The 115,343-nt window shown below is 29.3% G+C and carries 107 protein-coding genes and 1 other RNA gene (2 of these 108 cut by a window edge); 98 read left to right on the forward strand and 10 right to left on the reverse strand.

What is annotated here, in order from left to right; translation table 11 throughout:
• The 21 genes from queA to Tmeso_RS02165 all read left to right on the forward strand — a co-directional run.
• Positions 1-755 carry the 3' portion of a tRNA preQ1(34) S-adenosylmethionine ribosyltransferase-isomerase QueA gene (gene queA, locus Tmeso_RS02070; protein WP_099187761.1) on the forward strand. 268 nt of this gene lie to the left of the window's left edge, so the window shows 755 of its 1,023 coding nt (coding positions 269-1,023); its start codon lies off the left edge, out of view; its stop codon occupies positions 753-755.
• Positions 756-772: 17 nt separating this feature from the next.
• On the forward strand, positions 773-1,198 hold the full coding sequence (locus Tmeso_RS02075; RefSeq protein WP_099187763.1) for a phosphate-starvation-inducible PsiE family protein: 426 nt from the start codon (positions 773-775) through the stop codon (positions 1,196-1,198).
• Positions 1,199-1,314: 116 nt separating this feature from the next.
• A complete protein-coding gene (gene tgt, locus Tmeso_RS02080) occupies positions 1,315-2,436 on the forward strand; it encodes a tRNA guanosine(34) transglycosylase Tgt (RefSeq protein WP_099187765.1) in 1,122 nt (373 codons plus the stop codon).
• Positions 2,437-2,532: 96 nt separating this feature from the next.
• Positions 2,533-2,799, forward strand: coding sequence for a preprotein translocase subunit YajC (yajC, locus tag Tmeso_RS02085; protein ID WP_099187767.1), 267 nt, complete (start codon positions 2,533-2,535; stop codon positions 2,797-2,799).
• Positions 2,800-2,851: 52 nt separating this feature from the next.
• The gene (locus tag Tmeso_RS02090) at positions 2,852-3,220 is read left to right on the forward strand and encodes a TIGR04086 family membrane protein (RefSeq protein WP_099187769.1); all 369 of its coding nucleotides are present in this window, start codon (positions 2,852-2,854) and stop codon (positions 3,218-3,220) included.
• A gap of 57 nt (positions 3,221-3,277) precedes the next feature.
• Positions 3,278-3,415, forward strand: coding sequence for a six-cysteine ranthipeptide SCIFF (scfA, locus tag Tmeso_RS02095; protein WP_072888016.1), 138 nt, complete (start codon positions 3,278-3,280; stop codon positions 3,413-3,415).
• A gap of 274 nt (positions 3,416-3,689) precedes the next feature.
• Entirely contained in the window at positions 3,690-5,072 is a 1,383-nt protein-coding gene (gene scfB / locus Tmeso_RS02100) for a thioether cross-link-forming SCIFF peptide maturase (protein WP_099187773.1), read from the forward strand.
• Complete coding sequence (locus Tmeso_RS02105; protein ID WP_099187775.1) at positions 5,065-5,565, forward strand: gamma carbonic anhydrase family protein; 501 nt, start codon at positions 5,065-5,067, stop codon at positions 5,563-5,565. Before scfB ends, Tmeso_RS02105 begins: the two co-directional genes overlap by 8 nt.
• Before the next feature lie 15 nt (positions 5,566-5,580).
• Positions 5,581-6,825 (forward strand): protein translocase subunit SecD, encoded by a 1,245-nt coding sequence (secD, locus tag Tmeso_RS16770; protein WP_187296191.1) that lies wholly within the window; start codon positions 5,581-5,583, stop codon positions 6,823-6,825.
• Positions 6,826-6,837: 12 nt separating this feature from the next.
• Positions 6,838-7,698 carry a protein translocase subunit SecF gene (secF, locus tag Tmeso_RS16775; RefSeq protein ID WP_187296192.1) on the forward strand — a complete coding sequence of 287 codons (861 nt, stop codon included), beginning with the start codon at positions 6,838-6,840 and terminating at the stop codon, positions 7,696-7,698.
• A 248-nt stretch (positions 7,699-7,946) separates the two neighbouring features.
• Positions 7,947-9,611 carry an ABC1 kinase family protein gene (locus Tmeso_RS02115; RefSeq protein WP_242967827.1) on the forward strand — a complete coding sequence of 555 codons (1,665 nt, stop codon included), beginning with the start codon at positions 7,947-7,949 and terminating at the stop codon, positions 9,609-9,611.
• Positions 9,612-9,909: 298 nt separating this feature from the next.
• Positions 9,910-10,422 (forward strand): adenine phosphoribosyltransferase, encoded by a 513-nt coding sequence (locus tag Tmeso_RS02120; protein WP_099187777.1) that lies wholly within the window; start codon positions 9,910-9,912, stop codon positions 10,420-10,422.
• Between the two features lie 73 nt (positions 10,423-10,495).
• The gene (locus Tmeso_RS02125; RefSeq protein WP_099187779.1) at positions 10,496-12,673 is read left to right on the forward strand and encodes a RelA/SpoT family protein; all 2,178 of its coding nucleotides are present in this window, start codon (positions 10,496-10,498) and stop codon (positions 12,671-12,673) included.
• 13 nt (positions 12,674-12,686) lie between these two features.
• Positions 12,687-13,136 (forward strand): D-aminoacyl-tRNA deacylase, encoded by a 450-nt coding sequence (dtd, locus tag Tmeso_RS02130; protein WP_099187781.1) that lies wholly within the window; start codon positions 12,687-12,689, stop codon positions 13,134-13,136.
• Positions 13,137-13,149: 13 nt separating this feature from the next.
• Entirely contained in the window at positions 13,150-13,767 is a 618-nt protein-coding gene (locus tag Tmeso_RS02135; protein WP_099187783.1) for an MBL fold metallo-hydrolase, read from the forward strand.
• A gap of 24 nt (positions 13,768-13,791) precedes the next feature.
• On the forward strand, positions 13,792-15,273 hold the full coding sequence (gene hemZ / locus Tmeso_RS02140; RefSeq protein WP_099187785.1) for a coproporphyrinogen dehydrogenase HemZ: 1,482 nt from the start codon (positions 13,792-13,794) through the stop codon (positions 15,271-15,273).
• The gene (hisS, locus tag Tmeso_RS02145) at positions 15,263-16,522 is read left to right on the forward strand and encodes a histidine--tRNA ligase (protein ID WP_099187787.1); all 1,260 of its coding nucleotides are present in this window, start codon (positions 15,263-15,265) and stop codon (positions 16,520-16,522) included. Before hemZ ends, hisS begins: the two co-directional genes overlap by 11 nt.
• 15 nt (positions 16,523-16,537) lie before the next feature.
• Positions 16,538-18,319, forward strand: coding sequence for an aspartate--tRNA ligase (gene aspS, locus Tmeso_RS02150; RefSeq protein ID WP_099187789.1), 1,782 nt, complete (start codon positions 16,538-16,540; stop codon positions 18,317-18,319).
• Positions 18,320-18,455: 136 nt separating this feature from the next.
• Complete coding sequence (locus Tmeso_RS02155) at positions 18,456-18,722, forward strand: hypothetical protein (protein WP_099187791.1); 267 nt, start codon at positions 18,456-18,458, stop codon at positions 18,720-18,722.
• A 14-nt stretch (positions 18,723-18,736) separates the two neighbouring features.
• Positions 18,737-19,033 (forward strand): metal-sensitive transcriptional regulator, encoded by a 297-nt coding sequence (locus Tmeso_RS02160; RefSeq protein WP_207653819.1) that lies wholly within the window; start codon positions 18,737-18,739, stop codon positions 19,031-19,033.
• A 9-nt stretch (positions 19,034-19,042) separates the two neighbouring features.
• Entirely contained in the window at positions 19,043-19,471 is a 429-nt protein-coding gene (locus Tmeso_RS02165; protein WP_099187793.1) for a SoxR reducing system RseC family protein, read from the forward strand.
• 147 nt (positions 19,472-19,618) lie between these two features.
• Here Tmeso_RS02165 and Tmeso_RS02170 read toward each other — a convergent pair whose 3' ends face one another.
• Both Tmeso_RS02170 and Tmeso_RS02175 read right to left on the reverse strand, forming a co-directional pair.
• Complete coding sequence (locus Tmeso_RS02170; RefSeq protein WP_099187795.1) at positions 19,619-20,074, reverse strand: threonine/serine exporter family protein; 456 nt, start codon at positions 20,072-20,074, stop codon at positions 19,619-19,621.
• Complete coding sequence (locus Tmeso_RS02175) at positions 20,074-20,847, reverse strand: threonine/serine exporter family protein (RefSeq protein ID WP_099187797.1); 774 nt, start codon at positions 20,845-20,847, stop codon at positions 20,074-20,076. Before Tmeso_RS02175 ends, Tmeso_RS02170 begins: the two co-directional genes overlap by 1 nt.
• 159 nt (positions 20,848-21,006) lie before the next feature.
• Between Tmeso_RS02175 and Tmeso_RS02180 the strand changes: the two genes are divergently transcribed.
• From Tmeso_RS02180 to Tmeso_RS02240, 13 genes are all read left to right on the forward strand, one after another.
• Positions 21,007-22,233 (forward strand): serine hydroxymethyltransferase, encoded by a 1,227-nt coding sequence (locus Tmeso_RS02180; protein WP_099187799.1) that lies wholly within the window; start codon positions 21,007-21,009, stop codon positions 22,231-22,233.
• 107 nt (positions 22,234-22,340) lie between these two features.
• The gene (locus Tmeso_RS02185; RefSeq protein ID WP_099187801.1) at positions 22,341-23,729 is read left to right on the forward strand and encodes a sigma-54 interaction domain-containing protein; all 1,389 of its coding nucleotides are present in this window, start codon (positions 22,341-22,343) and stop codon (positions 23,727-23,729) included.
• Positions 23,730-23,980: 251 nt separating this feature from the next.
• On the forward strand, positions 23,981-25,054 hold the full coding sequence (gene ord / locus Tmeso_RS02190; protein ID WP_099187803.1) for a 2,4-diaminopentanoate dehydrogenase: 1,074 nt from the start codon (positions 23,981-23,983) through the stop codon (positions 25,052-25,054).
• Between the two features lie 11 nt (positions 25,055-25,065).
• Positions 25,066-25,374 carry a 2-amino-4-oxopentanoate thiolase subunit OrtA gene (gene ortA, locus Tmeso_RS02195; RefSeq protein WP_099187805.1) on the forward strand — a complete coding sequence of 103 codons (309 nt, stop codon included), beginning with the start codon at positions 25,066-25,068 and terminating at the stop codon, positions 25,372-25,374.
• Between the two features lie 4 nt (positions 25,375-25,378).
• On the forward strand, positions 25,379-26,806 hold the full coding sequence (ortB, locus tag Tmeso_RS02200) for a 2-amino-4-oxopentanoate thiolase subunit OrtB (RefSeq protein WP_099188198.1): 1,428 nt from the start codon (positions 25,379-25,381) through the stop codon (positions 26,804-26,806).
• A gap of 3 nt (positions 26,807-26,809) precedes the next feature.
• Positions 26,810-27,196 carry an ornithine aminomutase subunit alpha gene (locus Tmeso_RS02205; protein ID WP_099187807.1) on the forward strand — a complete coding sequence of 129 codons (387 nt, stop codon included), beginning with the start codon at positions 26,810-26,812 and terminating at the stop codon, positions 27,194-27,196.
• A gap of 161 nt (positions 27,197-27,357) precedes the next feature.
• A complete protein-coding gene (oraE, locus tag Tmeso_RS02210) occupies positions 27,358-29,577 on the forward strand; it encodes a D-ornithine 4,5-aminomutase subunit OraE (protein WP_099187809.1) in 2,220 nt (739 codons plus the stop codon).
• A gap of 54 nt (positions 29,578-29,631) precedes the next feature.
• A complete protein-coding gene (locus Tmeso_RS02215; RefSeq protein WP_187296205.1) occupies positions 29,632-31,008 on the forward strand; it encodes a GlmL-related ornithine degradation protein in 1,377 nt (458 codons plus the stop codon).
• Positions 31,009-31,020: 12 nt separating this feature from the next.
• A complete protein-coding gene (orr, locus tag Tmeso_RS02220; protein WP_099187813.1) occupies positions 31,021-32,109 on the forward strand; it encodes an ornithine racemase Orr in 1,089 nt (362 codons plus the stop codon).
• Between the two features lie 261 nt (positions 32,110-32,370).
• Positions 32,371-32,874 carry a peptide deformylase gene (locus Tmeso_RS02225; protein ID WP_099187815.1) on the forward strand — a complete coding sequence of 168 codons (504 nt, stop codon included), beginning with the start codon at positions 32,371-32,373 and terminating at the stop codon, positions 32,872-32,874.
• A 260-nt stretch (positions 32,875-33,134) separates the two neighbouring features.
• Positions 33,135-33,362: a helix-turn-helix transcriptional regulator gene (locus tag Tmeso_RS02230; protein ID WP_099187817.1), complete on the forward strand. Its 228-nt coding sequence runs from the start codon at positions 33,135-33,137 to the stop codon at positions 33,360-33,362.
• The gene (locus tag Tmeso_RS02235; protein WP_099187819.1) at positions 33,359-33,988 is read left to right on the forward strand and encodes a hypothetical protein; all 630 of its coding nucleotides are present in this window, start codon (positions 33,359-33,361) and stop codon (positions 33,986-33,988) included. The genes Tmeso_RS02230 and Tmeso_RS02235 overlap by 4 nt, the downstream gene beginning before the upstream one ends.
• 16 nt (positions 33,989-34,004) lie before the next feature.
• Entirely contained in the window at positions 34,005-34,427 is a 423-nt protein-coding gene (locus Tmeso_RS02240) for a hypothetical protein (RefSeq protein ID WP_099187821.1), read from the forward strand.
• A 70-nt stretch (positions 34,428-34,497) separates the two neighbouring features.
• Here Tmeso_RS02240 and Tmeso_RS02245 read toward each other — a convergent pair whose 3' ends face one another.
• Positions 34,498-35,517 carry a threonine aldolase family protein gene (locus tag Tmeso_RS02245; protein ID WP_099187823.1) on the reverse strand — a complete coding sequence of 340 codons (1,020 nt, stop codon included), beginning with the start codon at positions 35,515-35,517 and terminating at the stop codon, positions 34,498-34,500.
• A 242-nt stretch (positions 35,518-35,759) separates the two neighbouring features.
• On the opposite strand from Tmeso_RS02245, the gene Tmeso_RS02250 reads away from it, so the two are divergent.
• The 10 genes from Tmeso_RS02250 to Tmeso_RS02295 all read left to right on the forward strand — a co-directional run bounded on the left by Tmeso_RS02250 (position 35,760) and on the right by Tmeso_RS02295 (position 48,960).
• Entirely contained in the window at positions 35,760-36,455 is a 696-nt protein-coding gene (locus tag Tmeso_RS02250; RefSeq protein ID WP_099187824.1) for a DUF1361 domain-containing protein, read from the forward strand.
• Between the two features lie 53 nt (positions 36,456-36,508).
• The gene (locus Tmeso_RS02255; protein ID WP_099187825.1) at positions 36,509-38,188 is read left to right on the forward strand and encodes a sensor histidine kinase; all 1,680 of its coding nucleotides are present in this window, start codon (positions 36,509-36,511) and stop codon (positions 38,186-38,188) included.
• Position 38,189: 1 nt separating this feature from the next.
• A complete protein-coding gene (locus tag Tmeso_RS02260; protein ID WP_099187826.1) occupies positions 38,190-38,900 on the forward strand; it encodes a LytR/AlgR family response regulator transcription factor in 711 nt (236 codons plus the stop codon).
• A 107-nt stretch (positions 38,901-39,007) separates the two neighbouring features.
• Positions 39,008-40,417 carry a carbon starvation CstA family protein gene (locus Tmeso_RS02265; RefSeq protein WP_099187827.1) on the forward strand — a complete coding sequence of 470 codons (1,410 nt, stop codon included), beginning with the start codon at positions 39,008-39,010 and terminating at the stop codon, positions 40,415-40,417.
• 416 nt (positions 40,418-40,833) lie between these two features.
• Positions 40,834-42,696: a monovalent cation:proton antiporter family protein gene (locus tag Tmeso_RS02270; protein ID WP_099187828.1), complete on the forward strand. Its 1,863-nt coding sequence runs from the start codon at positions 40,834-40,836 to the stop codon at positions 42,694-42,696.
• A 396-nt stretch (positions 42,697-43,092) separates the two neighbouring features.
• On the forward strand, positions 43,093-44,367 hold the full coding sequence (gene eam / locus Tmeso_RS02275; RefSeq protein ID WP_099187829.1) for a glutamate 2,3-aminomutase: 1,275 nt from the start codon (positions 43,093-43,095) through the stop codon (positions 44,365-44,367).
• A gap of 80 nt (positions 44,368-44,447) precedes the next feature.
• Positions 44,448-44,788, forward strand: an RNA gene (gene rnpB / locus Tmeso_RS02280) — RNase P RNA component class A.
• 100 nt (positions 44,789-44,888) lie between these two features.
• A complete protein-coding gene (locus tag Tmeso_RS02285; RefSeq protein ID WP_099187830.1) occupies positions 44,889-45,797 on the forward strand; it encodes a patatin-like phospholipase family protein in 909 nt (302 codons plus the stop codon).
• A 64-nt stretch (positions 45,798-45,861) separates the two neighbouring features.
• Entirely contained in the window at positions 45,862-48,558 is a 2,697-nt protein-coding gene (locus Tmeso_RS02290) for an Eco57I restriction-modification methylase domain-containing protein (RefSeq protein WP_099187832.1), read from the forward strand.
• A 60-nt stretch (positions 48,559-48,618) separates the two neighbouring features.
• Complete coding sequence (locus Tmeso_RS02295; protein WP_099187834.1) at positions 48,619-48,960, forward strand: hypothetical protein; 342 nt, start codon at positions 48,619-48,621, stop codon at positions 48,958-48,960.
• 23 nt (positions 48,961-48,983) lie between these two features.
• Here the strand turns inward: Tmeso_RS02295 and Tmeso_RS02300 are convergent, their stop codons facing one another.
• Positions 48,984-49,919 carry a DUF362 domain-containing protein gene (locus Tmeso_RS02300; RefSeq protein ID WP_099187836.1) on the reverse strand — a complete coding sequence of 312 codons (936 nt, stop codon included), beginning with the start codon at positions 49,917-49,919 and terminating at the stop codon, positions 48,984-48,986.
• Between the two features lie 203 nt (positions 49,920-50,122).
• On the opposite strand from Tmeso_RS02300, the gene Tmeso_RS02305 reads away from it, so the two are divergent.
• Together Tmeso_RS02305 and Tmeso_RS02310 are read left to right on the forward strand one after the other, a co-directional pair.
• Positions 50,123-51,910, forward strand: coding sequence for a thiamine pyrophosphate-dependent enzyme (locus Tmeso_RS02305; protein WP_099187838.1), 1,788 nt, complete (start codon positions 50,123-50,125; stop codon positions 51,908-51,910).
• 15 nt (positions 51,911-51,925) lie between these two features.
• Entirely contained in the window at positions 51,926-52,498 is a 573-nt protein-coding gene (locus tag Tmeso_RS02310) for an indolepyruvate oxidoreductase subunit beta (RefSeq protein WP_099187840.1), read from the forward strand.
• A 41-nt stretch (positions 52,499-52,539) separates the two neighbouring features.
• Here Tmeso_RS02310 and Tmeso_RS02315 read toward each other — a convergent pair whose 3' ends face one another.
• Positions 52,540-53,076, reverse strand: a complete 537-nt coding sequence (locus Tmeso_RS02315; protein ID WP_099187842.1) for a peroxiredoxin — start codon at positions 53,074-53,076, stop codon at positions 52,540-52,542.
• A gap of 167 nt (positions 53,077-53,243) precedes the next feature.
• Between Tmeso_RS02315 and Tmeso_RS02320 the strand changes: the two genes are divergently transcribed.
• From Tmeso_RS02320 to Tmeso_RS02365, 10 genes are all read left to right on the forward strand, one after another.
• Positions 53,244-54,122 carry a LysR substrate-binding domain-containing protein gene (locus tag Tmeso_RS02320; protein WP_099187844.1) on the forward strand — a complete coding sequence of 293 codons (879 nt, stop codon included), beginning with the start codon at positions 53,244-53,246 and terminating at the stop codon, positions 54,120-54,122.
• A gap of 78 nt (positions 54,123-54,200) precedes the next feature.
• Complete coding sequence (locus tag Tmeso_RS02325; RefSeq protein WP_099187846.1) at positions 54,201-55,178, forward strand: YeiH family protein; 978 nt, start codon at positions 54,201-54,203, stop codon at positions 55,176-55,178.
• 119 nt (positions 55,179-55,297) lie between these two features.
• A complete protein-coding gene (locus tag Tmeso_RS02330) occupies positions 55,298-56,368 on the forward strand; it encodes an HD-GYP domain-containing protein (protein WP_099187848.1) in 1,071 nt (356 codons plus the stop codon).
• A gap of 28 nt (positions 56,369-56,396) precedes the next feature.
• The gene (locus Tmeso_RS02335; RefSeq protein WP_187296193.1) at positions 56,397-57,593 is read left to right on the forward strand and encodes a patatin-like phospholipase family protein; all 1,197 of its coding nucleotides are present in this window, start codon (positions 56,397-56,399) and stop codon (positions 57,591-57,593) included.
• Between the two features lie 138 nt (positions 57,594-57,731).
• On the forward strand, positions 57,732-58,550 hold the full coding sequence (locus tag Tmeso_RS02340; RefSeq protein ID WP_099187852.1) for a PRD domain-containing protein: 819 nt from the start codon (positions 57,732-57,734) through the stop codon (positions 58,548-58,550).
• Between the two features lie 192 nt (positions 58,551-58,742).
• Complete coding sequence (locus Tmeso_RS02345; protein WP_099187854.1) at positions 58,743-59,006, forward strand: HPr family phosphocarrier protein; 264 nt, start codon at positions 58,743-58,745, stop codon at positions 59,004-59,006.
• Between the two features lie 30 nt (positions 59,007-59,036).
• Entirely contained in the window at positions 59,037-60,743 is a 1,707-nt protein-coding gene (ptsP, locus tag Tmeso_RS02350; RefSeq protein ID WP_099187856.1) for a phosphoenolpyruvate--protein phosphotransferase, read from the forward strand.
• A 260-nt stretch (positions 60,744-61,003) separates the two neighbouring features.
• Positions 61,004-62,869 carry a hypothetical protein gene (locus tag Tmeso_RS02355; RefSeq protein WP_099187858.1) on the forward strand — a complete coding sequence of 622 codons (1,866 nt, stop codon included), beginning with the start codon at positions 61,004-61,006 and terminating at the stop codon, positions 62,867-62,869.
• Between the two features lie 12 nt (positions 62,870-62,881).
• Positions 62,882-65,035, forward strand: a complete 2,154-nt coding sequence (locus Tmeso_RS02360; protein WP_099187860.1) for an ATP-dependent helicase — start codon at positions 62,882-62,884, stop codon at positions 65,033-65,035.
• On the forward strand, positions 65,028-65,696 hold the full coding sequence (locus Tmeso_RS02365) for a PD-(D/E)XK nuclease family protein (protein WP_099187862.1): 669 nt from the start codon (positions 65,028-65,030) through the stop codon (positions 65,694-65,696). Before Tmeso_RS02360 ends, Tmeso_RS02365 begins: the two co-directional genes overlap by 8 nt.
• Here Tmeso_RS02365 and Tmeso_RS02370 read toward each other — a convergent pair.
• Positions 65,674-66,300, reverse strand: a complete 627-nt coding sequence (locus Tmeso_RS02370) for an NUDIX hydrolase (protein WP_099187864.1) — start codon at positions 66,298-66,300, stop codon at positions 65,674-65,676. The two genes, Tmeso_RS02365 and Tmeso_RS02370, sit on opposite strands and share 23 nt — an antisense overlap.
• A gap of 125 nt (positions 66,301-66,425) precedes the next feature.
• Between Tmeso_RS02370 and Tmeso_RS02375 the strand changes: the two genes are divergently transcribed.
• From Tmeso_RS02375 to Tmeso_RS02410, 8 genes are all read left to right on the forward strand, one after another.
• Positions 66,426-66,764: a YkvA family protein gene (locus Tmeso_RS02375; RefSeq protein WP_099187866.1), complete on the forward strand. Its 339-nt coding sequence runs from the start codon at positions 66,426-66,428 to the stop codon at positions 66,762-66,764.
• A gap of 240 nt (positions 66,765-67,004) precedes the next feature.
• Entirely contained in the window at positions 67,005-67,532 is a 528-nt protein-coding gene (gene hpt, locus Tmeso_RS02380; protein WP_099187868.1) for a hypoxanthine phosphoribosyltransferase, read from the forward strand.
• Positions 67,533-67,688: 156 nt separating this feature from the next.
• Complete coding sequence (locus tag Tmeso_RS02385) at positions 67,689-68,981, forward strand: double-cubane-cluster-containing anaerobic reductase (RefSeq protein ID WP_099187870.1); 1,293 nt, start codon at positions 67,689-67,691, stop codon at positions 68,979-68,981.
• Positions 68,978-69,229 carry a DUF3343 domain-containing protein gene (locus Tmeso_RS02390; RefSeq protein WP_099187872.1) on the forward strand — a complete coding sequence of 84 codons (252 nt, stop codon included), beginning with the start codon at positions 68,978-68,980 and terminating at the stop codon, positions 69,227-69,229. The genes Tmeso_RS02385 and Tmeso_RS02390 overlap by 4 nt, the downstream gene beginning before the upstream one ends.
• A gap of 18 nt (positions 69,230-69,247) precedes the next feature.
• Positions 69,248-70,003, forward strand: a complete 756-nt coding sequence (locus Tmeso_RS02395) for an acyl-CoA dehydratase activase (RefSeq protein ID WP_099187874.1) — start codon at positions 69,248-69,250, stop codon at positions 70,001-70,003.
• Positions 70,004-70,108: 105 nt separating this feature from the next.
• Positions 70,109-71,338: a BaiN/RdsA family NAD(P)/FAD-dependent oxidoreductase gene (locus tag Tmeso_RS02400; protein WP_330400280.1), complete on the forward strand. Its 1,230-nt coding sequence runs from the start codon at positions 70,109-70,111 to the stop codon at positions 71,336-71,338.
• A gap of 70 nt (positions 71,339-71,408) precedes the next feature.
• The gene (locus Tmeso_RS02405; RefSeq protein WP_099187876.1) at positions 71,409-72,644 is read left to right on the forward strand and encodes a competence/damage-inducible protein A; all 1,236 of its coding nucleotides are present in this window, start codon (positions 71,409-71,411) and stop codon (positions 72,642-72,644) included.
• Positions 72,645-72,757: 113 nt separating this feature from the next.
• Complete coding sequence (locus Tmeso_RS02410) at positions 72,758-72,979, forward strand: alpha/beta-type small acid-soluble spore protein (protein ID WP_099187878.1); 222 nt, start codon at positions 72,758-72,760, stop codon at positions 72,977-72,979.
• A gap of 48 nt (positions 72,980-73,027) precedes the next feature.
• On the opposite strand, the gene Tmeso_RS02415 is transcribed toward Tmeso_RS02410, so the two are convergent.
• A complete protein-coding gene (locus Tmeso_RS02415) occupies positions 73,028-73,705 on the reverse strand; it encodes a Crp/Fnr family transcriptional regulator (RefSeq protein ID WP_099187880.1) in 678 nt (225 codons plus the stop codon).
• Between the two features lie 115 nt (positions 73,706-73,820).
• Here Tmeso_RS02415 and Tmeso_RS16295 point away from each other — a divergent pair, with 115 nt between their 5' ends.
• From Tmeso_RS16295 to nifJ, 10 genes are all read left to right on the forward strand, one after another.
• On the forward strand, positions 73,821-73,994 hold the full coding sequence (locus tag Tmeso_RS16295) for a hypothetical protein (RefSeq protein WP_099187882.1): 174 nt from the start codon (positions 73,821-73,823) through the stop codon (positions 73,992-73,994).
• 1 nt (position 73,995) lies between these two features.
• Positions 73,996-74,640, forward strand: coding sequence for a TIGR01906 family membrane protein (locus tag Tmeso_RS02425; RefSeq protein WP_099187884.1), 645 nt, complete (start codon positions 73,996-73,998; stop codon positions 74,638-74,640).
• 66 nt (positions 74,641-74,706) lie between these two features.
• The gene (locus tag Tmeso_RS02430) at positions 74,707-75,204 is read left to right on the forward strand and encodes a hypothetical protein (RefSeq protein ID WP_099187886.1); all 498 of its coding nucleotides are present in this window, start codon (positions 74,707-74,709) and stop codon (positions 75,202-75,204) included.
• Between the two features lie 36 nt (positions 75,205-75,240).
• Positions 75,241-77,013: a GAF domain-containing SpoIIE family protein phosphatase gene (locus Tmeso_RS02435; RefSeq protein WP_099187887.1), complete on the forward strand. Its 1,773-nt coding sequence runs from the start codon at positions 75,241-75,243 to the stop codon at positions 77,011-77,013.
• An 18-nt stretch (positions 77,014-77,031) separates the two neighbouring features.
• Positions 77,032-77,607 carry a flavodoxin family protein gene (locus Tmeso_RS02440; RefSeq protein WP_099187889.1) on the forward strand — a complete coding sequence of 192 codons (576 nt, stop codon included), beginning with the start codon at positions 77,032-77,034 and terminating at the stop codon, positions 77,605-77,607.
• A gap of 36 nt (positions 77,608-77,643) precedes the next feature.
• Positions 77,644-78,828 (forward strand): chorismate synthase, encoded by a 1,185-nt coding sequence (gene aroC, locus Tmeso_RS02445; RefSeq protein ID WP_099187891.1) that lies wholly within the window; start codon positions 77,644-77,646, stop codon positions 78,826-78,828.
• Complete coding sequence (gene aroB, locus Tmeso_RS02450) at positions 78,801-79,850, forward strand: 3-dehydroquinate synthase (protein WP_099187893.1); 1,050 nt, start codon at positions 78,801-78,803, stop codon at positions 79,848-79,850. Before aroC ends, aroB begins: the two co-directional genes overlap by 28 nt.
• A complete protein-coding gene (aroA, locus tag Tmeso_RS02455; RefSeq protein ID WP_099187895.1) occupies positions 79,840-81,117 on the forward strand; it encodes a 3-phosphoshikimate 1-carboxyvinyltransferase in 1,278 nt (425 codons plus the stop codon). The genes aroB and aroA overlap by 11 nt, the downstream gene beginning before the upstream one ends.
• A 66-nt stretch (positions 81,118-81,183) precedes the next feature.
• Positions 81,184-81,753, forward strand: coding sequence for a phosphate propanoyltransferase (pduL, locus tag Tmeso_RS02460; protein WP_099187897.1), 570 nt, complete (start codon positions 81,184-81,186; stop codon positions 81,751-81,753).
• Between the two features lie 417 nt (positions 81,754-82,170).
• The gene (gene nifJ, locus Tmeso_RS02465; protein ID WP_099187899.1) at positions 82,171-85,710 is read left to right on the forward strand and encodes a pyruvate:ferredoxin (flavodoxin) oxidoreductase; all 3,540 of its coding nucleotides are present in this window, start codon (positions 82,171-82,173) and stop codon (positions 85,708-85,710) included.
• A 66-nt stretch (positions 85,711-85,776) separates the two neighbouring features.
• Here nifJ and Tmeso_RS02470 read toward each other — a convergent pair whose 3' ends face one another.
• Complete coding sequence (locus tag Tmeso_RS02470) at positions 85,777-86,712, reverse strand: TDT family transporter (RefSeq protein ID WP_099187901.1); 936 nt, start codon at positions 86,710-86,712, stop codon at positions 85,777-85,779.
• Between the two features lie 16 nt (positions 86,713-86,728).
• Positions 86,729-87,196 (reverse strand): C-GCAxxG-C-C family protein, encoded by a 468-nt coding sequence (locus tag Tmeso_RS02475; RefSeq protein ID WP_099187903.1) that lies wholly within the window; start codon positions 87,194-87,196, stop codon positions 86,729-86,731.
• Between the two features lie 181 nt (positions 87,197-87,377).
• On the opposite strand from Tmeso_RS02475, the gene Tmeso_RS02480 reads away from it, so the two are divergent.
• From Tmeso_RS02480 to Tmeso_RS02490, 3 genes are all read left to right on the forward strand, one after another.
• Positions 87,378-88,709 carry an aminotransferase-like domain-containing protein gene (locus tag Tmeso_RS02480; RefSeq protein ID WP_099187905.1) on the forward strand — a complete coding sequence of 444 codons (1,332 nt, stop codon included), beginning with the start codon at positions 87,378-87,380 and terminating at the stop codon, positions 88,707-88,709.
• A 532-nt stretch (positions 88,710-89,241) separates the two neighbouring features.
• Positions 89,242-90,078 (forward strand): AraC family transcriptional regulator, encoded by an 837-nt coding sequence (locus Tmeso_RS02485; protein ID WP_099187907.1) that lies wholly within the window; start codon positions 89,242-89,244, stop codon positions 90,076-90,078.
• Between the two features lie 93 nt (positions 90,079-90,171).
• Complete coding sequence (locus Tmeso_RS02490; protein ID WP_099187909.1) at positions 90,172-90,720, forward strand: DUF6144 family protein; 549 nt, start codon at positions 90,172-90,174, stop codon at positions 90,718-90,720.
• Positions 90,721-91,029: 309 nt separating this feature from the next.
• Here Tmeso_RS02490 and ychF read toward each other — a convergent pair whose 3' ends face one another.
• Positions 91,030-92,124 carry a redox-regulated ATPase YchF gene (ychF, locus tag Tmeso_RS02495; protein WP_099187911.1) on the reverse strand — a complete coding sequence of 365 codons (1,095 nt, stop codon included), beginning with the start codon at positions 92,122-92,124 and terminating at the stop codon, positions 91,030-91,032.
• Positions 92,125-92,341: 217 nt separating this feature from the next.
• On the opposite strand from ychF, the gene Tmeso_RS02500 reads away from it, so the two are divergent.
• From Tmeso_RS02500 to ftsZ, 21 genes are all read left to right on the forward strand, one after another.
• Positions 92,342-92,755: a YhcN/YlaJ family sporulation lipoprotein gene (locus Tmeso_RS02500; RefSeq protein WP_099187913.1), complete on the forward strand. Its 414-nt coding sequence runs from the start codon at positions 92,342-92,344 to the stop codon at positions 92,753-92,755.
• A gap of 96 nt (positions 92,756-92,851) precedes the next feature.
• Positions 92,852-93,967, forward strand: a complete 1,116-nt coding sequence (locus Tmeso_RS02505) for a hypothetical protein (protein ID WP_099187915.1) — start codon at positions 92,852-92,854, stop codon at positions 93,965-93,967.
• Position 93,968: 1 nt separating this feature from the next.
• On the forward strand, positions 93,969-95,228 hold the full coding sequence (gene yfmF, locus Tmeso_RS02510; protein WP_242967830.1) for an EF-P 5-aminopentanol modification-associated protein YfmF: 1,260 nt from the start codon (positions 93,969-93,971) through the stop codon (positions 95,226-95,228).
• Positions 95,229-95,243: 15 nt separating this feature from the next.
• Positions 95,244-96,524 (forward strand): EF-P 5-aminopentanol modification-associated protein YfmH, encoded by a 1,281-nt coding sequence (yfmH, locus tag Tmeso_RS02515; protein WP_099187919.1) that lies wholly within the window; start codon positions 95,244-95,246, stop codon positions 96,522-96,524.
• A 104-nt stretch (positions 96,525-96,628) separates the two neighbouring features.
• Entirely contained in the window at positions 96,629-97,366 is a 738-nt protein-coding gene (gene lgt / locus Tmeso_RS02520) for a prolipoprotein diacylglyceryl transferase (RefSeq protein WP_099187921.1), read from the forward strand.
• Between the two features lie 26 nt (positions 97,367-97,392).
• The gene (gene rsmH, locus Tmeso_RS02525; protein ID WP_099187923.1) at positions 97,393-98,328 is read left to right on the forward strand and encodes a 16S rRNA (cytosine(1402)-N(4))-methyltransferase RsmH; all 936 of its coding nucleotides are present in this window, start codon (positions 97,393-97,395) and stop codon (positions 98,326-98,328) included.
• 42 nt (positions 98,329-98,370) lie between these two features.
• Positions 98,371-98,757, forward strand: a complete 387-nt coding sequence (locus Tmeso_RS02530; RefSeq protein WP_099187925.1) for a cell division protein FtsL — start codon at positions 98,371-98,373, stop codon at positions 98,755-98,757.
• Positions 98,758-98,775: 18 nt separating this feature from the next.
• Positions 98,776-100,947 carry a PASTA domain-containing penicillin-binding protein gene (locus tag Tmeso_RS02535; protein ID WP_242967833.1) on the forward strand — a complete coding sequence of 724 codons (2,172 nt, stop codon included), beginning with the start codon at positions 98,776-98,778 and terminating at the stop codon, positions 100,945-100,947.
• Between the two features lie 248 nt (positions 100,948-101,195).
• Positions 101,196-103,367, forward strand: a complete 2,172-nt coding sequence (locus Tmeso_RS02540) for a stage V sporulation protein D (protein WP_278281314.1) — start codon at positions 101,196-101,198, stop codon at positions 103,365-103,367.
• 108 nt (positions 103,368-103,475) lie between these two features.
• Complete coding sequence (locus Tmeso_RS02545) at positions 103,476-104,924, forward strand: UDP-N-acetylmuramoyl-L-alanyl-D-glutamate--2,6-diaminopimelate ligase (protein ID WP_099187929.1); 1,449 nt, start codon at positions 103,476-103,478, stop codon at positions 104,922-104,924.
• A 9-nt stretch (positions 104,925-104,933) separates the two neighbouring features.
• A complete protein-coding gene (locus Tmeso_RS02550) occupies positions 104,934-106,313 on the forward strand; it encodes a UDP-N-acetylmuramoyl-tripeptide--D-alanyl-D-alanine ligase (protein ID WP_242967835.1) in 1,380 nt (459 codons plus the stop codon).
• A 44-nt stretch (positions 106,314-106,357) separates the two neighbouring features.
• The gene (gene mraY, locus Tmeso_RS02555) at positions 106,358-107,320 is read left to right on the forward strand and encodes a phospho-N-acetylmuramoyl-pentapeptide-transferase (protein ID WP_099187933.1); all 963 of its coding nucleotides are present in this window, start codon (positions 106,358-106,360) and stop codon (positions 107,318-107,320) included.
• 22 nt (positions 107,321-107,342) lie between these two features.
• Positions 107,343-108,692: a UDP-N-acetylmuramoyl-L-alanine--D-glutamate ligase gene (murD, locus tag Tmeso_RS02560; RefSeq protein WP_099187936.1), complete on the forward strand. Its 1,350-nt coding sequence runs from the start codon at positions 107,343-107,345 to the stop codon at positions 108,690-108,692.
• A gap of 20 nt (positions 108,693-108,712) precedes the next feature.
• Positions 108,713-109,822, forward strand: coding sequence for a stage V sporulation protein E (gene spoVE, locus Tmeso_RS02565; RefSeq protein WP_099187938.1), 1,110 nt, complete (start codon positions 108,713-108,715; stop codon positions 109,820-109,822).
• Between the two features lie 4 nt (positions 109,823-109,826).
• Positions 109,827-110,921 (forward strand): undecaprenyldiphospho-muramoylpentapeptide beta-N-acetylglucosaminyltransferase, encoded by a 1,095-nt coding sequence (gene murG / locus Tmeso_RS02570; protein WP_099187940.1) that lies wholly within the window; start codon positions 109,827-109,829, stop codon positions 110,919-110,921.
• An 87-nt stretch (positions 110,922-111,008) separates the two neighbouring features.
• On the forward strand, positions 111,009-112,259 hold the full coding sequence (murA, locus tag Tmeso_RS02575) for a UDP-N-acetylglucosamine 1-carboxyvinyltransferase (RefSeq protein ID WP_099187942.1): 1,251 nt from the start codon (positions 111,009-111,011) through the stop codon (positions 112,257-112,259).
• 130 nt (positions 112,260-112,389) lie between these two features.
• Entirely contained in the window at positions 112,390-113,112 is a 723-nt protein-coding gene (locus Tmeso_RS02580; protein WP_099187944.1) for a cell division protein FtsQ/DivIB, read from the forward strand.
• A gap of 13 nt (positions 113,113-113,125) precedes the next feature.
• Positions 113,126-113,845: a DUF881 domain-containing protein gene (locus Tmeso_RS02585; RefSeq protein ID WP_187296194.1), complete on the forward strand. Its 720-nt coding sequence runs from the start codon at positions 113,126-113,128 to the stop codon at positions 113,843-113,845.
• A gap of 1 nt (position 113,846) precedes the next feature.
• Positions 113,847-114,566, forward strand: coding sequence for a DUF881 domain-containing protein (locus Tmeso_RS02590; RefSeq protein WP_099187948.1), 720 nt, complete (start codon positions 113,847-113,849; stop codon positions 114,564-114,566).
• A gap of 1 nt (position 114,567) precedes the next feature.
• A complete protein-coding gene (locus tag Tmeso_RS02595) occupies positions 114,568-114,921 on the forward strand; it encodes a small basic family protein (RefSeq protein ID WP_099187950.1) in 354 nt (117 codons plus the stop codon).
• A 107-nt stretch (positions 114,922-115,028) separates the two neighbouring features.
• Positions 115,029-115,343, forward strand: partial view of a cell division protein FtsZ gene (gene ftsZ, locus Tmeso_RS02600; RefSeq protein WP_099187952.1) — the start only. It continues 768 nt past the right edge of the window; the window shows 315 of its 1,083 coding nt (coding positions 1-315); its start codon is at positions 115,029-115,031; its stop codon lies off the right edge, out of view.

The following is a 115,343-nucleotide window of genomic DNA, read 5'->3' on the forward strand; positions in this document are numbered from 1 at the left end:
ATACTTGGCAGGTTCTTGTAAAACCTGGTAAAAGGGCGAAGGTAGGAACTAAATTCTCTTTTGGAGATAAGCTTATAGCTACGGTTATAGATATAGCAGAAGAGGGATCAAGGATAGTTAGGTTTGAATATGATGGATTATTTGAAGAAATTTTAGATGAACTTGGAAGTATGCCACTTCCTCCTTATATAACAGAAAAACTAGAAGACAAAGAAAGATACCAAACTGTTTACTCAAAACACGATGGATCAGCAGCAGCACCTACAGCAGGACTTCATTTTACTGAGGAACTACTACAAAAGATAAAGGATAGAGGTGTTGAAATAGCATTTGTAACTTTACATGTAGGTCTGGGAACGTTTAGACCTGTAAAGGTTGATAATGTACTAGATCATAAAATGCATAGTGAGTTTTATATGATAGATAAAGAACAAGCTGATAAAATAAATAAATGTAAGCAAAATGGGGGAAAAGTAATACCTGTTGGAACTACTAGTTGTAGAACTCTTGAATCTGTTGCAAATGAATATGGATTATTAAAAGAGAAAAGTGGTTGGACAGAAATATTCATATATCCTGGATATGAATTTAAGATAGTAGATGCACTTATAACTAATTTTCATCTACCAGAATCAACTCTTATAATGCTTGTTGGAGCTTTAACAGGAAAAGAAAACATACTGAACGCATATAAAGTAGCTGTAGATGAAAAATATAGATTCTTCAGTTTTGGTGATGCAATGTTTATAAAATAATACTTTGAGGTGACATGATGGATAAAAAGTCAGTAAAGAAAATTATATTAAGGGTTAGTCATGTTTTTGAAAGTGTATTAGCCTTAATAATATTAATTAAGGTATTGTTGGGAGCTGTAGATCTAACCAGAGTTATATGGAGTTCTTATGTAAGCAACGCACTAGATCCTGTTGCTTACTATGAGGTTGAGGCAATACTTGGATATGCTCTTTTATTAGTTATAGGAGTAGAACTTGTTATAATGCTTACTCTACACACACCAGAAAGTGTAATAGATGTTTTATTATATGCTATAGCTAGAAAACTTTTATTGATACCAAAAGATAAGGGGATGATAGAAGCTTTCATAGGAATATGTACTATAGCTGGATTATTTGCTATTAAAAAGTATTTATTTATGGATAAGGACATGAATAAACAAGATAAAAAGTTAAATTCTTAAATTGCTTATATATAGTTAAGCTATATAGGGTGTAAGGTGGGAAATTAAATTAAGGATATGCAATTTAGGTTTAATTCATATATGTGATAAAAAATAGAACGAAGGGAAGATATAAAATGTCAGCAATAAGATATGAACACATAAAAACTTGTAAGCAAAGCGGGGCAAGACTAGGAAGAATACACACTCCACACGGTATAATTGAAACTCCTATATTCATGCCAGTTGGAACTCAAGCAACGGTAAAATCTATGACTCCGGAAGAATTAAAAGAAATCAATTCTCAAATTATATTAAGTAACACATACCATCTTTATATGAGACCAGGACATGAACTTGTAAAAGAAGCTGGAGGACTTCATAAATTTATGAACTGGGATAGACCTATATTAACTGATAGTGGTGGATTTCAGGTATTCAGTTTAGGACCACTTAGAAAAATAACAGAAGAAGGTGTAGAATTTAGATCTCATATAGATGGATCTAAGCACTTTTTAAGCCCAGAGAAGGTTATGGAAATAGAAACTGATTTAGGAGCAGATATAATTATGGCATTTGATGAGTGCGCTCCGTATCCTGCAAGTAGAGATTATGTTAAGAACTCTCTAGAAAGAACAACGAGATGGGCTAAAAGATGTAAAGAAGCTCACCATAATACAGAAAAACAAGCTTTATTTGGTATAGTTCAAGGTGGTATGTATAAGGATTTAAGAGAGCAGTCAGCAAAAGAAATAATGGAGCTTGATTTTCCTGGATACGCAGTAGGAGGATTAAGTGTTGGAGAACCTAAAGAATTAATGTATGAAGTATTAGAATATACAACTCCTCTTTTACCAAAAGACAAGCCAAGATATTTAATGGGGGTTGGTAGTCCTGATGCATTAATAGAAGGAGCTATAAGAGGTATAGATATGTTTGATTGTGTACTTCCTACTAGAATAGCTAGAAATGGGACAGCTATGACTAGCCAAGGAAAAGTGGTAGTAAGAAATGCAAAATATGCTAAAGACTTTACATCTCTTGACCCTGAATGTGATTGCTATGCCTGTAAAAACTACACAAGAGCTTATATAAGACATCTTGTTAAAGCAAATGAAATACTAGCTTCTAGACTTATAACTACTCACAATCTACATTTTTTACTTAAATTAATGGAGAATGTAAGACAGGCTATAAGAGAAGATAGATTATTAGACTTTAGACAAGAATTCTTCATTAAATATGGATATGAATTATAAAGTTAAACTTAATTTATAATTTTTAGAGTTTGTATAAAAAAGGGTTTAAAAAATTCATATGGAATTTTAATATATAGTAAAAAAGGAGGAGTTAAGATGCCAGCAAATTTAGTAAACTTAATAATGCCGATTGGTTTTATAGTAATATTTTATTTCTTACTTATAAGACCTCAGCAGAAAAAAGATAAGCAACTAAAAGAAATGAGAGGAAATCTTAAGGTTGGAGACGAAGTAGTTACAATAGGAGGACTTGTTGGAAAGGTATTTAGTGTATCAGAAGAAATTGTTACAGTTGAAGTTGGAGGAGATAGAAATAAACTTCACATTGAGAAGTGGGCGATAGGAAAAGTTAAAAATAAGTAATTTAAAAACCTTCTTGCGAATATAATCTTATAAAAAGCAAGGAGGTGTTTTTTTGAAAAAAGCTACATATTTTTTAAAAGCTTTAGGTTATTCATATTTAATAACCATTATATTTGTTCTTATTTATAACTTGGTTCTAACCTATACTTCTGTATCATCTTCTACAATACCACTTATGACATCTATTATAATAACTTTAAGTGTTGCATGTGCGGGTTTTTATATGGGATACAAGAATGGATCGAATGGATTTTTATATGGCATATTAGCTGGAGTATTATATGTATTGTTCATGATAATTATGTATTTTTTAGCAAATGAAAATTTCAAATTTGAAATGAATATGCTATATAAAATGATTCTTAACGTATTATCTGCTGGGATAGGTGGAATTATAGGTGTAAATATGAAAAAAGATTGATTTATGGTAGAATTATGATATAATCAATAAGGAATCTTTTTATAGGAGGGAATACTTATGAAGCACGTGAAAACACTGTCAAAAGCAACTTTAAAGAAAAGTGCTGAAAAGGGTGGATGTGGAGAATGTCAAACTTCATGCCAATCAGCTTGTAAAACTTCTTGTACAGTAGCTAACCAAGAATGTGAAAGATAATTATACATATTTTAGCAGCATAACTTCTTTTGAAGGTATGCTGCTTTTTCCTTTTTAATATGTAAGAAAATAATATGATTTTTTGCATATAGTATTGATTAAAGAACTAAAGTAACAATTATTTTGAGCAATGGATTCTGTAAGATTCGTTGCAGATATGAGTTAATCACAGCATTAGATAAATTTCTATAATCGGTATTTTGACTAATATTGATTAATTACTAAAAGTTTGGTAATATGGAAGATAGGCATTTTACTTAGGAGGTTCATATAGATGGGTATGATACATAAATTTTCGTTAAATGGAGTTAATATAGCTTTAGATGTAAATAGTGGAGCAGTTCATGTTATAGACAATGAAGCATATGATATTTTGGATTATTATAAGGATAAGAATATAGATGAAATAGTTGATATTCTAAAGGATAAGTATTCAAAAGAAAAGATAGTTGAAGTATGTAATGAAATGAAAACTCTGGAAAAAGAAGGACTTTTATATTCAAATGATGAATATGAATATCATCCGAGTTTTGTGAATAGAAAGCCTGTTGTAAAAGCTTTGTGTTTGCACATGGCTCATGATTGTAATTTAAAGTGTAAATATTGTTTCGCATCTCAAGGAGATTTTGGTGGAGAAAGAAAACTTATGAGTTATGAAGTAGGAAAAAAATCATTAGATTACTTACTTGAAAATTCAGGCAATAGAAAAAATTTAGAAGTAGACTTCTTTGGTGGAGAACCTTTAATGAACTGGGAAGTAGTAAAAAAACTTGTTGAATATGGAAACGAAAAAGCTAAAGAAAAAAATAAGGTATTTAGATTTACTATTACTACTAATGGTGTTTTGTTAGATGATGAAAAGATAGAATATATTAACAAAAATATGCACAATGTAGTATTAAGTCTTGATGGAAGAAAAGAAATAAACGATGAAATGAGACCTACTTTAAATGACAAAGGTAGTTATGACATTATAGTTCCTAAGTTTAAAAAATTAATAGATAGTAGAGATAAGAGTAAATACTACTATGTAAGGGGAACATTTACTAGAGATAACTTAGATTTCTCAAAAGATGTACTTCATTTTGCAGATTTGGGGTTTGATTTAACTTCTGTTGAGCCTGTAGTAGATAGTGATGACAACCCATATGCATTAAAAGAAGAAGATATACCTAAGATATTTGAAGAATATGAAAAATTGGCAGAAGAATATGCTAACAGAAAAATAAAAGATGACAATTTTACATTTTTCCACTATATGATAGATTTGGACCAAGGTCCTTGTGTTATTAAAAGGCTTACTGGTTGTGGTGCAGGATGTGAATATATGGCTGTAACACCAGAAGGTGATTTATATCCTTGCCATCAGTTTGTTGGAAATGAAGATTTTAAGCTTGGAAGTATACTTGATGAAAACTTAAGTATACCTAGGGATATACAACTTAAATTCCAAAATGCGCATGTATATGCAAAAGAAGAATGTAGAAACTGTTGGGCTAAATTTTATTGTTCAGGAGGATGTCATGCTAATGCACATAACTTTAATAATGATATATTAAAGCCTTATGAATTAGGGTGCAAGATGCAAAAAAAGCGTACAGAATGTGCGATTATGGTTAAAGCTAAAATTATGTTGGAGGTAAGTAAAGATGATTAAGGAGTATGATGGAGAAAAACCTGAAATCCCCCATAGTTGTTTCATAGCAGAAAGTGCAGATGTTATAGGAAATGTAAAAATGGGGAAGAATACAAATGTATGGTATAACTGCGTATTAAGAGGCGATGAAAACGAAATAATAATAGGTGAAAACACTAATATACAAGATGGAACTGTAGTTCATATAAGTAAAGAAAATAAAACAGAAATAGGCAACTATGTCACTATTGGACATAAAGCAACTATACATGCTTGTAAAATAGGGAATTATAGTTTAATGGGTATGGGCGCTATAATATTAGATGGAGCTGAAATAGGAGATTATACATTAATTGGAGCAGGAAGCTTAGTTCCTCCTAATAAAAAAATTCCATCAGGTGTACTTGCTTATGGGAATCCTATTAAGGTTATAAGAGAATTGACTCAAGAAGAAAGAAATTCTTTAGAAAAATCTGCAATAGATTATGTAGAATATGCTAAAAAGCATAAATAGGTTGGGGGTACATTTATGAAACTTAAAAATTTATCAAAATTTATTAGTTTGTTTATTATTATTGTATTTTTTGCTTATGCTGCAATAAGCGGAGTTAACATAGGTAAAGTTAATATTAATCCTATGGAAAATTCAATAAAACAAGGATTAGATTTACAAGGTGGAGTATTCGTAGTTTACGAAGCTCAAACTGATGCAACAGGAGAAGAACTTAACAAAATTCTTGATCAAACTATAGAGGTATTTAGAAAGCGTATAGATGGTATGGGGGTTTCTGAACCTGTTATAGTTAAAGAAGGAGAAAAAAGAATAAGAATAGAACTTCCAGGCGTTAAGAATGCCAAAGATGCAATGGATGCTATAGGAAAAACAGCACAACTTAAATTTATGAAAGAAGATGGAACTATAGTTGTAACGGGTAAAGAAGTTAAAACTTCGGAGGTTAAGTTTGACCAAAAAACTAATCAACCTATAGTTTCTCTAGAATTTAATAGTGAAGGAGCTAAGAAGTTTGCAGATGCAACTAGAGAGCTTGCACCTACAAACTCTCCGATAGTTATAATTCTTGACAATGAGATTATATCATCTCCAAGAGTTAATCAAGAAATTCCAGATGGACAAGCTACAATAAGTGGTAATTTTACAGTTGAGAGTGCATCAGAACTTTCTAACTTGATAAGAGCAGGAGCACTTCCAGTAGAATTTAAAGAAGTTCAAACATCTACTGTTACTGCAAGTCTTGGGGTAAATGCCCTTAAAAAAAGTGTAAATGGAGCTGCAATAGGTATACTTTTAGTAATGCTTTATATGCTAATATACTACAGACTTCCAGGATTAATTGCTGATATAGCTCTTACCGCTTATATTCTTATAATAATGTATATATATTCACAAATGAAAGTAACTCTTACTCTTCCGGGAATAGCAGCACTTATATTGTCCGTAGGTATGGCAGTTGATGCGAATGTAATAATATTTGAGAGAATAAAAGAAGAACTGAAGAATGGAAAATCACTTAGAGCATCTATTGATTCAGGATTTGCAAAGGCACTTGGAACTATAATAGATTCAAATATAACAACATTTATAGCAGGTATTGTCTTATTCCAATTCGGGACAGGATCTATAAGAGGATTTGCACTTACTTTAATGATAGGTATAATAGCATCTTTCTTTACTGCTATAATTATTACGAAAACATTAATGAAATCATTAGTCCATGCTAATATAGTAAAAAATAAGAAATTTTTTGGAGCTTAGGGGGGGAATAATATGAAGATAATAGAAAGAACGAAGTTATGGTTTGGATTATCCCTTGCTATTATAGCTATAGGACTTGTAATAATACTTACAAATGGACTTAACTTTGGAATCGATTTTACAGGTGGAACATTAATGGAGATAAATCTTCATAAAACTGTTTCAACTAAGGATATAAGAACTACAACTGATGAATATGACAAAAATATGACTGTGAACTTTGTAGGAGAAAAGAAAGAAATTATTCAGATAAAGACAAAAAAAGATTTTGATTCAGATAAAAGACAAGAAGTATTTAACAAATTTAAAGAAAAATATAATTTAAAGGAAGAACAGCCTGAAAAGGCTGAACAATTTGGTGCTACAGTAGGTAAAGAAATAAGAGATAATGCTATTATATCAACTCTTATAGCTGCTGTTGGTATGCTTTTATATGTAAGTTTTAGATTTGAATTTTCATACGGTATAGCGGCTATAATAGCACTTATTCATGATGTTATTATACTAATATGCGCATATGCAATATTTAGAGTACCTGTCAACAGTCCATTTGTTGCAGCTGTACTTACTGTTGTAGGATACTCTATAAATGATACTATAGTTGTATTTGATAGAATAAGAGAAGATATGAAGCATGCTAAGAAAAATGATTATGCAAATATTGCAAATCAAAGTATATCTAAAACTATATCAAGATCTATTAATACATCTCTTACTACATTAATAGCTATAATATCGCTTTATGTAATAGGAGTTGAATCTATTAAAGATTTTACACTTCCTTTGATAGTTGGAATGGCGGCTGGAACATATTCATCTATATTCATAGCCAGTCCAGCATGGGTTTTGATTAAGCAAAAGACTAAATTTTAGCATAAGATATTGATGTTAAGCCTCATATTATTTTCAAAATAATATGGGGCTTTTCTAGTAAGACAAGTGGAGATATTATCTAGACAAATTTTTGATTTTATAGGGGATTATATTATTCTCAAATTGTAGATAATGTAGATTAAGCAACTGCACTTGCAATTATTTTGAGCAACGGAGCCCGTAGGGATTGTTGGCGATATGAGTCAGTGCGTAGCGACTAGACGAATTTTTTAATGAGAGGTGCTCTTATGATAAAAACAGGCTATAGAAACTTAAAAAGATCTAGAAATATAATGCAAATATTATTGAAGTATGGTTTTAGTTTTTTAGTGGAGAAATTGAAAATAGATGGAATTGCATACAAAATGCCACTAACGCCTAATAAAGAAATACAGAATATGAGTACCGGCGAAAGAGTACGACGAGCCATTGAAGAGCTTGGACCAACATTTGTAAAGCTAGGTCAAATAATGAGTACCAGAACTGATATACTAGATCCAGATATAATAGAAGAATTATCAAAGCTTCAAAATAATGTTAAATGTTTTGATATAAAGGCAGCTAGAAGCACTTTTATAAGTGAAATGGGCCTTGAAATTGAGGAAGTATTTAATGATTTCAATGAAATTCCTATAGGAGCAGCATCTATAGGGCAGGCCTATGTAGCTAAGCTAAAGAATGGCAAGGATGTAATAGTTAAAATACAAAGGCCTAATATAGAGAATATTATAAAATCTGATTTAGAAATGCTTCAACTTATAGGTAAGGTAATAGAAGAATACTATAAAGAAACCGTGGTTGATTTTGGTGAAGTTATAGAAGAATTTTCTGTCACTATAATGAGAGAACTAGATTATACATTTGAAGCTAGGAATTGTGAAAAGTTTAGAGAAATATTTAAAGATGACATCAATGTATATATTCCAAAAGTATACTGGAACGTATCATCTAAAAAGATTCTTGTAATGGAAAAAATCGATGGAATAAGTGTAAGTAATATAAATGATATAAAAAGCATAGGGTGGGATACTAAGGCAATTGCTGATGTAGGGGCTATGTCATTTATGAAGCAGGTGTTTTTTTATGGATTTTTTCATGCGGACCCACATCCAGGAAATATATTTGCAATAGGAAACAATAAAATAGCTTTTATAGACTTTGGTATAGTTGGATTGATAGATAATATTACATTGAATTTTATAACAGATATATTCTTTGCAAGTATAAACAAAGATGTAGATAAAATAATAGATTCATTAATAGAACTTGATGCTATAAGTGATAACACAAATGTACGAAAACTAAGAGAAGAAATAAGCTTTTTTATACATTATTATTACGATATGCCTATTAAAATGATAAATTTAACAGAAATATTAAACGAGTTCATGAGATTTAGTAGAAAGAATAAGGTAAAGTTACCTTCTCAATTTTCACTTTTAGCAAGAGCTATAATAACTCTTGAAGGTACAGCTAAAAAACTAAATCCTGATTTTGCTTTGTCTACGATAGTAAAAGAATTTATAAAAGAATTTTATTTAAATAAATTTAAGCCAGATAAGATTTTATTTAAATCAAAATTTTATATAGAACAAGCGCTTACTGATTTTAAAGTTATACCTAAACAAATAAAGCTCCTTTTGAGACATCTAGAAAAAAATGAAATTAAATTTACTATAGATGAAATTAAGTTTACAAATCTAGAAAAAGAAATAAATAATATGACTAATAAACTAGCTGTAAGTCTTATATTATCGTCTACAATAGTAGGATCATCTATGATTATAACCACAAAAACAGGACCTAGTATAAAAGGATACCCTATTTTAGGTATAGTTGGATTTTTAATAGCAACTGTGATGGGAATGTATTTAACAATATCTATATTAATATCAAGTAGAAATAAACGATAGAAATATTTCCACGGCAATAGATTATTAATATTATACTTGGGTAAAATATTTAAAATAAATAGTAGTTAATTGAGCTGTGCGTTAGTGTTAAGCGAATTGGATATTGATAAATTTTATTTTACAATATATAATATAATTGTTATTTGTGACTTTTTATATCAACATTTGAATTAAATTTCATTATTATACGTATATAAGTCGCAAAATCAAACTCGATTGTATGGAATATTATAGTTTTAATTATAGAGTAAATATCATTATATTGAGTATAAGAGATAGTTTTAGGGAGGAATAAATAATGAACTTACAGGAAACAATAAGAAATATAAAGAATTTTCCAAAAGAAGGAATAGATTTCAAGGATATAACTACATTATTAAAAGATGGAAAAGCTTTTAAATACGCTGTAGATCAGATAATAGAAGATTTAAAAGATAAAGATGTAGATGTAATAGTAGGACCTGAGGCAAGAGGATTTTTAATGGGAACACCTGTTGCTTATGGGCTTGGAATAGGATTTGTACCAGTTAGAAAACCAGGAAAATTGCCTGCTCAAACTGAAAAGTTTGAATATGATTTAGAATATGGAACTGATATCCTTGAGATACATAAAGATGCTATAAAACCAGGGCAAAGAGTAGCTATAGTAGATGATCTTCTTGCGACTGGAGGAACTATGAGTGCTGCTGCAAAGCTTATTGAAAAATTAGGTGGAGAAGTAGTTGCTATGGAATTTTTAATAGAATTAGATTTTTTAAATGGAAAAAGTAAATTAGGTAATTATCATATTAATTCTTTAATAACATATTAATAAATCAAATAGTTGGTAGTGTTACCAACTATTTTCATATATAAAATACATAAAGTGAAAATAGGGTGATCTTATGTTAGAAAATTTATTACTAAAAATACAGCAGTATAGCCCAAGCAGCGACTTAGATTTAATAATAAAGGCTTATAATTTTGCAGAGAATGCTCATGAAGGTCAGTATAGAAAATCTGGTGAAAAATACTTTATACATCCTGTAGAAGTTTCTTATATATTGGCTGATTTAGAGATGGATATATATACAATAGCGGCAGGTCTTATGCACGATGTAGTTGAGGATACTCATTATACTTATGAGGATATTGCAAAAAAATTTGGAAGAGAAATAGCAGACCTTGTAGAGGGAGTAACTAAGCTTGGGCAAATAGAATATAAATCAAAAGAAGAAACTCAAGCGGAAAATCTTAGAAAAATGTTTATGGCTATGGCAAAGGATATAAGAGTTATACTTATAAAGCTTGCTGATAGACTACATAACATGAGAACACTTAAATTTATGACTCCTGAAAAAGCTAAAGAAAAAGCAAAAGAAACTGTGGAAATATACTCACCTATTGCACATAGATTAGGTATATCAAAGATAAAATGGGAACTTGAAGATATAGGACTTAGATACTTGGACACACCTGGATATTACGAGCTTGTTGAAAAGGTTGCAAAAAAGAGAAAAGAAAGAGAAGCTTACATAACTAAAGTTATAGATATGTTGGAGGATAAATTTGAAAAATCAAGTATAAAATGTGATATATATGGTAGACCTAAACATTTTTACAGTATATACAGAAAAATGCATTATCAAAACAAGAGTTTTGAAGAAATATACGATTTAATGGCTGTAAGAGCACTTGTTGAAAATGTAAAGGATTGCTACGCAGTTCTTGGAATAGTTCATACTATATGGAAGCCAATGCCAGGTAGATTTAAGGACTATATAGCTATGCCAAAGCCTAATATGTACCAGTCTCTTCATACTACTGTTGTAGGACCGGATGGAGAACCTCTTGAAATCCAAATAAGAACTCGTGAGATGCATAAAATAGCAGAGTATGGTATAGCAGCTCATTGGAAATACAAGCAGGGTGATACAACTGATAATGAAGAAAATATGGACATAAAGCTTTCGTGGCTTAGACAGATGATGGAATGGCAAAAGGATTTAAATGATCCTAAAGAGTTTATGGAAGCACTTAAAATAGATTTATTTACTAATCAGGTATTCGTATTTACACCCAAGGGAGACGTTATAGAACTTCCTGCAGGATCTACCCCTATAGACTTTGCATATAGGGTTCATACTGGCGTTGGTAATAAGTGTATTGGAGCAAAGATAGATGGAAGGATAGTTCCTCTTGATTATAAACTTAAAAATGGAAATATAGTAGAAATTATAAGATCGGCTCACAGTAATGGACCTAGTAGAGATTGGATTAATGTAGTTAAGACTTCTCATGCTAAAAATAGGATAAGACAATGGTTTAAAAAAGAAAGAAGAGAAGAAAACATCCAAAGAGGAAGAGAACTACTTGAAAAAGAAGTTAAAAGACAAGGGTATGTTTTAAGTGAATTCTTGAAAAACAAGAATATAAGCGCAATATCTAAGAAATTTAATCAACCTACAGATGATGACTTATATGCAACTATTGGATATGGTGGACTTATAGTATCTCAAGTTATGTCAAAACTGAGAGAAGTTCATGAAAAAGATAATCAAAAACAAATTATAGAAAATAAAATTGAAGAAACTATAAACGAAAAAGAATATAGAAGTAAGAGAAAAACAAGCAGTCAAGGGGTTGTGGTAAAAGATGTCGATAATATATTAGTTAGGATAGCTAAATGCTGTAATCCTCTTCCAGGGGATGATATAATAGGTTATATAACTAAAGGTAGAGGCGTTTCTATTCATAGAAAAGATTGTCCTAATATTGATGTAAATAATGCTGAGACAGTTAATAGATCAATTGAGGTTGAATGGGACTTAAATAAAAAAGTAAGGTTTGAAGCTGAAATACAGGTTAAGTCACATGATAGACGAGGAATTATTACAGAAATAACTCATGTGTTTACAGTAGATAAAATAGCTTTAAATGGAATAAATGCTAGAACCAATAAGGATAAACTTGTTAATATGAGCTTATTACTGGAAATTGATAGTATAAAAGAACTTAATACTTTAATGAAAAAGGTTAAAAATATACCTGGTGTTATAGATGTATATAGAGTTATAAATTAAAGGGGATGTTAATGTGAGAGCTGTTGTTCAAAGAGTTTCAAACTCAAGTGTTACAGTTGATCAAAATGTAGTTGGAAAGATAGGTAAAGGGATTATGGTTTTATTAGGAATAAATGATGATGATAACTCAAAAGATGTAGAATATTTGGTTGACAAAATAGTTAATTTAAGAATATTTGAAGATGAAAATGAAAAAATGAATTTATCTTTATTAGATATAAAAGGGGATCTTTTGGTTGTGTCTCAATTCACTCTTTATGGGGACTGTAGAAAAGGTAGAAGACCTAATTTTACAGATGCTGCAAAGCCTGATAAGGCAGTACCTTTATATGAAGAACTTATAGATAAGGCTAAAAAATATGGAATAAAAGTGGAAACGGGTAAGTTTGGTGCTCATATGAATGTAGATATTATGAACGATGGCCCTGTAACTCTTTTAATAGATTCAAAGAAGCATTTTTAAGGGGGGGATTTTTATGTTTTTAGAGAAAATAGTAGCTGGGGTATACGGTGTAAACTGTTATATATTAGGTAATACTGAAACTAAAAAATGTGCAGTAATAGATCCGGGTGGAGCTTGCGATGAAATAATAGATATTATAAAAAAGAATGAATTTAATTTAGATTATATAATACTTACCCATGGTCATGCTGACCATATAGGTGCAGTTGAAGAATTAAAACAAAAAACTGGTGCAGATATATTAGCTCATAAAGAAGAAGAAATAGTATTGAGTAATAGTCAAAATAATTTAACGTATATGATGGGTGGAAGTATAGAAATTCAAGCAGATATATATTTAATTGATGGACAAACTGTAGAATTAGGCAATCTAGAACTTCAAATAATTCATACTCCAGGGCATACTCCGGGAGGAATGTGTATAAAGGTAGATGATTTATTATTTACAGGAGATACACTATTTAAATCATCTATAGGAAGAACGGACTTATTTGGTGGAGACTATGATGAAATAATAGAATCTGTAAATAGATTATCTAAATTAGATGACAACTTAAAAGTATTACCAGGTCATGGACCAGCTAGTACTATAGAAATAGAAAAATTTAATAATCCATATATTAAGAGCTAAGAGAAAGGTTAAGGCGAGAGTTTAATGCTTAATGTATTTTTAAAGAATCACGACTACAAGTATGAAGTTAGTGAATTATTAAAATTGTTTACATCTCAATTTGAATTTATAGAAGATGAAGATACAAAAGATAATATTCTAGTGAATGAGGTATATGTAAAAAACGATTTAATAATATCTAAAACTTACTTTTACCAAAATAATAAGCTTGCCCTACATTACGAAGAAGAAGCAGTAATAGATATATTAGACTACGATGATAAAATAATGCGAAAAGAGAGTAAAATTATAATAAAAAGAAGTATATTTAAAGTATTAAGCAAGATATATAAATCATTTGTTCCATGGGGAATTTTAACAGGTATTAGACCTACTAAAATAATACATGAGCTTATGGATGAGAAGAAATCTAAAAATGATATAGAAGATATACTAAAAAAGAAATATCAGATGGATGAGAGCAAGGTAGATCTAGCATATAATATAGCTTGTGTTGAGCGACAGTTTGTATATCCTATAGATGAAAACAAAGTAGCTTTGTATATAAGCGTACCATTTTGTCCAACGAGATGTGTTTATTGTTCTTTTCCTTCAAATACATTGAAGCAATGGGGTCATCTTAAAAAAGAATACTTACATTGTCTTATAAAAGAGATAAAAGGAGTATCTAAGTTAGTTAAAAAGACTAATAAAGAGATTGAAACTGTGTATATAGGAGGAGGAACGCCGACTACTCTTGAATCAGATGAACTTTCTTTACTTATAGATGCCTTATACGAAAATTTTGATCTTTCTAAAATGAAGGAATTTACGGTTGAGGCTGGAAGAGTAGATACTATAACAATAGAAAAATTAAAGGTACTCAAAGAAAAATATGTTTCAAGAATAAGCATTAATCCTCAGACTATGAATGATGAAACTTTAAAGGAAATAGGAAGAGCTCATAATGTAGAAGATATAAAAAAATGTTTTTATATGGCCAGAGAAATTGGATTTGATAATATAAATATGGATATAATTTTAGGACTTCCAAAAGAAACTCCTGAAATGGTTGAAAAAACTTTAAAGGAAATATCAAAGCTAGATCCAGAAAGCTTGACTGTACACACTATGGCAATAAAAAGAGCCTCGAAACTTAATGAAAATATAGATGATTACGAATTTAGTCATTATATGGACATGGTTAAGATGATAGATATGTCTATGGAATATGCGTATAAAATGAATCTTATACCGTATTATATGTACAGACAAAAACATATGCTTGGAAATCTTGAAAATATAGGATATGCTAAGAAGGGATTTGAATGTATATATAATATTCAAATAATGGAAGAAAAACAGACTATATATGCTTTAGGAGCAGGAGCTAATTCTAAGGTAGTGTATATAGATGAAAATAGAATTGAGCGAGTTGCCAATGTCAAAAACATAGAGCACTATATAAATAGAGTTGATGAAATGATTAAGAAAAAAGAAGAGGAGGTTTTAAAAGATGCCTATTAAAGCGCCTAGAGGAACTAAAGATATATTACCTAAGGACTCGTATAAATGGACTCATGTAGAAAATCTATTTAGACAGGTATGTGCTTTATTTGGATATGAAGAAATAAGGACTCCTGTATTCGAAAGTACAGACCTTTTTAAAAGAGGTGTCGGAGAGACTACTGACATAGTTCAAAAGGAAATGTATTCATTCCAAGATAATGGAGGAAGGGATATAACATTAAAACCAGAAGGAACAGCCGGTGCTGTTAGAGCTTTTATTGAAAATAAGATTTACGCAGATGCTCAGCCTTCAAAGTTATACTATATAACTCCATGCTTTAGATATGAAAGACCACAAGCGGGTAGAATGAGACAATTTCATCAGTTTGGAGTTGAGGCATTTGGAAGTGAATCTGCTTCTATAGATGCAGAGGTTATGGCTCTTGCAATGGAGTTTTTCAAAAGAGTAGGGCTTGAAAAATTAGAGCTTAGAATAAACTCTATAGGATGCCCTAAATGTAGAAATGAATACAATGATAAATTAAGAAGTTATCTAAAAGAAAAACTTGATAAATTGTGTAATACTTGTCAAACTAGATACGAAAAAAATCCTCTTAGAATACTTGATTGCAAGAATGAATCTTGTCAAAGTGAAATAAAAGATGCACCTTTAATGATAGACAATATATGTGGCGATTGTAAAGATCACTTTGAAAAAGTAAAGGTTTATCTAAATAAAATGGATATAAACTACATAGTAGATCCTAAGATAGTTAGAGGCCTTGATTATTATACTAAGACTGCTTTTGAAATAATTTCACAAGATATAGGAGCTCAAAGTACTGTATGTGGTGGAGGAAGATATGATGGGCTTGTTGAACAACTAGAGGGTCCAAAAACTCCAGGCATAGGATTTGCTATTGGAGTAGAGAGACTTCTTTTAACTCTTGAAAACAACAATATAGAAATACCTAAAGAAGATGGTATAGATATATTTGTAGTTACAATTGGAGAAAAAGCTGAGATAGAAAGCTTTAAGATTCTAAAGTCTTTAAGAGAAAATAATATATCTTGTGACAAGGATCATGTAGGTAAGAGTGTAAAAGCCCAATTTAAATATTCAGATAAAATCAATGCTAAATACACTATAGTACTTGGTGATGATGAAATAGAAAAAAACTTAGCAACACTTAAAAATATGCAAACATCAGAACAAACAGAGATAAAATTAAGTGAAATAGCAGATGTACTAAAAAAGATGATTTAATTAGGAGGATTACATATGGAAAGCTTAGGTGGATTAAAAAGAACGCATTATTGTGGTGACTTAAGAGAGTCTAATATAGGTGAAGAAGTAGTACTGATGGGATGGGTACAAAAGAAAAGAAACTTAGGTGGGTTGGTATTCGTAGACTTAAGAGATATAAGAGGAATATGTCAGATCGTATTTGATACTGATGTATCTAAAGAAGCTTTTGAAAAAGCTGAAAAATTAGGATCTGAATACGTTATAGCTATAAAAGGAAAGGTTCTTGAAAGACAATCTAAGAACCCTAATATGCCAACAGGAGATATAGAAATATTTGCAAATCAAATAAAGATTTTAAATAAATCAGAAACCCCTCCTATTTACATAAAGGATGACGATGAGGTTTCAGAAAATTTAAGACTTAAGTATAGATATTTAGATTTGAGAAAATCATCTATGCAAAAGAACTTAATCTTAAGACATAAGGTAGCTAACATAGTTAGAAATTATTTATCTGATAATAACTTCTTAGAGATAGAGACTCCGTTCTTAAACAAACCAACACCAGAAGGAGCTAGAGATTACTTAGTTCCAAGTAGAGTAAATGAGGGAAAGTTCTATGCTCTACCTCAATCACCTCAATTATTTAAGCAACTTCTAATGGTATCTGGTATGGATAGATACTTCCAAATAGTAAAATGCTTTAGAGATGAAGATTTGAGAGCTGATAGACAACCGGAATTTACTCAAATAGATTGTGAAATGTCATTCGTTGAGATTGATGATGTAATAGATGTAATGGAAAAAATGCTTCAAAAAATATTTAAGCAAATATCAAATGTTGACATTGAGCTTCCATTCCCTAGAATGACATACAAAGAATCTATGGAGAGATATGGATGTGATAAACCAGACGTAAGATTTGGATTTGAGCTTAAAAACATATCTGATATAGTTAAGGATTGTGGATTTAAGGTATTCTCATCAGCTGTAGAAAATGGTGGATCTGTTAGAGGGATAAATGTTAAAGGACATGCTGATAAGTTCACTAGAAAGAATATAACGTCTCTTGAAGATTATGCTAAGAACTATGGAGCTAAGGGGCTTGCTTGGATGAAAGTAACAGATGAAGGAGTCACATCTCCAATAGCTAAGTTCTTTGATGAAGAAAAAATGAATTCTATATTAAAAACAATGGAAGCTTCTGAAGGAGATTTAATATTATTTGTAGCAGATACAAACAAGGTTGTATTTGATTCTCTTGGAAATTTAAGAAATGAAGTAGCTAAGAGACTTGAAATACTTGATAAAAATGAATTCAAGCTTTTATGGGTCACTGAATTCCCATTATTTGAGCATGATGAAGAAGAAAATAGATATGTTGCTATGCATCATCCATTTACATCTCCTATGGATGAAGATTTAGCTAACTTAGATAATGACAAATTAAATGTAAGAGCTAAAGCTTATGATATAGTATTAAATGGATTTGAAATAGGTGGAGGAAGTATAAGAATATCTAATGCAGATATACAAAAGAAAATGTTTGATGCATTAGGATTTAGCGAAGAAGAAGCTTATGATAAGTTTGGATTCTTACTTGATGCATTCAAATTTGGAACACCACCACATGGAGGAATAGCATTTGGTCTGGATAGACTTGTAATGTTACTTGCAGGAGAAGATAATATAAGACAGGTTATAGCATTCCCTAAAACTCAAAATGCATCTTGTCCTATGACTAATGCACCAGCTGTTGCGGAAGATAAGCAATTAGAAGAACTTAATATAAAAGTTGAGTTAGAAGAAAAATAAATATATGAATAAAAGAGTCTGCCAACAAAAATTGTTGGCAGACTTTTAATATATATATATATTTGACATTTTACTACATAGACAAGTATAATGAAGATAAATATACTGGTATAAGGTATCTAAAGGAGAGATTAAATTGAAAAAGATTATAGAAGAATTTGGAATATTTGCTGTTGTTTTTTTAGCTATTTTAACAATAATGAAATTATTTAAAGGTAATATTGATATGATATCTTATAGCAACATAACTCTTATATTTGTATTAAGTCTTATAAATATAATATTAAGACATGTACTTATTGCGGCAAAAGACAAGTATACTATGAGTTCTAGGAATTTTGATTTTATAAGAAGGATGACTATGATTGGAATAATTGCTATTTATTTCTATTTAAAACAATAAGGAGTTGTAAAAGGATGAAAGAGATGGCTGAAAAAAGTAAAACAGATAAGGATGCTATAATAAAAAGACTTAGAAGAATAGAAGGTCAAGTAAAAGGTATTCAAAAGATGATCAATGAAGACAAATATTGTGTAGACATACTTATACAGATTGCTGCAATACGTTCTGCAATAGATAAGGTAGGAGGTATAATGCTTGAAAATCATGTAAAAGGATGTGTAAAAAACACAATTGATAATTCAAATGATATTGGGGAAAAAGATAGAGTTATAGATGAGCTTGTAAACACAATGCTCAAATTTATGAAGTAGGTGAGATTAATGAGACAAACAGGCGTTGTTGTAAGTACTGATGAAAATACAGCTATCTTACAGATGCAAAGACATTCGGCTTGTGCAAGCTGTGGTGGATGTGGAATGGGAAAAGAAGAGAGCAAAGATATGCAAATAGAGGCAATCAATAGACTTGGTGCTAAAAAGGGTGATTTTGTTGAAGTAGACATAAGTACTCCTAATGTATTAAAGGCTGCTGCTATAGCATATGTAATACCATTAATGGTTTTATTTATAGGAATAGTTATATCAAACAAGGTATTAACATCTATAAACTACAGCTCAAATATAGAAACTATGAGTGCTATAATAGGAGCTTTTTTAATGGGTGTAACATTTATGATAATAAAGAAAAATGAACCTAAATTTAAAAAGAGTGAGGAGTATACTCCTATTATAACGAATATAGTTAACTAGATAATAAAAATGCTGATTAATATTAATCAGCATTTTTTTATATACTAGAGTATTATAAAAAATGTCATTACGCATAATTTAGGTTAAGAAACCACAATTTCAACTGTTTTGAGCAACGGAGTCCGTAGGACTCGTTGGCGACATGAGTCAATGGGTAGCATTAGACGAATTTTTTTTATTTATTTTTTTAAATAATTTTGCAGTTGATGAAACTAATACAACACCTATTGCTATTGATCCAGCTATAAATATAGTATCACTACCAGTTTTAGCTGCACTATAAAAATCATTATTTATAATATCTAGCATCGTCAAGTACATGCCATAACCTGGAACCAGGGGAACTATACCTGGTATTATGAATACTGTAACAGGTTTTCTATTCATTCTTGCAAATATTTCGCCTAATATACCTATTACAGTGGCTGCTATAAAACTTGATAAAGAAGCTGAATTAGTTATATTATTTAAATAAGTGTATAATGTCCAACCAATACTTCCTGTAAGAGATGCATATAAAATATCCTTTTTAGGGACATTAAAAAATATACAAAACCCTATTGTTGATAAAAATGAGTAAATAAAGTGAAGATATAGGCTCATTAGAATGCACCTCCAAACCAGTTAACCCATAATTGGAACACTATTCCTATTCCGACAGCTATACATATAGCTATGAATATAGCTTCGAATATTTTTGCAAGGCCACCTAGTAAATCTCCTGATATAAAATCTCTTAAGCCGTTTGTAAATGAGACTCCAGGGACTAAAGGCATTATAGACCCTACTATTATCATATCAAGGCTTTTTCCAATTCCTATAAGAGTAAATAATATACCAAGTAATCCTATAATAGATGAAGCTGCAATTGTTGATAAAAATGAAGTATCGCTTATTTTAGTTATCTCATCTGCTATAAATATTGATATCATAGATATAATAAAGGCAGATATAAAATCTAAAAACTCTCCTCCGAACATAAGAGAAAAAAAGCCACCTATAACTCCTGTAAAAAAAAGCCTTACAAAAATAGAATATTTATCTGCTTTTTCTATTTGCTTTAATGCAGATAAGGCTTGAGATATTGTCATATGAGAGTTTACATAGTCTCTTGAAAAGTTATTTACCATAGATACTTTGTGTAGATTTAGACTTCTACTTTTTATTCTTTTGATAAAGCTTATACCATCCATTCTATCGTCTGAAACAAATATTCCTGTTGGTGTTACGAATGCATTTACATGGTTTATGTTCTTTGACATGCATATTCTAGTTATAGTATCTTCAACTCTGTATATTTCTGCTCCATTTTTAAGCATTATTTCTCCAGCGTAAAGAGCTATTCTTAGTATCCCTTTTTTTTCTGTTATAGTCATAATACTCACCCCTTATGAAAGAATACATACTAGAGAATTATATCAAAATTCTACTAAAAAATCTTTAAAAAATATAAAAAAATATAAAAATAAAAGGAGTATTGAAAACTATATTTAAATATAATTTAAAGAGAAAAATAATATTAAGGGGGATAAAATATGAATTTTGATAATTTAATGAAACAGGATGAACAGGTATATGAAGCTTTATCAAATGAAATTGATAGACAAAATAGAAATATTGAGCTTATAGCATCAGAAAATTCCGTATCTTTAGCTGTTATGGAAGCTATGGGAAGCCATCTTACAAATAAATATGCAGAGGGATATCCTGGTAAGAGGTATTATGGGGGATGTGAACATATAGATATTATAGAAAATCTTGCTATAAGTAGACTTAAAGAAATATTTGGTGCAGATCATGCTAATGTACAACCACACTCAGGTGCTAATGCAAATTTAGGGGTTTATTTTGCTGTTCTAAAACCAGGAGATAAGGTTATGGGTATGAATTTATCTCAAGGGGGACATTTAACTCACGGTTCTCCTGTTAATATATCTGGAAATTATTTTGATTTCACAGAATATGGTGTTTTGGCTGAGGATGGAAGAATAGATTATGATGATGTTATAAAAAAAGCTCATCAGGTAAAACCTAAGCTTATAGTAGCAGGTGCAAGTGCATATCCAAGGGAAATAGATTTTAAAAAGTTTAAGGAAATATCTGATGAGGTTGGAGCTATGTTGATGGTTGATATGGCTCATATAGCTGGACTTGTTGCTTCAGGACTCCATCAGAATCCATGTGATGTCGCTGATTTTGTAACTACCACTACTCATAAAACTCTAAGAGGGCCAAGAGGAGGGGTTATACTTTGTAAGAGTGAGTATGCAAATAAGATTGATAAAGCTATATTCCCTGGTATTCAAGGTGGACCTTTGGAACATGTTATAGCGGCTAAAGCTGTAAGTTTTAAAGAAGCTTTACAGGATGATTTTAGGGACTACCAAGAACAAATAGTTAAGAATTGTAAGACACTAGCTGATGAATTAATTGATAGAGGGTTTGACTTGGTTACAGGAGGAACTGATAATCATCTCATTCTTTTAGATCTTAGAAATAAAAATATAACTGGAAAAGAAGCAGAAAAAATACTTGATAAGGCACATATAACTGTGAATAAAAATGCTATACCTTTTGATCCACAGAGTCCTTTTGTAACTAGTGGAGTAAGAATAGGAACTCCTGCTATTACAACTAGAGGTATGAAAGAGGATGAAATGAAGATTATAGCTGATGCAATAGATCTTTGTATAACTCATAGAGAGGTTGAAAAAGCAGGAGAAATTATAAAAAATCTTACAGATGAATTTGTATTATATTAATAGAAGGGTAATTGTTTATGAATTAACTTAAAAAATTGAATTACATTAATTTTATGTAAATTATATGATATATATATATTTAAGTTCAGGTTTTGGAGGATTGTGATATGAATACTAAAGATTATATTAAATTAATGCAAAATATTTTGCACTATATAGAAGATGGAATTCATGTTATTGATAATGAGGGAAACACTGTTGTTTATAATAAGGCCATGGCAGAACTTGAACACATGAAAGAAACCGAAGTACTAAACAAAAATTTGCTAGATATATTCAATGGCTTAGATGAAGAAACGAGTACTCTTTTAAAAGTTTTAAAAAGTGGTGAAATTATAAAAGATAAAAAACAGACTTATCTGAATAAATACAAAAACGAAATCACCACTGTAAATACCACAATACCTATAATTGAGAATGGAAAAACACTAGGAGCTATTGAAATATCTAAGGATATAACTAAAATGAAAGAACTTTCAGAAGAAATATTGACCCTTCATAGAGAAAAATCAAATCCAAAGAAGATAATTCAAAGTAATATTAAAAAGTATACATTTGAAAATATAATAGGTGAGAGTGAAACTTTTAAGAATGCTATATTATTAGCTAAAAAAGCATCTCAAACTCCAGCTCCTGTTTTTATATATGGAGAAACGGGGACTGGGAAAGAGCTCTTTAGTCAAAGTATACATTATGAAGGTGTAAGAAAAAACAAGGCTTTTATAGCCCAAAACTGTGCAGCTCTTCCTGAAAGCTTACTTGAAGGTATTTTGTTTGGTACAGAAAAAGGAGGGTTTACAGGAGCTATAAGTAGACCTGGATTATTTGAGCAAGCTAATAAAGGAACCTTACTATTAGATGAAATAAACTCTATGCCGATAGAACTCCAAGCAAAACTTCTGAGAGTATTACAAGAAGGTTATATAAGGAGAATTGGAGGCATGAAAGATATTCCTATAGATGTGAGGATAATAGCTATAACTAATGAAGAACCCAATAAGCTATTAAAAGAAAATAAGCTTAGAAAAGATCTCTACTATAGACTTAATGTAATATCTATATATATACCTTCTTTGAATGAAAGAGAAGAAGATATAATACTTTTAGCAGATTACTTTATAAAAAAATACAATAAAAAATTAAATAAAAATGTGAAATGTATAGATAAAAAAGCTAAAAAAGCGTTATTAAATCATAAGTGGCATGGTAATATAAGAGAACTTGAAAATACTATATATTCAGCTATTAGCATGATTGATTATGAAGAGAGTATCCAAATTGAACACTTAAATATACAGATTAATAAGTCTGAAAATATTAAAAATAATATAAATACATCAAATGAAAAATGTTTAGATGAATTGTTAAAAGAGATTGAAGTTGATTTTATAACAAGAGCTTTAATAAACAATAAAAAGAATATTACAAAGTCAGCTGAACAACTGGGATTAAAAAGACAGACACTTCAGCATAAAATTAAAAAATATAATATTTAGGAAAGCAAATATATTTGCATTAACATGCAAATATATTTGCTTTTTTTATTAAAAAAATCTATTTGATATGAAAAAATAAAATCTTATATTTGTTAAAAAAAAAGAACGACTTTTCTGAAAGTTGGGAAAATACCTAAATATACTGGTGCTAAGCTTGAATTTTCTGAATATTAAAATAAAGTGGCATGCATATTGCTATATCTATTAGTGAAAGAAATTATAACTTATGAAAATTTAAGGGGGGAAATATAATGGAAAATATTAAAGTAGGTATTTGGGGATTTGGAGCAATGGGAAGTGGAATGGCTAATATGCTATTAAAGAAAGAAGGAGTAGAAATTGTAGCTGTTTGTGATAAACATGAAGGTAGAGTTGGAAAAGACATATATGAAGTTTTAGGCGTTGATAGAAAAAATAGAAGCGAAATAATAATTAAATCTAATGAAGAAGAAGCTTTTACAGAAAAGTGTGCAGATGTAGTTTTACTTGCTACTGACTCATTTACAAAAGGAGCTTTTGATAAAATAAAATTTATATTAGAAAGAAAAATGAATGTAATATCTACTGCAGAGGAAATGGCTTATCCAGATGCACAAGAACCAGAACTTGCTAGGGAGATAGATGAAATAGCTAAAGAAAATCATGTCTCTGTGCTTGGAACAGGAATCAATCCTGGATTTGTACTTGATTTATTAATACTTGCACTTACAGGAACTTGTGAAAGAGTAGATTATATAAAAGCATCAAGAGTAAATGATTTATCTCCATTTGGTCATGCTGTTATGGTAGAACAAGGTGTTGGAGTTACTCCTGAAGATTTTGAAAAAGGAGTTAAGGATGGATCAATAGCAGGACATGTAGGATTTCCTGAATCTATAAAGATGATTACAGATGGAATTGGATGGAATCTAGAGAAGGTAGACCAGACAAGAGAATCAATCGTATCTAATGTATACAGACAAAGTCAATATGCAGAGGTTCAAGCTGGAAATGTAGCAGGTTGCAAGCAATGTGGTTATGGATATGTAGATGGTGATGTAAAGGTTGAGATGGAGCATCCACAACAAATACTTCCTCATCTTGAAGGTGTTGATACAGGAGATTATGTACAAATTAAAGGAGTACCAGATATATCTCTTCAAATAAAACCAGAAATACCAGGAGGAGTAGGAACTATAGCTATGTGCGTTAACAGTATTCCTCATGTTATAAATGCTAATCCGGGTCTTAAAACTATGCTTGATATACCTGTACCAAGAGCTATTATGGGGGATATGAGAAAAATGGTTGAAGTAAAAAAAGAATGTGAATGTGGATGTTGTTAGGGGTGAATTAAATGAATGCTAAAAAGGGAGATTGGGTTTTAGTTCATAATGTGATATTAAACCCAGATCAAAGAGCGCCACAGGTTCCAGAGGATACTAAAAAAGTACCTCTTGAAATGTGGGTGAAAGGATTTTTAAATAATGATGCATCCATAAATGATGAAGTTGAAATAACTACTATAACTAAAAGAATAGTTAAGGGCAAACTTATAGAAATAAACCCATATTACAAGCATGATTATGGAAAGTGTGTTCCTGAACTTTTACAAATAGGTCTTCAGCTAAAAGATATTTTATTCGGAGGTGAAGACTGTGAATAAAGATATGAGTTATTTAGGTGTAATGTCTAGAAAAAATGAAATAATGAAAAATGCTGTTGGAATAGATTATGAATTATTTGAATCAGGAACTGTAGAGTTCAACTATGAAAAAATGATGAGAGAAACAGGCTATACTTTGGACGAAATGCAAAATATTCAAAAGGGTGTAGCAATATGCAATACTCCTTTGATAGAGCTTAAAAATATAACTAAGCTTGCTAGAAAGTGTTCAGCAAAAGGAAAAGGAGCAAGAATATTTGTAAAGGATGAAGCATCTAGCCCATCTGGAAGTTTTAAGGCAAGACGTGCTGCGAATGCTGTATACCATGCTAAAAAATTAGGTTATAAAGGTGTAATTGCTGCAACTAGTGGCAATTATGGAGCAGCGGTTGCATCACAAGCTGCTATGCAAGGACTTAAGTGTATTATAGTTCAAGAATGCTATGATAGTCAGGGAAAAGGACAGCCTGAAATTATAGAAAAAGCTAGAAAATGTGAGGCTTATGGTGCTGAGGTTATTCAGTTGAGTGTAGGACCTGAACTGTTTTATACATTTTTAAGATTGTTAGAAGAAACCGGATATTTCAATGCATCTTTATATACTCCATTTGGAATTGGAGGAGTTGAAACCCTTGGATATGAGATTAGTATGCAATTTAGAGAAAAAGAAGGAAGAGATCCTGATGTTGTGGTTTGTACTAATGCAGGTGGAGGGAATTTAACTGGTACAGCAAGAGGACTTATTAAAGCTGGAGCTTTTGATACTAAGGTTGTAGGAGCTAGCGTTAATTTAAAAGGTCTTCATATGGCATCTGATACTCAATTTAATAAAAAATCCTTTACAACAGGACATACTGGATTTGGAATACCGTTTTGTACAAATCCAGATAGATCAGATGTTCCAAGATCCGCTGGTAGACCACTCAGATACATGGATAGATATGTATCTGTAAGTCAAGGAGAGGTATTTTATATGACAGAAGCCTTAGCTCAACTTGAAGGTCTTGAAAGAGGTCCTGCTGGGAACACATCACTTGCTGCCGCATTTTGTATAGCGCAAGAAATGGATGAGCATAAGATAATTGTGGTTCAGGAAACTGAATATACAGGAGCAGGAAAGCATATCCAACCACAACTTGCATTTGCAAGAGAAAATGGTATAGATATAAGGTTTGGAAATCCAGAGGATGAGATTGCTGGAGAAAGTATAATACTACCTAGTCATCCATCTATGATTAAGATTAAGGATCTTGATTTAAATAAAATTAAGAGTTCATATATAAAAAACTGTATACAAAGAATGAATGCAACTGAAATAAATGAACTAGATTTAGAATTTTTAGCTAAAGATACTAAGTCTAGTAAAGAATTTGTAAAAGAAGTATTAAAAAGCCTTAATGTTAATTGTTTAAAAGAAAATTTGGGGGTGTAAATTTTGAAAAGAGCAGATGATTTTAATGAAAGAAGAGTACATTTGGCTAATTTGTCAGATCAAGAATTATACGATAGATTTTGGGAACTTGCTGGGAAAATAGTAGATCCATTGCTAGATCTTGGTAGAAAAAACACAACTCCATCGGTAGAAAGATCTGTTCTTCTTAGAATGGGATTTTCAAGTCTTGAAGCTAAGCCTTTAGTTGATGGTGCTATGGATAGAAATCTTATGAGAAAGGGAGTTGGGCATATAGTTTATAGAGTTGCTAAAGATAAAAACTTATCTATTAGAGACGCAGGTCTTAGTATGATAGAGGGCAAGTATTGGGATTATGCTCTTGAGGTATTTGGAGAAGACAAGGCTGTAGCTAGTGTATCCGAAAGCTAAAAGTTCTAAGACTCCATCCTCTTAAGGCTGGAGATAAGAACTTAACAGCTTCTGGATTAGTTTACCCACAGGGCACTTACGCAACTAGAAATTCATATGAAACAAACACTTCATCTGAATTAAGTTTCACTTTATAGCTATTAAAGGGGGAAAGAAAAAATATGAAAAAGCTAGATGTTAATGAAAAATTAGATATAAGAAATATATTAGATGATTTAGAAAACTATAGACCTAAAAGAAGAGGCTGGACTTGGAGAGAAAATAAAGAAATAGAAATGGGAGGACATAAGTACTCTGATTGTTCACCTGCTCTTAAAAATTCAATAGGAATACCAGCTGCTGTTAGGTATTTTGAAAATTTAGATCCTCAACCCAAAGAAGTTATAACTACAGAGATTGCTTCTGGTAGATTTGAGGATGATATAAGAAGAATGCGAATGGCTGCATGGCATGGTGCAGATCATTTAATGGTTATTAGAACGGCTGGTCAATCTCACTATGATGGATTAATAGAAGGATCACCTCAAGGTATAGGAGGTATTCCTGTTACAAGAAAGCAAGTTAGAGCTCAAAGAAAAGCTGTTGATTTAATAGAAGAAGAAGTAGGAAGACCTATAAATTACCATTCTTATGTATCAGGAGTAGCTGGTCCTGATATAGCTGTAATGTTTGCAGAAGAAGGGGTTAATGGAGCACATCAAGATCCACAGTACAATGTATTATATAGAAATATAAACATGATAAGATCTTATATTGATGCAGCTGAATCTAAGAAAATTATGGTTTGGGCAGATATAGCGCAAATAGACGGTGCTCATAATGCAAATGCGACTGCGAGAGATGCTTGGAAGGTTATGCCAGAACTTATGGTACAACATGCTCTAAACTCTATATTCTCACATAAAGTAGGTATGAAAAAAGAAGATATATGCTTATCAACTGTACCTCCATCAGCAGCTCCAGTTCCTTGCATTAAGTACGATTTGCCTTATGCTGTTGCATTAAGAGAGTTATTTGATGAGTACAGAATGAGAGCTCAACAAAATACTAAGTACGTTACATCTTCTTCAAGAGAGGCTACTGTAACTCATGTTATGAATATGATGATATCTAAACTTACTAGAGCGGATATTCAATCGACTATAACTCCTGATGAGGGAAGAAATGTGCCATGGCATATGTACAACATAGAAGCATGTGATACAGCTAAGCAAACTTTAGTAGGTCTTGATGGATTACTTGATATGGTTGAACTTAAAAAGGATGGATACTTAGGAGATAAAGTTAGAGAATTAAAAGAAAGAGCTATTCTTTATATGGAAGAAATGATTGAGGTTGGAGGATATTTTGAAGCAGTAGAAAAGGGATTTTTCGTAGATTCTGGAATGTATCCTGAGAGAAATGGTGACGGAATAGCTAGAAAAATAAATGGTGGAATAGGTGCAGGATATGTATTTGAAAGAGATGAAGATTACATGGCACCTGTAACTGCTCACTTTGGATATAATAACATTGCTCAATATGATGAGAGTGCGATAGATAATCCATCTTCATTAATTGGAGGATGTACGTTTGAAAATCCTGAGAAGATAGTTTACATAGACGAACTTGATGAAAATGACAACGTATTTAGTCGTTTAGATGAAAATGAAAAGTACAGAAATTCAAACTTTGTTAAACCTGAAGTAGAATGGCTTGCTGATGGAACAGTTCAAGTCGAGTTATTCATTCCAACTAGTAGTAGAGTAGCTGAATTTGCAGCTATTGAATTTGCTAAAAAAATGAATCTTAAAGATCCTGAAGTTATACATGTTGAAATGATGCATCCATCAGAGGGAACAAGAGTACAAGTAAAAGGTAAGTTAGATGCAGATCTTGATATAAGTAAGCTTGAAATACCACCAGAGCCTGAGATTATGAGTGATGAAGAACTTTGGAGTGAAATAGAAAAAAGACCTATGAAGGTAGTTGCAGCAACTGTTGGAGAAGATGAGCATTCAGTTGGTCTTCGTGAGGTTATAGATATTAAGCATGGTGGAATAGAAAAATGGGGAATTGAAGTTGAATATTTAGGAACTTCTTGTCCAATAGAGAAACTTGTAGATGCAGCAATAGAGCTAAATGCAGATGCAGTACTTGCGTCAACTATAATAAGTCATGATGATATTCATTACAAGAATATGAAAAGATTACATGAATATGCAGTAGAAAAAGGAGTTAGAGATAAAATTATGATAGCTTGTGGAGGAACTCAAGTTACTCCAGAAATAGCAGTTAAGCAGGGTATTGATGCAGGCTTTGGAAAGACTGCTAGAGGAATACATGTAGCTACATTCCTTGTAAATAAGAGAAAAGAAAAATTAGCTCAAATAGAAGCTTAAAATATTTAAATAATTGAGTTGTGCAGTATATATTGCACAACTCAATTAAATTATATGGAAGGGGGGAATAGTGTGAAAATAGATGTTTTAGTAGCAGAGATAGGTAGCACAACTACTGTTGTAAATGCATTTAATGATATAAACACAAATAACCCTAAATTCATAGGACAAGGTCAAGCTCCTACTTCAGTTCTTGAAGGTGATGTAAGAATAGGACTAAATGGAGCAAGAGATAGTCTAGCCAAAAGCTTAGGTGAGAATAAAATTGAATATGAAGAAATGCTTGCTACATCAAGTGCAGCTGGTGGACTTAAGATGACAGTTCACGGATTAGTATACGATATGACTGCAAAAGCTGCAAAAGAAGCAGCTCTTGGTGCGGGAGCTATTGTACATAATGTTACGTCTGGAAGGCTTAGAAGAACAGATTTGAAAAAAATAAAAGAGTCACGTCCAAATATAATATTAATCGCTGGTGGTGTAGACTTTGGAGAAAGAGATACAGCTATTTATAATGCAGAACTTATAAATAATATGAATCTTGATATCCCTATTATTTATGCAGGAAATATAGAAAATCAAGAAGAAATTAAACTAATATTTGAGGGTATGAAATCAAAACTTTATATAGTAGATAATGTATATCCTAAGATAGATTTATTAAATGTAGAGCCAACTAGAAAAGTAATACAGGATGCTTTTGAAGAGCATATAATACATGCACCCGGAATGGAACATGTTAGAGAAATAATAAATGGTCCTATTATACCTACTCCTGGCTCTGTAATGGAGAGTGCAAAACTACTTTATGAAGAAATAGGAGATTTGATAGTGTTTGACGTAGGAGGAGCCACGACAGATTTACATTCGGTAACAGACGGAAGTGAGAAAATAAATAGAATACTTTTAAGTCCAGAACCTTTAGCAAAAAGAACTGTAGAAGGTGATTTAGGAGTATATATAAATATGAAAAACATAGTTGATTTAATAGGGAAAGATAAACTATCTAAAGAACTGGGGTGTGATTTTCAAGACTTAATAGACAATCATGTTCCTATACCGAAAACTAAACAACAAATAGAATTCGTTGAAAGGTTAACACAAGAAGCGACACTACGAGCATGTGAAAGACATGCAGGTAGAGTTAGAGATTTATATGGTGCAGGAGGAAGAACATCTATAGCTGAAGGAAAAGACCTAACAGAAGTTAAGTATATAGTTGGTACTGGAGGAGCCTTGACTAGGCTACCTTTAAGGGTTAAAATAATGGAGTCAATAGCAAAATCAAATACAACAAAAATGAAGTTATTTCCATCTGAGGAAGCCAAAATACTAGTTGATAATGATTATATTATGGCGTCTTTAGGAGTTTTGTCTAAGAGACATCCTAAATCTGCATTACTTCTTATGAAGAAGAGTTTAGGAATATAGGGGGGAATAGTATTGTATCCGAGAATAGAGATAAATTTAGACAAATTAAAGCATAATGTGAGTTTACTGAGTAAACAATGTATGAAAAATAATATAGAAATGGCTGTAGTCACCAAAGTATATTGTGCTTTTCCTGAAATTGTAGATTACATAAAGGATAGTGGAGTTAAGTATATAGCTGATTCTAGAATAAAGAACCTAAAAAAGCTAAAAGATATAAATCTTGAAAAAATACTTATAAGAATACCTATGCTTACAGAAATTGAAGATGTAGTAAAGTATTCAGATATAAGTCTTAACTCTGAATTTGAAGTTATAAAAAAGATAGATGAAATTTGTGAAAAATTAAATAAAAAGCATAAAATAGCTTTAATGGTAGATCTTGGAGATTTAAGAGAGGGTTATTTTAAAGAAGAGGAACTATTTGAGGTTATAAGAAAAATTTTAAAGCTTGATAGCATAGAATTTGTTGGACTTGGAACAAATTTAACGTGCTATGGAGCTGTAATACCTTCAAAAGATAACTTAGGAAGACTATGTGAACTTGGAGAAAAAATAGAAGAAAAATTCGATATTAAGCTTTCTTTTATATCAGGGGGAAATTCAAGTTCACTTCACCTGCTAGATAAAGGTGAGATGCCTGATAGAGTTACTAACTTAAGACTTGGGGAGGCAATAGCTCTTGGAAAGGAAACGGCTTATTCTCAAGATATAAAAGGGGCTTATCAAGATGCATTTAAGTTAGTATGTGAGATTGTAGAACTTAAAGAAAAACCATCTATACCAATAGGAGAGATAGGAGTAGATGCATTTGGAAATAAGCCACACTATGAAGATAAGGGTATTAGAAAAAGAGCAATAGTGGGAATAGGAAAACAGGATACCAATGTAGATGGAATGAGTACGGTTGATCCAAAACAAGAAATATTAGGAGCAAGCTCAGATCATTTAATAGTTGATGTTACAGACAGTGATAAAGAGTATAAGGTAGGAGATACTATAGAATTTAATCTTGAATACGGTGCATTAATGGCAGCTAGTACTAGTGAATATGTAAATAAGGTATTTAAATGTGAAGAAAAGTTATCAGAGAATGTATAGAGGATAGTCGACCTTAATGGGTTGGCTATTTTTTATCGTGTCATAAAAATTAAACGAAAAATGATACTTATTAAAATATTGTTAATCTATTAAATATGATTTACTCCAATTTTAATAAGTATCATTTTAATGTGTTATCTATATTTGAGTGAAGTAACAATAGGTAAATTATGTTAAAATATATCTAAAAGTAAGTAACAAACATGTGTATATTATATTAATATAATTTAAACTATTATAATAAAATAGGAGGAGGAAAGAATGGCTATAAAAGACATACTGTTATTAGGGAATGAAAATTTATATGAGGTGTGTAGAGCAATTTCAAAAGATGAAATTAATAAAGCTGAAGAAATTGTTAAAGATTTGCATGATACGATGATGAATTTTAGAGAAAAGTATGGATTTGGAAGAGCAATAGCGGCACCTCAAATTAATGAGCTTTATAGGATAATATACATGAATTTTGATGATAACTCAATAGTTTTAATAAATCCGCGACTTGAGTTTGTTGATGGTGAAAAGTTTGAAATGTGGGATGATTGTATGAGTTACCCAGGGCTAGAGGTAAAACTACATAGATATAAAAAGTGTAAAGTTTATTATAAAGACTTGGATTGGAATGATTGTATATTAGAACCTAAAGGGGATTTGTCAGAATTAATACAACATGAATATGACCACCTTGATGGTATATTGGCTGTTCAAAGGGCAATTGATAACAAGTCATTTAGAATAAATAAAAATAAGGCCGGATGTTTTTAGAAATAAGAAGAAATGATGATTTTAAAAAATAAATATTACAGCTATTTAATACAGGAACTCAGAAATTATGAGTTCTTTTTTGATAAAAATATTGTATTTCATATTACTATATAAAGTTAAACTTAATTTATATAGAGTTTTTACTACAGTTGAACTTTTAGTTTTCGGATAAAATTAATATAATGAATGATTTATATATATAACAAAATGTTGACTATATACAACAAAAATAGTATCTTATATATAAGAGGTGGAGGTTTATGGCAAAACGTAAAAAGTTATTTAATACAAAAATAAAACTTCTCAGGACTGAAAAAAATTTAACTCAAGAGGATTTAGCTATAGAGTTGGGGATAAACAGAGGTACTGTTTTGGAAATTGAAAGAGGTACTTTTAATCCTTCACTTAAACTTGCTTTTGCTATATCTAAATATTTTGATAAGACTATTGATGAAATTTTTGAAATTCTGGAGGAGATAGAGGAATGATTAATATGGGAGAACAATTAATCGGGATGCAGTCGGTACTAGCAACTATTGTGAGTGCTGTATTTTTATTATTAGCTTTGATGGATAAGGATGAACTAGAGGAATTTGCATTCAATAATGCATTAAAAATATCATCTGTAATTAATATAATAGCATTATTGGGATATACCTTATATTCAATTTCTTTAGGACGCAAAGATATTAGTATCAATGTGATTTTTCATATAATTGAAGAAATGTGTATCCTAACATTACTAGTATATTATATATATCTAAAGGGTTTTAATTTTAAAGCCAAAATAAAAAGTGAGAGTATAATAAATATATTAATCTATAGTTCAATTACTATAAGTATTTTAGCAACAATAAGTATGTTATTTGAATTTGAACTTTTTGAAAATAATACAGGATTTATTAGATATGATGAATTAATTTTATTTTTAAATGCAATATTATTCACATTGATAATACCATCACTTCCAAAAAGAAAAAAACTTAATCTTGAGGAGTATAAGAAAGTAAAAAAAGAAATAGATAAGGATTTTAAGACTATGTATTTATTTTATATGGTTATTCTGGGACTGGGTATTGTGTATATTACTTGTAAAAAGATGAACATCATATAAAAAGAGGAGAGATTCGATGAACAAAAATATAAATCTTCCGAAAATGATTACTGGAATAGTATTAATGCAGCTTGGGGTATTATTTTTAAGTATGTTTACGGGAATAGAAAATTGGATTAATACTAAAACTTTGATTATATTAATAGGAAGTATGATTTTATACCCGATATATATAGGAATTATAATTATTATTAATATAAGAAAGTTAGAAAAAGGAAATTTGAAAAAAAGATCAATAGGATTTATTAAATCATTTTTAGGGCTTAGTCTACTTAATTATATTTGTAATTATTTTAAAATATCAAATAGTAGTTTATTAAGTTTGATTTCAACTGCTTTTGGGGTATCTTTTGGCATTTACTTCATGGATATAGCATGGTTAAAGAAAAAAGAAAAGTACAGTTTAGATTATATATACAAAAAAAACAACATTACATAAATTTATTATAAAGAGAATTTAATATATAGTTAAAATAGTCAACCAAACGGTTGACTATTTTAATTCTAATTTATTTTTTAAATTCATTTATAAATTCAAGTACAGCTTCTTTTTTAGTAGCCCATGAGGTAACTAATCTGATAGCAGAATGATTATTATCTATTTTTTTCCAAGTATAAAAATTAAATTTTTGCTCTAGTCTTTCTATTATTTTATTTTCTAAGATAGGGAAAATTTGATTCGTTGGAGAGTCTATTAAAAACTTGCAATTAGATTCTTTTAGACCAGCATTTAAAAGATAAGCCATTTCATTAGCATGATTTGCAAGTTCAAAATAAAGATTATCAGTAAATAATTGTTCAAATTGAATTCCTAAAAGTCTTCCTTTTGCAAGTAATGCTCCTTTTTGTTTTATATGATACCTAAAATCTTCTTTTAAATTTTCATTTTTTATTACTAAGGCTTCACCAAGGAGGGCTCCGTTTTTTGTTCCACCAATAAAAAATGCATCTGTAAAATTACACATATCAGATAACGTTAAATCAGCTCCTTTAGCACAAATAGCAGAACCTAATCGTGCTCCATCTGCATATAATATAAGGTTATTGGATTTACAAAATTCATTAAGGTTTTTAAGTTCTTCTTTTGTGTATATTGTACCTAGTTCTGTTGGATTAGAAATATATACAAGCTTTGGTTTTACAACATGTTCATTTGAATGAGAATCTAATATGTTTTCAATTTTATCTGGATATATTTTTCCGTCATCTGAATCTACTGTAATTACTTTGTGCCCTGTATATTCAATTGCTCCAGTTTCATTAACTGCAATATGACCTGTATTAGTAGATATACAAGCTTCATGAGGTTTTAAAAAAGCTCCAATTGCTGTAAGGTTTGTTTGAGTTCCTCCAGATATAAGGTGAACATCAACGTTTTTATTATGTATTAAATTTTTTATTTTGGAAACTGCATTTTGGGTATGTCTATCATATCCATATCCTTCTTCTTGAGTCATATTTGACTCTATTAAGGCATTTAAAATTTTTGGATAAGCACCCTCGCTATAGTCATTTTTAAAGCTATACATGATAATCCTCCTTTAGTATATGAAATTATTGAATTTTCAGTTGATTACAGTATAGATAAAAATAGAAGAATTTTCAACTAGTTTTAAATCAAATTAAATAAAATAGTAAGGGATAAAAGCAATTAATAGAATAATTGAAGTGCTATCGGATGTAGGTGATATGAATTGTTTATAGATAAATTTACAAATATATGATAATCTAGATTTGGAAATATAACCTAGATATTACAAGGAGGTAAAATGTGATAAATAAAAAATTAACTTGGATTTTTAGTGTGTTTTTCTTAGTTACAATGATGGCTGTAGTTATGGCTGGAAATGGATGTTATAGACTCAACACATATAAATATATTATATACATTTGGAATTTGTTTTTAGCCTGGATACCATTTATGTTTGCTTTGATAGTACATAATAGATATTATAAAGGTAGGGGACATATAAACAATATAGTAATGTTTATATGTATGTGCATATGGTTGTTATTTTATCCTAATTCTCCTTATATAATAACTGATTTTATACATATAAGTACATCAAAATATATATTCAAAATAGAAGACACTCTGGAATTTCAAAGGAACTTTTGGATATGGTATGACTTTATACTTATAGCGTTTTATGCTTTGATAGGATACCTACTAGGTGTAGCATCTTTATATTTAAATCAGATAATAGTTAAAGATAAGTTTAATAGTTTTGTATCTTGGATATTCGTAAGTATTGTATCTTTTCTTGCTGGATACGGGATATATTTGGGCAGATTCGTTAGATTTAATAGCTGGGATATAGTATCAAATCCTATGAAGTTATTTGGATACATTGTAAATAGTTTTAAACTCGAAGCTATATATTTTTCTTTGATGTTTGGAATGGTTTTATTGTTTACTTATGTACTTGTGTATAGTTTGATAAATTTTAAGAACAATCCTGAATAAAGGGTTGTTTTTTTGATATAATTATAGTCAATAATTATTTTGGAGATGATAATTTGATATACCTATTAAAAAATCTTATAAACAATCTAGGATATGTAGTCTTAATTGCTTTTATGATATCAAAGATAAAAAGCTTTAAGAAGATAATACAAAAAGATGAATTCACATATAGAGATCTCTTTGTACTATCTGTTATATTTGGTACGTTTGGGGTACTTGGAACTTATATAGGAACAGATGTTAGAGGTGCTATAGCAAACACTAGAATAATTGGGGTTATGGCAGGGGGAATACTTTGCGGCCCGTTTGTTGGAATATTATCAGGTATAATAGCAGGGCTTCATAGATACTTGATAGACATAGGAGGAATAACTGCTTTCCCATGTTTTGTAAGTACAGTAATTGGAGGTATAGTATCGGGAATTATATACAACAAAGCAACTAATAAGAGTAGGTGGATATACGGAATTTTAGGTGGAATACTAGTTGAAAGTATAAGCATGGGACTTATTCTATTGCTTTCAAGACCGTTTACAGTAGCTCTTTTAATAGTTAAGAAGATATATATACCAATGACCCTAGTTAATGGAATAGGTATAGGAATCGTAATATTAATTACCGAGAATATATTTGAAGAAAAAGAAGAGATTGCTGCAAGGCAAGCAAAATTAGCTCTTGAAATAGCTAACAAGACTCTTCCTTATTTCAGAAATATAACTAATGATTCTTTAAAACAAATATGTAAAGTTATAAAAGAAAGTGTAGGAGCTAGTGCTGTGTCTATAACGGATAAAAAGTATATATTAGCTCATATAGGGGATGGAGATGATCATCATATAGATGGTGAGAAGGTATTGACTCGTGCTACTGAGAAGGTAATAGAAACTGGCGATATAGTAATACTTAGAACTCATATACAAATAGATTGCCCGAATGCAAATTGTCCATTGAAATCTGCTATAATAATGCCTTTGAAGGATAGTGAATCTGTAGTTGGAGCACTAAAAATTTATTATAATAAGGAAGATTGTATAACTTTTAAAGATGAAACCTTAGCAATTGGTCTTTCTCAGATAATATCGACTCAGCTTGAAATAGCTAAAATAGAAAGGCTCAAAGAGATGACAAATAAAGCAGAGATAAAGGCTTTGCAAGCTCAGATAAATCCTCATTTTTTATTCAATGCACTAAATACTATAGTGTCATTTATAAGGGTAAATCCTGACAAAGCAAGAGAACTTATAATAAACTTATCTACTTATCTTAGATACAACCTAGAGATAGGTGAATCATGTGTTGATATAAAAAAGGAACTAGACCAAGTTAAAGCTTATGTTGAAATAGAAAAAGCTAGATTTGGAGATAAATTAAATGTAGTATATGATATAGATGAGAGTATAGAAATAAAAGTTCCAAGTCTTATAATACAACCTTTAGTAGAAAATTCTATAAAACACGGAATAATAAAGGGAACAGGTAGTGGATGTGTAAAGGTAAAAGTTCAAAAAACGTATGATGATAACGTTGAAATATCTATAGAAGATAATGGTATTGGCATAGATGAGAAAATAATAAAAAACATATATAAGAGAAACATGAAGGAAAACAAGATTGGACTTTTAAACGTGCACAATAGAGTAAGGCTTATATATGGAAAAGGCCTTGATATACAAAAACTCGATAAAGGGACAAAAATAAGCTTTATAATATATCGTGAAGGAAAGAGGAAATAATATGAGATGTATAATAGTAGATGATGAATCTCCTTCAAGAGATGAGCTTAAGTATTTTATAAATAACTTTAGTTCAATAGAGATATTAAAAGAATTTGATGATTCACTAGATGCTTTGAAATTTATAGAAAGCAATGATATAGATGTTATATTCCTTGATATAAATATGCCAAAGTTAGACGGTGTTTGTCTAGCTAGGGTTATAAATAAGTTTAATAAAGATTTTAAAATCGTTTTTATAACTGCATATAAAGAACATGCCATAGAAGCATTTGAACTGGAGGCATTTGATTATATATTAAAGCCTTATTCTGAAGCAAGAATACTTACTACTTTAAAAAAAATAGAGAGATTAGAGGTTTGTGAAGAAAAAAAATGTATATGTGATAGAGTAACTGTTTTAAAGGATGAAAAAATGATAGTCGTAAATATAAAGGATATATATTATTGTAAATCATCAGAAAGAGATACTTTAGTTTATACAAAATGTGAAGAATATACTGTTAATATGAGTATATCTGAGTTTTATAATAAGGTTTCGGGGTATGATTTTTTCAAAAGTCATAGATCTTATATTTTGAATATAGATAAAATAGAAGAGATAATACCTTGGTTTAACAACACTTATAATGTTAAATTAAGAGACTTAGATATTAAAATTCCTGTTAGTAGAAAAAATATCAAAGAATTTAAGCACATAATGGGCATATAAATGCACTTTATGTGTTTTTTTTTGCATTTCATGCCAAATTTAAATTTTTAAACAAAAACTTTATTATAATTTAGTTAAAACTAATTAAATTTTAAGGAGGGAACATAATGATAACGTTTTTCTCAGCAATTATACTTTTAATCTTAGGATATTTTATATATGGTAAATTTGTAGAAAATATTCTTGGAATCGATGATTCAGAAGTTACACCGGCTATTGAAATGGAAGATGGTGTAGATTATATACCTATGAGTTGGCCAAGGATTTTTCTTATTCAGTTTTTAAATATTGCAGGACTTGGACCTATATTTGGAGCGGTAGCAGGGGCTTTATGGGGACCAGCAGCATTTTTATGGATTGTATTTGGATGCATATTCGCAGGAGCCACACATGACTTTTTATCAGGATATTTATCTATGAAACATAAAGGTACTAGTGCATCGGAAATAGTTGGTATCTATTTAGGAGAAACTGTAAAGAAGATAATGAGAGTATTTACAGTAGTATTGTTAATATTAGTTGGAGTAGTATTCGTTACAGGACCAGCTGGACTTTTAGCTAATTTAACTTCATTTGACAAAGGATTTTGGGTTGTAGTAATAATAGCATACTATATATTAGCAACTGTACTTCCAGTTGATAAATTAATAGGAAAGATATATCCAGTATTTGGAGCCTCTCTTCTTATAATGGCTATAGGTATAGCTGGAGGATTAGTTGTAAAGGGATATCATATACCAGAAATAACTGTTTCAAATCTACATCCTAAGGGAACTCCTATATTCCCATTTTTATTCATAACTATAGCCTGTGGTGCTATTTCAGGATTTCATGCTACACAATCTCCTCTTATGGCTAGATGTGTTAGAAAGCAAAGTGAAGCTAGAAGAATATTCTATGGATCTATGATAGCAGAAGGAATAATAGCTTTAATATGGGCAGCAGCTGCTATGACTTTCTTTGGAGGAACTGAAGGACTTGCTGTTGTACTTGCCAAAGGTGGAGCGGCCGTTGCAGTTAATGAAATATCAACTTCTTTACTTGGAAAATTTGGAGGATTACTGGCTTTACTTGGAGTTGTTGCGTGTCCTATAACATCAGGAGATACTGCATTTAGAAGTGCAAGACTTACCATAGCCGATTCTATAAATTATAAGCAAGATAGTTTAGTTAAGAGATTTTCAATAGCATTACCATTATTTGCCATAGGCATAGCGCTCACATTTATGGACTTTAATATAATTTGGAGATATTTCTCTTGGGCTAATCAAACTTTAGCTATGATGATGTTATGGGCAGGAGCTGCTTATTTAACTAAAGAAAATAAAAATCATTGGATTGCAAGCATACCGGCTGTATTTATGACTATTGTAACAACGGCTTATATAATACAAGCACCAGAAGGATTTAAACAATCTTCGAGCATTGCAAATCCTATAGGGATAGTGTTTGGACTTATAATATTTGGATTGTTTTTATCTAGAAAAAACAAGAACAAAGATAAAATAGCTGCTTAATCGGTGTCTTAAAATGAAACATGTGTATTGTTTTAATACACTAAGAAAAGGATATCAAATTATAAGTGTATCAATATGAAACAAAAGGTATGGTTCGACTGAATCATACCTTTTTAATTTCTAAAAAACATATTATTTTATACATAAAGTATATAATTTATACATATTGATAATTATATTAAAACTTAGGTAATTTTATTAAAGAAGATTACCTAGAAGTTTATTTAAAATATTAGTATTTTCAATAGAAATGTAGAACCTCTTCATGGAATATATGCTTAAAATTATAAAATAAAGTGCAGCAAGGTATAGAAAAAATATAAAAATATTAAAAAAATAAAGATGAATATACAGACTTGGTATAGATATTGCTTGATAAAAGAATACTATAAAATAGAAGAGAAAGGGGGATTTATATGGAACATTCATCTATTTCATATATATCTTTATTAATAATAATTGTACTTGCAACATTTGTGCCTATATTAATAACTAGAATTAAGTTTATACCAGTACCTATAGTGGTTGGAGAAATACTATCGGGGATGATTATAGGAAAGAGTGGGTTCAATTTAATCCAAGATAGCCCACAGCTTGAGTTCTTATATACATTTGGATTTGCATTTTTGATGTTTTTATCAGGTCTTGAAATAGACTTTAATTTGATGAAGCCAACTAATAAAAATTTGGAATCTAAATGGTATAAAAAACCGTTATTAGTAGCTATAATTTTATTCTTTATAACATTGGTTCTATCGTTTGGAATATCATATGTTTTTAAAGTATTTGGACTTGTATCTAATGTAGCTCTTATGAGTTTGGTACTCAGTACTACATCTTTAGGAATAGTGGTTCCTATATTAAAGGAAAAAAATATAATAAACTCAGAATACGGTCAGACTATACTACTTACTGCTTTGATATCTGATTTTGTAACTATGGTACTTATAACGTTTTTCGTTACATTTTATACATCAAAGGCAGCGTATGAAGTTCTTTTGGTTTTGCTATTGTTTGTTGCTTTCTTTGTTTTTTATAGAATGGGACTTCGATTTGTAGTAAACAATAAGATAGTAAAAGAACTAGCAGATACTACGTCGCAGATAAAGGTTAGAGGGGCATTTTCTTTAATATTAATATTTATAGCTTTAGCTCAAAGTCTTGGTACTGAAATTATTTTAGGAACGTTTTTAGCTGGACTTATAGTTGCCCTTTTAGACGAAAAAGATAAATCGGATTTGTATGTTAAACTTGATGCGATAGGATATGGATTTTTTGTCCCTATATTCTTTATAATGGTCGGTGCTAATTTTGATATTAAGTCTGTTATTAGCAATCCAAAATCAATATACCTTGTACCAGCCTTATTAGTTGCTGTATATGCAGTGAAAATAATACCATCTTTACTTCTAAGGTTTAATTTTTCTATGAAAAAGAGTATAGCAGCTGGATTTTTGCTATCATCAAGACTTAGTCTTATTATAGCTGCAAGTGCAATTGGGTTAAAGCTTGGGCTAATAAAAGAAGAAACTAATGGTGCAGTTATTTTGGTAGCTATAATAACTTGTACTTTCTCACCTCTTGTGTTCAATCAGATGATGCCTAAAGTAAATTTAAAAAACAAAAAAAATGTATTTATAATAGGTATTAATGATAAGAGTATGTTACTTGCTAGAAGACTTAAGAAATTTGAAATGAATTTGAGTTTCATAACATATAATAAATCTCAATTTGATAAGATAACTGAGATTGGAGAAACTGTATATTTAGGAGATGCAACTGATGTTAAATGGCTTGAGAAAATAGGAATAAAACAAGCAGATACTGTTGTTGTTGCAAAAAGTATAGAAGATATGAATACAGAAATATGCAGAATATGTAAGACGAAATTTGGTATAGAGCATATAATACTTTTAACAAATAGCCAGTCAATACCTAAAGGAGAGGCCTTATACGGGGCTATGAGTGTATCTCCAGAGTTTGCAACTGCGTTTATGGCGGAACATTTTATAATACATCCAAAGGCGTTTTCTTTACTATTTGTTGAAGAAGATGATTTTATAATAGAAGAAGTATATCTTGAAAATGAAGAATACTTCCTTAAACCATTAAACAAGGTAGTTTTACCAGGAGATTGTTTAATTCTATCAATATTAAGAGGATGTGAAAAAATAATACCTCATGGATATAATATACTTCAACCAGGTGATCTTATAATGATTGTTGGGGAAAGTCATAATGTGAAAAAAGCAAAAAATATTCTTGGAAGAATAAAATAAAACAGCTATTTATATAAATAGCTGTTTTATTTTTTTGTATGTAAATTAATATATTTACTTTTAATATTAATGATGGTATAATTAATAGACGAACTTTAACTTTAAACGTTTCGGAATTAGAATTTACAAATCTTGATGAAATTCTTACCTAGATACAATGTCTAAATTCAATTAATCTAAGTGAATAAGCATAATTAGAACTGTATAAACAATAATTGACTGGTTAAATGTCGAAAAATGTCGCAAAACGTCGGGTTCATAACTTAATTAAGCTATAAAAATTTTATAGTGTAATTTTTTATATAAATAGAAACAACTTATAATCAACTATGAAAATGTTACAACAGTATGATTTTTCATATTTAAAATAAATAATGTAATACAAGGAGGTTTTATATGGAAAACAATAAGAGAAAGATTTCATTAAAAAGAGCTGAGGAGTTAAAGGGTAGAATCGAGGATTATCTACAAGTCAAAAAAACTATACCTAAGGGCTTAGAAAATCAAGAAAATCTAATTGAGAGAAAAAATAAAATTCTATCTGTTCTTGGAGGAACAGAGGAAGATTGGAATAACTATAAATGGCAACTATCTAATAGAATCGGAGATGTGGATACTCTATCTAAAATACTGGATTTAACAGATGAAGAAATCAACAAAATAGAAGAGGTAGGAAAACAATTCAGATGGGCTGTATCTCCATACTATTTAAGCTTAATAGATCCAAAAGAAAAATTTGATCCTATAAAACTTATGTCTATACCTGAATTTATAGAGATTCAAGATGATGTAGATGACTTAGATCCTATGGGAGAAGAGTTTACAAATCCGGCCGGAAGTATAACTAGAAGGTATCCTGATAGACTTATAATAAATGTTACTAACGAATGTGCTATGTATTGTAGGCATTGTCAAAGAAGAAGAAATATAGGTCAATGTGATGAAGCTAAGTCTAAAGAAGTTATACAAGAGTCTATAGATTATATAAGAGACAATGAAGAAATAAGAGATGTACTAATAACAGGGGGAGATCCTCTTACGTTAAATGATGATTATTTAGAGTGGATAATAAGTCAATTAAGAGATATTCCTCATGTTGATTATATAAGACTTGGAAGTAGAACACTAGTTACTATGCCTCAAAGAATTACTGATGAATTTTGTGATATGATTAAAAAATATCATCCTATATTTATAAATACACACTTTAATCATCCTATGGAAATTACACAGGAGACTAAGACTGCTTGTGAGAAACTTGCAAATGCTGGAGTACCTCTTGGAAATCAAGCGGTATTATTAAATGGTATAAATAATGATAAGTTTGTTATGAGATGTTTAAATCACGAACTATTAAAGTGTAGAGTAAGACCTTACTATATATTCCATGCGAAGCATGTTAAGGGGACTACTCATTTTAATACTTCTATAGATGATGGAATTGAGATAATGGAGTATCTAAGAGGCTATACATCTGGAATGGCTGTTCCAACTTATATAGTTAATGCTCCAAAAGGAAAAGGTAAAACTCCTATACTTCCTCAATACTTAATATCGAGAGGAAAAGATTTTGTAATGATAAGAACTTGGGAAGGTGAAATAGTAAAGTATGAGAATCATCCTTCTGTAGATATAAAAGAACACTTAACTTATATGGATTCTTTAGCTTAATTGAATTGTTAGTTTCATAAGTAGTCTTTGACAATAATAATATATTGTGATATAATATATTTTGTTGAAAAATTAAATGATGAGTAAGTCGGATAGTTGCGTGTGCAAACACGAGGAAAGTCCGAGCTCCGTAGAGCAGGGTGCTGGGTAATACCCAGTGAAGGTGACTTTAAGGACAGTGCAACAGAAATAAACCGCCATAATTTATTATGGTAAGGATGGAAAGGTGAGGTAAGAGCTCACCAGCAACTAGGTGACTAGTTGGCTATGTAAACCCCACCTGGAGCAAGACCAAGTAGGAACTAGAAAAGGGAGTTGCTCGTTCCCTTTCCGTAGGTAGGTCGCTTGAGCCTATTGGTAACAATAGGCCTAGATAGATAACTATTCAAGACAGAACTCGGCTTATAGATTTGCTCATTTTAAATAAAGACTCAGCTTTTGCTGGGTCTTTTTTTGCATCTCACCACATATCTCTCTTAAGCATATGATAATACTAAGATGCTTTAGAGGGGGGGATTTTTATGTCTAAGAAAAAATATAGAATAATGGCATTCGATGGGGGCGGAATAAGGGGGGTTCTTAGTGCTACTATACTTCAAAGATTAGAAAAAGAAAATCCTAAATTAATAAAAAGTACAGATTTATTTGCTGGTACATCAACTGGATGTTTTATAGCATTAGGTCTTGCCTATGGGTTGTCTGTCAAAGAAATATTAAATATTTACTCTATGGTTAATTGTAAATATATATTTTCGCCTAAATATAATGAACTTTTTAGACCGAAATATAATAATAAGCATTTAAAGGAAGTGCTTATGAGTGTATTCCCTAAAAATTTAAAATTAAAAGATTTAAAAAAGAAGGTACTGATACCGAGTTTTGAAGTTATAAGTAAGGATAATGGAAGCTGGAAGCCGATGTTTTATACTAATTTTGAAGGGATGGGAACGGATACTGAGTATGTAATAGATGCAGCTCTATACAGTAGTGCAGCACCTGTGTACTTTCCATCTTATAAAAGACATATAGATGGAGGAATTATAGCGAATAATCCTAGCTTAGCCTCTATTTGTGTATCTAAGAATGTAAATGGAGCTAATAAAAAACTTGAGGATATGAGGATTTTATCTATTGGAACTGGATTCAATCATAAAGATGTGAAAGGAGATACGAGAAAATGGGGAGCTATTGAGTGGGGTCTCAATCAAAATCCGCCATATCCACTCCTTAGTATATTGTTTGATGGAAATATGGATGCGGATAGTTACTATAGTCGTGAATTATTAAGGGATAATTTCTTAAGAGTAAATCCTCAAATTTCAAAGGTTGTTGATCTAGATGATTATAAAGAAATCCCTTACTTAATTAATGTTGCAAATAGTTGTGATATAAAATTTGTAAATGATTGGATTAATAATAAATGGTTCTGATATTTGTTTAAATAAATTAGCTGTAGTATAATTTATTTAAACAAATAATGCTAAGGAGTGCTATATGGGCAATGAATCGAGTTTTACTAAAGAAAAATTAGTATTTAGATTTAAAAAAATGCACAAACAGTTAACTGGTATATATATGAGAATCTTAAGTATTAAATATAAAAATTGTGATAAATCTTTGGCGTTTAGGCAGGCTTATATTTTTATTAATAAGGTTTTTTTGTTTAGAATATTTCAAAATAATAATTTTAAACTCGAAGGGATTTATGATGAGAATAGATTTATTATAGGCAATAAACTTCAAGATATATTAAAAATTTATCTTGAAAATACAGAAAACTATGAAGATTTGAATTTGTTTTGTGAAGAGATAAATTTAAGTGAAACCCAGTTGAGTGAGAATGAATTATGCATTATGTATGAGACAATAGATAAAATAAAATTAAATGTGGATTATTTACATAGTGTAGATAATACTATACTTGGAGATTTATATGAAGTTTTTATGGATGAAGAGATTAGACAGTCTCTTGGGCAGTTTTATACGCCTGGCTTTATAATAGATTATATTTTAAATAAGACTATTGTTAATGAAGATATAGTAAAAAAACCTTTTATAAAAATTTTAGATCCTGCATGCGGAAGTGGACATTTTATCATAAAAGCTTATGATATGTTAAGAAACAAGTTTATTCAGAATTTAAGTATTCTTAGAGAGGTATACAAGGATGAAATATATACTATAAAAAAAAGAGGCAAAGACATAAAGCTTACGGGTTTAGATTATTGGAAAAATGAAAATGTACACTATCATTTGTTAAAAAATTGTATATATGGATCTGATGTTGATAAATTTGCCATAGATATTACTATTGTTAATTTGATTATAAAAGATATAAAAAATTTTAGTTGCGACATTAATATTATAAGTTCAGACAGTTTGGTTAAATGGGAAATGGATAGGTATATTAAAGAAAGAGAATTTTGGAGCAATAAATATCATTATATTATAGGAAATCCTCCGTATGTTGGAAGTAAAAAAATGGACAATAATTACAAAAAATGGTTAATCGATGAATATAGAGAAGTATTCAAGGATAAATCTGATTTATATTATTGTTTTTATAAGAGAATACTAGATGTTTTGCATATGGATGGAAAAGCTTGTATAATAACTCCTAGATATTTTATAGAAAGCCCTAGTGGGAAATTACTTAGAAAATATATGAAAAATAATTGTAGTATATTAGAAATAGTAGATTTTTATGGGAATCAGGTATTTAAGGGTGTAGGTGTAGCTAGTGCCATATTTACATTTAAGAAAAAACTAGATATTGATACTATATCCGTTTATAAGCTTAAGAATGATAATTTGAATTTTTATATTGATACAAGTCTTCAAGCTATGATAAATGATAATTATTTTAAAAAATTCAATCTAAAGAAATCAAATCTTGAAGATGATAGATGGATTCTTGTATCTGATATTAAATACAATATTTATAATAAAATAAAACAAAACTCAGATTATAAATTAAAAAATATAGCTGAAAGTTTTCAAGGGATAATAAGTGGATGTGATAAAGCGTTTGTATTAAACAGTAAAGAGGTTGAGGATAATAACATAGAAAAAAGTATACTTAGAAAATGGATTAAAAACAAGAATATAAATACATACCTTATCGAAGATAATGATTTGTTCATAATATATTCAGATTTTATTGAAGATGAATCTAAATATAGCAATGCGTTAGAATATATAGGAAAGTATAAGCAAAGATTGATGAATAGAAGAGAGTGTAAAAAAAATATAAGAAAATGGTACGAGCTTCAATGGGGTAGAGATTATAGGTGTTTTGAAAAGGATAAGATAATGTATCCTTACAAAGCTTCGTATAATAAATTTGCAATTGATAAAAATAAATATTATTGTAGTGCAGATGTATATTCTTTTTATATAAAAGATATGTATGAGGAAATTTTTTCTTTAGAATATATAGTGACTTTGCTAAATTCAAAGGTATATGAGTTTTATTTTAAAATGTTTGCAAAAAAAATAAGTTCACGTGTATACGATTATTATCCTAATTCTATAATGGATCTAGGTATATTCAAGAATTTTCAATACAATAGAATAGAAGATATAGGAAAAAAAATAATTTCTTTAAAGATAAATATCGAGGCTATAAAAAACGAAAAAAGTTATGATAAAAAAGATCCTATAAAACATTTTTATAATAAGTGTGTTGATATATTAAAGTTGAGAGAAAAGATACATAGATTGGAATTAGAAGTAGATTACATTATTATAGATGCACTTGATTTAAATAAAGAGGATCTACGTATAATATATGATGATTTAAATATTGTAGATATAGATAAACTTAAAAGTATGATATCTGAGAGTGAATTTATCAATATGCATATAAATAGGAAAAAATCTATCAGTTATATATCCAATCTATACAATTGTGATGAATTTAAAATAATTATGTTAAGACATATTTATAGTATTTCTCTCTTTAAAAATGAGCCATGGCGACTCTACAATATGAATGAATTATATGATGAGATAACCACATATGTACAAAGTATTATATCAATGATAAAAAATATTGAAAGTATAGACTTAAATAAGATAGACGAGATTATGTATGAAAAGTGTAAAAACTATGAAATCAATATTAAGATATTAGGTAAAAAATACAATTCTAAAAATAGATTAAACGTACTAAAGAAAATTATAAAATAGTAGCAATATATAATACACTCCTTCATAAATATATATAGAGACTTAAAAGGGAGGTATTGTATGTTTAAAATAAATGTTAGTGAAACAGACGGAATGTTTTTAATAAATGTAGGTGGTAATATATCAAAGGAAGATGTAAATGAATTTTTTATGGAGTATAAAGAAAATATAAAAAAAATAAAAACATCAAGATACAATTTGGTTGTACAGCCACACGAATTTGAAACAGATGAAAAGAGCTCTATGAAAAATATATTTAAAAAATTCATGAAGAGTGGATTTAAAAGAATATACATATTAGATAAAATAGGAATAAAAGAAAATTTGCAATTAAGCAAATTAGAAAAAAAATTCTTTTATAGTAAGGTTACTATAGTTGAATCTATGGATGAAATAAAATAAGTTGAAAACATAATGTTTTCAACTTATTTTTGGTTTCCATGAATATTTTTAATCCCGTTTTTATCTATAACTATCTCTTGATTATAAGCGGCTTTTGAGAAAATTTTTTCTGCCTTTGCAATAGGAAGACCTTTTAATATCATATTCTCAGGCTTTGCTTCTCCCACCTTATCCATATACAGCCTGTACAAATAATTAACTGCTTGTGGCAAAAATCCCAACATTCTAGCTGCAACAGTATCACAAGCAACAGGATCTGTACCTGCTATTATAAGACCATCTGTATCTACTGCTTTTCCTTCGCTTGGTCCGTTTCCTATCATAGTCTTATCAAGACTTATTATGCTTAAATCTATTGGTATTTTCTTAGACATTGCAACTATAAAACCATGTAAATCTTCATGTATACCTAATTTCTTTTTTGGAAATCCATGAACGCCAGCTGGAGGCCAACTAAGCATTATATTTTTGATACTAGCACTCATAGTAGCTTCTTCGTGTTGCTTAAGCTGTGTGAATGATATTAACACATCAACTTCGTCTATCAACCTATTAATTTTAGTACTTGGGATTATATTATGATCTAAGTCTATTGTTGTATATGGTCCATAGTTTAAGTCTACAAACTCTACATGCTCATCCTCAATTACCTTATCGTAACCTACAAACTTCATTACATCTGGTGTTTCATCTCCTCCAGAACCTGTTGCTATGTATATTTTTGCAGGATTATAAGTCTTCACATATTGGATTAATGATTTTAAAGTATTTGGGCCTATTACTGTAGCTGTTGATGGTTGTTTAGATTTGACCCAGTTAGGGGTTATGACTACTGTATCATTATTTTTTATCATATCCTCTATAGGAAGCATATCTAGTGCATCTTTTAATGAGTCTTTTTCATTCTTCGATTGACTTATAGAAACTATACAATCTTTTATTCGTCTACTATTTCTCATAGAAAACCTCCTCCTTAAATTAGAATATCCAAAAAATTTATATAGATACCTGTAATAATATAATTAATGCAACAATATAAATTTTAACAAATTATATTGTTATGAATGTAAGCTTATGGGTATTAATTGATTAAATGTAATAAAATAAACATATAATAAGAACAGAAAAATGTCTAATTATATAACAAGGAGTTGTGAAATTTATGAATGAAAAAGTGGTGTTGACAGGAAATCAAGCTATAGCTAGAGGATTTTATGAAGCAGGTGGATTAGTAGCATCTAGTTACCCGGGATCTCCTACTGTTGGGATTATAGAAAATATGAATCAGTATGAGGAAGTGTATAGTGAATTCTCAACGAATGAAAAAGTTGCGTTAGAAGTAGCTATGGGAGCATCTTTTGGAGGGGTAAGATCACTTTGTAGTATGAAACATGTAGGTGTTAATATTTGTGCAGATCCTCTTATGACATTTACACAAAGCACAATAAATGGAGGGTTTGTGCTTATTACTGGAGATGACCCTGGAATGCATTCTTCTCAAAATGAGCAAGATAACAGAATATTTGGGAAGTTTGCAAATGTGGCAATATTAGATCCTAGTGATTCTCAAGAAGCTAAAGATTATACAAAAATAGGACTGGAATTAAGTGAAAACTACAGCATTCCTTTTATGCTTAGAATAACAAGCAGATTATGCCATAATAGGAGTGTAGTCAACTTAGAAGAAAGAAAAGATATTGAGACTAAGCCTTTTGAAAAAGATGCGTATAAATACTGTATGTTACCACCGTATACAGATAAAGCACAGTATTTTATGAAGGAAAGGCTTCAAAGATTAGAGGATTATGCTTATAATACTAATTTAAATAGATTAGAAGAAAAAGAAGGAACAGATACAGTTATAATAACTTCGGGTCTTGTGTATCAACATCTAAAAGAAATAGATCCAGATGCTTCTATATATAAGTTGGGTCTTGTTTACCCAATATCTATTAATAAAATGAAAGAACTAAGTCGAAAATATAAAAATATAATAATTTTAGAAGAAATGATGCCTTTTATAGAGAATGAGTTAAAAATAAATGGTATAAATTGTGAAGGAAAACAATACTTTTCATTTACTGGAGAAATACAAATTGAAGATGTAGAAAAAGGTCTTCAAAAGGCAGGGGTAATAAAAGAAACAAAATTTAATGAACAGCAAGCATTAAAAGTTCCATCAAGAACTCCACAATTTTGCTCGGGATGTCCTCATAGACCTATTTATGACATACTTAAAAAATCTAAAGTAAATGTTATTGGAGATATAGGATGTTATTCTATGGGTGTACTTCCTCCTTTTGAAGTACATAACATAAATATGAGTATGGGGTCTGGTGTTAGCATACTTAAGGGAATGAGAAAAGCTTGGGATTTATCTGGGAATAAAAAGCCTATAGTTGCAATGATTGGCGATGGAACATTTTTTCATTCGGGTGTACCTGGATTTATCAATTTGATGCATAAATTAGATGAGAATGCAAATATGACAATCATAGTTTTAGACAATAAAACTACTGCAATGACAGGTGGACAGCCAAATGCAAGTTCTGATAAACAAATGGATGTAAGTATAGAAGAACTACTTAAAACTATAGGATTTGAAAGAATTAAAGTATTAAATCAATATAGTTATAAAAAAGCAAAAGAAGTTATTGACGAGGAAATAAAACATGAAGGATTATCTATAGTAGTTGCTACAGGACCTTGTGCACTTCAATATAGAATGAGACATCCTCATTTTTATGTAGATCCAGATATTTGTATTAGTTGTAGAAGTTGTATTAAAACTAATTGTCCGCCGTTATTAATGAGAAAATATGAGGGACACGATAAATTAAAATCATCTATAGATCCAGATATGTGTGTTGGATGTTCTATTTGTGCACAAGTATGTCCGGTTAATGCAATTAAAAGATCTAAGCCAGATGATGATTTAAAGAATAAATAATAAAGGGTGATTGAAATGGATAAAAAAAATATATTGATAGCAGGTGTTGGAGGTCAGGGTCTAGTTATAGCTACTAAAATAATAAGTGAAGCAGCTCTAGAAGAAGGATATGATGTAAAAACTAATGATGTTATAGGATTATCTCAAAGAGGTGGTAAAGTCTATGGTAGTGTTAAAATAGATAGTAAAGTATATTCTCCAAATATTCCTCATGGAGAGTGTGATATATTACTTGCCATGGAGCCTATGGAGGGATACAGATATGCTCACATGATAAAAGGTAATGGATTGGCTATTGTTAATACTTATAGAATACCATCAACTAGTATTCAGCAAGAGATAGAAGAATATCCAGAAGGAATGTTAGATAATTTAAAACAAAAATGTAGTGTAGTTGATATAGATGTTATAAAAGTAGGAAAAGAACTGGGAAATACAAAAGTAGGGAATACTGTGTTAATAGGAATTATGGCAAAAGAATTAGACATAAAAAAAGAAACTTGGGAAAAAATAATCAAAAAAAACGTTCCAGAAAAATTTATAGACCACAATATAAAAGCTTTTAATATTGGATATGATTATAGATAAAAAAATGCCCTAGAATTATAATTCTAGGGCGATTTTTTTATCTATAAAAGTTCATCTCCAGGATTCCAATCCGCGGGGCAAAGCCCACCAGCTTGAAGCCCTTGTAGAACTCTTAGAGTTTCATCAGCACTTCTACCTATGTTTAAATCATGAACAACAGAATATCGTAATACACCATCAGGATCTATTATAAATAAACCTCTTAGTGCGATACCTTCTTCTTCTATATATACTCCGTAGTCTTTAGAAACACTATGAGTATTGTCAGAAGCTATAGGGAATCTAAGTTTTCCGAGCCCGCCCATATCTTTAGATGAGTTTATCCAAGCTTTATGAGAATGAATGCTATCTGTACTTACAGCTAGAATCTCCGCATTAAATTTTTTGAATATATCGTATTTATTATCTAAAGATGTTATTTCGGTTGGGCAAACAAAAGTAAAATCAAGCGGATAAAAAAACATAACAACCCACTTACCTTTATAAGAATCAAGTGAAACTTCTCCAAAATTTTCTCCATCACCTAATGCTGTTTGCATTTTAAAATCAGGGGCTTTCAAACCTACCATTCTTTCCATATAAATACCTCCTATATAAATGAAATTTATTATCAATCTCAATATATTTATTCCCACTTATAAAAAGAATAAACACAAAATTATTATTTACTAATACTTAAAATATATGATATAAAAAATTCTTTCGATTATAATAAAATTAATAGTACTTAAATGGAGGAATTTTTATGATAGATACGAGACTAGATACTTTTATAACTGTTGTGAAAACTAAAAATTATACAAAAGCAGCTAAAATACTCAATTTAACACAACCTGCAATATCTCAGCAAATAAAATATTTAGAGAATTATTATAGTGCACAGCTCATTAAAAAAGCTAACAAAACAATGTATCTGACTAAAGAGGGAGAAATACTATATAATTACGCTCAAAAAATGAAAGCTTTGAATACAGTGTTAAAATCAGAGATAAAAAATAATTCATCTTTAAAAAAAATATACAATATTGGTGCTACTATGACAACTGGAGAATATGTAATGCCTTATATACTTGGGGAATATAAAAAAGATTATCCAAATATAGATGTTATATTAGATGTGGATAATACAAGAAAAATAATTGAAAAGTTAAAAGATGGAGAAATAGAACTTGCTTTGATAGAAGGTTTTTTTGATAAAGATAGGTTTGAATATATAAAATTCAAAGATGATGAACTTGTACTAGCGGTATCTCCTAAACATGAGTTTGCACCTAAAATAGAACTAGAAGAAGTTATAAAAGGCAAACTAATACTAAGAGAAAAAGGATCTGGAACAAGAGATATATTTGAAAGAAAAATATCTGAGATTGGGTATAGTGTTGAGAATATGAATGTTTATATGGAAATACGAAGTATAAATGCTATAAAATCTCTTGTTGAATCAAATTTAGGATACACTATAATTTCAAAAGAGGCTATAAAAAGAGAAGTTTATTTAGGACTTATAAAAATAGTGCCTATAAAAGGAATAAACATAAAAAGAGAATTCAACTTCATATATAAAAGCAGTTTGTTCTTAAATTTTACAAACAGTTTCATAAAGTACTGTCATAACCATAAGTAAAATTTATATATATATAATAAAACATAATTTTTAATTATATATATTCTTTGGTATAATCGGGCTAAAGGAGTGATTAGCTTGAATAAAATTAAAAAATTATTACCAGGATTATTATTTGTGTTTTTAATATCGATAATATCTATGTTTATAAATGATAGTATAAAAAACATAATAAATTTAGAAGCATTGACAATAGGTATCATACTGGGAATTGTATACAATAATGTTTTAAATACTAGGAATATATTAAAACCTGGAATAACCTTCTCGCTTAAGACCTTGTTAAAGTGGGGAATAGTATTACTTGGATTTAAGCTTGATTTTAGGGCTCTTATGCAATTGGGGCCTAAGGTTGTAATAATGATTGTATTATATGTTCCTTTTGTTTTGATATTGTCTTATTTACTTGGAAAAATATTAAAGATAAATAATAAGGTAGCTGTATTGCTTGGAGTAGGATCTAGCATTTGTGGAGCCTCAGCTGTGGTTGCAATGAGTAGTTGCATAAATGCAGAAGAAGATGATTCAGTTGTTGCAGTTTCTATAATAAATTTTTTAGGGGCCATAGGTGTGCTTGCTTACTCTTATATAGCAATAGCTTCCAGTATGAGCGATTTAGAATACGGTATTTGGTCTGGAATATCTCTTCAAGGAGTAGCACATGCTATTGCAGCAGCTTTTGCAAGGGGAGATCAATCAGGAGAAATAGGAACATTAGTCAAAATGGGAAGGGTGGTAATGTTAGTACCTGTATCGTTGGTTCTTACTTATTTATTTAAGAAAGAAACTAAAGCAGGTAAAGTTAAATTTCCGATGTATATACTATACTTCATTCTTGCGGGAGTAATAAGTTCTTTAAATTTACTGTCTTTTGATATAATAAAAATATTAGCTAGATTAAGTTCAATATTTATATTAATGGCAATGGTTGGTATGGGTCTTAGTGTAAATATTAAGAGTATAAAAGACAAGGGAATGAAAGCCTTTATCATGGGAAGTATATTGTTTTTAGTAATATCTATATCTATGTACTTTGTATGTATATCTATTGCATAAAAAGATCAAAACTTATTAAAAAATAAAAACATATAAAAAAAACAAAATTTAGAATTTTGTTTTTTTTTATAGTATAATGAAAATATAGAAAAATAGTAAAAATATGGGGGGATAAAGACGTGAAAAGGAAACTTGTTGTAGGTATAGATGAATTAAAAATGGGTATGATTCTTGCACAAGATATTATAAATAGCAACGGCATATGTTTATTATCGGAAGGATTTGAATTTAATGATATATCAAAAATAAAAGATGTGCTTTTAAGTCATAATATACAAGAAGTTAAGGTTGTTATTGAAGAAGGAATGGATGAGATTTATACAAAAGAATATTTTGAAATTTATGACTTTAGAAAAGATATGAATACTCTACTTGATGGATTAAAAAAAGATTTTTATTGCATAGAATCAGGTCAAGAAATAAAAAAGGAGGGTTTTGAAAAAACTATACAAAACGCAATTGATTCATGTAATGGAAATTTTAATTTATTTAAACTTATAAACCAAGTAAAAGATATGAATGATTATATATATATGCATTCTATGACTGTGACTTTGATCAGTTATCAGATTGGGAAATGGATAAACTTAAGCGAAGAAGAATTAAAAGAACTTACTCTTGCCGCTATATTAAGTGATTTAGGGAAAATAAAAATATCAAAGCAAATTATTGAAAAACCAGATATTTTAATAAAGGAAGAATATGAAGAAATAAAAAAACATTGCATTTTAGGATATAATATGGTTAAAAATACTTGTGGTATAAATAATAAAATAAAAAGAGCAGTGCTTGAACATCATGAAAGAATAGATGGAAGTGGATATCCCAAGGGTAAAAGGGGTGAAGAAATATCATTGTATGCTAAAATAATAGCAATAGCTGATGTATATAGTGCGCTTACATCTAAAAGACCTTATAGAGATAGGAAAACTCCTTTTGAAGCTATAAAAATACTTGAAAAAGAGTTTTTGTCTAAATTAGATACTAAACTTTTGTATTTATTTTTAAAAAAAATTGCTGGAGAATACTTAGGAAGCAAAATTATATTAGATGATGGAAGAGAAGCTACAATAGTATTTATACCATCTCAAAATATATCTAGACCATTACTAAAAATACAAGAAGGTGACGAAATAATTGATTTGAGTAGTAGTGAAAATTCTAAATTATATATAAAAGCATTCTTATAAAATAATACAACTATAAATGGGTGATATTATGAAAGGCTTAATACTAGAAGGAGGGGGATCTAAAGGATCATATCAAATAGGCTCATACAAAGCATTAAAGGAAATTGGCATAGATTTTGATGGAATAGCAGGGACTTCTGTTGGAGCGCTTAATGGAGCTTTGATAGTTCAAGATGAATATGAAAGAGCGTATGAAATATGGTCAAATATAACTCCTGAAAATGTAATAAACATAGAATACGATATATTTGAAAAAATAAAGGATATAGACATAGATATAAAAAATTTTAACATGATAATAAAAATACTATCTAAAACTTTGAATAATAAAGGATTAGATATATCACCTTTAAAGAATCTGTTAACTGAACATATAAACGAAAATAAAATAAGAAACTCGAAAAAAGATTTTGGGATAGTAACGGTATCTATTAATTCATTAAAACCACAAAAATTATTTCTTGAAGATATACCTCAAAATATGTTAGTAGATTATTTAATAGCTAGCTCGAGTTTACCTATATTCAAATTGGAAAAAATAAATGGGAAACTATATTTAGACGGAGGATTTTATGATAACCTTCCTATAGGGCTTTTGAAGGATAAAGGATATGATGAACTAGTAGTCATAAGGCTTTATGGAATTGGAAGAACGAAAAGAGTAAATACAAAGGGAATGAAAATAATATATATAAATCCATCTGAAAACCTTGGTCCTACTCTTGATTTTAATAAATATAGGAGTGAAAGAAATATTAATCTAGGATATTTAGACACATTAAAAAGTTTGAATAAATTATATGGAAATAGATATTATTTTAAAATAGATGAAATTTGTGATGATTTTTGTTTCAATTTAATAAAAAATATGAATAATAAAACTATAAGTAAATTAGCAGATAAACTAAAAATTAAAGGAGATATATCGTTAAGATTATTATTAGAGAAAATAGTTCCTAAAGTAGGAGAGTTGTTAGATCTTAGGAAAACATTTTCTTATAAAGATTTAGTAATATCTATATATGAAATAAGGATGAACCAATTGGAATTTGAAAGGTTGAAGGTATATAATTTTAAGGAAGTATTTTTGTATATAAATGGGAATTATGATTTTGAAGAATATGAATATAAAGATATTTTAAATAGAATATTGGTAAAAAAAGAAAACTTGATAAATAATATTATGAAAGATATTATAATAGACATACAAAATAGAAATAAATGATATTTTTTAAAAAAAATAATACAAAATACGACAAAATTTAAAAAGTCAGAAAATAGATTCAGAATTATATTGACAAAGAAAATAATATTTTGTAAAATAGAATTGAAAAATTTATAATATTTTTCATGGAGGATGCATATGAGTAAATATTTGGTTAAAAAAGTATTGAGTAACAATGCTGTTTTTGTTAGTGAAGGTGAAAAAGACTATATACTTTTAGGAAAAGGAATAGGTTTTTCTAAAAAAAAGGGTATGCTTTTAGAACAATTAGACAATGTAGAAAACACATTTGTAGCTCTTACTGATGAAGATAAGAATCTTATCTATAATGTAGATAAAGATATACTGGAAACCGCTGAACAAATAATAGATATGGCATCAAATGAACTTAAAGAAGATTTAAATCCATATATTCATATTGGTCTTATAGACCATATAAATTTTGCTATAAAGAGATTAAAAGAAGGTATAGAGATAGTAAATCCGTTTTTACTAGAGACAAAATTAATGTATACTAAAGAGTACAATATAGCTAGTAAAGCTGTAGATATGCTTAAAGAAAAATTAAATATAGAAATACCTGATGCAGAAATAGGTTTTATAGCTTTTCATATACATGGAGGAAGAAGCAATACGAGTAAAACATCTGCATTGAAAAATACTAAATTAGTTAATATGATAGTTGAGTATGTTGAGAAAAAGTTGAAAATGGACATGAGGAAAGATTTAATGATATATAATAGATTTGTATATCATTTAGTGGCTTTAATAGATAGGGTAAACAATGGGAAAACTGTAGTGAATAACTCATTAGATACAATAAAAAAAGAGTTTTTCTTTGAATACAAAATAGCATATGATATTTCTAAAATAATACAAAATGAATTGAGAAAAGAAGTTTCTCAAGATGAAGTAGGTTATATTACTCTCCATATATATAAACTTAATAGCTTATAATTAAAAAGACTATAGGTGTGTTACTGATTATGCAGGCATTAACCAAATTGTTTTATGAATATGTACGTTTTTTGGATATTGACGTACGATTTTGTTAAAAATATTCATAAGCATTTGTTGATGTCTTTTTATATTATATAAAAATATCCAAAAACAAAAAAATAGAAAATAAATAGATGAGGTGAATTTAAAATGGAAAAAAAAGTAACTATAAAGAACGAAAGTGGAATACACGCTAGACCAGCAGCATTACTTGTTAAGAAGGCTTCTGAATTTGAATCTAAGGTTGAAATAGATTTTAATGGGAAAAAAGTAAATGCAAAATCAATAATGGGAATAATGAGTTTAGGGGCTTCAAAGGGAAGTGAAATAACAGTAATAACAGAGGGTTCAGATGAAGATAAAGCTGCAAATGAAGTTGCAGAGCTTATTGAAAGCGGATTCGGAGAAGCATAATCAATACCTGCATACAAAGGAGAGATTAGAATGATTAAAGGAACGAATGCATCACCGGGTATCGCTTTGGGGAAAGCGTTAGTACTAGAACATAATGAAATAGTTATAGAAAAGAGAACTATAGAGAATATAGAGCTGGAGCAAAAAAAATTAACAGATGCAATAGCTAAATCAAAAGAAGAATTAACTAAGGTTAAGGAAAAGGCTTTAGCAGAGTTAGGAGCAGAAAAAGCGGAAATATTTGAAGCTCATTTACTAGTTCTTGAAGATCCAGAACTTGTAGATTCTACTTTAAACAAAATAAAAGATGAAAAAATAAATGCTGATTATGCGTTTAATGAAGTAAAGAGTATGTTCGTTTCTATGTTTGAATCTATGGACAATGAGTATATGAAGGAAAGAGCAGCTGATATAAAGGATGTAGCTAATAGAGTTTTAAGACACATATTAGATATAAAATTCGTAGATTTATCAGCTCTTGAAGAAGAAGTTGTGTTAATTGCTCATGACTTAACACCATCTGACACTGCAACTATGAATAAGAAAAAGGTTTTAGGATTTTTAACTGATATAGGAGGGAGAACATCTCATACAGCTATAATGGCTAGAACCTTAGAAATACCAGCGGTTGTAGGACTTAAGAATATAACTGAAACTGTTAAAGATGGAGATTATTTGATATTTAACGGAGAAACAGGTGAAGTTATAATAAATCCAGATGAACAAATCATAAATGAATATAAGGATTTAAAAGAAAATTTTGAAAAAGAAAAGAAAGAATTAGAGTCTTTAAAAGGACAAGAAAGTAAAACGCTAGATTCAAGACATGTAGAGTTAGCTGGCAATATAGGAACTCCAAATGATGTACAAGGTCTTATAAATAACGATGCGGAAGGTGTTGGACTTTATAGAACTGAGTTTTTATACATGGATAGATCGGATTTTCCAACAGAAGATGAGCAATATGAATCTTATAAGGCTGTTCTTGAAAGTATGAGTCCAAAGCCTATAGTTATAAGAACTCTTGATATAGGTGGAGATAAAGAACTTTCTTACCTTCAAATGGATAAGGAAATGAATCCTTTCTTAGGATATAGAGCTATAAGATTATGTCTTGATAGACAAGATATATTTAAAACTCAATTAAGAGCTCTTTTAAGAGCTAGTATACATGGAAACTTAAGAATTATGTTTCCTATGATATCAAGTCTTGAAGAATTACTTTCAGCAAAAGAAATACTTGAAAGTGTTAAATCTGACTTAGATAAAGAAGGAGTAGATTATAGTAAGGATATAGAAGTTGGTATGATGATAGAAGTTCCATCTGCTGCATTAATATCAGATATTCTTGCAAAGCATGTTGATTTCTTCAGTATAGGAACTAATGATTTAATCCAATATACTACTGCAGTAGATAGAATGAATGAAAAAATACACAACCTATATAACCAATTTAACCCTGCCGTTTTAAGACTTATTAAAATGGTTATAGATAATGGTCATAAAGAAGGTAAATGGGTAGGAATGTGTGGAGAAGCTGCAGGAGATAAAAGAATGATTCCAATACTTCTTGGAATGGGGCTAGATGAATTCAGTATGAGTCCAATATCTATACTTCCAGCTAGAAAGCTTATAAATTCATTAAAGTATGAAGAAATGAAGTCAGTAGCTGAAAAGGTAGTATCTATGGGTACTGCTAAAGAAATAGAAGAATATATGCAAAATAATTTTGCTTAAATAATGAGAACCTTATGCCGATATCGGCATAAGGTTTTTTATTCTATCAGGAAACTGTATGATTTTAAATCTGTAGATAACGTTGGTTGAAAAACTACACTTGCAACTGTTTTTGAGCAACGAAACCCGTTAGGGATCGTTGGCGACATGAGTCACCGCGGAGCGAGTAGACGAATTTTTTTATTTTACGAAAATTTGTATATTTTGGTTATGATATAATGTAATATGAGAATTCAAATAAAAACTGTGGTGGTGTTTTGATGAATAAATATGTATACGCTGGGTCATCCAATTCTGGGAAAACGACTAAGCTGATAAGTATATATAAAGAATTTATAAAAAATAACGTAGATGAAAATAAAATAATTGTGTTTATAAACTCTAAATCTCAAAAAAGATTTTGGGAGGATATAGATACTAGTACGTTTTATAAAATAATTAGAAATCATATCGTACTATTTTGGCCTTTGGTAGAAAAAAATATAAAAATAAAAAGGACTACTCCTAAATTTCTAGATATGGAAATTAGTGAATACCTTCTAAATAAACTTGTGGACAAATATAGAGAAGGAGGAAGATTTCTGGACATAAATATACCTAATTCGGTTTTATCATCAGATATACTCAATAATATATCTAAGATATCTCTAAATTGCATCGAATTTAATGATGTGGATAAATATTTAGTTAACTTTTTAGATATAGAAGATGTATTTATAAAAGAAAATATTGTATCCATGAAAGATATAATAAATGTATTTGTAAGAAAAAATATAAGCGAAGGTGTTTTGAATTTTAGTTTGGCATCATATCTTTTTAATAAATATATAATAGATAACCCTTTATATGAGGAGTATATAAAAAATAATATAGATTGTTTTATAGTAGATGATATTCAAGAAAAGTCATTTCTTGAGCTTAAGTTCATAAATAAGGTTATGAATATAGCTAAGGAAACTCATATTGCCTATAATTCAGATGGAGCTATAACTAAAATACTGGGAGCCGATGAAGAGTCTTTTAAACAAATTATACTTCCCAAGTGTAAAAAAATAGACATAGGAACATCTGATTTTATAAATACGCAAAATATAGAATATAGAAATACTACTATGAGAAGTGATATGATACTAAAAATATCTGAAGAGATTAATAATTTATTGAAAAATGGATACAAAGAAGAGGAAATAGATATAATAGGACCATTTATAGATTCTATATTTGAAAATAGAATAAAAAAAGAGATGGAAAAAAATGATGTTAATATAAATATTATGACTAGAAGTGGATCTCTTACTGACAATCCATATATAAATAGTTTGGTTACTGTAACGCTTTTAGCGAATAGCTCTTGGAAGATGAGTCCTAATAAAGATTCTATATGTAAGATGATATCGTTTGTGTTAGGTGCAGATATGATAAGGTCTAGATACATAACTAATAGGATAACCCAAAAAGAGCCGTATGAACTTCCCGAGGTTGAAGAACTAACATCTATGGATATAGATGAAGAATACACAGATAAATATGAAATTTTAAGAAGTTGGATATATGAAAATACAAACAGTGAACTGGATATGGACAAATTTTTGAAAAAAATGTTTTTAGATATATTATTACCTCTTGATGTAAGTGCTGAAAATTTAAGTACATGTAATTATTTGATAAATTTATCCAAATCGTTTATAGATTATGCAAATGAGAATGAAAAGTTTAAAAATAATAAAAATAAATTGTTTATAGATATGATTTTAAGAGGCATACGAGTTTCTGATACTAGAGATAATACTGAATCAAAGGGAATAAAGGTTTGGTCATCTTATTCATATTTACTAAGTTCTAAAACTAGTAAAATACAGATATGGACAGATTCGAGTTCTGATGTATGGCATCAAATAGGTATAAAAAAATATTACAATCCATTTATATTTTTAAGAGAAAATAAAGGTGAAAAATGGAACTTTGACAATGATGAATTATATAGATATAAGCAGACCAAAAGTGTAGTGGATAGCTTGCTTAGAAAAGCTTCAGATAGAATATATATATACAGCAGTGAATTCAACTCTAATGGATATGAACAAAAAGGTGAGTTGAGTAAATATATAAGCAATATAGATATTTAAAGGAGATATGTTATGAAGTGGAGAGAAGGTCAAATACAGGTAATGCAGTATAGAGGAGGAACACTTGCTGTACCATCTGTTCCAGGTGCTGGGAAAACTACAGTTATAACATCAAAAACTGCGGAACTTATAGAGAACGGATTGAATAAAGATGGTAAAATCCTTATAGTCACTTTTACCAACAGTGCTGTATCAAACTTTAAAACAAAGTTAAAAAGCTTACTAGAAGATAGGGGGCTTGATAGCAATAAAGGATGGGAATGCAAAACACTTCATTCTCTAGCAAATTCTGTTATAAGGGAAAGTCCAAAGGACGCGGGTCTTGATGATGATTTTGAGGTCATAGATGATATTGAAGCGAATGACATAATTAGAAAACATTCATTTGAATTTTACAAAAATTATAAACATATATATTCTAAATATTTGAATATAAGAAATAATAGTTCTCAGGAGTATATACAAAAGATTGAAAAAAAATGGAACGATAAATTTATATCTGTAGCAAAGAATATAATAAGTTATTTAAAGTCAAAAGGGATAGTTTACAATGAAGCTCAGGATATATTAAGAAATAACCCTAAGATGGATGATCTTTTGAAGATAGTAATTAATATATACATTTTATATGAAAAGGATCTTATAAAAAAAGGAAAATTAGATTATGATGATATAATAATAAGGGCTTTGAAGTTACTTGAAAATAGAGAAGATATATTAAATAAATTTCAACAAAGATATACGTATATATTTGAAGATGAGGCACAGGATTCATCTCCTGCTCAAGAGAGGATACTGGCATTATTATCTAGAAATCACAATAATTTAGTTAGAGTCGGAGATCCTAATCAAGCTATAATGTCAACTTTTACAAATTCGGATTATAGGCTTTTTAGGAGATTTTGTGAAAGAGACGATGTAGATAAAATAGTTATCCCAGTATCTAGTAGAAACACAAAGAATATATTAAATCTTGCAAATTACTTAGTAAAATGGAGTAATGAAAATGGTATGGACCTTAATAAAGATGAGGTGCTGGTAAACCAGTATATAAAACCTGTTGATGAGGATGATCCATTTCAAAACCCTACTGTAGACGATATAGGTATATATACAAGAATTTGTCAAAATGAAGATATAGAGATGAAAGATGTAGTTTGTAATATAAAAAATATTATAAAGAAGTATCCAGATAAAACAATATCACTACTTCTTAGATATAACTATAAGATAGATCGATATATTAATTTATTTGAAAAAGAAGATATACCTTATCAAGTTATAGATAAGTATAGAGGGGAGGCAGCTCTTGTAATTGAGAAGATAGGGAAAATAGTAAATTTTATAGCTAATCCAGTTAAAGATAACTTGTTTAAGGTTATAGATATGGTTTATGATGAAGAACTTAGTGAAATCCAAAAAAGTGAATTCGATAAATATGATATAGAAGATATATTTTTTCCAATGGAAAATAAAGATTCTATACAAAAAATGGATTCATGTGAAAGTATAGATGAAATTCTTAAAAGTCTTAGAAGTTTATTTGTATATTCAACACAAAAGATAGATAAATTTCTAGTCCAAATAGGAGAGGAATTTAAATTTAACTTACAAGAACTTGCAATATTAGATTATATATCGAGTATATGCAATAAAATGTTTTTCGAAAATAGTAACTTTACATTAGAGAATTTGGCTTACGAACTTTTAAAGAATAAAAATTCATTCAACTATTTTGCATCTATGGTATTTGAAGAACAAGGATATGAGCCACAAAAAGGAAGTGTTACTATAACTACTTGTCATAAAGCTAAAGGTCTTGAATGGGATATAGTAATTATACCTCATATGACAATATCTGATTATCCTGGTAAGTTCAGTGATAAGTTTATAGGAGAATTGTATTATTTAAAGGAAGGATATAAAAACATAGAGACTTTATATAAATCTCAAATAGATTATTTAATAGAAAATAAAGAAATTCAAAACATAACAAGAAAGATGAAGGGCGAAATACTATCTGAAACTTTAAAACTTGTATATGTAGCATTTACTAGAGCGAAGGAAAGGTTATATGTATATACAAATGGAAAAGAATCGAATCATTCTATATACTTTAATGTAACACAAGAATTCATAGAAGGGGGAGTAAGTAAAAATGAGTGATTTACAGAACATACAATTTAGTCAATCTAGTATAGATACTTACGATACCTGCAGACTTAAATTCAAGAAAATATATATTGATAATATAAAGTGGAGTAATGATAATCAAAATTTTGGAAGTGAATTTCACCTACTGGCACAGAGATATTATATAGGAATAAATGAAGAGTTAGAGCAAGGAAGAGAGGATTATATACTTTTTAATAATTTAAAAAAGTTCTTAAAAAGAGAAGAAAATATGTACCCTGAGTATAATATAAGATACAAAGACACGCAAATGTCATTAATAGCAAAAGTAGACCTTATAAGAATAGAAAAAGAAAAAATAACTGTATACGATTGGAAAACTAGTAAAAGTAAGTTTGATAAATCAAAGATAGAAAAATCATATCAAACTAAAATATATCTGCATAATATAGCTGAAAAATTCGATGTAAGTCCTAATAATATAAGTCTCATATATTATAATCCAAGGTTTGATAATTATATAAAAATAGATTATAACGCTACGGATCATAAATACAATAAAATAGAGCTTAAAGACAAAATAGTTAGTATAATAAATGAAAAAAAATTTAATCAGAAAATAGGTAAACATTGCTCGTTTTGCCAATTTAATTCTATTTGTAATCAAGAGTTTATAAGTGTAGATTGTCTTTAAGTGTGTCTATAAAATCTTTTATTATTCTAGCAGTTATACCCCATATAACATAATTTTCATATTCGTATATTAATGTATCATATATACCCTCTTTAAACTTATAGTTTTTACCATTAGGTATTAAACTGTAAGGAAAATTATCACAAGGAAGTATTTGTATCTTATGCTTATAAGATTCAGGTTGTGTATTTATAAAAAAATTTAAAGGAACCAAAAATGTATGGTCTACTTCAGATTGATTTATACTAATATCACTATAATCATCTATTGTACCTAGGAATGGATGTATAATCATATTAAATGGAGTAACTAATATGTTTAAAGGGCTTATTATAGAGATATTTTTTTCGTTTAATCCAAGTTCTTCGCATGTTTCTCTTATAGCAGTTTTTTCTAGAGTTATATCAGACATGTCGAACTTTCCACCTGGAAATGAAATTTCTGATGGGCTGGTATTTAAATCTTTCGATCGTACTTCAAATAAAATAAAAAGGTCTGAATCTTTTTGAATTAAAGGTATTAGAACAGATGATTTTGAAAAATTTTTATAGTTATTTATTTGAGGTTTGAAGTTGGAAAAGCTATTGGTAAATTTTTGTATCATAAAATTCTCCTTTAAAGACTTTTTAATTTGTGAATATATATTATAATTATACTATATATTTAATATATAGTGTTAATGAGTTGTAAAAATTGAATACAAATAAATATGTAAAAGGATGATATATTATGAAAAAATTTAAATATGCTTTATCATTTTTTAAAAGAATAGGACTCTTATCTGATTTTTTAAAGGATAGGTGTGTATCTAAATTTAAAAAACTAAAGGTTTTTATATTCTTGGTATTTGGTTTTATATATTTCATATCTCCATTAGATTTAATTCCAGAGGTTGTACTAGGACTTGGTATTATTGATGATGGGGTTGTAATCCTTTACTTACTTACAGAAATAAATAAAGAATTAGACAAGTATGAAGCTAATTCAAAGAATATTAAGCATAGATATGATAGTGAATATGGTAATGTTATAGATAATATAGAGTACGATATAGAAGATAAAAGCTAAGGTATATTCCTGGGCTTTTATTTTTTTATAAATAAAATGACATGATGTAAATTTATATCATATGCAATTAAAAATAGATGGTAACAAAGAATGGTATCTTAAAGTTATGGATAAAATTAATAAGTAAATAAAATCACTTAAAAAAATATACGAATATTAAAAAGTATAAAACTAAAAATATTCACATAATATTGGAAGTATGATATAATTTGATAGAATAAACAAACGGGAGTGATTAAAGTGTATAAAATTACGGACGTTCTTATAAGTGAGGAAGAAATATCGAAAAAGGTTTATGAACTTGCTAAAACTATAGAAAATGAATATAAAGGCGAGGAAGTTACATTTGTTGGAATATTAAAAGGTGCTTGTGTATTTATATCTGATATTATAAGAAAAATAGATTTAGATATAGAATTGGACTTTATGGCTGTGTCCAGTTATGGAATGTCTACTGAAAGTTCAGGTGTTGTAAGAATATTAAAAGATTTAGACAGTGATATAGAAGGTAAAAATGTAATTATAGTTGAAGATATAATAGATACTGGACTTACTCTTAGCTACTTGCGTGAGAATTTAATGGCTAGAAATCCGAAATCATTAAAAATATGTACTTTACTTGATAAACCTGAAAGAAGAAAATGTGACATACCAGTTGATTATGCAGGATTTAAAATACCAGATAAGTTCATAGTTGGATATGGAATAGATTGTGGAGAGAAGTTTAGAAATGTACCTTATATAGGTATTGTTGAAAAAGAAGATTAAAAAATACATGAATTAATATTCATGTATTTTTTTATAGTTTTTTTCTATAACAAAAATTTGAATATTGATAAATTTTATATTTACTGGTTTTTATAACAAAATAAGGTACTATATACTAAGAAAAACGTTTATAAAACTTATTTTGGAGGAGATAATATGGCAGATTATACAAAAATGTGGGAAGAATTAGATATTGATATAGAAAAACACGATGGACTTTGCGAAGTTCTTCCGATGTTTTATGAAGATATATATCTTTCTCAAGACAAGAGACCGGAAAATATGAATTATTATAATTTTGTAATATCTGAAGTTCATGGGCTTAGAATAAAAGAACTTCAAGATTCAAAAAAGGAAGATAAAAAAGTTGTAGGATCTTTTTGTGTATTTGTGCCAGATGAAATAACATTAGCTTTAGATTGTGTACCTGTAGGAATATGTTCTGGATCTCAATTTTGGGTTCCTGATGGTGAAAAAGTAATGCCAAGAAATACATGTCCTCTTATTAAAGCTTCAATTGGCGCTAAGTTGAGTAGAACATGTCCGTATTTTCAATCGTGTGATATGGTAGTTGGAGAAACTACATGTGATGGAAAAAAGAAGGCATGGGAAATACTTGGTGATTATATGGATGTACATGTTATGGACTTGCCACAGATGAAAAGAGAAAAAGATAAACTTCATTGGATAGATGAGATGAATATATATAAGGATGTTTTAGAAGCAAAGACGGGAAATAAACTTAATTTTGAAAATTTAAAAGAAAAAATAGAACTTGTAAATAAAAAAAGAGAAGTTTTAAAAAGGCTATATAATTTTAGAAAATGTAATCCAGTTCCTATAAGTGGAAAAGATGCTCTTTTAGTATCTCAAATTGCTTTTTATGATGATATAGACAGATTTATAGAACAGACGAATAATTTATGTGATGAGTTAGAAGATAGAGTGAAAAAGAATGAAGGTGTATTCGAAAAGGATACTCCAAGAATTATGATTACAGGAACGCCTATGTCTATTCCTAATTGGAAGATACATCACATAGTAGAGACAAGTGATGCAGTGGTCGTTTGTGAAGAAACTTGTACTGGGACTAGATATTTTGAAAATCAAGTTATTGAAAATGCAGAAAATATGGATGAACAATTCGAAAATTTAGCTAGTAGATACCTTGGCATAAACTGTGCATGCTTTACACCTAATGAAGGAAGAATAGAGGATATATTAAAATATGTTGATGAATATAAAGTAGATGCGGTTATATATAATTCACTACAATTTTGTTCTACGTATGCAATTGAATATAAAAGTGTAGAAAAGGCATTAAAAGCAAAAGGAATACCTGTTATAATGATAGAAAGTGATTATAGTGAGGAAGATACAGGTCAGATAAAAACAAGAGTTGAAGCTTTGGTTGAAATGGTTAAAGAAAAGAAAGGTGTTATAGCTTGATAAAGTATTATATTTTATTTGATTCTTATAATGATGGATTTTGTTTTGAAAAAGTATTAAAGAAAGATAAAATAAAATATACAATAGTACCAACACCTAGAATTATAAGCAAATGCTGTGGAATGTCTATAATGTTAAAAGAAGAAGTATTATCGTGTGTACATAATTTGGTGCATAAAAATAAACTAAAGAATGAAGGTTTGTACAGGGTAGATAAAGAAATAAATATGTGTGAAAAATTATGGTGATTTAAGGAGTGCGTTAGATTGTATACTATAGGAATAGATATTGGCTCAGTTGCAACTAAAATAGTACTTATGAAAGATAAAGAGATTGTTGAATATAGAGTACATCCAAGTGGATGGAGTCCTAAGGAAACTTGTGAAAGTTTAGTTGATGATATGCTACATAATAATAATTTGAATAGAAAAGGTATAAAAAGTATTGTAGCAACGGGTTATGGAAGGGTTGCACTAGATTTTGTTGATAAGAAAATAACTGAAATTACATGTCACGCTAAGGGTGCTAAATTTTTGAATGAAAAAACTAGTGCAATAATAGATATAGGAGGACAAGACAGTAAGGCTATTGAATTAGATGATGAAGGAAGGGTTTTGAATTTCATAATGAACGATAAGTGTGCAGCAGGGACTGGGAGATTTTTAGAGGTTATATGTAATGCCATGGATATAGACATAAAGGAGTTATCTGATATGGCTTATAATGGGATTCCTGTAAAAATAAATAGTATGTGTACTGTATTTGCTGAATCTGAAATTATAAGCTTAAAATCTAAGGGATCTAAAAAAGAAGATATAGCAGCTGGACTTGTTAACTCTATAGTAGATAAAGTAAGTTCTCTTACATCTAAAATCAATTTAAATGAAGAAGTGTTTTTTTCGGGGGGATTATGTACGAATGAATACTTAAAAGATGCGCTTCAAAGTAGATTAAACAAAAAAATAAATACTGATAATCGTGCTCAATTTACAGGTGCAATTGGAGCTGCTCTTTTAGGATAATAGTGAATATATAAAATAAGGATAAGATTTAATCTTGTCCTTATTTTGTTTTTCGGGTATTATTTTAAAGTATAAAGTGATGAGTTAATTGAGGAGGAATTTTGATTGATAGATAAAAAAGTAGTAGTGATTGGTGGAGGAGCAGCCGGAATGCTTGCAGCAGCTATTGCTGGTAGTAGAGGTCTAGATGTTACTTTAATAGAAAAAAATAGTGTTATGGGAAAGAAGCTTTTAATAACGGGAAAAGGAAGATGTAATATAACTAATGACTGTGATGTTGAAGAGTTAATTGAGAATGTTCCTGTAAATGGAAAATTCTTATATAGTGCGTTTTATACATTTACTAATATGGATGTTATAGAATTATTTAATAAATTAGGTGTTAAAACAAAGGTTGAAAGAGGAAATAGGGTGTTTCCTGTTTCAGATAGATCTTATGATGTAGTTGAAGCTCTTAAAAAGTATATGAAGCAAAATAATGTAAAGATTTTAAAAGGAGAAGTTGATAAAGTAGAATCAGAGGATGGATGTATAAAAAATATAGTATTGAAAGATGGAAAATGTATAATGTGTGATAGTGTAATTGTTGCAACTGGAGGAGCATCTTATCCTCAAACAGGATCAACTGGAGATGGATATAAATTTGCAAGACAAAATGGGCATAATATAACTAAAATAAAGCCATCTTTAGTTCCTCTTGAAACTAAGGAAAAATGGGTGAAAAACTTACAAGGGCTAACTCTTAGAAATATATCTATAAAAGTTTTTAATAAAAATAATAAAAAGGTATATGATGACTTTGGAGAACTTAATTTTAATAGTTATGGAATATCAGGCCCTGTTGTATTGTCTGCGAGCTGTTATATAAAAGATATAGATAAGAATGATTACAGAGTAATAATAGATTTAAAACCAGCTTTATCTGATGAAAAGCTCGATAATAGAATACAAAGAGATTTTGATAAGTATTCTACCAAAAATTTTGAAGAAGCGTTAAAGGATTTACTTCCTCAAAAGATGATACCTACGATAATAGAATTGACACAGATAAATCCTGAAAAGATAGTAAATCAAATATCAAAAGAAGAGAGAAAAAAATTAATTTATATTTTAAAAAATATGACTTTGAATATAAAAAATTATAGACCTATAAAAGATGCTATAGTTACATCAGGAGGAGTAAAAATAAATGAGATTAATCCAAGTACTATGGAGTCTAAATTAGTTAAAGGATTGTACTTTGTAGGTGAAGTTATTGATACGGACGCGTATACGGGAGGATTTAATCTTCAAATAGCTTTTTCTACAGGATATCTTGCTGGTATTAATTGTTAAAACAACATATACTAAAGAAAAAAATGTAACCATATAATATTAATATATGGATAAGCAAAGGGGTGATTATATGAAAGCAGAGATATTATGTGTTGGAACGGAAATACTTCTAGGGGATATAGTTAATACTAATGCACAGTTTTTAGCTAAAGAACTGGCTGATTTAGGTATTTCTGTTTATTATCAAACTGTCGTAGGAGACAACCCAGATAGATTAAAAGAGGCTCTTAAAATAGCTTTTTCAAGAGCGAATTTGGTTATTACAACTGGTGGATTGGGACCTACTAAGGATGATTTAACAAAAGAAGTGTGTGCTGAATTTTTTAATAAAAAGCTTGAATTAAACAAAGAGTGCAGTGATTATATAAAAGAGTATTTTAAATCTCAAAATAAGGATATGGCTAAATCAAATGAGAAACAGGCTTGTTTTCCTAAAGATAGTATTATATTAAAAAATGATTGCGGAACAGCACCGGGATGTATAATTAAGGAGGATGAAAAAATAGTTATATTGCTTCCAGGTCCTCCAAGAGAGATGACACATATGTTTAAGGACTATGCAAAGCCGTATCTTCAAAAGTATCAAAAGAATATTTTAAAATCTAAAACTTTAAGAATATGTGGTATGGGAGAAAGCTCTGTAGAGGAAAAAATACAGGATTTAATTGAAGCTCAGACTAACCCAACAATAGCGCCTTATGCAAAAAACTCAGAGGTAACTCTTAGAATAACAGCTAGGGCTTCATCTGAAAAAGAAGCTAAAGACTTAATTGAGCCATTAAAAAATGAAATTTATTCAAGGTTATCTCCATTTGTTTATGGAGAAGATGATACTTGCCTTGAGTTTGAAGTTGCCAAGATGATTATAAATAAAAACCTAACAATAGCTACTGCTGAATCTTGTACAGGAGGACTTATAGCATCAAAGCTTATAAGCTATCCTGGAATATCGTCTGTATTTAATGAGGGAATGGTTACTTACACAAATGAGTCGAAGATGAAAAGACTTGGAGTTAAAGAGAAAACACTTGAAAAATATGGAGCCGTAAGCGAACAAACTGCGGCTGAAATGGCTGTTGGAGTAGCTAAAAACACAGGGTCTAATATAGGGATTTCTGTAACAGGAATAGCAGGACCAAGTGGTTCAACTGAGCAAAAACCTGTTGGACTTGTATATATAGGACTTTTCATAAATGGAGTTGTAAAAGTTAAACAATTGAATTTAAAAGGAGATAGAAATAGAATACGAAATATAACTTCCATTACCGCTTTAAATTTCTTAAGATTAGAGTGTTTAAATATATAAAATTGTATTCACCATAAAAAACATGTTTTTACAAAAAATACTATACATGAAATTTAAAATTCTTCACAAAATACTAACAAGCAACAAATAAAAAATAAAGTGAGGGATTTAATATGGCTAACAACAATAATAATAATAACAAAGCAGTTCCAGCAGCTAAGCAAGCATTAAATCAAATGAAACTTGAGACTGCTAATGAATTAGGATTATCTAATTATGAAAGTATGGATAAAGGAAACTTAACAGCTAGACAAAATGGTTATGTAGGTGGAACAATGACTAAAAAATTAGTTGAAATGGCTGAACAACAAATGAGTGGTGGACAAACTAAATAGTTAGTAAAAAAATAAAAGCGGAGAATTAATTCTTCGCTTTTATTTTTATTACAATATACAATCTTCTAGTCTATCTAAATCCTTTATAAGTATAGTGTTTTTATCAAATGCTATCAATTCTTCTTCTCTCATCTTTATAAGCTCTCTAGATAAAGATGGTCTAGTTACAGCAAATTGTTCTGACATTTCTTGTCTTGAATAGGGGATCTTGATTAATAATTTTTTTTGCTTAGTATACTCATCTAAAAGATAACTTGAAATTTTTTCTCTTATAGTCTGATAAGAAAGTGTTTTTACTTTTTTATTTAGCATAAGGATTTTGTTGGATAAAAGTGACATAAAGTTTTTTAGTATATCGGGGTTTATTGTACAGATTTTTAAGATATCTTCTTTTGATATAAACATAATATCTACAGAAGTTATTGGAAGTAAAGTTGCAGGGTATGTGTTTTTTTGAGAAAAAACTATTACTTCTCCAAAGATATTACCTGATGATAGAGTTGAAATTGTAAGGGTCTTACCAGATGGATAAATTTTTTGGATTTCTACATTACCAGATATTACGATACCTATACTGTTTAAAGGATCTCCTTCTATAGCTATTAATTCATTTTTATTAAATGATTTTATTTTATAATTAATATTAGATAATATATTATTTAAATCATTATCTGATACATTTTTGAACAACACACTTAGTTTTAAAGTACTTTGCAAATCTAGCATAATAGTCTCCTTTTTTTATTAAATAATAATATAACTAAACTTAAAAATCAATAGAGAATATTTTTATTCATTTTAGTAAATAATATAATTAAAATGATTTGAGGAGTGATTTATAATGGAACAAAATGTGAATTTTGAAGCTATTAAGGAGCAATTTAAGAATGGCTCATTAGATGAACAGATAAGAATATATACAACTACATCTGGTCTTACAGTTGAACAGTTTAAAGAGTTACTTAAATACTTTCCTATACAACATCTAGATAAACTGGAAAAAGCAATGGCTTAAAATGAAAAAAACTATATATTATTTATGTGGGGTCTTAATATTTTTTCTTATACTCTTAATTAGCATTGAATTTTATTCTTTAAATTCTTTCTCATACTTTATTCAATACGATAAAAATAATGTTTATCAAAACATTACATATTCAAAAGAAGATGTAAAAAATATAACTTATAATTTGATAAACTATCTAAAGGATAACGCAGATTTAGAGTACAAAGGTGTATTTTCAGATAAGGAAAAACGACATATGAAGGATGTAAAGTATATATTCCAAATAGGACTTTGGATAAAAAGAATAGCAATATTAATTATTTGTACAATAATATATGCAAATAAAAAAGATATTGAGAATATGCTAAAATACTTTAACAAAAGTATTCTGACTACATGTGTTATATTTACACTATTATGTTCTATAATAGCTTTAAATTATTATAAGTATTTTACTGCGTTTCATAAAATATTTTTCAATAATGATGATTGGCTATTAAGTCCAAAAGAGAGTATAATAATAAATTTATTGCCACTTGAATTTTTTAAAAGCATAAGTATATATATATTCGTAACTGCGTTGATTTTAACTTGTATAGTAATGTCTATTAACTTGTTTATAATTAAAAGAAAAAAGCTAGAGCTAAAGCTCTAGCTTTTTTAAGTATAAAATTTTTTATAAATGGAAAAAATAAAATAAAAAACAAGAGGTGATTTTATAGTGAATAACTTTGTTGGATTAATATATAAGGAATTAATAAAGGTGAAAATAAAAGATTTAAAAAAAGTAAATAAATATAGCATTAAGAAAAAAGATAATATAGATATTATAAAAAAGATAGACAAATTACTCGCTAAAATAGCTAAATATATCTTAAATATATTTGTATTTTTGATTATGGTAAAAATCAACATATATATGAGCACTGTAATTTTGATAGGATTTTTATTTTACAAAAAAATTATAACGGATGCAATAAAAGAAAATATGAAAAATAGAACATTGTCTTGGAAAAAGTTATTTGATGAGGTGGTAAAAGAAAATTCAAAATTAAAAATTAAAACAATTATGGTTATGTTTGTACTTATGCAATTTTCAAACTATACAAAACTTTATATGGGTATAATTTTAACCCTTTTGGTATTTACTATGAATGACATATATAGTAACATAAAAAATATAAATGAAAATACTTTTAAAGAGAGATTTTCTAAATAGCTTTCGGATAAAATTGTTTTAAGTGGGGGACGAATTATGAAAAATGATAGAGATAGGGTATATAACATATTAGAAATATCCAAATTAGTTACTGCATCTATGAATTTTTTTGATATAAAAGATGAAATAGTGTCTAAGATGTTAAAGGTAATACATCCTAGAAAAGCTTGTATAAACTTGTTTTATAAGAATAATTATAAATATTCTTATTTAGTGTGTTCGGCTACTTTAGATTATATACCTGATTTATTTTCCAGTGGAGATGAAGATAAAATTAAAATAAATTTTAATGAGTATCCTAAATATATACATGAAGCTGTATTTGAAAAGAAGATAGTTTGGGTAAAAAATATATTTGAAGATGATAGAGCTATAATGGAAAGAAATATGGCTATAAAAGAAGGGTATACGGGAAGAATAGTTTTTCCTCTTATAGCGAATAACAATGTAATAGGGTTTATAACTTGTTATATAACAGAAGAGGATGACCTGACACAAGAAGATATAAACTTTATATCTTCTGTTTCTTCGTTAATAAGTCTTTCAATAGAAATAACAAAGGAAAATTATAAAGTAGATACACTAATAAAAAAATTAAGAGGAGCTATAAACTATATAAGTAGAGCAACTCAAGAATTATATGCTAATAGATCGGTAGATAATTTTCTTTCTCTAGTTAGTAGGCAGTTGTGTAAGCTTACACTTAGTGAAAGTTCAATAGTTATACTAAATGATAATAACAATAAAACACAGGCATTTAGTCAATACGGTAATGAGAATATAAATATACATAATGCATTAGGATGTCTTATAAGAAATGATATAGATGAAAATGGTAAATACTACAATCCTAAGCATTTAAAAAAATATATAAACGATAATGATATAAAATCTTTAATATATTACAAATTAAAAGTTGAAAATGAAACTGTAGGATATATAGCAGCTGTTAATAGTAAAAAATACACTGATGATGATATTAAGATACTTAGCATATTTTCATCTCAAACGGTGCTTGCTATTCAAATGTACAATAATTCTAAGAAAATATTTGAGCATGAGTTATTAGAAAAAGAGCTTGAAATTGTGTCAAAGCAGCAAAAACTTATAATGAGTAATAGTCAAATGGAATTTTCTGATTCAAAAGAAATAGTATTTTTTCATGAACCATCAAAATATATAGGTGGAGATTTTTGTGAAATAGTAAAAATAGATGAAAATAGGATGTGTATATTTATAGCAGATGTTATGGGGCATGGTATAATGTCTAATTATTTTGTAGCCATGATAAAAGGGGTACTTCAAGCATTAGTATATGAAAAAGAATCAGCTGGGAGCATACTGACTAAGATGAATCGTATATTATATGATGATTTTGATAAGGTTAATGCATTTGCTACAGCTAGAATTGGAATATTTGATTCTAAAACTGGAAAAGCAGTAATATCAAATGCTGGTCATCACCATTCTATAGGAATTAAAAAAAACAAAGATATAATTGTAGAAGATCTTGATTTTGATAAAGGTATGCCAATTGGTGTATTAACAGACATGGTATACGATGAATATGAATACAATATAAACGAGTATGAACTTATATGTATATATACTGATGGTATAATAGAAGCATCTAATGGACTTGGAGAAGAATTTGGGTTAGATAGATTAAAGGAATTAATAAAAGATAATTATGATAACACTACTTCTAATATATACTATAAACTTAAAAAAGAACTGAAAAATTTTACAGGAAGAGATGGATTAGAAGACGATATACTTATATTATTTGTAAAGAATAAGGTAGATTAATAAATAGGGGGGATATAGATGAAGCTTTTAGTTATAAATGCAAGTCCTAGAAAAGGAAAAAATTGTTATATTATATCGAATTATGTATGTAATATACTTTATGACAATAATATAAATTATGAAATTATAAATATATGGGATATGGACATCGAGTTCTGTAATGCATGTGGTTACTGTGATAAGACGGGGGTTTGTCACAAAACTGATGATATGAGTCAAATGTATAAAAAGTTCGATAAATCAGATGGAACGATACTTATATCTCCTGTTTACTTTGACAGTGTTCCTGCGAAGCTTAAAAGCTTAATAGATAGAACTCAATCTTTTTTTGCAAGTAAATATATACTCAAAAGACCATCTATAGATAGAAATAAAAAAAGGCTTGGTATATTTATACATGTAGGAGGAAGTAAACCTTATGAAACTCAATTTATGGGAGGTCAAATAACAGTCGATTTCTTATTTAAGAGTATAAATACAAAATTGCTTCATAATTACTATATAACCAATACGGATGATGTGGATTTAAAAAGCAATGATTCATATAAAGAAGATATAAAAAAATTAATCATAGATTTAAAGAATAAGGGCTAGTTATAACTAGCCCTTATTTGAGGAAAGGGGAAAAATATGCTTAGATATTTAACTAGTGGAGAATCTCATGGACAATCTTTAATTACAATAATAGAAGGAATTCCGTCTAATCTAAACATAGATGTTGACAATATTAATAAAGAATTATCCAGAAGACAACAGGGATATGGTAGAGGAGATAGAATGAGAATAGAAGAGGATAAAGTAAATATTTTATCTGGAATGAGGGGAAGCATTACTATAGGAAGTCCTATAGCAATTGAAATAAAAAATAAAGATTATGAAAACTGGAAAGAATATATGAATCCAGTTGAAGAAATAGATAAAAATACAAAGATTGTTTCAAAAGTAAGACCTGGACATGCTGATATGGTTGGGAGTTTAAAATACGACTTTGAAGATGTGAGAAATGTTTTGGAAAGGGCAAGTGCTAGAGAAACAGCAGCAAGAGTTGCAGTTGGTGCACTTTGTAAAGAATTTTTATCGAAATTTAATATAGATTTCACATCTCATGTAGTACAACTAGGAAAGCACAAGGTAAACAAATCGTTTGAATTTAATTACATAAAAAAAGAGTCTGAAATATCAAAGGTAAGATGCGTAGATAAAGAATATGAAGAATTATTTATAAATGAAATAAAAAAAGCAAAAGAAGAAGGGGATAGCTTAGGTGGAATATTTGAGGTTAGGATAAAAAATGTTATTTCTGGACTTGGATCTTATGTTCATTATGATAAAAAGCTAGACTCTCAATTAAGTGCTCATATCATGTCTATACAAGCAATAAAAGGGGTAGAGTTTGGACTTGGGTTTGAAATGGGGACCTTAAAAGGATCTGAAGTACATGATGAAATATATTATTCAAAGGAAAGAGGTATTTATAGAAATACTAATAGACTAGGTGGTATAGAAGGTGGAATGAGTACAGGTGAAGAAATAGTAATAAGAGGCGTAATGAAGCCAATACCTACTTTATATAAGCCGCTTAATAGTATAGATATAAATAGTCTTGAAAATTATAAGGCATCAATAGAAAGGTCAGATAATTGTGCCTTACCTGCAGCTTGTGTTGTTGCTGAGAATGTATGTGCATTCGTTATTGCAAAAATTTTTATGGAAAAATTTGGGAAAGATAATATGCGAGATATAATTAAAAACTATCAAAACTATTTAGAAAGGTTGTCTGATAGAGGATGGAAAGTGGATACAAAGTTTATATAAAAAAAGATTTTAATGAAATAGATATAAAAAAAAACTATGACAAAGTTTTGGTTATAACAGATGAGAATGTAAAAAAATTGTACATTAATGATTTTATACGAACTTTAAATCTCAAAAAAAAGAATATCAATATTAAACAATATATTATAAATCCAGGAGAAAACTCTAAAAATTTGAAAGTATATGAAGATATATTTAAGTTTTGTATAGAAAATGAATTGAGTAGAAAATCGTTGATTATAGCACTCGGTGGTGGTGTTGTAGGAGATTTAAGTGGATTTATAGCATCTACTTATATGAGAGGAATAGATCTGATTCACTGTCCTACAACATTGTTATCTCAAGTGGATAGCTCTATTGGGGGTAAGACTGGAATAAACTTAGGAAACTATAAAAATGTTATAGGTAGTTTTTATAGGCCAGAATTTATATACATAAACATTAATACACTTAAAACATTAAGTTACAATGAATTTCTAAGTGGGATTTCAGAAGTGATTAAGTATGCTCTTATATGTGATTATGAATTTTTGGATTATCTTTTGAAAAATAAAGATAAGATATTAAATTTAGATTCAGGATGTTTGATATATATAGTAGAAAAATGTTCGAATATAAAAATTAACATTGTTAAAAAAGATGAAAAAGAGTCTGGTATTAGAAAAATATTAAATTTAGGCCATACATTTGGGCATGGTATAGAGAAGTTGGGTGGATTGAGTCATGGTTTTGCTGTTGCAATTGGAACTCATATGGCGTTTAAATTAGCTTATAAAAAAGGATATATAAATAAAGCTTATTATGAAAAAGTATTGAGTGTTTATAAATCCTACGACATACCTATAACTTTTGATGGTATAAATTCCATTGATATATTAAAAGTTATGAAAAAAGATAAAAAAAATAGTTTTTCAAAAATAAATCTAGTGCTGCCGACTGGTCATTCGAGTGTTGATGTAGTAGACAATATAGATGAAAATGAGACAATAAATGTAATAGAGGAGGTTAGAGATGAATTTTAATAGTCTAAAATTGAAAGGAGAAGTCGATATTCCAGGAGATAAGTCTATATCTCATAGAGCTATAATGTTATCGTCAATATCTACTGGAAAGAATAAAGTTAAAAATTTTTTAAATGGAGAAGACTGCCTAAGCACTATAGACTGTTTTTGTAAAATGGGGATACAAGTAGAAACATGTAGAAAAAATGAAATCATTATACATGGTATAGGACTTAGAGGTCTTAAAAAACCAATTGATAAATTATATGTGGGGAATTCTGGAACGACAATAAGACTTATCATGGGTATATTATCTGGTCAAAATTTTAAGTCAACTTTAATAGGTGATGATTCGATAGCTAAAAGACCTATGAAAAGAGTAACGGATCCACTAAGACTTATGGGCGCTAAGATATTTGGTAATGAAGATGCTAATTTCACACCTATAACTATAGATGGGGGAAATTTGAATGGAATAGATTATAAAATGCCTATAGCTTCTGCTCAAGTTAAGTCATCTATAATACTTGCATCTTTGTATGCAAATTCACCTACTAAGATAATAGAAAAGAACAAAAGCCGAAATCATACAGAGATTATGTTAAAGTCTTTTGGAGCAGATATAGATGTAAGTGGGAATGAAATCTATGTAAATCCTGCTCAAAATCTATACTCTGAAGACATATACGTTCCTGGAGATATTTCATCTGCTGCATTTTTCATGGCTGGCGCTAGTATGTTAAAAGGATCTGAGGTTTTAATAAAAAATGTAGGTCTTAACGAAACTAGAACTGGAATTTTAGATGTATTAAATGATATGGGTGGAAATTTTGAATTATTAAATAAAAAATATGTTTGTGGAGAATTGATGGGTGATATACTAGTTAAACATTCCAACTTGAATTCTACTACAATAGATTCAAAATTAATACCAAGACTTATAGATGAAATACCTATAATAGCTGTTATGGCAACGCAGGCAGAAGGGACAACTATTATAAAAGATGCAAAGGAACTTAAGGTTAAAGAGTCGAATAGAATAAGTAGTGTTGTTTCTAATCTTAAAAAAATGGGAGCTGATATTGAAGAATTGGATGATGGAATGATTATAAACGGGCCGACGAAGCTAAACGGTTGTAGTATAGAGAGTTTTTCAGACCATAGAATCGCCATGGCATTCTCAATAGCTTCACTAGTGGCATTTGGACATACAAATATAGACAATACAAAATGTGTAGAAATATCTTTTCCGCGTTTTTATGATATATTAAAAGAAATAACTTACTAAAAATTTGATTTTTCGAATCAAAAAAAGTATAATATTCCTTGAAAAACAATTTAGGAGGTTAGAGTAATGAAATTACCTATAGCATTATCAAATAGACATATACACTTAGGACAAAAAGACATCGATGTATTATTTGGACAAGGAGCTAAATTAACTCATTTTAAGGACCTTTCTCAACCAGGACAATTTGCATGTGAAGAAAAAGTAGATGTAATAGGACCAAAGGGAGAAATTAAAGGAGTTAGAGTATTAGGACCTGCAAGAGGAGAAACTCAAATTGAAATAGCTTTAAGTGATGGATTTAAATTAGGTGTTAAAGCACCTATAAAAGATTCAGGAGATCTTGAAGGAACTCCTGGAATAAAAATAGTAGGACCAAAAGGTGAAGTAGAGCTTGAAAGAGGAGTTATAGTAGCTTCAAGACATATACATATGCATACTGATGATGCTGAAAAGTTCAATGTAACAGACAATCAAAAGGTTAAGATAAGAACTTTCGGAGGAAGAGCAGTAGTATTTGAAAACGTATTAGTAAGAGTAAGTCCAAAGTTTGCACTTGAAATGCACGTTGATGTAGAAGAAGGAAATGCAGCTGGAGTTAGAAATGGAGATTTAGTAGAATTAATTAATGAATAAAAAAAATATATATAAGAATAATATAAAGGTAGCCTAATTAGGCTACCTTTATATTATTGGAAAAAAATATAAGTCTACAAATAGTTTAATAAATCTAATGAATGGGTAAAATTTGGAACATAATAAAAAATTTAAATTTCAAATATATTTAAAATTGAATTATACCTATAAAAAGATTGAAATTACTGAAAAATTAGAAAAAATAAATTTTAGTAACAAAATTATACTATATTTACTTGATTTTAATAAAAATATGGACTATTATGTAATTAAAAGAAATTAAATTTTATAAAAATACAGAAAGTTTAATCATGTGATTTTGATTTGTTTTTTGAAATCATAGAATGATTGACAGTATGTATATTGTATACTATACTCAAGATAAGAAAATTAAAATAATGAGGAGGATTTACTATCATGGCAAAGCAAATGAAAACTATGGATGGTAATACTGCTGCTGCATATGTATCATATGCATTTACTGATGTTGCAGCTATTTACCCAATTACACCATCATCTCCTATGGCAGAACATGTTGATGAGTGGTCAGCTAATGGAATGAAAAACATATTTGATCAAAGAGTACAAGTTGTAGAACTTCAATCTGAGGGAGGAGCATCAGGTGCAGTTCATGGATCATTAGCAGCGGGAGCTTTAACTACAACATTTACAGCTTCTCAAGGACTTCTTTTAATGATACCAAATATGTATAAAATAGCAGGAGAGCTTCTTCCAGGTGTATTTCATGTAAGTGCTCGTGCAGTAGCAAGTCATGCTCTTTCTATATTTGGAGATCACTCAGATGTAATGGCAGCAAGACAAACTGGATTTGCTTTCTTAGCATCAGGTTCAGTTCAAGAGGTTATAGATCTTGGAGGAATTGCTCACTTAGCATCTATCAAATCAAGAGTACCATTTGTACACTTCTTTGATGGATTCAGAACTTCTCATGAAATTCAAAAAGTTGAGCTTATAGATCATGCAGATTTCGCAAGACTTGTAGATCAAGATGCTGTTAAACAATTCAGAAATAGAGCTTTAAATCCAGAACATCCTGTAACTAGAGGTACAGCTCAAAATCCAGATATTTTCTTCCAAGCAAGAGAAGCATCTAATACATATTATGAAAGAGTACCTGGAATTGTTGCTGAATACATGAAAGAAATTAGTGAAATAACAGGTAGAGAATATAAGCCATTTAACTATTATGGAGCTGAAGATGCAGAAAACATAATAATAGCTATGGGTTCAGTAACAGATACAATAGAAGAAACTATAGATTATTTAGCATCTAAAGGTGAAAAAGTAGGGCTAATAAAAGTTCGTCTATACAGACCGTTCTCACCTGAGTATTTCTTCGATGTTCTTCCAAAATCAGTTAAGAAAATAGCTGTACTTGATAGAACAAAAGAGCCAGGAGCATTAGGAGAGCCTTTATATCAAGATGTTCGTACTTTATTCTACGGAAAAGAAAATGCACCTATAATAGTTGGTGGACGTTATGGTCTTGGATCAAAAGATACTTTACCTTCTCAAATTAAGGCTGTATATGATAATTTAAATAAATCAGAAATTAAAAATAACTTTACTTTAGGAATAGTAGATGATGTAACTAACACATCTTTAGAAGTAACAGAAGAAATAAACACAGCTCCAAAAGGAACTATAAGATGTAAGTTCTGGGGACTTGGTTCAGACGGTACTGTTGGAGCCAATAAGAGTGCTATAAAAATCATAGGAGATAAAACAGATCTTTATGCTCAAGGATATTTCTCTTATGACTCTAAAAAATCTGGTGGTATAACTATTTCTCACTTAAGATTTGGTAAACAACCTATAAAATCTACTTACTTAATAAACGAAGCAGACTTTATAGCATGTCATAACCAATCTTATGTAGATCAATATGATTTATTAAAAGGACTTAAAAAAGGCGGATCTTTTGTTCTTAACTGTAAGTGGGGAATGGAAGAACTTGATGAAAAATTACCAGCATCAATGAAGAAATATATAGCTGATAACGAAATTAAATTCTATACAATAAATGCTACTGATATAGCATCTGAAATAGGACTTGGAAATAGAATAAATATGATAATGCAATCTGCGTTCTTCAAATTAGCAGAAGTTATCGAGTTAGATAAAGCTGTTGAGTATTTAAAAGATTCTATAGTTAAGTCTTATGGTAAAAAAGGTGAAAAAGTAGTTAATATGAACTATGCAGCGGTAGATAAGGGATTAGATGCTCTTGTTAAAATAGAAGTTCCTGCTTCTTGGTCAAGTGCTGTACAAACAGAAGTTGCAATAGGTGAATCTAAAGATATTCCAGAATTTGTAGAAAAAATATTAAATCCAATAAATAGACAAGAGGGAGATTCTCTTCCGGTAAGTACTTTTGTTGGTATGGAAGATGGAACATTCGAAAATGGATCTGCTGCATATGAAAAACGTGGAATAGCTGTTAACGTACCTGAGTGGCAAATAGATAACTGTATTCAATGTAACCAATGTTCATTCGTATGTCCTCATGCTGCAATCAGACCAGTGTTATTAACTGAGGAAGAAGTTAATAATGCACCAGAAGGATTTAAAACTAAAAAAGCTGTAGGTAAAGGTCTTGAAGGACTTCAATATAAAATTCAAGTAACTACTATGGATTGTACAGGATGTGGAAACTGTGCTGATATTTGTCCATCTAAAGAAAAAGCATTAATAATGAAGCCTCTTGAAACACAAACAGAAGTAGAAGTTCCAAACTGGGAGTATGCTATAAGTGTATCACCAAAAGAAGATTTAGTAAGTCCAAACAACGTTAAGGGAAGTCAATTCAAGCAACCGCTTCTTGAGTTCTCAGGAGCTTGTGCTGGTTGTGGAGAAACACCTTATGCTAAAGTTGTAACTCAATTATTTGGAGATAGAATGATAATAGCTAATGCAACAGGTTGTTCATCAATTTGGGGAGGATCAGCTCCAACTACTCCATACTGTACAAATCATGAAGGTAAAGGACCAGCTTGGGCTAATTCACTATTTGAAGACAATGCTGAATATGGATTTGGTATGGCAGTAGCTGTTAAGCAAATGAGAAACAAATTAACTGACTTAATGAATGAAATAATAGAACTTGATATAGCAGATGAATACAAATCAGTATTTACTGAGTGGTTAAACTCTCAAGACGATGCAGATCTTTCTAAATCATCAAGTGCTAAAGTTCTTGAATTATTAAAATCAAATAATATAACAGATGAAAAAGCTAAGAAAGTATTAGCTGAAATAGAAGATAAGAAAGATTACTTAATCAAGAAGTCTATGTGGATTGTAGGTGGAGATGGTTGGGCTTATGACATCGGTTATGGTGGACTTGACCATGTGTTAGCTTCAGGAGAAAATGTAAATGTTCTTGTATTTGATACAGAGATTTACTCAAACACTGGAGGACAATCTTCAAAAGCTACTCCAACAGGAGCGGTTGCTAAATTTGCAGCTTCTGGTAAGAAAGTTAAGAAGAAAGATCTTGGTATGATAGCTGCAACTTACGGATATGTATACGTAGCTCAAGTTGCTATGGGAGCAGATAAAAATCAATTCATGAAAGCTTTAATAGAAGCTGAAAAGTATGATGGACCATCTCTAATAATAGCTTATGCTCCATGTATAAGCCACGGTATTAAAGAAGGAATGGGACGTACTCAATTCAATACTAAGCAAGCAGTTGAATCTGGATACTGGCATTTATATAGATACAACCCAACATTAAAAGAAGAAGGAAAGAATCCATTTACATTAGATTCTAAAGAGCCAACAGCGAGCTTTAGAGACTTTATACTTGGACAAGTAAGATACACATCTCTTCAAAAAGCTTTCCCTGAAATAGCTGACGAGTTATTTGCTAAAGCTGAAGAAGATTCTAAGCAAAGATATGAAACTTACAAAAAAATGGCTGAACAAGCTTAATAAATAATAAAAATAAGAGAAGCGAAAGCTTCTCTTATTTTTATTTTTTTAATTAAAAAATGATAGTTATTGATTTGAAGATAAATTTCTTGTGACTGATAAAAATTCAATATATTTTATTAAAACATATATAACTATTAAAACGGCAAAATATTCTTCGAATTTCACTATATATTTCAAGAAACTTAGATTATAGTTATTGCTTTTTAAAAATAAATTTGTTTTTTTTATAGCTATTGCACTTATTACAAAAGGAAATGTAAAAGCTGAGTAGCTTGGATAAAACTTGAGCTTTAACAGTCTGGGCATATATAAAAGTACAGAAAAAGTTGTTGATAATGAAAGAATGATTAAAAAAACTAGTATAACTAAATTTTTACTTTGAAAAGCACTAATATATCCAGCTAGGCATAAACTTGCAGGTGCTGCAAAAATTGCTATTGTAGGTAAAGCTGGTTCTGGAATATTCTTCACTAACAAAACTCTATAAATTACTATAGGTAATAGCAATAAATAAAATATTAGCCCTAACCAAAATAGAAGTTGTCCTAAATTATTAACATTGTGCATTGGTGCTGTTACACTTCCAACTACAAAACCAACATATACTACAAAATAGCTTGGAAAAACTTTTTGTATTTGAAACTTAAAAATAAAGTTTCTAGTAAAATAAAATAACAATGAAAAATGTATTAATAAACCAAAAATCCAGATGGCAAATGAAATAGAAGGTAAGTAGCTCTTAATGTAAGTTGATAAGAGCATAATACCCATAGAAAAAGTAGGAGCAACACTTGCAACCACAGGATTTTTTAAGTTTTCGGCAACAACATTAGGATGTAATATAAATTTTATTATTAGAAGTAATAGTATAACGAAGCTAGTTAATCCAAAAATATTTTTGTATGTCTCTCCATAAGATACTACTAAGTTTCCTAATGCTGCTAAAGCCAACATTAACCCTGATGCAGGGATAGGTAGTTTTTTTACTATATTTTTCATTCTACACTCTCCGTTATTATAAACTTATTTTATCTATATCTATTGAACCATCTTCTATTAACTTATTAGCTACCCAAGCAGCAACTAATCCCGTTATAGTAATGCAGTGTTTTCTTCTTTCAGGTGAATCAAACTCAAAATTTCTAGTAATTACACGACAGCAAGTACTTTTATAAGCTTCTTTTATGTAATCATGTAATTCTGCTGCTATTGGGAATATTTTTTGATTCATAGATTCCCCGTGATTTCTTCCATAGACCATACCTAGAGCTATTTGACCACCACTAACAGCTCCACATAGACATCCTGATTTTCCCATACCAACAGGAAAAGCTGAGGCTAATTTTACTGTTTCTTTAGGAAAAGGCCATCCTAGTAACTCATTGATAGTATGTACAACTGATTCAGAACAGAAAAACTCACCTCTCTCAAAATAGCCTTCTGCAATAGATTTTACTTTTTCTATAATTTGTTCTTTATTCATTTAAATCACTCCTTTTATATTGTGTATAAATTCTATCTATACATACATGATATTTCATAAAAACTTTCAATAATGATATCTTTTACCTTAATGCAGCTGCAGTTTTTAGTATAATAAAAATGTAGAAAAATATCAATAAAAGAAAAAATGATGTGTATAAGTACAGATTGGAGAGTTGTCGTTGAAAAAATATACACAAATCATAGACTATATAAATAACTTGGCAGAAGAAGAAAAAATAAAAATAGGAGAAAAATTACCTTCTATAAGAGCTATTGCTGACAGATTTCGATGTAGCAATATTACAGTTGTAAGAGCATATAAGCAATTAGAGCAGGAACATTTTATATATTCTATTCCCAAAAGTGGATATTATTTGGTTGCAAAAGATGAAAAAAAGCTTACAACAGATTATGAAATTAATTTCTCAACAGTTCTTCCGGATAAAGATCTAATACCTTACAATGAGTTTCATCATTGCTTGGATCAGGCTATGAGAAAAAATAAAATAGAGTTACTATCCTATGGGCAGCCTCAAGGACTACCTTCGTTAATTGAAACTATAAAAAAATACCTTCAGGATTATCAGATATTCTGCAAAGCTTCTCAAATTATAATTACTTCAGGATCCCAGCAAGCAGTAAATATACTGAATAAAATGGATTTTCCTAATGGAAAAAATGTTGTATTAATTGAAAATCCTACTTATGATCGTATGATTAAAAATTTACATTTAAATGGTATAAGAACTATTGGAATTAAGAGAAAATTTAATGGAATTGATTTTGAAGAACTAGAGAGAATATTCAAAGAAGAAGAGATTAAGTTTTTTTATACAGTACCTAGGTTTCATAATCCTACGGGTGGAAGTTATACAGTTAAAGAGAAGAAAGAGATATTAAGATTAGCACACAAATATAATGTGTATATTGTAGAAGATGATTACTTAGTAGACCTAGATACAAAAACTAAAAATGATCCCATATACTCTTTTGATACAAGTAATAAAGTTATTTATTTGAAAACATTTTCAAAAATATTGCTACCAGGTCTAAGGATTGCTGCAGTTGTCTTGCCAGAAGAATTAATAACTCCATTTTTAAAGTATAAACAGTGGTCTGATATTTACACTTCTATTCTTCCTCAAGGTGCTTTAGATTTATATATAAAAAATGGTATGTTTAAAAAGTCAAAAGTAATGTTACAAAATGAATACAAAGAACGAATGAAATATCTAAAAAATATCTGTAATAACTTTAATCCTGAGATTCTAAAAGTAAATGTTCCTGAGACAGGTTTTTTCTTATCTTTAGAAACAAATAAAAAAATAAACTTTGATACAATTATTGATGATCTAGCTGTGAGTAGAATTATCATTAAGGATACTAGAGAAAGTTTTGCATTTAAAATGGAGGATATAAATTTGATGAAGATAAGTGTTTCTAGAACGAATGTAGCTCAAATAAAAGAAGGAATAAATGGTATTTATAATTATTTTTCTAAGATAAAGTAAATTTGCATTTATGCATTATAATAAATCTGATAATAATTGTGGTACTAGATTAAAGAATCTTAAAATTACCGTCTCCCATCTTCAAAAACAATATAAAAATTGCATATGATAGGTCAATTCTGCTTAGAAATAAAGAAACTACTGCGCAAGTGTTTAAACCGTAGAAGCCAAAGGCGAAGTTTTGATTTAGAAAAGCTCGTGAGGGATTTCTATACTCGACACCATGAATTAATATTAAAAGTAGTCTTTGATTCTTGATAGTACTTGGTTAAGGCTATTTTTATAAGTGGAAATGACGTATCATAAGTAATATTACATTTACAAAATATGTTATAATTTAAAGAGGTAAAGATTATTTTAAGTATAAAATAAATATGAAAAGACTGTTCAAAGAAGCTTATATTTTTCATTATCAATGTTATTAATAAAGTTATCATTTTCCGTAATATTTTTTTATAAATGGCAGTAAAATTCTTAGAAAACTAAAATCATTAGTAGTTATGTAAAAAGCATTTAGGGGAGTGGGATTGAAATGATAATTAAAAATCCTTTGATAAATAAAAGTATTGAGTATATTTTACAGCATATATATGAAGACATTTCTATTGAAGATGTTGCTAATCACTGTAATTTTTCAAAATATCATTTTAGCAGAATGTTTAAAGAAGAAACAGGAGTAAGTATTTATGCTTTTATCAAACGTATAAAAATGGATCAAAGTGCAGTAAGTCTTAAGGTTGAAAAAAATAAAACTATTACTGATATTGGAGTTGATTATGGATACAGTTCTTCTAATTATAGTTCAGCCTTTAGTAAGCAGTATAGTATTTGTCCAGTGGAATTTAGAAAGGCTATGAATTCAACGTACGTTGCTAATCCATTTTATCCTAGTGAATACAATGATTTTAAGTCTTTTGAATATTATGATGAGAAGATTATTATACAAAATCTAGCTGATTTTAAAGTAATCTATGAAAGATATATAGGAAATTATAGTGATATAGGTATTAATTGGTATAGATTTATGAAACGGTACAAAAACTATATTAAATCAGATACACTTTTGATTGAAAAATCTTACGATGATCCATCTATTACCCAATTAGATAAATGTATATATGATTTATGCATCACTGTTGATGAAGATGTAGAGTTAGAGAATGTTACAATGATAAAAGGTGGTAAATTTGCAGTTTATCGATTTAATGGATATATATGTGATATTTTTGTGACATTCCAGGGATTTTTTAATATTTGGCTTCCACTTAGTGGATATAAAAGGGATAAAAGATATGGATTAGGTATTTATCACAATATTGATAGAAAAAATAATAATGTTACTATGGATTTATGTATTGCTATTAAATAGAGCAAGAATTCAGAAGTAAAAAAGTAAGTTTTCCTTTATTATAAAAATAGTGATAAAGCTATCACTAGATAAAGTTAGGAAAAGGGGGATTTTATGTTTGATATAAGGAAAATCCAAGAGCAGGTTATTTATGAAGCTGTAAAAAATGAGAGTAATGAAGATATTGCAAGGGAAGTTGTATATGGAAAAGAGGAAAGTGGTAAATCAGAGGATAATGCTACATGGGTAAATTCTACAATGAAGAGATTAGAAAGCAAACTTGATAAAGTAACTACTAAGAAGATTAGAATGAAATGTCAGTGTGGCTATGGAATGGATGAGAAATTAGAATTAGTGAAAGAACTAATGGGATTAGCATCAAGTTTAGAGGAGTTTGGAAATTTACAAAAAGCAAAAGATGCAGGATTATTTTATGAAAATGGAGATCTTTATTTACAATTTAATTTTTGTCCGTGTCCGATGCTTGCAGATGTAGATAGGTTAGATTCTGATTCATGGTGCCAATGTACTGCTGGGTATAGTAAAGTACTATTTGAAAAAGCCTTTCAATGTAAAGTTGATGTTGAGTTATTAAAAAGTATAAAAATGGGTAATGAAAGATGCCTTATGAAAATAATTCCACAAGGAGTTATATGGAAATAAAATAAATCTTATTTAATACCAGCTATAAAAAGTGACATATCTTTCCTAATATGATAAAGTATCATCAATAGTCCAAAGGATAATAATATTCAGTTGATTATATGGAATGAAATATAATGTACTGAAAAGTCGATATATAAAACATGATTCATCCACATTACGCCAACGAATTCTGTTACTTAAATATTTAACATAGTAGAGGTATTTAACTAATAGCATTCCCACATACTAGAAAAATGTAAAAATTGCATATAATAGTCCGTTAGCACACATAAAAAAAGCCTGATGAAATTTCATCAGGCTTTAATATTACACGTTAAATCTAAATAATATAACGTCTCCATCTTTAACTATATATTCTTTTCCCTCAAGTCTAACGAGCCCCTTTTCTTTAGCAGCACTCATAGTACCAACATTAACTAAATCATTATATGCTATAGTCTCTGCTCTTATGAATCCTCTTTCGATATCTGAGTGAATCTTTCCGCCAGCTTCAGGAGCCTTAGAACCCATTTTTACTGTCCAAGCTCTAACTTCCTTTGGTCCAGCAGTTAAATAACTAATAAGTCCAAGTAAAGAATAAGAAGCTCTTATAAGCTTATCAAGACCAGATTCGTGAAGACCTAAATCTGCTAAGAATTCTTTCTTTTCATCTTCCTCAAGTTCAGAAATTTCAGCTTCTATTTGAGCACAAGCTACTACTACCTGAGCATTTTCTAAAGAAGCGAATTCCCTAACTTTTGCAACCAATGGATTATTAGCAGCTTCATCAGCAAGCTCATCTTCACATACGTTAGTAACGTATATTACAGGTTTTGAAGTTAAAAGATTTAGTTGCTTAACAAAAACTTGCTCATCTTCTGTAAAGTCCATAGTTCTTATGCACTTGTTGTCTTCTAAAGTATCCTTCAATTTATTTACGAAGTTAAGCTCAGACATAAGAGATTTATCAGCTTTTGCAGCCTTTTGAGTTTTTTGTATTCTTCTTTCAAGTATTTCAATATCAGAGAATATTAACTCAAGGTTTATTGTCTCTATATCTCTTAGAGGATCTACAGAACCATCAACGTGAACTACGTTAGGGTCTTCAAAACAACGGACAACGTGTATTATTGCTTCAACTTCTCTTATATGAGATAAGAATTTATTACCAAGACCTTCTCCTTTACTAGCTCCACGAACAAGACCTGCTATATCGCAAAACTCTATAGCTGTAGGAACTATTTTTTGAGAATTATATATTTCTTTTAATTTATGTAATCTTTCATCTGGAACTGAAACAACACCAACGTTAGGTTCTATAGTACAGAATGGATAATTTGCTGATTCTGCACCAGCTTGAGTTATAGCATTAAATAAAGTACTTTTTCCAACGTTAGGTAAACCAACTATACCTAATTTCATATGAATCTTCCTTTCGTTCATTAGTTATCAACTAGTTTTTGTAAAAAACTTTAAAACATACAGAGTTATTATAACTTATATGAGCTATACGTGCAACAAAACAAAAATATATGTTGAAAAAATTAAATTATATTGTTTAGAATTTCCTGAAAAATATAAAATTACTTACATTAATATATAACAAAAAGAAAAAACTATAATATGAGGAGGTGATATTTTGAATAGAAGATATATTTCCTATATGGTTATAGCATTAGTTTTTATAATTTGTGGATGTAATTCGACTTCAAATAATACTTCTATGAAAAATGCAGTAGATATACAACAAGATATATCTAAAATACAGTATATAGGTAATTGTAATGTATTATGTACTAACACTACGGCTCTTATCAATGTAAACTTTAAAAATCAAAATGATATAAATTATATTAACCAAGAATCACTAAAAAAAAGTATAAAGAATATAGTAAAAAATGAAAATTCGAATATAAAGAACATATTTGTAACATCTAATGAAAATGTATCAAAAAAAATTCAAAATATATCTAAAAGTGCATATGAAGGTAATAAAGTCGATTTAAAATGGGAGATACAGAATATAGTTAAAAATTTTATTCCGAATGTTTAAGTGAACAGAAAAACTTCTGTTCTTTATTTTTGTAAGTACTCATAATTTTATAAGTATATGAAGAACTTTTATAATTATAAAATGTGGGTGATTAATTTGTTAAAAAAAATAATATTAGGATTGTGTTTTTTTTGTATATTCGTATTAGATGGATTTTTAGAAAGAGCATGTATAATAATATTTACTATTGGAATTTATAATATAGTATCAGACAAGAACACAGAGTTTTTGATTACAAGCTTTTTTATATCGTATTTTATACTAAACTTTTTAATAATAATATTTTTTCAAGAAAATATTAAGACGAAAATTTTAGAATTATCTGACAAGGAACAATCTAAAAAAGCTATAGTACTAGTATATGATGGAGAAGATAGAAGGTATAACTTAAATCAAAGAGCAAAAGAAATTTATTATAGAAATGGTATTTATTCTTTTTTTAATATGACATATAATCTTTATAAATATAAAGGGACTTATGAACATTTAGGATCTAGCCAATTCAAGGATAAATCTAATCTTTTAAGAAAAAAGTTATCTGAAAAATTAAAAAACGAATATACAGTAGTGAATAGCAATTTGTATACAGATAACTATATAGAAGATACATTGATAGATTTGCTAAATAGAGGCTATAAAAATATAATAGTATGTCCTATGTTTTTGACAGAGGGAAAAGATTATGATTTATTAAAAAATAGGATAGATAATTTAGGGATATTAAAGTATGAGGTAAATATGAGTATGACGGATTTACTTTGGAATTCAAGGGCACTTGCCAATGCTTATAAGGAAGAAATTATAAACACTATAAGTGATAATAAGTCCATAGGTGTTCTTCTGGTTGGACTTGAAAAGAAGAACAACTTAAATGAGGATATACTTTTTAGACAAAAGATAAAAAAATATCTTGAATATGACAAAAATTATGATATAAAAGTTAAATTACCTCTTTTAGAAAATCATAAAAAGGATATAATAAAAGCAGGAGATGAATTACTAGAATATGGTGTAGACCGTTTGTATTTGGTTATGCCTACTGCATTATTTGAAAACATATATATAAGGTCTTTAGGAGAATATATACTTGAAAAGTTAGATATACCTGATGGAACTGGATTTTATTACATAGGACCATTTAATGAAAATGATGTATTAGTAGACGAACTTTATAAGAAAATAAAGTTAATAGAAAATGAAGGAGGTAAATAATTTGCATAAAGTAGAGAAAATAAATTTAGGCGATAAAATAAATTTGACTTTTATAGGTGTAGATAAATTTAAAACTAATCTTATAAGTGTGTATATGCAAAGACCACTTGATAGAAAAGAAGTGACTAAAAATGCTTTAATACCTAATATACTTAAAAGTGGAAGCAATAAATTTAAAAGCCAAAGAGAGATATCTAAGAAACTAGATGATTTATATGGGGCAGGAGTTTATGCTGATGTAGCTAAAAAAGGAGATATACAGATACTTAGCTTTAAGATGTCTATAACAGATGAAACTTATTTAGATGAAGAAATACTTAAAGAAAGCTTAGTGTTTTTTAACGATATGATAAATAATCCTTTAGTAGAGAATAACGGATTTAATAAGGAATATTTAGATATAGAAAAGAACAATCTAAGAGATAAAATAAAGTCTAGAATAAATGATAAGAGCAGATTTGCACTTGAAAGATGTATTGAAGAAATGTGTAAAGATGAAAAGTTTAGTATATACGAGTATGGATATGAAGAGGATATAGAATCTATAGATGAGAAGAACCTGTATAATCATTATAAGAATATAATAAAAACATCTCCAATAGATATAGTTATTGCTGGGAGTTTAGATAAAAATATGGTTTTAGATTATATAAAAAATATATTTAAATTTGAAAGAGGCAATGTTATAGATGTAGTTGGGGATAAAAATGTAAACAGTGTGGATTCTATTAAAAATATAGTAGACAAGATGGATATTACTCAAGGTAAGATAACACTAGGATATAGAACTAATATAGATTATAAGGATAATAGATATTATTCTTTAATGGTTTATTCTAGTATATTAGGAGGAGGACCTCATTCTAAGTTGTTTTTAAATGTAAGAGAAAAAGAGAGTCTATGTTATTACGTTTACTCTATGATAGAGAAGTATAAATCTATTATGTTTATCTCATCTGGAATAGAAATAGATAAGTATGATAAGGCTATAGAACTCATAGGTGAACAGCTTGAAAAAATCAAAAAATCTGATATATCTGAGGAAGAAATACGAAATAGTAAAAACTCTATAATAAACTCTATAAAGTCTGTTAGAGACAGCTTAAATTCTTTATCTGATTTTTATTATAGTCAAGGTATAAGCGGAGTTAATGAAGATTTAGATAGCATAATGAATAAGATAGAGAATGTTGAAATTAAAGATGTTGTAGAGGTATCTTCTGGGATAACACTAGATACTGTGTATTTTTTGAGAAACTAAAGGAGGCATAAAAACATGAAAAAAATAGTTAATGATATATTAAAAGAAGAAATATACTATGATAAATTAGATTGTGGCTTAGAAGTATTTTTTATGCCTAAAGAAGGTTTTAGTAAAAAATATGCAGTATTTGCTACTAATTACGGTTCTAATGAATTAGAGTTTATACCTATAAATGAAACTGAAAAAATTAAAGTTAACGAAGGTATAGCTCATTTCTTAGAGCATAAGATGTTTGAACAGCCAAGTGGTGGTAATGCATTTGATAAATTTTCTTTGCTGGGGGCCAGTGCGAATGCTTTTACTAATTTTACTATGACAGCTTATTTATTTTCTGCAACTGATAATTTTTATGAATCCTTAGATCACTTAATAGACTATGTTCAAACACCTTATTTTACTGATGAAAATGTAGAAAAAGAAAAAGGAATTATTGCTCAGGAAATAAATATGTACGATGATAATGCTGATTGGAAGGTATATTTCAATACTTTAAAGGCTATGTATATTAAGCACAATACGAGAATAGATATTGCAGGAAGTGTGGAGAGTATATATAAGATAGATAAGGAAGAATTATATAAGTGCTATAATACCTTCTATAATCCTTCTAATATGGCTTTGTTTGTAGTTGGAGATTTAGATATTGATAAGGTAATGGAGTCTATTAATAAATCTATAAAGCCTAAGGACATTCTTGATGATATAAAGATATTTAAAGAGGAAGAACCAAATCAAATAAAACAAAAAGAAATAGTAGAGAATTTATCTGTATCCATTCCTTTATTTAATATAGGGATAAAGGATCTAGACGTAAATATGAGGGGTAATAATCTTCTTAAAAAAGAGATATGCACTGAAATAATACTAGATATGATACTTAAAAAAGGAAGTAGTGTATATGAAAAGCTTTATTTAAGTGGACTTATTAACCAGAATTTCGGTTGTGATCATGTATCTCAAATAGACCATGGCTACACTATTATAGGAGGAGAATCTAAAGATCCTCATAAAGTTAAAGATATTGTATTTGACTATATAAATAAATATAAACAAGAAGGTCTTGATAAAGAAGATTTTGATAGAATAAAGAAAAAGAAAATAGGGATGTTCTTAAAGTATTTCGATTCAGTAGAATTTATTGCTAATAATTTTATATCGTATCATTTTAGAGATATAAACTTTATAGATTATTTAGAAGTATTAAAATCTATAACATTTGAAGATGTGAAAGATAGATTCAATAAACATTTTAATGAAGAGTATTCTGTTATATCAATAATAAATCCTAAATAATAACTTAAAAATTGATATTGTGGTATAATAAAAGCTAGGTTTAACCTAGTTTTTTTCTTTGTGATAGCGACTAGACGAATTTTTTATTTTTGGAGGTGTTTTCTATGAATCCTATTGCATTTACTATATTTGGGATAGGCGTTAGATGGTATGGAATTTTAATATCTACGGGTATAATGATAGGTATGATATTGGCGCTTAGAGAAGCTAAAAGAGTAGGTATAAATGAAGATAAATTATTAGATTTATTAATAATAGCTATTCCGTGTTCTATAATTGGAGCTAGAACGTATTATGTAATATTTAATTGGGATATATATAAAGGCAGCATATATGAAATGATAAATATAAGAGGTGGAGGACTTGCTATTCACGGTGCTATAATAGCTGCTGTTCTAGTGGGGTATATATATTGTAGATTTAAGAATTTAGATTTTCTCAAAATACTAGATTTAATTGCGCCTGGTTTAGCGATTGGTCAGGCTATAGGAAGATGGGGGAATTTTATAAATCAAGAAGCTTACGGTAGACCAACTAATCTTCCTTGGGCGATTAATGTAGATGGAGTTAATGTACACCCAACTTTCTTATATGAGTCCATTTGGAATTTTTGTCTGTTCTTATTTTTAATGTGGCTTAGAAAAAACAAGAAATACGATGGGAATGTATTTGCATATTATGCTATTATATATTCTGTTGGACGTTTTTTTATTGAAGGTCTTAGAATCGATAGTTTAATGATTGGACCTCTTAGAATCGCTCAAGTTATAAGTTTATCAACAATAGTTGTAGGAAGCTTTATTCATTTGGTATTTATGAATAAGAAAAATAACAAAATTTAGTTTATTTAACAATATAGGAGGAAAAAATGGAATTTAATCACGTATCAGTATTATTAGATGAATGTATAGAAAATTTAAATATAAAACCTGATGGAGTATATGTAGATGGTACTTTGGGGGGAGCAGGTCATTCTAGTGAAATAGCAAAGAGACTTGGAGAAAACGGAATGTTAATAGCGTTTGATCAGGATATAAATGCTATTACCGTTGCCAAAGAAAGACTTAAAGCTTATGAGGGTAGAGTTGAGTTTGTACATTCTAATTTTGTTAACTTAAAAGATGAACTTCAAAAGATAGGTGTAAATCGTATTGATGGTATCTTAATGGACCTTGGAGTATCATCTCACCAATTAGATGAAAGAGAAAGAGGCTTTTCTTATATGCAAGATGCACATCTTGATATGAGAATGGATGTTAGAAATCCTATTACAGCTGAGTATATAGTTAACAATTATAGTGAAGATGACCTTAATAGAATTATAAAGTTATACGGTGAGGAAAATTGGGCTAGAAGAATTGCAAAATTCATAGTTGAATCAAGAGAAGAAAATTATATAAAAACCACAGGAGAATTAGTTGACATTATAAAAAGGGCTATCCCTAAAAAAGCTAGAATAGATGGACCCCATCCTGCTAAAAGAACATTTCAGGCTTTAAGAATAGAAGTTAATAATGAACTTGACATAATAGATAAGACGATAGAGGATGCAGCAAGTATTATGAACCCTAAAGGAAGAATATGTGTTATAACATTCCATTCTCTTGAGGATAGAATAGTAAAAAATATATATAAAAATTTATATACAGATTGTATATGTCCAAAAGAACTTCCTATATGTCAATGTGATGAGGAAAGAATAGTTAAGATAATAACTAGAAAACCTATAATACCAACTGATGAAGAAATAGAATTTAATCCAAGATCGAGAAGTGCTAAACTAAGAGTTGCTGAAAAAATATAATTGATTATTTAGAGTATACTCAAATGCAAAGGGGGATTGAGTATGGATAAAAAAGACACAATAAGTTTAAATGAATATAAGAAAATAAAGAAAAAGAAATTAAAGAAAAAATCTCAACTCAATAATATAAACAAGTTTAAAAATAAAAAGTCTAAGAATAAAAGAAAGAATTTGATAAGTGTTGTATTTGTCGCAATTATATTATCCATAGTAATAACCTTTATGTATAGATATTCTATTATATCTAATCTTAGATACGATATACATTCTTTGGATACAGAACTTAAAAATAAAAAAAATGAAAAAAAACAATTAGATCTAAAATTAGATGAACTAAGCAGAAGTGGATTTATAGAAAAAGAAGCTAAAGAAAAACTTAATATGAATTATCCAAATGAAGAACAAACTGTTTATATAAATATTGATTGATGATAAGGGGGGGAGCTTTTGTCTAAATCTAATATGCGCTATAAAAGCAGATTGATTAAGATGTTATTTGTAGTGTGTTTTGTGTTTTTATGTTTAGTTGTAAGGATTGGGTACTTACAATTAGTAAAAGGCGTTTGGCTAAAAGAAAAGGCTTTATTTCAACAGACAAAGGATGTCTCGGTAGAAGCTAAAAGAGGAACTATATATGATAGAAAAGGAAAAGAACTTGCTTTAAGTCTTACTAAATATACTGTTTGGGCAGAACCATCTAAGATGATATCTTCAAGCAAAAAAGATTTAAGAGAAGATTATGCGGATGTTATTGCTAAGGTGTTAGAAGAAGACAAGAACGCTATATTAGAAGAACTAAATTCTGGTAAGAGCATTGTAAGAGTAAAAAGATGGATAGATTATGATAAGATGCAAGAATTAAAAAAACATAGCCTAAGAGGGATGTGGGTAGTCAAAGACAATAAGCGATTTTATCCTTATGGAAACTTTGCATCTCATGTGATTGGACATGTTTCAACCGAAAATTCGGGAATGGCAGGTATAGAAAATAAATACGATAAAGACCTAAGAGGTCTTCCGGGTAGAAATATAATAAGCACAGATGTATCAGGAAAAGAAATTCCATATGGAAATGGGAAGTATAATGAGCCTAAGGATGGAATGAATATAGTTTTAACTATTGATGAGGTTGTTCAACATTATGCAGAAGAGGCAGTGGATAAAGCTTTAATTAATTCTAATGCTAAAAAGGTCCATGCAATAGTTATGGATCCTAAAACTGGTGAAATTTTGTCTATGGTATCAAAACCAGATTATGATCCTAACAATCCAAGAATACCGGTATACCCTGTGTATCAACAACGCATGGATTCGGGAGAAGATCAGCTTAATGTATTGATGGATATGTGGAGAAACCCTATGGTAAATGATATATATGAACCAGGGTCTACTTTTAAACTTATAGTAGCAGCAGCAGGACTTGAAGAAGATGTTGTAAAAGCACATGAGAAATTTTATGATAAGGGATATATTATGGTTGCAGACAGAATGATAAAGGATGCCGGATATCCTAAAAGTCACGGAGAAGAAACTTTTGCTCAGGCTATCCAAAATTCATGTAATCCAGTATTTGTTCAAGTTGGTCAAAGATTAGGACTAGATAAATTATACGAGTACATACAAGCTTTCGGAGTAACAGAAAAAACTGGTATAGACTTACCTGGAGAGGGAAAAGGAATCACATATAAGAAAAATGATGTAGGGCCTGTGGAACTTGCTACTATGTCATTTGGACAAGGAATATCTATGACTCCAATACAATTGATAACAGCTGTTTCATCTATAGCTAATGATGGAAAACTTATGAAACCAAGAGTTGTTAAAGAGTTTATAGATAGCAATGGAGATGTTGTGGAAAGATTTGAACCTGAGCAAGTAAGAAATGTAGTATCAGAAGATACATCTAAGTTACTTAGAAGCATAATGGAAGCTGAGGTTACACATGGTGGAGGTAAAAATGCATACATATCGGGATATCATGTTGGAGGAAAAACTGGAACTGCTCAAAAAGTTATAAACGGGAAATATGCACAAGGGAAATATATATCTTCTTTTGTAGGTATAGCTCCTGCTGATAATCCAAAGGTTGTAGTTTTGGTTGTTGTAGATGAACCTAATGTACAAAGCTATTATGGAGGAAGTGTAGCAGCTCCTGCTGTTAAAGATATAATATATAATACTTTAAGATATTTAAATGTAAAACCTATTTATACAGAAAAAGAAAAACAAGATCTCATAAAAGAAGAGACTATAGTCCCTGAAGTTAGAAACTTGACGCTTCAAGAAGCTGGAAAATTATTATTAAATAATAAACTTAACTTCACTATAGAACCTAATATGAATGTAGATGGAAATGAGAAAATTATAGATATGTTCCCAAAACCAGGGGCTAAAATACCTGTAGAATCAAATGTAATACTATATGTAAAAGGAAAAAATGACAATGATAAGGTTAATGTTCCGAGTGTAGAAGGAAAAACTATAAAAGAAGTGTCAAATATATTTGAGGGTTTAGGTCTAAAACTTAAAGCTACAGGAAATGGAAAGGCAGTCACTCAAAATCCGATTGCAAATACTCAAGTAGAATCAAACTCTATAGTTACAGTACAATTCAAGTAAAATTCGATTCATGTTACTGCATAGCTCATGTTGCCAACGAGTCCTATGGGCTCCGTCGCTCAAGATAGTTTATGTTGTAGTATTTTTAGCAATGTTACTTGCAACTCAAAAATTATATGATTTTCCATAATAAAAAAAAGATATGCGTATTAAGCATATCTTTTTTTTATTATGAATAGTAATTATAATGAAAAGCATAAATTTAATGTAGATGATTATTACGGTGAAACATGAAGGGGGATAGGTCTTTGTCTAGATTTGGAGTTAGGACTAAAAAGAGGTTGGTATTCATACTGATGATTGTAGCGTTGATATTTGTGTTATTAATAGGGAGAATAGGATATTTATTATTAGTAAAAGGAGATTGGCTAAAGGAAAAAGCAATAGCTCAACAAACAAGAGATATTCCTATAGAATCAAAGAGGGGAACTATATACGATAGAAAAGGAAAAGAGCTTGCATATAGTATAACTAAGAGTACCGTATGGGCTAAGCCATCTGAGATAAAGGATAAAAAGTCTACAGCTAAAGAATTATCTATGATACTTGAAGAGGAAGAAGATGAGATATACAAAAAAATTAGTAAGAACGTAGCACTTGTGAAGGTTAAAAGATGGATAGAGGATGACAAGGCATCCCAAATAAGAAAGCTTAAAATGAAGGGTATATGGATAGCTGAGGATAATAAAAGATATTATCCATATGGGAATTTTGCAGCTCATATATTAGGGCATGTATCTCCTAATAATGAGGGAGTATCTGGACTTGAGCTTAAATATAATAAGGAATTAAAAGGATTTTCCGGAAGGCTAGTTATAAGTACAGATGCATCTGGTAGAGAAATTCCAAGGGGAAGTGAAAAATATCATGAACCTAAAGATGGATCTGGAATGGTTCTTACGGTAGATGAAACTATACAACATTATGCTGAAAAAGCAGTAGAAAAAGCTCTTATTATAAATAAAGCTAAAAGAGTGCATGTAATAGTTATGCAGCCAAAGACAGGTGATATATTAGCTATGGTATCAAAACCTGATTATGATCCTAATAACTATAGAACGCCTATATACAAAAGTTTTGAAGAAGAATTAAATAAATATAGTGAAAAGGATAAGATAAAAGGCTGGTTTAAAATGTGGAGAAATCCAGTGGTTAATGATACGTATGAGCCAGGATCTACATTCAAGTTAATAACATCCGCAGCTGGACTTGAAGAGGGGGTTGTAACTCCTGATGATGAGTTTTATGATAAGGGATTTATTATGGTAGGAGGAAGAAGAATAAAATGTTGGAGACATTATAGACCTCATGGACAGGAAACCTTTACTCAAGCTGTTCAAAATTCATGTAACCCCGTATTTGTAGAAGTTGGTCAAAGATTAGGAGTAAAAAACTTATATAAATATATAAAAGCATTTGGACTTACTAGTAAAACCGGAATAGACCTTCCAGGAGAGGAGAGTGGACTTATATACAATGAAAAGAATGTAGGGCCTGTAGAGCTTGCCACAATATCTTTTGGTCAAAGTATATCTGTTACTCCTATACAACTTATAACGGCTATAAGTTGTATAGCTAATGATGGAGAACTTATGAGACCAAGAATAGTTAAAGAATTTATAGATAATAAAGGGAATGTTATAAAAAGTATAGATCCTAAAAAGGTTAGAAGAGTTATTTCTAAGGAAACATCAAGAACTTTAAGAAATATTATGGAATCGGTTGTATCAGAAGGCTCGGGTAAAATAGCTTATATAGAAGGATATCATGTTGGTGGAAAAACTGGAACAGCGCAAAAAGTTATAGATGGAAGATATGCAAATGGGAGATATATAACATCGTTTGTTGGAATTGCACCAGCGTCAAATCCTGAAATAGCCGTACTTGCTATATTAGATGAACCTAATGGAGAGACTCAGTTCGGTAGTACGACAGCAGGACCTATAGTTAAAGAGGTAATTTATAATACTTTAAAATATCTAGATATAAAACCTGATTATACAGAGGAAGAAAAAATTGATTTCGTGAAAAGAGAAGTGAGTGTTCCTGAGGTTAGAAATATAAAACTTAAGGAAGCAGCGAAAATTTTGGAAGAGAAGAATTTTAAATTCACAGTCGCGCCTAATATATATGCAACTGGAGAAGAAAAAATTATAGATGTATTTCCAAAGCCTGGAGTTAAGGTACTTGAAGAATCTAACATAATACTTTATACTAAGCCAAATAATAAAGGGAATGAGAATATAATAAATGTAGTAGTTCCAGATTTAACGGGAAAAACTGTAAAAGAATGTGACGATATTTTGAAAAAATTAGGGTTGAAGCTTAAACCAATAGGCTCAGGAATTGCTGTATCTCAAGATAAGGATCCGAATGCAGAATTGAATGTAAATTCTATAATTACTGTTGAGTTTAAATAAGCTATTAAAAAAAGATAAAGTGTTATATAATTAAAAAGGCAATGTATTTTTATATGCATTGTCTTTTATAGTGAAGCGAATTTTTTATATTTTGAAAGGAGCACTAATATGTTATTGAGAGATTTGATAGAGGGTTTAGATACTGTCAATATTAAAGGGAGTGTTGACATAAATATAGATGATATAAACTATGATTCAAGAAAATTAAAAAAAAATAGTTTGTTTATTTGTATTAAGGGATTTAGCTTAAATGGACATGAGTTCATACATAATGCTATTCAAAAAGGAAGTACAGCCTTTTTGGTAGAAGAGGATATTTACATACAAGGATATACGTTTATAAGGGTTGAAGATACTAGAAAAGCAATGGCAAAAATATCTTCTAATTTTTATGATAATCCAACTAAAAAATTAAATTTAATAGGTGTTACAGGAACTAATGGAAAGACGACCATAACTCATCTTATAAAAGAAGTTCTTGAATATAATAATAAAAAAACAGGTCTTATAGGAACGATAAAGAATGTAATAGGAGATGAGGAAATAGTTTCATCAAGAACAACTCCAGAGAGTGTTGAACTACAAGGATACTTCAGAGAAATGCTTGATAAAAATATAAATGATTGCGCTATAGAGGTTTCGTCTCACTCATTAGAGCTTAAAAGAGTTGATGATTGCGAATTTAAGTTCGGTATATTTACAAATTTAACTGAAGATCACCTTGATTTTCATACAGACTTAGATGAATATAGAAGGGCAAAAGAAAAGTTATTTCATAAAACAACTCTTGGTAACATTATAAACCTAGATGATGATGGTGGGAAAAAAATATATGAGTCTATAAAAAACTTAAAAACACCTATAATGACATATGCTATAGAAGAAGAAGCAGATATAATGGCAAAAGATATAAAAATATATTCCAGTGGAATTGAATATAAATTAATAACACCGAAATATCAAATGAATATAAAAACTCCTATACCGGGAAGGTTTTCTGTATATAATTCATTAGCTGTTATAGCTCTGTGCTATTTAATGGATATACCAAAAGAAACTATAGCTGAAAGTCTAGAAAATACAAATGGTGTATCAGGAAGATTTGAAAGTGTAGAAACGGACAGAGGATTCAGTGTGATAATAGATTATGCTCATACGCCTGATGCACTTGAAAATGTATTGAAAACTGCTAAAGAATTTGTAAAAGGGAATATAATAACAGTATTTGGATGCGGAGGAGATAGAGACAAGACAAAGAGACCTTTAATGGGAAAAATAAGCCAAGACAACTCTAATTATACAGTTATAACAAGTGATAACCCTAGAACCGAAATTCCAGAAGATATAGTGAAGGATATTTTAAAGGGAATAGATAAATTAGATTATAAGGTTATACTGGATAGAAAAGAAGCAATACAGCATGCTATAGATAAGGCTGAAGATGGAGATGTAGTAATTATAGCAGGGAAAGGGCATGAAGATTATCAAATTTTAGGTAAAGAAAAAATACATTTTGATGATAAAGAAGTAGTTAAAGAAATATTAGGAAAGGAATAGAATATAAAAATGATAACTATAAATGAAATTCTTAATAATTTAAATGCAACGCTTGTAAAAGGAAATAAAGACACTTTAATAAAAAATATAAGTATAAACAGTAAAAATGTAGGTAATGAATTTATATTTATTCCTCTGATTGGAGAAAAATATGATGCACATGATTTTGTGTATGATGCATACAAAAATGGATGTAGAATATTTCTAAAGGATAAAAATCATGATTTGGATTTTGATAGTAAGGATGTAAGTATTATAGAAGTTGAGGATACAACTAAGGCTTTAGGAGATATAGCTAGATTGTATAAAGAAAAGTTTTTGATAAATTATATAGCTGTTACAGGAAGTACAGGAAAAACTACTACTAAGGATATGATATATAGTGTGTTATCTAGTAAATATAATACACTAAAAACAGAGGGTAATTTCAATAATCATATAGGACTTCCGTTAACTATATTTAAGATTAAAGATGAACATGAATGTGCTATACTTGAAATGGGAATGTCTTCCTTTGGTGAAATAGAATATCTATCAGATATAGTGAATCATAAAATAGCTATAATATCCAATATAGGGCTTTCGCATATAGAAAATTTGGGATCTAGAGAAGGCATATTAAAGGCAAAACTTGAAATAACTAAAAACTTTACTAATGATAATACCCTTATAATAAATGCGGATGATGAGTATTTAAAAACTTTAAAAAATAAAGAATTAGACTATAAATTAAAAACATTTGGATTTGGAAAAGACAATGATTTATATTGTGTTGAATATAAAATGTATGAAACGGGGATAGATTTTGAATGTATAGTTCATAATCAAAAAGAAGAGTTTTTTATTCCTGCAAGAGGGAAACACAATATATATAATGCAATGGCAGCTATATTAACTGGAATTGAGCTAGGACTTAGCATAGATGAAATAAAAAAAGGGCTTTTAAATTTTAAAAATGGTAAAATGAGACTGGATATATTAAGGACAGATTCATTTGAAATAATAAATGATGTTTATAATGCAAGTCCAGATTCTATGAGAGCAGCTCTTAACATACTTGGTGAATATAAACAAAATAGAAAAATAGCTGTACTTGGAGATATGCTTGAAATGGGAGAGTATGCAAAGGTTGGTCATGAATTAGTAGGAGAATATGCAATTGGTAACTCTGATATAGTAATAACTGTTGGAAAAGATTCGAAGTATATAGGAAATGGGGCAATCAAAAAAGGATTTAATGAACAAAATATATTAAACTTCAATAGTAATTTACAAGTTATTGATTATCTCAAAACTATACTAAAAAAAGAAGATGTTATTTTAATAAAAGGTTCAAGAGGGATGAAAATGGAAGAAATAGTTGATTTTTTAAATAATTATAAAATCTAATTCTTTCAATAAAGAAAGCTTAAAACGCGAGAGGAGTTTATAAAATGGGTGATATACAACATGTGATAATGACTATTGTAGTTTCGTTTGCAATAACTTTAATATTAGGGCCTATATTTATACCTATGTTAGAAAGATTAAAATTTGGGCAAACAGTAAGGGATGAGGGACCTAAAAGCCATTTGATAAAAAATGGAACTCCTACAATGGGTGGAATAATAATGATTCTAGCTGTGTTTATGACTTGTATAACAACAGCTAGAATCAATAATGATATGATATTTGCTTTAATATCAATAATAGGATTTGGACTTATAGGATTTCTAGATGATTACATAAAGGTGGTTCTTAAAAGATCTTTAGGTCTTAGAGCTTATCAAAAATTAATAGGTCAATTTGCACTGGCTACTTTACTTGCAATATATCAATCGAAGACTTCGATACTGGGAACTCAAGTAATAGTTCCATTTTTAAAGCAAAATATAGATTTAGGATTTTTATATATCCCGTTTATAGTATTTGTAACTGTTGCTACCGTAAATAGTGTAAACTTAACAGATGGGCTTGATGGATTAGCATCAGGAGTTACTTTAATAGTTGGGGTGTTTTTTGCTATGATATCAATTAAATATGCAAATGATGGGATAGCTATAGTTTCATCTTCTTTGGTTGGAGCCTGTCTAGGCTTTTTGAAATTTAATGCGCATCCTGCAAAGGTATTCATGGGAGATACGGGTTCTATGGCTCTAGGTGGGGCTGTTGCAGCTGCAGCTATACTTTTGAATCTATCCCTTATAATTCCTATTGTAGGTGGTATATACTTTGCAGAATCACTATCCGTAATAATTCAGGTAACATCGTATAAACTTACAGGAAAGAGAGTATTTAAGATGAGTCCTTTGCATCATCATTTTGAGTTGGAAGGATGGCATGAAACAAAGGTAGTTATCGTATTTTGGACTGTAAGTATAATACTTAGTATAATAGGTTTCATATCTTTAGCTTAGACATGATTAGGGGGAGTTTAATATGAACTTAAATGGTAATAATATATTATTAGTTGGGCTTGCCAGAACAGGAATATCCACAATAAAAAAGCTTTATGAAAAAGGTGCAAAGGTTACTGTAAATGATATAAAGGATGAAGAAAAACTAAAGGATATATTAAATGATTTAAATGAATATGATGTTAAATATGTATTAGGACAACATATAGAAGATATAAGTGGTGTAGATTTAACTATAGTGTCTCCTGGTGTTCCACTAAATCTTGATTTTATAAAAAAAATAAAAGAATCAAATATAGAAGTCATAGGAGAGGTAGAGTTAGCATATAGATTATCTAAAAGCTTTTTTATAGGGATTACAGGAACTAATGGTAAGACTACGACTACTACACTTGTTGGAGAAATATTTAAAAAGGCAAATAAGGATACTTACATAGTTGGAAATATTGGCAACCCTGTAATTGATACAGTAGATAAGTCAAATGAAGATTCTGTACTTGTTACAGAACTTAGCAGCTTTCAACTTGAAAGTATAAAAGAATTTAGACCGAGAATAAGTGTAATACTTAACATAACTCCTGATCATTTAAATAGACACAAGACTATGCAAAATTATATAAATGCAAAGTGTAGAATTTTTGAAAATCAAAATAACAGTGATTTTACAGTGTTGAACTATGACTGTGAAACTACTAGGGGATTAGGTGAAAATTGTAAAAGTAAAGTGGTATACTTTAGTAGAAAACATATTTTAAATGAAGGTGTATATGTTAAAGACGGTATAATAGTAATAAATTTAAATGACAAAGAGATTAAACTTATGAATATAAGTGAAATAAGTATACCTGGAAGTCATAACTTAGAAAATGCGTTAGCAGCTGTGAGTATAGCAGCTGTATATGGACTTGATATGGAGGTTGTTAAGCAAGTTTTAAAGATATTCGGTGGGGTTGAGCATAGACTTGAATTTGTAAGACAAATAAACGATATTAAATTCGTAAATGATTCAAAAGGAACTAATCCAGATGCCTCTATAAAAGCTTTAAATGCATATGATAACCCTATTATATTAATAGCTGGTGGCCAGGACAAGAAAAGTGATTTTGCAGAATTTACAAAACTTTTTAATGAAAAAGTTAAACATGTGGTTCTTTTGGGGGAAACATCGAACATAATAAGAGAAAGTGCTATAGCACAAGGATTTGATAACTGCCATAAGGTTGAGAGTATGGAAGAGGCAGTTGAAAAAGCATATGAATTAGCTTCTCCAAATGATGTTATTTTATTATCTCCTGCTTGTGCTAGCTGGGATATGTATGAAAGTTATGAAGTTAGAGGAAATCATTTTAAGAATGAAGTATTTAGCCTTTAATCTATTAAGGAGGTTTTTAAATGGCTAAAAAAAGAGAAAAACATTTCGACCCTTATATATTCTACACTACGATATTATTAGTAGTAATAGGTATTATAATGGTATTTAGCTCAAGTTACGTTCAGGCTAAATTTAAGCAAAATGATGCTTACTATTTTTTGAAGAGGAATATGATATATTCAATACTAGGATTTTGTGTAATGATTTTTGTATCTAAGATAAATTACAAAAGACTGGAAAAATTTATGCCTATGATAGGTATTATCACTGTGATATTATTGGTGGCAGTACTTACTCCACTGGGTAAATCATTTAATGGAGCAAAGCGTTGGCTTGGAGTTGGAGGACTTACTATAATGCCATCTGAAATAGCTAAATTTGCTTCAATAATAATAGTGTCTAAGATAATAGATAACAAAAAAGATAAAATGAATAATCTTATACAAGGGATCGTACCTCCTCTTATGATATCTGGTGTATTCTTTGCACTTATAGTGCTACAGCCTGACTTATCCACTGGAGGAACTATAATAATGACTACATCTATCATGCTATTTGTAGCTGGTATGGATTTAAAGTATGTATATACTATGATAGGTTCCGGATTTGCCCTATTAGGTGTACTTATTGCAATAGCACCATATAGACTTAAAAGATTTACATCGTTTTTGGATCCATTTAAAGATCCGTTAGGGGATGGATATCAAGTTATCCAATCATTGTATGCACTAGGTTCTGGAGGATTATTTGGGCTGGGTCTTGGAAGAAGTAGACAAAAGTTTTTTTATATACCAGAGCCTCAAAATGATTTTATATTTGCCATAATAGGAGAAGAGTTGGGATATGTAGGGTGTATATTTATATTATTGTTATTTTTATTTTTAATATACAGGTGTATAAGAATAGCTATTAATTGTCCTGATACATTTTCTTGTATGTTGGTCACAGGAATTACATCTCAAATAGGAATACAAGTTATGATAAATATAGCTGTTGCAACATCTTCAATGCCTGTTACAGGTATGCCGCTTCCGTTCATAAGTTATGGAGGAAGTTCTCTTATAATATTTATGGCAGCTATGGGAGTTGTATTAAATATATCAAGACATGTTAAGATAGACAGGAGTTGATTTGATGAAAGTTTTAATTTCAGGTGGAGGGACAGGAGGTCATGTTTATCCAGCTATAGCTATAGCAAATAAATTAAAAGAAGAAATTGAAGATATAGAAATTTTATTTGTTGGAACAAAAAATGGAATAGAAAGTGAAATAGTTCCAAAAGCAGGTTATGAACTTAAAACAATAACTGTTCAGGGATTTAGAAGAAAGATAAGTGTAGATAATTTTAAAAGGGTTATTAAGTTGTTTAAGGGGTTAGAACAATCAAGAAGAATAATAAAGAAGTTCAAGCCGGATATAGTAATAGGGACAGGTGGATATGTTTGCGGTCCTGTAGTTTTAAATGCAAGTATAAATAAAATACCTACTATAATACATGAACAAAATGCATTCCCGGGTATAACAAATAAAATTTTATCTAAATTTGCAAGTAAGATTTTGATAAGCTTTGAGGATGCTAGAAAATATTTTAAAGATAAAGATAATGTGGTTTTTACTGGAAATCCAGTTAGAAAAGAAATTTTAATAAGTGATAAATATTCTTCAAGAAAAAAACTTGGAATAAATGAAGATAAGAGGATGATTTTATGTGTAGGTGGGAGTGGTGGAGCAACAAAATTGAACGATTCTATGAAAAAAATAATTCCAAGACTTGTAAAAGAGGATATACAATTTATACATGTAACAGGGAAAAATCACTATGATAAATTTATAAATTCATTACAAGAACAGAACTTTAGAGGATGCCAAAAAGTAGTTCCGTATATTGATGATATGGCAAGTGCTTTAGCTGCCTGTGATCTGGTAATATGTAGTGCTGGAGCTATAACGCTTGCAGAGGTTACTGTATTATCAAAACCTTCTATAGTTATCCCTAAGGCTTATACAGCAGAAAATCATCAAGAATTTAACGCTAAAAGTATAGAAAAAAAAGGTGCTGGAATAGCTATATTAGAAAAGCAATTGACGTATAAAAAATTGGAAGACACTATATTTAAGATACTTGGAGATAGAGAAAAACTAGCTCAAATGGGTAGAAATAGTGGGGAAATAGGAAATTCTAAAGCTATTGATAATATATATATCGAAATTATAGACGTCTTAAAGTAACATAAAACCCTGCTAATACATAAAATTATATATTATAAAGACAAATTTAAAATATATCAATTTAACTTTTAGTAGGGGGTGGCCCTTTTGGCAAAATATATAGTCCAAGGTGGAAATAAATTAGAAGGTGAAATTAGATTAAAAGGTGCAAAAAATTCAGTATTACCCATAATAGCGGCAACTATATTGAATGAAGGTGAAAGTGTAATACACAATGTCCCTAATATATCAGACGTTAAAGTAATGATTGATATATTAAAGTATATAGGTTGCTATGTAAAAACTGAGGGTGATACATTAATTATTGATACTAAAAATATTAACTCATCTGAAATTCCTGAAAGTTTTGTTAGAAAGATGAGATCTTCTATAATATTTTTAGGGTCTATGGTGAGCAGGTTTGGTCATACTAAGATTAGTTATCCAGGTGGATGTGAAATAGGCCCAAGGCCAATCGATCTACACTTAAAGTCATTATCTCAAATGGGAGTAGACATTGAGGAAACACATGGATATATAAAATGTAAAAGACAACATAATAAGGCTTGTGAAATAACTCTTGATTTTCCAAGTGTTGGAGCAACTGAAAATGTCATGCTAGCCGCTATAAAAAGTAATGGAATAACAAAAATATATAATCCAGCAAAAGAGCCTGAAATAATAGACCTTGCAAACTTTTTAAATGCTATGGGGGCTAATATAAAAGGAGCAGGAAATAGCTGTATAGAAATACAGGGTGTTGATAAATTAAATGATGTTGAGTATAGAATAATACCTGATAGGATCGCTATAGGAACTTATTTAGTAGCGGGAGCAATAACGAAGGGTAGAATAATTATAGATGATATAATACCAAGTCATATTAACAGCATTGTTTCAAAACTTAGAGAAACCGGATGTGAGATTGAATATATAAACAACAAGGTTCAACTGATTGCGCCTAAAACTATACACTCTATAGATGTTATAAAAACTTTACCTCATCCAGGGTTCCCAACTGATATGCAGGCTCAAATGATGGCTTTGATGACCTTATCAAATGGTGCGTGTATAATAAATGAAAATATATTTGAGAACAGATTTAAACACTGTGAAGAACTTATTAGAATGGGAGCTAATATCAATATTAATGGAAAATTAGCTGTAATAAGAGGTGTTGATAAATTAATGGGAGCAAAGGTCAAATCTTCTGATTTAAGAGGAGGTGCAGCTCTTGTTCTAGCAGGTCTTGCTGCGGATGAATATACAGAAATAGACAGTATACATCATATAGAAAGAGGATATGAATCTATGGAAAAGGTGTTGACTAGTCTAGGAGCTAACATTATTAGGGCTTAGACTTAAGCCCTTTTTATATACTAAAATATCATGTCGTTTCTAATTTGTTTTGAAACCTAAGAGGATTTGTTGATTATATTAGACATGATTCATCATAAATAGAATTTTTGAAAAGGGGGGGACAAGTTCTATGAAAAAAAAATATAAAATAATTACTTTTATAATGATCTTAATAATATGCGTATTTGGATACATAGTAATAAAAACAGATTATTTTACTTTAAAAAAATTAAGTATTGTTGGACAGGTTAAACTTAGCAGACAAGATGTATTAATTAGTGGTAAAATAGAACTTGGAAATAATATATATAAATACAGTCCAAAACAAATAAGGAAAAATTTACTTGAAAATTCATACATAGAAGATGCTAATGTAAAAATAAAATTTCCCGATAATATAATCATAGACTTAAAAGAACGTGTAGCTATGTGCGCTATACCTTATATGGGTTCTTATGCTCTTATAAATGAAAAAGGAATAGTTTTAAAGGTTGAAGATGACTTGAAAAATGTAGATGTACCTTTAATTGGAGGCATAAATCTTCAAAAATTGAAAATCGGGCAAAGTGTAGAAATAAAAGACGATAGTTTATTAAATAAGATATTGGATTTGCTAAATGCTTGTAATAATGCTAAAATTTTAAGTAATATATCTCAAATAAATATAGATGACAAAAAGAATATAGATTTATATACAATAAATGGAATAAGAGTTCTTCTTGCAAAAGGAGAAAATTTAGATTATAAAATGACAGAATTAAATAAAATATTGATAGATTTATATACTAAGAATATAAAAGTTGGTATAGTAGATATGAGGTATGATTCATATCCCGTATATAGACCTGAATAGGTGGTGGGTTATTTTGAAGAAAAATAGTTTGTCATTGTTGATACTGAGTGTTTTGTTAGGAATGCTAATTATAATTGAATTTAAAACGGTAGATAAAACTACAGGTGGATTAGTGTCTTCACAAAAAGCCAATCAGTTGTCAATTGAACTAAAGAGTTTGACGGATAGGAAAAAGGCATTAGAAAAAGATGTACAAGAATTAGAAGGTAGAATACAGGAATACAAGGATTCTGAGGCTGAAAAAAATGTTCTTGTAAAAAATTTAAAAGAAGATACTAAAAAGTATGAGACATTAGCTGGATATTATGACGTAAGTGGCCCGGGGGTTATAATAACTATAAAAAAACAACAAGGAACAAATGATGAAACAGTACTGCTTTATAATTATGATCAGATACTTACTATAATAAATAAGCTAAATGCAGCAGGTGCAGAAGCTATATCTATAAATGGAGAAAGATATGTATTGAGTACAGAAATACATTTGTCTGGTGATAAGGTTATAGTAAATGGAAATCCTATAATGACTCCATTTGAAATTAAGTGTATAGGAGACCCTGATATATTAGAATCTGCTTTGAATATGAGATTTGGAATAATTTATCAACTTAGAAATGAATGGAATTTAGATGCCAATGTAAAAAAGCAAGATAATATAAAAATATCTAGATATAATAAGACTATAGAGTTTAAATATGCCAAGCCAGTAGAATATAATGTGAAGGTGAAATAATATGCGTAATATAAAGATAAAACAAAAATCTATGATAATCGCAAATTTCATAATAGGCATAGTAATAGCTATAAACATTAAAAGTCTTAAGGGTGATCAAACTTTTGTTACATTGAAAACAATAAAAGAAATTGAAAATCAAATAGAAATAGAAAGAGTTGAAGTTGAGAACCTAAATAAATTAATACTTGAGAAAAAATCGAATATAGCCAAATATGAACTTGAAATTGAAGATACAGGTTCTATAAGAACCATACTAGAAGAAGAATTAAATAGCGATAAAATTATAACTGGATTCCAAGATGTAATTGGAGAAGGTATAATAGTCATAATGAGTGATAGTGAAAGAGAAATGGAAGATTGGGAGCGTGCTGAAGATTTTGTTATTCACGACAGAAATGTATTATCAGTTATAAATGATCTTAAGATTGCTGGAGCAGAAGCTATATCTATAAATGGAGAAAGGCTGACTACATTTTCTGAGATAAAGTGTGCAGGTCCTACCATAACAGTGAATGGAAATACATATGGACAACCATTTGTTATAAAGGCAATAGGTGATAGGAAATTTTTGAAATCTGCTATGGAAAATCCAGGTTCACAGATGAGCTTGAATAAATATCTTTATGATATAGGTTTTGAAGTAGAGGAAAAAGATGAAATAATAATACCTAAATATAGTGGTGAATTTGATTTTGAATATATAAAAGAAGGTGATTAATTTGATTTTATCTTTGATAGGACTTGCACTAGGAATAATTATTGGATATTATATACCTGTAACTTATCCTGATAGTTATTCTTTGTACATATCTGTAGGGCTATTAGCTGCAATGGACTCTGTATTTGGAGCTATAAGAGGAACACTTGAAGGTAAGTATGATGGAATTATATTTATAACTGGTTTTTTTGGAAATGCAATTTTAGCTGGTATACTTGCCTATATAGGAGATAGATTAGGATTTCCTTTGTATTATGCTAGTATATTCGTTTTTGGAGGAAGATTATTTCAAAATTTTGCTATTATTAGAAGACATGCTTTTGATAAATTGATTAATAAAAAAAGAGGAAATTAATACTTTCTGTTGAATAACTTAAATATTAATAAAAATTTTAAAAAAATATGATTTAATAAATATAGTATAAAAAATAAAAAGAATTATATAAGTAAGGAGGTTCTTACATGCTACAATTTGATGTTGGTATGGATCAGTTTGCACAAATTAAAGTAATAGGAGTAGGCGGCGGAGGAAACAATGCTGTTAATAGAATGATAGAGGCTAATTTACAAGGTGTAGAGTTTGTAGCTATAAATACAGACAAACAAGCACTTTTTACATCGAAAGCTGAACAAAAGATACAAATAGGAGAAAAGTTAACAAGAGGACTAGGAGCGGGAGCAAATCCTGAAATAGGACAAAAAGCAGCAGAAGAAAGTAAGGAAGATATCACACAAGCTCTTCAAGGTGCGGATATGGTATTTGTAACTGCTGGAATG

This window comes from Tepidibacter mesophilus (assembly GCF_002724055.1).
In the GTDB taxonomy this organism is placed as follows: domain Bacteria; phylum Bacillota; class Clostridia; order Peptostreptococcales; family Peptostreptococcaceae; genus Tepidibacter_A; species Tepidibacter_A mesophilus.

Bases quoted from the DNA above. Each gene is read 5' to 3' on its own strand.
- Tmeso_RS02115 (WP_242967827.1), top strand. From the start codon at position 7,947: ATGATAAAAACAGGCTATAGAAACTTAAAAAGATCTAGAAATATAATG.
- Tmeso_RS02550 (WP_242967835.1), top strand. From the start codon at position 104,934: ATGATAACTATAAATGAAATTCTTAATAATTTAAATGCAACGCTTGTA.
- Tmeso_RS02310 (WP_099187840.1), top strand. From the start codon at position 51,926: ATGGATAAAAAAAATATATTGATAGCAGGTGTTGGAGGTCAGGGTCTA.
- Tmeso_RS02120 (WP_099187777.1), top strand. From the start codon at position 9,910: ATGAACTTACAGGAAACAATAAGAAATATAAAGAATTTTCCAAAAGAA.
- Tmeso_RS02425 (WP_099187884.1), top strand. From the start codon at position 73,996: ATGAAAAAAACTATATATTATTTATGTGGGGTCTTAATATTTTTTCTT.
- Tmeso_RS02175 (WP_099187797.1), bottom strand. From the start codon at position 20,847: ATGACTATAACAGAAAAAAAAGGGATACTAAGAATAGCTCTTTACGCT.
- Tmeso_RS02230 (WP_099187817.1), top strand. From the start codon at position 33,135: ATGGCAAAACGTAAAAAGTTATTTAATACAAAAATAAAACTTCTCAGG.
- yfmH (WP_099187919.1), top strand. From the start codon at position 95,244: ATGAAAAAAATAGTTAATGATATATTAAAAGAAGAAATATACTATGAT.
- scfB (WP_099187773.1), top strand. From the start codon at position 3,690: ATGGGTATGATACATAAATTTTCGTTAAATGGAGTTAATATAGCTTTA.
- Tmeso_RS02370 (WP_099187864.1), bottom strand. From the start codon at position 66,300: ATGATACAAAAATTTACCAATAGCTTTTCCAACTTCAAACCTCAAATA.
- Tmeso_RS02320 (WP_099187844.1), top strand. From the start codon at position 53,244: ATGATAGATACGAGACTAGATACTTTTATAACTGTTGTGAAAACTAAA.
- tgt (WP_099187765.1), top strand. From the start codon at position 1,315: ATGTCAGCAATAAGATATGAACACATAAAAACTTGTAAGCAAAGCGGG.
- Tmeso_RS02300 (WP_099187836.1), bottom strand. From the start codon at position 49,919: ATGAGAAATAGTAGACGAATAAAAGATTGTATAGTTTCTATAAGTCAA.
- Tmeso_RS02405 (WP_099187876.1), top strand. From the start codon at position 71,409: ATGAAAGCAGAGATATTATGTGTTGGAACGGAAATACTTCTAGGGGAT.
- Tmeso_RS02125 (WP_099187779.1), top strand. From the start codon at position 10,496: ATGTTAGAAAATTTATTACTAAAAATACAGCAGTATAGCCCAAGCAGC.
- Tmeso_RS02245 (WP_099187823.1), bottom strand. From the start codon at position 35,517: ATGTATAGCTTTAAAAATGACTATAGCGAGGGTGCTTATCCAAAAATT.
- Tmeso_RS02185 (WP_099187801.1), top strand. From the start codon at position 22,341: ATGAATACTAAAGATTATATTAAATTAATGCAAAATATTTTGCACTAT.
- spoVE (WP_099187938.1), top strand. From the start codon at position 108,713: ATGGCTAAAAAAAGAGAAAAACATTTCGACCCTTATATATTCTACACT.
- scfA (WP_072888016.1), top strand. From the start codon at position 3,278: ATGAAGCACGTGAAAACACTGTCAAAAGCAACTTTAAAGAAAAGTGCT.
- Tmeso_RS02340 (WP_099187852.1), top strand. From the start codon at position 57,732: ATGAGTAAATATTTGGTTAAAAAAGTATTGAGTAACAATGCTGTTTTT.
- yajC (WP_099187767.1), top strand. From the start codon at position 2,533: ATGCCAGCAAATTTAGTAAACTTAATAATGCCGATTGGTTTTATAGTA.
- Tmeso_RS02270 (WP_099187828.1), top strand. From the start codon at position 40,834: ATGGAACATTCATCTATTTCATATATATCTTTATTAATAATAATTGTA.
- Tmeso_RS02365 (WP_099187862.1), top strand. From the start codon at position 65,028: ATGAGTGATTTACAGAACATACAATTTAGTCAATCTAGTATAGATACT.
- Tmeso_RS02215 (WP_187296205.1), top strand. From the start codon at position 29,632: ATGGAAGGGGGGAATAGTGTGAAAATAGATGTTTTAGTAGCAGAGATA.
- Tmeso_RS02410 (WP_099187878.1), top strand. From the start codon at position 72,758: ATGGCTAACAACAATAATAATAATAACAAAGCAGTTCCAGCAGCTAAG.
- Tmeso_RS02530 (WP_099187925.1), top strand. From the start codon at position 98,371: ATGGATAAAAAAGACACAATAAGTTTAAATGAATATAAGAAAATAAAG.
- Tmeso_RS02285 (WP_099187830.1), top strand. From the start codon at position 44,889: ATGTCTAAGAAAAAATATAGAATAATGGCATTCGATGGGGGCGGAATA.
- ortA (WP_099187805.1), top strand. From the start codon at position 25,066: ATGAATGCTAAAAAGGGAGATTGGGTTTTAGTTCATAATGTGATATTA.
- Tmeso_RS02240 (WP_099187821.1), top strand. From the start codon at position 34,005: ATGAACAAAAATATAAATCTTCCGAAAATGATTACTGGAATAGTATTA.
- Tmeso_RS02415 (WP_099187880.1), bottom strand. From the start codon at position 73,705: ATGCTAGATTTGCAAAGTACTTTAAAACTAAGTGTGTTGTTCAAAAAT.
- pduL (WP_099187897.1), top strand. From the start codon at position 81,184: ATGAAATTACCTATAGCATTATCAAATAGACATATACACTTAGGACAA.
- Tmeso_RS02545 (WP_099187929.1), top strand. From the start codon at position 103,476: ATGTTATTGAGAGATTTGATAGAGGGTTTAGATACTGTCAATATTAAA.
- murG (WP_099187940.1), top strand. From the start codon at position 109,827: ATGAAAGTTTTAATTTCAGGTGGAGGGACAGGAGGTCATGTTTATCCA.
- rsmH (WP_099187923.1), top strand. From the start codon at position 97,393: ATGGAATTTAATCACGTATCAGTATTATTAGATGAATGTATAGAAAAT.
- Tmeso_RS02355 (WP_099187858.1), top strand. From the start codon at position 61,004: ATGAATAAATATGTATACGCTGGGTCATCCAATTCTGGGAAAACGACT.
- Tmeso_RS02485 (WP_099187907.1), top strand. From the start codon at position 89,242: ATGATAATTAAAAATCCTTTGATAAATAAAAGTATTGAGTATATTTTA.
- Tmeso_RS02135 (WP_099187783.1), top strand. From the start codon at position 13,150: ATGTTTTTAGAGAAAATAGTAGCTGGGGTATACGGTGTAAACTGTTAT.
- nifJ (WP_099187899.1), top strand. From the start codon at position 82,171: ATGGCAAAGCAAATGAAAACTATGGATGGTAATACTGCTGCTGCATAT.
- ord (WP_099187803.1), top strand. From the start codon at position 23,981: ATGGAAAATATTAAAGTAGGTATTTGGGGATTTGGAGCAATGGGAAGT.
- Tmeso_RS02385 (WP_099187870.1), top strand. From the start codon at position 67,689: ATGGCAGATTATACAAAAATGTGGGAAGAATTAGATATTGATATAGAA.
- oraE (WP_099187809.1), top strand. From the start codon at position 27,358: ATGAAAAAGCTAGATGTTAATGAAAAATTAGATATAAGAAATATATTA.
- Tmeso_RS02580 (WP_099187944.1), top strand. From the start codon at position 112,390: ATGAAAAAAAAATATAAAATAATTACTTTTATAATGATCTTAATAATA.
- Tmeso_RS02180 (WP_099187799.1), top strand. From the start codon at position 21,007: ATGAATTTTGATAATTTAATGAAACAGGATGAACAGGTATATGAAGCT.
- aspS (WP_099187789.1), top strand. From the start codon at position 16,538: ATGGAAAGCTTAGGTGGATTAAAAAGAACGCATTATTGTGGTGACTTA.
- Tmeso_RS02265 (WP_099187827.1), top strand. From the start codon at position 39,008: ATGATAACGTTTTTCTCAGCAATTATACTTTTAATCTTAGGATATTTT.
- Tmeso_RS02470 (WP_099187901.1), bottom strand. From the start codon at position 86,712: ATGAAAAATATAGTAAAAAAACTACCTATCCCTGCATCAGGGTTAATG.
- Tmeso_RS02490 (WP_099187909.1), top strand. From the start codon at position 90,172: ATGTTTGATATAAGGAAAATCCAAGAGCAGGTTATTTATGAAGCTGTA.
- Tmeso_RS16295 (WP_099187882.1), top strand. From the start codon at position 73,821: ATGGAACAAAATGTGAATTTTGAAGCTATTAAGGAGCAATTTAAGAAT.
- Tmeso_RS02170 (WP_099187795.1), bottom strand. From the start codon at position 20,074: ATGAGCCTATATCTTCACTTTATTTACTCATTTTTATCAACAATAGGG.
- murD (WP_099187936.1), top strand. From the start codon at position 107,343: ATGAACTTAAATGGTAATAATATATTATTAGTTGGGCTTGCCAGAACA.
- Tmeso_RS02225 (WP_099187815.1), top strand. From the start codon at position 32,371: ATGGCTATAAAAGACATACTGTTATTAGGGAATGAAAATTTATATGAG.
- Tmeso_RS02435 (WP_099187887.1), top strand. From the start codon at position 75,241: ATGAAAAATGATAGAGATAGGGTATATAACATATTAGAAATATCCAAA.
- mraY (WP_099187933.1), top strand. From the start codon at position 106,358: ATGGGTGATATACAACATGTGATAATGACTATTGTAGTTTCGTTTGCA.
- Tmeso_RS02260 (WP_099187826.1), top strand. From the start codon at position 38,190: ATGAGATGTATAATAGTAGATGATGAATCTCCTTCAAGAGATGAGCTT.
- Tmeso_RS02315 (WP_099187842.1), bottom strand. From the start codon at position 53,076: ATGGAAAGAATGGTAGGTTTGAAAGCCCCTGATTTTAAAATGCAAACA.
- Tmeso_RS02440 (WP_099187889.1), top strand. From the start codon at position 77,032: ATGAAGCTTTTAGTTATAAATGCAAGTCCTAGAAAAGGAAAAAATTGT.
- Tmeso_RS02105 (WP_099187775.1), top strand. From the start codon at position 5,065: ATGATTAAGGAGTATGATGGAGAAAAACCTGAAATCCCCCATAGTTGT.
- lgt (WP_099187921.1), top strand. From the start codon at position 96,629: ATGAATCCTATTGCATTTACTATATTTGGGATAGGCGTTAGATGGTAT.
- Tmeso_RS02375 (WP_099187866.1), top strand. From the start codon at position 66,426: ATGAAAAAATTTAAATATGCTTTATCATTTTTTAAAAGAATAGGACTC.
- ortB (WP_099188198.1), top strand. From the start codon at position 25,379: ATGAGTTATTTAGGTGTAATGTCTAGAAAAAATGAAATAATGAAAAAT.
- Tmeso_RS02305 (WP_099187838.1), top strand. From the start codon at position 50,123: ATGAATGAAAAAGTGGTGTTGACAGGAAATCAAGCTATAGCTAGAGGA.
- ptsP (WP_099187856.1), top strand. From the start codon at position 59,037: ATGATTAAAGGAACGAATGCATCACCGGGTATCGCTTTGGGGAAAGCG.
- Tmeso_RS02475 (WP_099187903.1), bottom strand. From the start codon at position 87,196: ATGAATAAAGAACAAATTATAGAAAAAGTAAAATCTATTGCAGAAGGC.
- Tmeso_RS02335 (WP_187296193.1), top strand. From the start codon at position 56,397: ATGAAAGGCTTAATACTAGAAGGAGGGGGATCTAAAGGATCATATCAA.
- Tmeso_RS02075 (WP_099187763.1), top strand. From the start codon at position 773: ATGGATAAAAAGTCAGTAAAGAAAATTATATTAAGGGTTAGTCATGTT.
- aroA (WP_099187895.1), top strand. From the start codon at position 79,840: ATGAATTTTAATAGTCTAAAATTGAAAGGAGAAGTCGATATTCCAGGA.
- Tmeso_RS02345 (WP_099187854.1), top strand. From the start codon at position 58,743: ATGGAAAAAAAAGTAACTATAAAGAACGAAAGTGGAATACACGCTAGA.
- aroC (WP_099187891.1), top strand. From the start codon at position 77,644: ATGCTTAGATATTTAACTAGTGGAGAATCTCATGGACAATCTTTAATT.
- Tmeso_RS02290 (WP_099187832.1), top strand. From the start codon at position 45,862: ATGGGCAATGAATCGAGTTTTACTAAAGAAAAATTAGTATTTAGATTT.
- ychF (WP_099187911.1), bottom strand. From the start codon at position 92,124: ATGAAATTAGGTATAGTTGGTTTACCTAACGTTGGAAAAAGTACTTTA.
- Tmeso_RS02235 (WP_099187819.1), top strand. From the start codon at position 33,359: ATGATTAATATGGGAGAACAATTAATCGGGATGCAGTCGGTACTAGCA.
- Tmeso_RS02360 (WP_099187860.1), top strand. From the start codon at position 62,882: ATGAAGTGGAGAGAAGGTCAAATACAGGTAATGCAGTATAGAGGAGGA.
- Tmeso_RS02590 (WP_099187948.1), top strand. From the start codon at position 113,847: ATGCGTAATATAAAGATAAAACAAAAATCTATGATAATCGCAAATTTC.
- Tmeso_RS02295 (WP_099187834.1), top strand. From the start codon at position 48,619: ATGTTTAAAATAAATGTTAGTGAAACAGACGGAATGTTTTTAATAAAT.
- aroB (WP_099187893.1), top strand. From the start codon at position 78,801: ATGGAAAGTGGATACAAAGTTTATATAAAAAAAGATTTTAATGAAATA.
- secD (WP_187296191.1), top strand. From the start codon at position 5,581: ATGAAACTTAAAAATTTATCAAAATTTATTAGTTTGTTTATTATTATT.
- secF (WP_187296192.1), top strand. From the start codon at position 6,838: ATGAAGATAATAGAAAGAACGAAGTTATGGTTTGGATTATCCCTTGCT.
- Tmeso_RS02165 (WP_099187793.1), top strand. From the start codon at position 19,043: ATGAGACAAACAGGCGTTGTTGTAAGTACTGATGAAAATACAGCTATC.
- hisS (WP_099187787.1), top strand. From the start codon at position 15,263: ATGCCTATTAAAGCGCCTAGAGGAACTAAAGATATATTACCTAAGGAC.
- Tmeso_RS02160 (WP_207653819.1), top strand. From the start codon at position 18,737: ATGAAAGAGATGGCTGAAAAAAGTAAAACAGATAAGGATGCTATAATA.
- hemZ (WP_099187785.1), top strand. From the start codon at position 13,792: ATGCTTAATGTATTTTTAAAGAATCACGACTACAAGTATGAAGTTAGT.
- eam (WP_099187829.1), top strand. From the start codon at position 43,093: ATGGAAAACAATAAGAGAAAGATTTCATTAAAAAGAGCTGAGGAGTTA.